Origin of the sequence: Acinetobacter sp. ANC 4178 (assembly GCF_004331175.1) — a bacterium.
In the GTDB taxonomy this organism is placed as follows: Bacteria; Pseudomonadota; Gammaproteobacteria; order Pseudomonadales; family Moraxellaceae; genus Acinetobacter.
The window spans coordinates 749,729-865,071 of record NZ_SJOD01000001.1; the positions used below are offsets into that span (position 1 = coordinate 749,729).

Sequence of the window (115,343 nt, forward strand, 5' to 3'; positions counted from 1 at the left end):
AATGTCGGCTTTTGGATTCGTGACCCGAATCAGTGGATTGAGTGGCCTGCATTGGTTGCTGCTCACCCACGTCAGGATTTTCTTTGGGAAAACACCTGCTTTGAGATTTTCATTGGCGTAAAACACGAAGATTTTTATCGTGAAATCAATTTATCGCCTTCTCAAGCATGGCAAGTTTATCAATTTGAAGAATATCGCTATCCAGAAGATATGCCGCCACATGCTGCATATGATATTGAGTTAAATCAACTGAAGCGCACACATTATGGGCTAAATGTCAGTGTAGATTTAACGGAATTTATGCTGAAACATAAATTGAAATGGTCTGACTTATTTATCGGCTTAACGGCGGTGCTAAAAACTGCGCAAGGTGAACAGTTCTACGCTATGCAGCATAGCAGTCCAAATGCAGACTTTCACAACAAGCGTGATTGGCTACATCAGTTCTAAAGCACTTCAACTCCTCTCCTTTTGCAAGGAGAGGTGAAGCTTGCAGCTTAAAGGTTCTTATTTACTCACACGATCAAGATACTTCTTTGCTTGACACTTTATTCCAAGCTTCTAGCGTATGCTCTTTAGAACGTTTAAAAGTTTCAGTGAGTTGATCTTTATGCTTAACCGAAATCTGACTCACATCATCCTTTAGCTCTTTACCAAATTTACTCAAATCCTCAATTACAGCATTGACTTCAGTTTTTACAAAATCTTTAAGCTCAGTTAAATCTTTCGGAGATAGATTTAATTGTGATTTCAAACTTTCGATACGCTGCAATACATCTTCTTTCAACTGTCGAATTTGATCTTGCACTGTCGCATTTAATTGCTTCGCTTCTTCAGTCACTTTCTCTTGAGTCTCAGTGACTGCTTCGGTTACTTGCTGTTTAGCCTGTTTTGCGACTTTCTCAAGTTTTTCTGAACTTTCAGACACAACCACTTTGAGTGATTCTGTCGCTTCAGCTGGTTTTTTTTCTACTGTCATAATGCATAACCTATTCTTATTTAGTGGGAAGGCTCCTAGCTTAACTGGACTTGATCAAATTTAAATCTTGATTTGTCAGACAATTATTAATTGCTTACATTTTTCATTTTGTTTAACAAAACAGCTTTTAAATAAAAGCAAGCCTTTTATCTTTTTATTCTTTCGCTTTTGCGTGGACTTCTTCACACTTGGTGCGTATAATGCTCTGTTAAGTTACAAGCGAGCAGACACAAGGGAGGGTAGGTTTTTTTAGGGCCTTCCTTTTTTTTCGTCTACTCGCTTTTTTACAGCCCTATTTTTGTGGTTTTAATTCAGGAGCTTTGGTTTGAGCATCCCCGCCATTTTAGCCCTTGCCGACGGTACAATCTTTAAAGGTACCTCTATCGGCGCAACGGGTAGTACGACAGGTGAAGTCGTTTTTAACACAGCCATGACTGGCTATCAAGAAATTTTGACCGATCCAAGTTATGCACAACAACTTGTGACGTTAACCTATCCGCATATTGGTAATACGGGTTGTAACTCTGAAGATGCAGAGTCAGGACGTATTCACAAAGTATGGGCAAACGGTTTAATTATCCGTGACTTGCCTTTATTGCATAGCAACTTCCGTGCAGAACAATCTCTAGGTGAATACCTTGCAGAACACAATGTTGTTGCAATTGCCGATATCGATACACGTAAATTGACTCGTATTTTACGTGCCAAAGGTGCTCAAAACGGTTGTATTCTAGCTGGCGAAAATATTACTGAAGAAGAAGCTTTAGCAAAAGCTCGTGCATTTGGTGGCTTAAATGGTTTAGACCTTGCAAAAGAATGCTGCGATCCTGAAGGCTTTGAATGGACTGAAGGTTCTTGGGTTCTTGGCCAAGGTTTTACTCAACCTGAACACAAATTCCATGTTGTTGCATACGACTACGGTGTCAAAACCAACATCTTACGTATGCTTGCAGACCGCGGTTGTAAACTCACTGTTGTCCCTGCGCAAACTCCTGCTGCTGACGTGCTCGCATTGAATCCAGATGGTGTGTTCTTATCGAACGGCCCTGGCGATCCAGCTGCATGTGACTACGCAATTGAAGCTGTAAAAACAATTGTAGAAGACGCTCGTAATTTACCTGTCTTTGGTATTTGCTTGGGTCACCAAATTCTTGCACTTGCCTCAGGTGCAAAAACTGTGAAAATGCCTCACGGCCACCACGGTGCCAACCACCCTGTTCAAAACATGGAAACTGGTACAGTGATGATTACTTCGCAAAACCATGGCTTCGCAGTGGACGCAGACACTCTTCCTGCAAACCTGAAAGCTACGCACAAGTCATTATTCGATCAAACTCTACAAGGGATTCATCGTACTGACAAACCAGCGTTCAGCTTCCAAGGCCACCCAGAAGCAAGCCCTGGCCCGCATGACTGTGCCCCATTGTTCGATCATTTCATCAAACTTATCGAAGCATCTAAGAAGTAATTAAGGAAGCGATCATGGCTAAACGTACAGACATTAAAAGCATCTTAATTATTGGTGCAGGTCCGATTGTGATCGGTCAAGCATGTGAGTTTGACTACTCTGGTGCGCAAGCGTGTAAAGCCCTTCGTGAAGAAGGTTACCGTGTTATTTTGGTGAACTCTAACCCAGCAACCATTATGACTGACCCTTCAATGGCGGACGCAACTTATATTGAGCCAATCACTTGGCAAACTGTTGCTGCCATTATTGAGAAGGAACGCCCAGATGCAGTTCTTCCAACGATGGGTGGCCAAACAGCATTGAACTGTGCCCTTGCACTTGATGAGCACGGCATTTTAGAAAAATTCAATGTTGAATTGATTGGTGCAACCAAAGAAGCAATCGAAAAAGCGGAAGACCGTAAACTTTTCGATATCGCGATGCGTAAAATTGGTCTTGAATGTCCAAAAGCTGACATTGCAGAGTCAATGGAACAAGCTTTAGAAATTCAAGCACGCTTTGGCTTCCCTGTGATTATCCGTCCATCATTCACGATGGGTGGTTCAGGTGGTGGTATTGCATACAACCGTGAAGAATTTATTGAAATCTGTGAACGCGGTTTCGATCTTTCTCCAACCAAACAATTATTAATTGATGAATCTTTAATTGGTTGGAAAGAATATGAGATGGAAGTTGTTCGTGACAAAAACGACAACTGTATCATCGTCTGTGCGATTGAAAACTTTGACCCAATGGGCGTGCACACAGGTGACTCCATCACTGTTGCTCCTGCACAAACCCTAACCGACAAAGAATACCAATTGATGCGTAATGCATCTTTAGCAGTTCTTCGTGAAATTGGCGTAGAAACAGGTGGTTCTAACGTTCAGTTCGGTATTAACCCGAAAGATGGCCGTATGGTCATCATCGAGATGAACCCGCGCGTATCACGTTCTTCTGCTTTAGCATCTAAAGCAACAGGTTTCCCAATTGCGAAGATTGCAGCTAAGCTTGCTGTAGGCTATACGCTTGATGAATTGAAAAATGACATCACTGGCGGTACAACTCCTGCATCATTCGAACCTGCGATTGACTACGTTGTCACCAAGATTCCACGTTTCAACTTTGAGAAATTCCCACAAGCTGAAGCAATTCTGACCACACAGATGAAATCTGTGGGTGAAGTTATGGCGATTGGTCGTAACTTCCAAGAGTCTTTGCAAAAAGCACTTCGTGGTCTTGAAGTGGGTACATGTGGTTTTGATGAGAAAATTGAAGTGGGTGCTGATGGTGCACGCGACAAAATTCTTAAGGAACTTAAAGTTCCAGGTCCAGAGCGTATTTGGTATATCGGAGATGCTTTCCGTCACGGCTTTACTTTAGACGAAGTATTCGCTGCAACGAATATCGATAAATGGTTCTTGATTCAAATCGAAGACATCATTAAGTCTGAAGAACAAATCAAAACTTTAGGTTTTGGCGACTTAAATGCAGACAACATTCGTGCATTTAAGCGCAAAGGTTTATCAGATCTTCGTATCGCAGATTTGATGGGCATTTCACAGAAACAATTCCGTAAACACCGTTGGAATCTTGGCGTAATGCCAGTCTACAAACGTGTCGATACGTGTGCGGCAGAGTTTGAATCTGATACTGCCTACATGTATTCAACTTACGATGACGAATGTGAAGCGAACCCATCAACCAAAGAAAAAATCATGGTGATCGGTGGTGGTCCTAACCGTATTGGCCAAGGGATCGAGTTCGATTACTGCTGTGTACACGCAGCCCTTGCAATGCGTGACGATGGCTACGAAACCATCATGGTGAACTGTAACCCTGAAACCGTTTCTACAGATTACGACACTTCTGATCGTTTATACTTCGAACCAATTACACTTGAAGATGTACTTGAAATCGTACGTATCGAGAAGCCTAAAGGCATTATCGTACAGTACGGCGGTCAAACACCTTTGAAATTGGCTCGTGCACTTGAAGAAGCTGGCGCACCAATTATTGGTACATCACCTGATGCAATTGACCGTGCAGAAGACCGTGAACGTTTCCAACAAATGATTCAACGTCTGCAACTTCGCCAACCCAACAACAGCATTGTAAAATCTGCTGAAGAAGGTATGGCTGAAGCATCTAAGGTCGGTTATCCACTGGTTGTTCGCCCATCTTATGTATTGGGTGGCCGTGCAATGGAAATCGTCTATAACGATGAAGAATTGAAACGCTACTTACGTGATGCCGTTCAAGCATCAAATGAAGCACCTGTTCTTCTTGACCATTTCTTGGATGATGCCATTGAAGTGGACGTAGACTGTGTATCTGACGGTAAAGATGTGGTGATTGGCGGTATTATGCAGCACATTGAGCAAGCAGGTATTCACTCTGGTGACTCAGCTTGTTCGATTCCTCCGTACTCGCTTTCACAAGAAGTTCAAGACGAAATGCGTCGCCAAACTATTGCTATGGCCAAAGAACTTGGTGTAGTCGGTTTGATGAACGTTCAGTTTGCGGTAAAAGGCAACGACATTTATGTACTTGAAGTGAACCCACGTGCATCACGTACTGTTCCATTCGTATCGAAATGTATTGGCGAATCTTTAGCAAAAGTTGCTGCACGCTGCATGGCGGGTCAATCGTTAGAATCTCAAGGTTTCACCAAAGAGATTATTCCGACTCACTTTGCTGTGAAAGAAGCAGTTTTCCCATTTGCTAAATTCCCTGGCGTAGACCCAATGCTTGGCCCTGAGATGAAATCTACAGGTGAAGTGATGGGTGTAGGTAAAACATTTGGTGAAGCATTCTACAAAGCTGTGCTTGGTTCAAATGAGCGTTTGCCTGGTTTACCGACAGAAGGCGAAGTGAAACACGCGTTCTTGTCTGTACGTGAATCTGACAAAAAGTACATTGTTGATATTGCGAAAAAACTCGTTTCTTTCGGTTTCAAACTTGTAGCAACTGGTGGTACACATGATGTACTTAGCCAAGCAGGTTTAGCATGTGAACGTGTAAATAAAGTAACCGAAGGCCGTCCACATATTGTAGATCGCTTGAAAAATGGTGAAATACACCTTATTGTCAATACCACTGAGGGCAAACGTGCTCAGTATGACTCAGCAATGATCCGTCGTGCTGCGTTACAAGGTAAAGTGTATTACACAACCACCATTAACGGTGCTGAAGCAGTTTGCCAAGCATTTGGAATCCAATTACCAATGGATGTATATCGTTTGCAAGATTTACAACCCGTAGTTTAATTCGTTTCCGATAAGTCCCGCCCCCTTATCGGTGGCGGGCTTTTTTCATTTATAAACCTGTATTTTTTACACTCACAAACTTGAGGGACAACAATGCAACGTTATCCTATGACTCCCCAAGGCAAAGAAGCCTTAGAGAAAGAATTACATCAATTAAAAAGTATTGAACGTCCACGTATTACAGCAGCCATTGCTGAAGCACGTGAACACGGGGATTTAAAAGAAAACGCGGAATACCATGCTGCACGTGAGCAACAAGGTTTCTGTGAAGGCCGTGTTCAAGACATCGAAGGTAAATTGGGTGCGGCTCAAGTTATCGATGTAAAAGAACTAGAACAGAACGGTCGCGTTGTTTTTGGCGTCACAGTGACCATCGAAAATTTGGACACAGAAGAACAAAAGACCTATATGATCGTAGGTGATGACGAAGCAGATTTCAAAATTAATAAGATTTCTGTCAATTCTCCAATTGCACGTGGTCTTTTAGGCAAAAGCGAAGGCGACGAAGCAAAAATTCAAACACCAAATGGTGAAGTTGAATACGAAATTGTTAGCGTTGAATACCTTTAATTTTAAGTAATTAAAGATTTAAGCTCCTCTTTTTGAGGGGCTTTTTTGTACAAAAGGATTTATGATAAGAACAAATCCAAAACTACAACTTAAATAATGGACAACAGACTTATTCAAGCGTTCTACTACGCGATTGGTGGATTCTTTTTAGGAGTCCTTGTGACAATTATATGGTCACTTTACATCAACAGTAATATCAACACTGTGATGATTATTCTGATGACAACAATTATTTCCACTCTTGGAGGCTTTCTTTTCCCCCGTTCGATTCAATATTGGTTTAGATTATTTTGGAATCTCTTTCGTTAATATCGCATGGTCATCCGTACTTATAACAAACTATCACACTGAAGTAGTAGCAATAGGGAAATTTCATATGATCCGCTATAATGCCCTTTCCCATGCCTTGTGATGTCTTTCATGTCTGAACCTTTGATTAACTCCCCTGTCAAACATTGGTGTGAATTTGAATTTATCTCAAAAACCGTAAAGAACCCAAACATCCACATAAAAGGTAATTATTCATATTATTCAGCCTATTGGGATCAAGGCTTTGAGCGTTGTGTCGTGCGCTATTTACATGACAAACCATCTACTCCTGAAAAACCGATTGACCAACTACATATTGGAAACTTTGTCTGTTTTGGGGCTGAATGTGTGATTATGATGGGTGGAAATCAACTGCATCGTACCGATTGGATTTCAGCTTTTCCCTTTGATACCCGTTGTTTTGTCCCTGCTGGCAATACCATTATTGGCAACGGATGCTGGATTGGCTCTCGTGCCATGATTATGCAAGGTGTGTGCTTAGGTGAAGGGGCTGTAGTGGCTACTGGTGCTGTGGTTACCAAAGATGTGCCACCTTATGCAGTGGTCGGTGGTGTGCCCGCAAAAATTATTAAATACCGATTTCCAGAAGAGGACATTCAAAAACTGCTTGCCCTCAAACTCTATGATTTAGATGAAAAGCAGTTTTTAAAGATGCGTGAGCAGTTGCAGACGAATGATGTTGCCGCACTCACGCAGTATATCTCTGAAAATTTCTAAAAGCCCCCTTCAATTTAATCATCTAAATATTCAATATAGTTCGCAACTTTGACACAACGCATTTCATCTTCAGCGAACTTTTTTTCTTTATGAGCAATAGCCGTTTCATTTTTAACACAATTTTTACCCGACTTTAGTACAACAACGCATGTTTTTTAGACAAAAAACATGCTAAGTTAAATTATGGAATCGACGGTTTATAAAGCCTTATCCTTATGAAAATACTAGGTTTTATAAAATCAAAATTAGCGTTAATATAAAAGTATAAACAATAGTTTTGAGTCGCAACTCTCAAATAAAACAGCTTCTAAAAAGATTGTAATGAAAACAAGGAGTAAGGCAGATGGCTTATCAAAATATTTTAGTTCCAGTTGACGGTTCAGACACCTCTTTTGCAGCAGTAAAGCAAGCAGCAGAACTTGCCAAAGTATTTGGCAGTAAAATTACAGTTGTCCAAGTGCTGGCTTTAGACCCTTACATTGCAGCGGAATATATTACTGCAGCGCAAACAAATGATTTGATTGAGCGTGCCCGTACTTCAATTGAAAGCACGCTTGAAGAAGCTAAAGCCAAGTTCAGTGCTGAAGGCTTAACGGTTGAAACTCGTTTAATTGAAGGGCAAATGATCCATCAGGAAATTCTTAATGCCGCAAAAGAAAGCAATGCTGATTTAATCGTGATTGGCTCACATGGTCGTACGGGGCTTAAAAAATTCTTCTTGGGTAGTGTTGCACAAAAAATTCTAGGTGAGACCAGCGTACCTGTATTGGTGGTTCGTCAATAATCTGATTAATCAACTTGGTCTTACATTCATACTCAGCATTGAGTGTAAGACCTTACTAAGCTATTAAATCTCTCCGTCCCACTGATAAAGCTTTAAATTTACCTTCCCCGCAACCACAGCAATATTCTCTGTTTGTAATTTGACAACCTGAAGATTATCACCCTGAGCATCCAATTTACTTAGGCTAATTTTTCCTTGTGAATTAATTACACGATGCCAAGGCAAGTACCCATCTTCAACCTGTTGTAATACTCGTCCGACTAAACGCGCATGTTTGGGTAAACCTGCCATCTTGGCAATTTGCCCGTAGGTTGCAACTTTTCCATAAGGAATTAAAGCAACCACTTGTAGAATTAATCGTGCTAATTCTTTTGAAGATGATTGAGCAATTGGCATTTCGGAGTTTATCTCCTTGCTAAAGATCAATTAGAAATTTCCAGGACTTTCCAGTCGTTTTACTTCTTGTACTTTTTCTGGATTATGTACAGCAGCAACCCCATCATCTGCTTTTACATCCACATAAGCATCGGGGTTATAAATGATAATGGTTTCAGTGCCATTCGCATCTTCGCCGACGATATATTGAAAACCTTTACGATTCATCTTATGGCATAACCGTTGATACCAACCTTTAAAACCTTCTGTTTCTTCATGCGGATTGTAATAAAAAGCATTCATGACGGCGGGAAGCCCCAATCCACAGACCAAACCCGATAAAAGTACACTAATAAAGGTATATCCAATAAGAATACTGCTGTACTGACTGAGTTGCGGAATATTGGCAACTGCAAGAATTAAAGCCAGTGAGATGCCACCCCGTACCCCACCCCAAGAAAGAATGGCTAAACTACCGTTATAACTTTTATGCCGAAAACTTGGGAAAAAGGCAAAGGCAAGAAAATTCGCCGCAAAACGTGATGCATGTAGAATAATAAAGGCAATAATGCCACCCAAAATCAGACTTACACTTAAATCTAAGATAAAGAGTTCTAGACCAATTAGGGTAAATAAGAACGAATTAATAATCCCTTCAACGGTATGCCAAAAATGATTAACTTCACGGATTTCGCGTTCTTGCAGAATCTCTTTCCAACGATTCCCAACCACTAATCCACCAAATACGCAGGCAATTGGTGCAGAAGCATGTGCAAAAAGTGCGACCAAGTAAGATCCACATGCCAGTAAAGCGGTAGTTAAAATAAGAGATTCCATTTCATGTTTGCCACGTAGCAATCTCAGAATAGCCAGACCAAAGCCCCAACCAATAATAATTGCGACGACAATTTCATAGAGTAAAGTTTGTAATGTGCCGATTAAACTAAAATGCTCACCTTGTAAAACATTCAGCAAGGTCATAAATAAGGCAATACACATGGCATCGTTAAATAAGGATTCGCCTTCCAACTTAACCATTAAATGATGTGGTGCACGTACCGAACTTAATACGCCTTTAATTCCAATCGGATCCGTCGCCCCTAATGCGGCACCCAGAAGCAACAACACCAACAGGTCAACATGCTGCCCAACTAAGAATTGATAGCCATAGAGTACCACCCCAAAGAACACGGCACAGAGCACCAGTGCAATACTGGCTAAAATACTGATCGGCTTCCAATAGCTACGCAAATCAGAGACTTTAAACTTCAAGGCCGAGGAGGTCAGAATAAAACAAATCACCCCGTTGATCAGAAAATCATAGAAATCGATGTGGCGTACAGCATTTTCAATATTATGAATATTAATGGTAATAAACTGATTACCATTTAACAGGCTTGCCCCCCACTGCAAAATAAAGACAAAAATTGCGGAGACAATCGGAACACCTATGGCCTGTGGAAAACCTAAAATTCTCTTGTTAAAAATCGTGGTCGCAATTGATAATGCAAAAATAACTGTGAAAATTTGAAGAAATAAAAAATTACCCATGCGAGTTCCGATGCTAACCAAGGGGTGAAATCAAGCGAATGAACTCAATGTTTTATGAACTAAATATTGACTTAAACACTGTTTTTTACATTTTTAGTGTACCGCCTTTTAAAGCTAGCCTCCTAGTTTCGTTAATTTTTTTTAACATAAAACTTGTGCAGGATTAAACAAAGCGTTTAGATTGAATCCCTATTCAAATGACTCCCGCTATTTTGCCCTTTAAACTTTTAGGATATTGGCTCATTTATGCACCAGACCATTAAAACCGTTTTTCGCCTGTGTTTCGCAGCCAGTATTTTTTTAATTACCTTGGCATTGGTCTGGACATGTATCGTCAAAACTTTAGAAATTAAAAATGCTTCTCAAGCTTTGGCTCAAGCCCAGCAGTTTGAACTAAAATCAACCACTGCTAAACCGTTAGTCTTGGTCACCAATAATCAAAAACCTGACGAATCCGTATTTATTTTAGTCGCCAATCAAGGCTTCATTGCCAAAATGAGCTGTGAGCATTATGCACAAGACCTCTGTATCGATGATGAAAATCAATCCCATCGACGTCAAATTGACGCTCTTGGTTTAAAACAAATTGGGCAACAACACTATATTCAGCATATTCAATTTCATGACAGCCAAACTCAGAAAGTCAGCCGTTTTAATTATAGTGATGCACAAATCCAATCTTTCTTCCAAAAAGACGTTCAGCAATTAAAGTATGTGGTCTTCGGGATTGCGATATTTGCGCTAATTGCCTTGTATGTCAGCTTCCGTATTCTTCGTAACTTTAAGCAATTTCTACGCAAATAACCTATAGCCCCATATTCAAAGACGGCCATCTTTGTCAATCCAGATGATGGCTGTCTTACTTCGCTTCAGCACTATGATTGAGCCATTACTTTTTCTGGAGATAAGCTAAAAATCGCCAACATCGCAATACTAATAAAGCACAACATTAAAGTCGCCATATTCATTAAGTCTGTCCAGACCAAAAAATTCAGAATCACCCCACCGAGCAAGCCGCAAGCAAATTGCATACTGCCCATCACCGCACTCGCTGTTCCTGCACGCGCACCTTGTTCAGACATCGCCAATGCCATCGCATTTGGGCCTGTAAAACCAATGCCTGAAACTGCTAGAAACATCCCCAAATACACTAACTCAATTGGCGCATGTTGCAACAGACTGGCAAGCACCAACACCAAAGCACCTGAAAGCTGAATAAATCCACCAATTTTCAAGCGTGTGAAGACTGAAAGATGCTTACCGAGTTTTTTATTTAGGGTCGATAACAACATAATCCCAAAAGCATTCGAACCAAAAGCAATCGCAAAATGTTGCTGATTTAGACCATAGCCATTCATCAGGACAGCTGCGGATGAGCTGATATAACAAAACAGCACACCACCCGAGAAACAACCTGCCAGCATGGGGATGCGGAAACTACGATCTTGAAAAATGGCCGCATATAACTGAAAAATTTGGGTTAAATTCAAACGCAAACGGCGTTCAGGTACTAAGGTTTCCTGAAAAAAGAAATGGATACATAACCAGCACGCAGCGCCAATCATCATCAGAAAAACAAAAATGGCCTGCCAATTAAAATAACTGAGTACCAATGCACCCAAAGTAGGTGCCAAAATCGGTGCAACCCCCATCACAATCATCATACTGGCAAAAGCCTGCGCAGAGGCATTCATATCTAAACGATCTCGAATAGCAGCTCGTGCAATCACCACTCCTACGCACCCCCCAAGTGCTTGTAATACTCTAGCGGCTATGAGCGCCCATTCATTACTCGCAAGCACACAGAGCAAACTGGCAACCACATACAGACTTAAACCAAAGTACAGTGGTTTCTTCCGTCCAATCCGATCACTCAATGGCCCATAAATTAACTGCCCTATAGCAAGCCCCAGAAAGTAAGCAGGTAAAGTATTGGCCACCATTTGGGTACTCACCCCAAAGTCTTTTGCCATCTGTGGTAAAGCCGGTAAATACATATCAATGGAAAGTGGACCTAAAGCAGTTAATAGGGCCAATAACATGATCCAAGAGGTCGAATAAGTTTTTTTTACGGGAGATTGGGGAGTATTCATATTTAATTTTAACTACGAAGAAACAAGACAAGCTTACACTCTCCATAGTATTATTTCTTGATCAAAAAAGTGAAATTAAATCCTGACTCACATCTACTTTTTGCATAAAGGTTTGATGTACATCTCTTGAAGGAACCCGCTTGAACACTTGGCTTACTCGTCTGAAGCAAACCACTTATAACACTACTTTTATGTACAACGTACGCATGATTATTGCGTTCTCAGGTACTGCTTTTGTTCCCTATTTCTTAGGTCACCAACTGGCAACCATTCCCCTGACCTTAGGTGTTGTCGCTGCGGGCCTGAGTGACATCGATGACCGCTTTTCGGTTCGTCTTTTAAATCTGGTTTATACCTATATCGGTTTTTTTGTTACTGCAACTTCAATTTATTTTCTTTTCCCACACCCTATTCTGTTCGCAATCGGACTGATTATTTCCTGTATTGGTTTTATTTTATTGGGTTCTTTAGGGCGTCGCTATGCCACCATTTCTTATGGTTGTTTGGTTATTTCCGTGTATTCCATGTTGGGCGTACATTTATTTGACCAATGGTATATGCAACCCTCGCTATTGGTTGCGGGTGCCGCATGGTATGGCTTAATTTCAACCATCAGTTTCTTATTGTTCCCAGTCCGCCAAGTCCAAGACAAATTATCCGAATGCTATTCCTCGCTCGGTAACTTCCTTTTTGCCAAATCCAATCTTTTTGATGTCGACATGACTCCGCAAAGTTACCAGCAAAGCATGATTGATTTGTCACTGGAAAATGGCAAGTTAGTCGGTATCTTTAACGAAATGAAAACTGCGCTACTCACCCGCCTTAAAGGTGACCGTGGTCAGCGCGATACTCGACGTAGTTTGCAATATTATTTTGTCGCACAAGATATCCATGAACGAGCGGATTCCGCCCACATTGACTATCAGATTCTGACCAAAGTTTTTGAACATAGCGATATTCTGTTTCGCTTTCAACGTATTTTGTCTATTCAGGGCAAAGCCTGTAAGGATTTGAGCGAAAGCATTTTATTGCGGAAAAATTACAAACATAACAAACGCTTTAAACATTCTTTCCAGAATCTAAAGGTGTCTTTAGAAAAATTACGCGACGACAATCATTACGATCCTATGTGGATCAATGCCCTATTCTCCTTATACCAAAACCTGAAGTCCATTGATGCACAACTGCGCAACTTAGAAACTGAGCAAAACATTGTGTTTGATAAAAGCAAACATATCGAAAATCAGCTTAAGGATGATGATCTTAAAGGTTGGGATGATATTGTCATCCGAATCAAACAGCATCTTACGCCTGAATCGGTCTTGTTCCGCCATGCCATCCGACTCTCAATTGTGTTGCTGGTCAGCTATATTTTTGTACAAGTGACTCAAATCCAATATGGATACTGGATTATCTTAACCGCCCTATTTGTTTGCCAACCCAACTTTAACGCCACCAAACGCCGATTGCGCCTAAGGATTGTGGGAACACTGATCGGGATTATTATTGGTGAAGCGGTGCTGTACTTCATTCCCTCAATTGAAGGTCAGCTACTGCTGTTGATCTTAAGTGGTGTGCTATTTTTTGAATTACGCAGTAAACAATATGCACAAGCGACAGCCTTTATCACCATTTTGGCCTTAATTAACTTTAATTTAGATGGTTTAGGGTTTTCGGCCGCTGTACCACGAATGATTGATACTTTGATTGGTTGTGCCCTTGCTTGGCTGGGGGTAAGCTTTATTTTTCCAGATTGGAAATTCCGCCGTCTACCACACAGTATTCAACGTAGCCTACAGGCACAATGCCGCTATTTAAATGAAGTGATTCAACAATATCAGCAAGGTCGAAATAATGGTTTGAATTATCGTGTCGTGCGACGTGCCGCACATAACACCGATGCCGATGTCGCATCCCTGATTTCAACGCTGGCGACTGAACCTGATTTTGACCCTACACAAAAAAGTCAGGCATTTGAGTTTCTCTGTCTAAATCATACTTTCTTAAGTTATATCGCTGCACTTGGTGCACATCGTGCCCAAATCACAGACCCTGAAATTCTGAATTTACTCAGTCAGGCACAGGAGGATATTCAGGGCGCCTTACTTAAAGATGAGATGCCTGATTTAACGGCACAGAATATGTTGCAAACCATTCGCCAACGTCTCAAGCAAGATAAAAAAGAAGATCAATTGGCTTTGATTATTTTGCAGCAATTATCTTTAATGTTCAGTATCTTGCAACAACTCAGCCACCTCAAGCAAAACTTGAGCAATGAACGTGACGATCAGGCAACCGAGTTTGCATCTTTATAAAGGATATTGAATTTTACAAATTATAGATTGTCTTGCGGGGCATCAAAAATTTTGCTGTTAAAAAAGCAGCAACTTCCCCGCAATACAATGCATTTATAACGTATCAACCCTGTGTATTTAATGCTAAACTTTGTCCAGTTTTAAATTTGCTCTTTTCACTATGACCGCAAAAAATTTATACGCTTACACGCTACAACCTGTGAACTACGAAATCTCTGAAGCTGAGCAGCGTAATGCTCAGATGGTGATTTGGCGTAGTACCAATAAAATTAGCACCAAAGCATGGATGATTATGGGTGCCATCGTAGCTCTTGCGATTTTGGGCATCATCTTATTGAAAAACTACTCAACCATTTTCTGCTGGGTGGCAATTGTTGGGGTGGCTTTATACCTTGCAATTCGTACTTATGGCTTAGAATGGTATGTTAAACGCAAAATGAATGAATTTCCTGTGCAGGAAATTAAAGGCGTAAAACTGGGTGTACAACCTCACGGTCTCGTGATGCGCCAGCAAATGGGCATGCAAGAAGGTGTGGGTGCAATTGGCTGGAAAGACATTTATGAATGGTATAACACACCAGAATTTATGTTGTTGAACTTTAAAGTGAAAGGTCAACAAGGTGCCTATATTTTACCTAAGCGTATGGACTCACGTAATTTCTCTTTCGAGACCATTCGTAAACATCTAAATGAATCTGTAGGCGAAGCGAAGAAAATCTAAGTAGCCAAATACAAAAAAGCCTTCTGAAATATGAAGGCTTTTTTACGAAACAAATTAAAAACGATAATGAGAATAAATATTATCCTCAAAATCCACATTATCTTCTAAATCTTAAGTTATAATTTCGCCAATTTTTTCACACTTCCAACACTTGACCATCATGTTGAAAAAAATATTTTTCCAAATTCATTGGTTTATGGGGATTACCGCTGGATTAATACTGTCCATTATGGGCGTGACTGGCGCTATTTATTCTTATGATCAGCAAATCCTTCAATGGATCAATACGGATAGTTATGTTGTACAGGCAGAAAATCGAGACAAACTCACACCCGCTGAGCTTTATTTACATTTTCAGCACGTCGATCCGAAGATCCAGATTAACAGCATCACCATTGCCAAAGATCCTGCTGCATCAAGCACCGTCAATATTGTCAAAGAAGGCGCGCGACGCGGCTATAACATGATGGTCAACCCCTACTCTGCTGAAGTTCTGCCAGAAATAAAGGGACAAAGCTTTTTCCAGTTTGTGCAGCAGTTGCATCGTAATTTAACTGTTGGTCCTGTAGGGAAACAAATTACCGCTGCTTGTACACTCATGCTGATTTTCTTCGTCTTGAGTGGTCTCTATTTACGCTGGCCCAAAAAGCACTCTGTTAAACAATGGTTATTTGTTAAGCCCAAACTCAAAGGACGAAACTTCCTATGGGACTTACATGCCGTTGTCGGTACATGGGTGGTGGTGTTTTATTTACTGATGGCATGCACTGGACTCTACTGGTCTTATGATTGGTGGCGGAGCGGTATGTTCAAGGTGATGGGGGTTGAACAACCGAAACCTGAAATGCAAGGGGGCAAACCTGAAGGTCAAGGTCCACGTGGGGCATCAGGTGAACAGCGTGGTGAACATGCTGCACAAGGCCGTTCTCATGACACCAATGCGCAAGCAGGTAATGAAAGACGCAATGGTGAAGCACAGGATCAATCCGAAACAAATGGTCGCAATCCAGAGTCACGTCAAGCCTTTGATCGTGCTAGAGGAAATTCTGAAGTACGAGGTGGCGCAGAGGGCGAAAGACGTGGTTCGGAGCAACGTTCCAATTTCAGTCCTGAGCAAATGCAAACTGTGCTTTCACAGACATGGACAGGTGTTCAAGCGAAACTGGGACATGACTATTCAACACTGACTTTAAATCTACCGAAAAAAGCAGATGGCAAAGTTGAACTTGGTTTTGTCGATCCAACTCCGCAACATGAACGGGCACGCAATAAAGCCATCTATAACTATCAAACTACAACCGTGCAAGATGTTGAATTATATGCAGACAAAAAGCTCAATGAGAAAATCATGAGCAGTATGCTGCCTGTACACCGTGGTAGCTTCTTTGGGCCTGTATATCACTTCTTTGCCATGCTTGCTGCACTTGCAATGCCATTGTTTTTTGTCACTGGATGGATGCTGTATCTTAAACGTCGTAAGCAGAAAAAATTAACCCAAGCAGTACGTGCAAGCCATCACAGTATTACTGTAGATCCAAATGCAAAACCTTGGCTGATTGCTTATGCTTCGCAAACAGGTGTCGCAGAACAGTTGGCTTGGCGTACAGCCACCAGTCTACAAGAGGCTCGCCAACCTGTTACGGTCAAAACCGTGCAACAACTAACTCTAGAAGATCTGCAATCTGCTCAACAAATCTTGTTTGTTGCCAGCACTTACGGTACAGGTGATGCACCTGATCTTGCTGCTGGTTTTGCCAAGAAAATACTAAACACTAAAATAGATTTAAGCCATACACATTTTGCAGTATTGGCCTTAGGGTCTAAAGAATATGCAGACAGCTATTGTAGTTTTGGACATGCTATCGCTGCTTGGCTTAAACAAAATCAAGCTCATGCACTATTCGATACCATAGAAGTCGATAATGCCAACCATGAAGATATTCAGCGTTGGAATCATGCTCTAGCAAAAAGCAGCAAGCTTGACCTACAAGCCATGCACATCGATAAAACATTTGATCGCTGGACATTAACCCAACGTGATTTATTGAATCCCAATAGTCTTGGTGCACCTGCATTTAATATCGAACTGCAAGCCAAACATGAAGCACATTGGCAAGCGGGTGATATTGCAGAAATTCAACCTGGCAATAGTCCTGCGCGTATTGCTGCATTTATGAAGAAACATCAAATCGCACCCCAGACTCAGGTGGAATCTTTAGCTGTTTCAATTGAACAGGCTTTATGGAATAAACAACTGAATACCGATGTTGAACCTTTTGCCAACATGGAACATTTGCTTGAGCAACTGCAAACTTTGGCTTCGCGTGAATATTCGATTGCCAGCATTCCATCGCAGCAAACACTGCGTTTGGTGGTGCGTCAGCAAAGTGATCACACAGGCGAGCTGGGTTTAGGTTCTGGCTGGTTAACTGCACATACTGAAATTGGACAAGAGATTGCTCTCCGTATTCGCAACAATGAATCATTCCACCTCATTGATGACAATCGCCCTATCATCTGTATTGGGAATGGAACAGGCATTGCTGGACTGATGAGTCTGATCCATGCTCGAGTTCGTGCAAATTACACACAAAACTGGCTCATCTTTGGTGAACGTCAACGTGAACATGACTTTTTCTATCAAAGCACCATTGAAGCATGGCAAACCACAGGCATGCTGCAACGTCTGGATTTAGCTTTCTCACGAGATCAGTCAGAAAAAGTATACGTCCATCATGTTCTACGTAATCACGCAGTAGAACTGATCTCATGGTTCAATCGTGGTGCGGTGATTTATGTCTGCGGTAGCATTCAAGGAATGGCCAGTGATGTTGATCAAGCCCTCATCGACATTCTGGGTGAAAATACGGTAGAACAACTTCGCCAAGATGGTCGCTATCGTCGCGATGTCTACTAAATAGCAGTAGCATAAAATAAAAAACCGAGCTTAAATAAGCTCGGTTTTTTATTGATCAACTCGATATCATAAACAGCAATGCCTTAAACTCGGTTACCATTCATCATAAATATATAAATCCAATCTATACCTATGCAATCAACACCATTAAAAAGACTATGCGCAGCACTCATTGGAACTGCACTCTTTCTGGATGGGGCTTACTTAATCAGTCTCAATAAAATTCATTTAGGTACTATACTGCCGCTGTTGATTGGATTAGGACTTCTGATCTTTGCAACTTTCTACCCTAAAATTCAAATTTTGATTCATAAAACACGATTCAGAAATATCATCTGGCGTGTGGGCTGCTTAGGTTTTCTACTTTGGAGCGCGAGTGTAGTTTGCTTTTTTGGCTATTTACAGCTAGCAACTCAAAACAATACTCAGCCAGCCCCTGTGAAAGCCATTATTGTTTTGGGGAGTGGTATAGAGAACGGACAACCTTCCGCCACCTTAGCACAACGCTTAGACCAAGCTGCGGCACTGGCCAAACAACAACCTAACGTTCCCCTCATTATGACGGGCGGTTTAGATTTTCAAGAAAAATTCACTGAAGCCGAAGTGATGTCAAAGTACGTTCAGCAAAATTTCTCGATCTCCCCTACTCGTATTTGGTTGGAGGACAAAAGTACCAGTACCGATTTAAATCTAAAGAATAGCCAACCGATTCTAGCTCAGCTCAATATTCAATTGAATGAACCCATTGCCATCGTTACCAGTGATTTTCATACCTTAAGAGCTGCCGCGATTGCCCGTAAACAAGGCTATAGTCATATCATTACTGTAGCCGCGCCCACACCTTTAATTAACCGTTATAATTCATGGCTTAGAGAATATTTTGCTTATGCTAGTGGTTGGCTCTTCAATGAATTTTAAGGATTAATTTAGCCGAATATGTCGAGGCAGAGGAAGCTTCATATCCTGAAACAACTCAGGTTTTTGCATATAGACTTGGTATAAATAATTTTTTAAATCTAACAATAGTTTTTCTGGTGCAACCAAAATATTCTGCCCCTCAGGAGTTAAGTCCATTGAAATGGTGGTATGTTCCTTTCTTAAATAGGGAATCAGTTTTTCCACCAAATCTTTAAGAGTAATTTCTCTCAATTCATAATGCGCCCAATTGTCTCTAATCAACAATTTAGCTAAATTTTTATTTTGCCAGATTGCAAATGCACGTTGCCCTGTTGGGGTTGCACATAATGCCCAACCATCCTGATATAAAGCACTCACAGATCCTTGATCAACCATATTTTCAATAAATTGCCGATAGGTATTCTGCGCACTCGGGCTGGAATTATGGCTTTTAGATGCAGCTTTACGCTGATAAGGATTTCTCATGTCAATGATATATAGCGAATTATTATTGAGTAATGAATTCTATATAAAAGACTGAGTTTAAACAATATGAAGGAGATATATGGTGGGCGCTGACGGGATCGAACCGCCGACATTCTGCTTGTAAGGCAGACGCTCTACCAACTGAGCTAAGCGCCCTGAAAAATAAAAATAGAGACCTATTTTTATAAAACCGAGATAAAGGTGCTTTATCTGGACTAAACATCTTATTCAGGGAAATAAGATATTAAAATGGCGCAGCGGACGGGGCTCGAACCCGCGACCCTCGGCGTGACAGGCCGATATTCTAACCAACTGAACTACCGCTGCAACACGGAATTCTTAAAACCAAAATCCATAATTTGTCAAAATTATGGTGGGCGCTGACGGGATCGAACCGCCGACATTCTGCTTGTAAGGCAGACGCTCTACCAACTGAGCTAAGCGCCCTAAGGCATTAAAAATAGCATCACTATTTTTATGATGCAAGATAAACAACAAAGCTTATCTTTTAAAACACAGCTTGTCAGACTGTAAAACTTCTTTGAAATGGCGCAGCGGACGGGGCTCGAACCCGCGACCCTCGGCGTGACAGGCCGATATTCTAACCAACTGAACTACCGCTGCATCGCAAAGATTATGGTGGGCGCTGACGGGATCGAACCGCCGACATTCTGCTTGTAAGGCAGACGCTCTACCAACTGAGCTAAGCGCCCTCAAAAGCTATTTTGTGTAAATGGCGCAGCGGACGGGGCTCGAACCCGCGACCCTCGGCGTGACAGGCCGATATTCTAACCAACTGAACTACCGCTGCACTTACACAATATCGCATTTGTGGTACAAACAATTATCAAACTCATCAAGTGGCGCAGCGGACGGGGCTCGAACCCGCGACCCCCGGCGTGACAGGCCGGTATTCTAACCAACTGAACTACCGCTGCACTGAGAGTTTAACGTAAAGGCTTGGTGGGCGCTGACGGGATCGAACCGCCGACATTCTGCTTGTAAGGCAGACGCTCTACCAACTGAGCTAAGCGCCCTTAACGTCTTCATCGTTTGTGTGGTGCATTATAGAGAATCCTGACCGAGTGTCAAACGCTTTTCTCACTGTTTTCATAATTTTATGTTTGAGTGATTAAAAAATAAGTGTTTTGCTATAAAAACAAGCAAATTCTGTATGTTATTTTAAAAATGTGCATATTTTTTATGCATCACTCTCTCTTTATTTCTCAAACATTTTCAACCTATAGATAAAAATATCTGTGTTTTAGCTTAAATTTAAAGTTTGTTCCGAAATATAGACCAAAGCATTTTCAGGAATCAGTTCAAATAACTCAATCACATCTTGATTGCGCATGCGAATACAACCATGCGACATTGGAATACCCATTGGTTCGGTATCTGGTGTGCCATGAATATAAATATAGCGATTAAAGGTGTCACACCCCTCACCCTGATTAAACTGCTGCTCTAAACCCGATAGCCATAAAATACGTGACAAGATCCAGTCTCGTTCTGGAAACGCTGTAGCAAGCTCCTGATCATAAACCTCTCCTGTTTCTTTACGTGCGATAAAGACGGCATTGATTGGCGCAAACTCACCAAATTTTAATGCCACTTGATGCCATCCTCTGGGTGTCTTACCGCTATTTTCTTGTTCACCAATCCCATTTTTACCCGATGAAATTACATAAAACTTATTATGCTTTGGCAGTTGTAATGTTTGCTCTGCCAAATCTATTAAAATATCTGCTTGTTGTAATGAATATTGCATTGAGATGTCCTAAAAAACGTGCAACTTGTTATGTGCATAATCTATCGTACTTCACTCGAAACTGGTTCTGGGCGTAACCACAACCAAATCGCCACAATCAACATGGTCAAATCTGTAAAGACTTTGACTGCAAAAGGCGCTGTTGTAAATAACATCAGCACGCCACTGAGCAACATCATGATCGATGCAATCCATTTAGCTTTGCGCGGTACAGTGCCATTTTCACGCCATGCACGTAGTGTTGCGCCATGTTTGGGGTGATTCAATAACCACGCATCAACTTGTGGCCAACCTTTTGAAGCCGCCCATGCTGCTAAAATTAAAAATACTGTTGTTGGCATACCCGGTAGTATTGCACCAATAAAGCCAAGGATGACAAAAAGCACCACTAAACTTCGCCAAAACAATATCTTCATCTTCAAGCCCTAATCTAGAATTGCGCTAGTATAAAATGTTTTTACACTTTATCCTTTTTAAATTCTTTACATTGTTCTGCCATTTCGGTTTTCTCTATGTTTTTGACCTTACAACAAGACCATCTTTTTGAACCATGGCTCAATTTTAAAAATCCACTGGTGCGGCAATTGGCTTTCAGTCTTGCTAGTCCCAATATTCTGAGCGCTTATCCAGATCAATTTGATATCCAACAATCATTTCAATTTCATACTGAGCTCGTTTGGACACAATATTTTCATCTCTATCAAACGCGATTACAGTATTTAGATCAGCATCCAACTGAATTGGAAGATTTTTTAAACCAATTAAAAAGCACTCGACTCGGCTTACGCTTTGAAATGTTTATTTGGTTTTGGTTACGTGATGATAATTATCACCCTTATGCGCTTTTAGGGCATAGCATTCAGCAAATTGCTGGCCCAAAAACTTTAGGTGAATTGGATTTTTTACTTAAAAATACGCAAACCAATCAAATTGAACATTGGGAAGTGGCATTAAAATATTATTTAGCAGAATGTGATTTTTCTTTTCCACATTGGTATGGACTCAATCGAACAGATACATTAAAACGCAAATTAAACCATTTCACGCAAAAGCAATTTCAGTTTGATCAAGCACTAAACCATAAAATACAGCAACGTTTCGTCGTATTAAAAGGTCAACTTTATGTGCCGCTGTATTCAGCAATACAAGAAATACCCCATTGGGTGAATCAGCACAGAAGAATGGGCATTTGGGGCTATGATTTTATCCCTCACACGGCATCACCTTATCGTTTACAGCGGCATGAATGGCTCTGCCCTCACGCGGCTGCAACCAGTGTAACCCCCTTACTCTGGACTGATGGCTTGTATTGCTATCAAGGTAAAGATGGAAAACAAAACTTTTATATGTATCGTAACCGTCCTTTGCTCCAGCATTACACCCAATCTTAAAAGGATGCCATATACATTCTTTAACTTTTTTATAATCAAATCATTATACTGTTTAGTTTGATTGTTTTTTAATCTATATATGTTCAAGATAATAACTCATGTTTTGGAGAACATCATGAAAAAAGCAATTGCGATCTCATTACTACTCACTTTTTTTCTTGCAGGCTGTAATACGGTCGCAGGTGTAGGTAAAGATGTTTCCAAAGTTGGAGATGTCGTTACAGGTAGTGCTGAAAAAACTGCTGACAAATTATAATCCCCCTAAGAGCATTAAGACCTTATCAAAACGGTAAGGTTTTTTTATCTCAAAACTCCCTTTATTGATTCGATTCGCCTATCATAGCAGCATATTTTTCATTTGCTTTTCTGTATGAATCACTCTGAAACACTCGAACTTAGTCTGCAATTACTCCGTCAACCTTCTGTTACCCCTGTCGATCATGACTGTCAGAACATTATGGCTGAGCGTTTAGCAAAAATTGGTTTTAACATTGAGCCTATGCGTTTTGATGATGTTGATAATCTTTGGGCGCGTAAAGGGACTGAAGCTCCAGTGTTCTGTTTCGCAGGTCATACAGATGTAGTACCAACAGGCAACTTAAATGCTTGGCATTCAGAGCCGTTTATTCCAGAAATTCGGGATGGCAAACTTTATGGTCGTGGTAGTGCAGACATGAAAACTGCATTGGCGGCAATGGTGGTGGCATCGGAACGATTTGTGGCTAAACACCCAAATCACAAAGGCTCAATCGCATTCTTAATCACCTCTGATGAAGAAGGTCCTGCGGTTAATGGAACTGTCAAAGTCATTGAAACCCTAGAAGCTCGCCAAGAAAAAATGACATGGTGTCTTGTGGGTGAACCATCAAGTACGCATCATTTGGGTGATATCGTAAAAAATGGGCGTCGTGGTTCATTAAATGCGGTACTTACAGTCAAAGGTAAGCAAGGTCATGTGGCTTATCCTCATCTTGCAATTAACCCAATTCACATGGCGTCTAAAGCCGTTGCAGAACTCTGTGATACCGTTTGGGATCATGGCAATGAATACTTCCCTGCAACTTCTTTCCAAGTTTCTAATATTCAAGCAGGTACAGGCGCTACTAATGTCGTACCAGGCACAATGACCGTGACGTTTAACTTCCGTTATTCTACAGAAGTCACTGCAGAAGAATTAAAAACTCGTGTCTTAGAAATTTTAGATCGTCATGGTTTGACTTATGAAATCCAATGGACGCACTCAGGCTTACCATTCTTAACCCCAGTCGGCGAATTGGTGAGCGCAGCTCAAAATGCAATTCGTAATGTCACTGGTCGCGAAACTGAATTGTCTACAAGTGGCGGTACATCGGATGGGCGTTTCATTGCGCCTACAGGTGCTCAAGTGCTTGAGTTGGGGGTACTTAATGCCAGTATCCATCAAATTGATGAGCACGTAAATGTAGCCGATTTAGAGCCTTTGACCGAGATTTATGAGCAAATTCTGGAAGGTTTATTAACTTAAAATTTCAGATCAAGCAGGCAATAAAAAACCCATGTTCAACATGGGTTTTTTATTGAATCCTGTCTAATTGATGCCTAGACTGCTTTGAATCTGGACAACATTCGGGACTTGGAAAGTTTGTTCACCCATTCTCACGTACTGAAATACCATTGGATCGGTAACTGTCATTTCTTCGTCAACCACCTCAGAAATACGAACACGCACAGATTTCGGCATTTCATTACACATTAATGCAAAGCGTTGACTGACATCATCACCTTCGATTACCAGTGCAACACCTGTTTCTTTCGCAGGATCATTCACTGCATAAACAGGTAATTTCACATCATGCCACTCCACTGAAGATACCTGTGTCTGGCTATCCAATGCAGAAAGCACGATATTCTGCGGCAATAACATCGCGACTTTGCCGTAGCACTGAATGATGTAGGCATCAATAAATCCAGTAGAAACGGTAATAAGATGATGTAACTCTTGCTGACTAATTTGGTCTAAAACCGATTTATTCGCGATTTTTTCACTCATCGAATTACCCCTGTTTCACAGTCAAAAGACTTTCAATGTTATTCAACAATTCAGCCTCTTGGAATGGTTTACCCATGTAGTGGGTTACACCCAAACTAAATGCACGTTCACGATGCTTTTCGCCCGTACGTGATGTAATCATGATAATTGGCAATTGCTTATGAACTTCATGATGGCGAATCAAGTTCGTCACTTCAAATCCATCCATACGCGGCATTTCAATATCCAGTAACATTAAATCTGGTTTAACGTTTTCTAACTGCTCCATGGCATCGACACCATCTTTCGCAGTAACTACATCATAACCTTGTCGCTCTAACAAGCGCGAGGTCACTTTACGTACTGTAACTGAGTCATCCACTATCATAATTAAACGACGTGTATCACTGTAACGGTATTCACGTTGGTCATGACCATGTTTCACACGCTGTGTTGTTTGTATTTGACGGGCAATATTTTGACCATCCAAAATCAAACACACCTGACCATCACCCAGAATAGTTGCACCAGCAATCGCACCAATTGCAGCAAATTGCTGACCAATCGGTTTTACAACAATTTGCGCACGTGAGCCAACCAATTGATCAACCAATAAAGCAATAGTTTGACCGCTATTGCCTTTAATCAACAGTACAGGCAATGAATGAGCAATGCTACTTAAGCGTGGTAAAGGCTGATTAGAAACAAATTCCGAAAGATAACGTAACTTATAGCTTTGGTTATCAATCTTGAAATAATCTTCTTTACTATTAAAGTAAGTTTCCAAAGTTGTTGGTGCAATTCGAACGATACGCTCAATTTGTGCCAAAGGAATCGCAAATTGCTGATCGCCAGATTTCACCATTAAGGCATCACTTACAGCCACAGTCGTTGGAACACGGATACTAAAACTGGTTCCTTTTCCAAGTATTGAGTCTACAGCGACATGACCACCTAATGCCTTAATTGAACTTTGTACGACATCCAGCCCCACACCACGCCCAGAAATTTGGGTAATCTGCTGTGCTGTACTGAAACCTGGATGGAAAATAAACTGTAGAATCTCTTCTTTTTCAAGTGATTGTTCCGCTTTCATCAAACCTAAAGAAATGGCTTTTTCTTTAATTCGATTAACATCAATCCCTTTACCATCATCATGGAATTCGACCACAACATCCGTACCTTGACGACTAATATTGAGTTCAATTTTTCCAATTTCAGGCTTGTTCGCTAACTGACGCTGAGCAGGATCTTCAATACCGTGGTCGACGGCATTTCGTAACATATGCTCGAGTGGAGTCACTAAACGCTCAAGAATAGTACGATCCAGTTCCCCTTCAGTATTATTGACAATCAACTCAGCAGGTCGGTTTAGAGTTGAAGCCGTCTGGCGCACAATACGTTGTAAACGAGGTAATAAACGTGAGAATGGCACCAAGCGTGTTCGCATCAAGCCTTCTTGAATTTCGGCTTGAATACGAGATTGTTGTAATAACAGACCTTCTGTATCACGAATTTTTTCAGCCAATGTACTCTTGAAATCGACCAAGTCCGAAGCAGATTCCGCCAAGGATTTAGACAACTGATTTAACGATGAATATTGGTCCATTTCCAAAGGGTCAAAGTCAGCGTATCGACCCACTTCACTGCCATGTTTAGCAATAATTTGCGACTCTAACTCACCTTCCATTCGACGCAGCTGGTCTGCAAGACGCTTAATCGCCAATTCCATTTCATTCAGTGTATTGCCCAATTGACCAAGGTCCATTTCGATACGTGAACGGTTAATCGAATTTTCGCCTGACAAATCAATCATTTTCTCAATCAAATCGGCTGAAATTCGAATCATCTCATTCGATTGATCATTCGCTCCAAAGCTTTCCCACTCGCCCATCATTGCAGGTGGTTCTGCTCCATCTCCTTGAATAAATTCAAAGCTTGGTGCAGTAATTTGCATGTGGGCTGTTTGATTACGGCTTGGTAATTGAACAGTAACATCTGCATATTCAATCGCTTCCAAGCCCGCTTTTAAACTATCGAAATTACTATAATCATGATCAAAAATTGCATGTCTTAACCAAGTAATCGTGGTTTTCAATAAGGGATCATAAACATTGGAATTGAAATGATGAACTGCAAACTGTTCAAAGGCACTTTCTAAACGATAGGCAATCGCCCCTACAGGCTCAATTTCAACCATGCGTGCACCACCTTTGAGGCTATGCGCTGCACGTTGCAATTGAAGCAATAAACTACGGTCACTACGTTGTTCGGACCAAGCCTGCAACAGTTTTTCCATGGTATCGAAAATTTCTGCGGCTTCTTCGAAGAAGGTTTCTTCGACAATTGAGCGCACACTCTCATCAAGTATCAAAGATTCAGCTTGATGTGATGGCTCAACAGTGTTCGATTGTGAAACTGGTTCAACCCAATCTGCAGTTTCAGGTTCTTCTTCAAATGAACTGACTTCAGCATGTACAGGCTGTACCGCTGGTGGCTCAATGGTCGTAGCTTCATATGCCGCTACGTGTTCAACAGCAGGTAGCTTTTGTTCAGCAACTACTTCTGTATCTGTCGATACCACAGAACCTGCAACCAAAGCTTGAATATTATTTAAAATATCAATCGCTTCGGGAGCTGGGTAATCAACTTTTTCTTCTCGAATTGTTTGAATACGATCAGCAATATTGTCCTGAACCAGACGAACAATCTGAATTAAAGCCGGTGAGGCTTGGATTTGCTGATTAATAATACGCTCATAAATGGTTTCTAATTCATGCGCAATTAAACCAATGTGCGTGGCTTGAATCATATTTGCACCACCCTTCAGGGTATGCAAATAGCGCATTAAATTATTTAATGCCGTTGTATTGGATTGATCATTGCTCCATGTATGAACATCCTGATCAATCCCCATCAGCAACTCATCAGCTTCTTCGAGGAAAATATCTAGCAGATCTTCATCAAATTGTCGGTTGGCTTCCTCCGCATCAACCAGTTTTGCATCACTGTGCAAGCGTTTTGACAAAGTCGCAAAGTTAACGACAGCAACCTGATGACCAGATTCAACCGTTAAATCTGCTTCAAGCTCAGAAGTATTTTCTACAGATGAGTTTTCTTCAACTGGATCAAAAATTTCCAGATCTTGCTGCACAAATGCCGTTAAGTTCTGAAGCACTTCTTCTGCTTGTGTAGATAAACTTATACGCTGCCCCGCAGCTAAAGTATCAAACAGATAAATAAACTCTTGATGTGCTTGAGCAAATAGCTCATAGGCATAATCAATATTGAGTAATGTAGGTTTAGCGAGAAGTGTTTGATAACATTTATCTAAAGCCTGAATAAAATCATGAATCCCTTGTGATGCACGATTATTGGTATGCTCAGCGAGTAAATTTGCCTTTTGGCTTAATTGCTCTACATAAAGAGGAAATTCATTTTTAATCCGTTTTTCAAATTCGAGTTCCGCATCCAATAACAGGTCAATATCCAATTCAATTAATTGCGATACCAAACCTTGTGGATTTGCACTTGAGTCAAATTCTTCTTGATTAAAGCCGTAATTTTCCCATGCTTGATTAAAAGTTTGATCAATTTGACTTAAGTTTTCGACTTTACCCTGACGTAAAATATGCAAATAATCTCGCACAAATTCGGCATACTGAATGAGTAATGCAGTCTCATTTGAAGTTGAAACAATCTCTTCTTGTAACAACGTCTTAAATAAATTTTCAACTTTTGAACTGGCATCAAAAATTTGCTGGATGTGCGCCATAGACGAACTACCACGCAAAGTATGCAAGGCACGAATCAAGCCATTATAATCAGGCACTTCATCAGCATTTTGTTTCAAGAAGTGATCAATCGTTGCAAGATGTTCTTCTGCTTCTTCAATGAAGATTGATGTCGTTACTTCTTGCAAATCACTTGATTCAACTGTGGCTTCTTCTTCCACCAAGACATGATCTGCTTGAGTTGAGCTGAACTCTAGTCCAGTCAAATCATCTTGAGATCTGAGTTGATCTGCCAAAGATAATAATTCTTCGAGTGCAGGTTCAATCGATCGACCTTGTTGTAGTTCTTGCCCCAATAGCATCAAAGGTCTTAAATCAATTTCTATCGGTTTGACCGATTTAAACTGCGGATAAAGCTTAAACTGAAAAACACGATAAACCGTTTCTGCAAATTTTTGAATCTTCTGCTCTAAAGGGACAGAACCAAAAATGACACGATTCAAAGTATCTTCAACAGCCCAAGCCAATTCACCAGCAGACTTTGCCCCCACCATCCGCCCAGAACCTTTCAAAGTGTGGAAATGGCGTCGGATGATCGTTAACGTATCCTGATCAGAAGGATTGGCTAACCACTGCTCAAAAACAGTCTCTAATTCTTCAAAAATTTCTTCAATTTCTTCTACAAAGATCTCTAGAATCTCAGCATCTTGGTCAAGATAACTATCTTCTGGAAGCGTTGTCGTATCGACTAAATTTTTTAATATTTCTTTCATAGCTTTGGCTTCTTACGTTTCTCGCCACCATAAAAGGCGCTAAAACCTGAGTGTAATCATCACGCTGACTCCCTTCTAGAAGTTCAGCGCTTCGATGCTTAAAACTAGATCAGTATTCCGACCTGTGTCAGATCGGAATACCATTGAATAGCTAACTTATTCAGGTAGTTTGAAGTCCGTTACAGATTCACGTAATGATTCCGCCATATTGGCAAGTTCAGAAACCGAACGTGCTGTATCGAAGGTCGCTGTCGTAGTCTGTGAAGTAATCTCTTGTACAACGTTCATCGTTGTCGCAATATGACCTGCAGATGCCGATTGCAGTTTTGCTGCATCCGAAATGCTCGCAATCAGTTTTGCCAAGTTACCCGATACGTTTTGAATTTCATCCAGTGCAACCCCCGCATCTTTAGACAAGTTCGCACCACGGACAACTTCCGAAGTGGTTTGTTCCATGGAAATAACGGCTTCGTTGGTATCTGTTTGAATCGTTTTTACCAGCGTTTCAATCTGTTTGGTTGCAGAGGCAGAACGTTCCGCAAGACGCTGTACTTCATCGGCTACAACCGCGAAACCACGACCTGCCTCACCCGCCATAGATGCCTGAATCGCTGCGTTTAATGCCAAAATGTTCGTTTGGTCCGCAATATCGTTAATCAGGGCAACAATGTTACCAATCTCTTGAGACGACTCACCCAAACGCTTAATACGTTTTGATGTTTCTTGAATCTGCTCACGAATGATATCCATACCTTCGATTGAACGGTTTACAACTTCTGCACCATTGGTTGCAATCTGTACTGAACGTTCTGCTACCGTTGCCGATTCTGATGCGTTGGCAGATACTTGGTCAATCGACATTGCCATTTCGTTAATTGCCGCAGAGGCACCTGCAATTTCTTGCGCCTGATGCTCAGAAGCTTCTGCTAACTGGTTGGTAATGACCTGAGTATTTTGCGTATAGTGTGCAACCTCTGCTGAAGTTTCAGTAATACGCGAAACTAACTCACGTAATTGGTCGATCGCGAAGTTAATCGAGTCGGCAATTGCGCCTGTAAAGTCTTCAGATACCGTTGCATATGAACGTAAGTCACCATCTGCTAAGTCGGCAATTTCATCGAGTAAACGTAAAATCGCATTCTGGTTACGGTCATATTCTTCTTGTAAACGTGATACACGAACCTTATCCGCTTCACCACGGAGTGCCAGTAATTTAAATCCGCAGAATAAGAAACCAATCAGTGCCAGAATTAGGCCCAAGGCAGGAATTGCAATTAACCAACCTGTACCGCCAGATAACTTGTTTAAGTTAGTTAACAATGCATCTGACTGTTCAAAAATTGAAGAAGAAGCTTGACGTACTTTTACAATTTGCGTGGAGTTCTTTAAAACTGTTGCAGCTGCAGATTTTAATACTTCATCATATTCCGCTTTAATACCATCTAAAGATTCACGTAAAGCAGGTTCTGTAATCTGTTGCACACCCAGTTCTGCACTGCCGTTAATCTGTGCATTCAAATATGAACCAAACGTTTCAGTATCCGCACTAAAGTCATCAGCTGATGCACTTGAGTTAGTAGTACCTGTTAATACTGAGTTAATCGAACGTAAAATACGTTCAGCAATAAACACCTGGTTTTTCGCAATAACGACCTGACTACTTGGCATATTTTGACGTGCCATTTGGTCAACCATCAAGTTATATTCAGCCTGAATACCTGGAATACTTTCACTGATCGCAATGTTAGTGTCATATAACTGATTAATGATTTTTTGTTGTGACGCAATTAAATCAATATTTTCAGAAACTTTTTTCCATTGTGCATCCACTTCACGTAGTGCTGGAGTACTCGCTTGAATATCATTCACGGTTTCAAGGTTTTCAGCGAAAGCCTTTTGCGAATCTGTCAACTTTTTAATCGCTTCTGGTGTACCTGAAGCAGTCGCCTCTGTCGCTTGACGCGAAATCGTTTGCGATAAAAGACGTAAATCACCCAAACTACGGGTAAATTCGTTATTACGCGGTACGCTATAGAATAGATATAACAGAAGGAATAGGGCCAAGACGATACAAAACGCTGCACCCAAAATTAATGGTTTGGACTTTTCACTGTCACCGAATACACGTGAAAACTGTTCCGTCTGTGATTGAAATTTTGCTACTAAAGCATTACCACCCGCACGGTTGGTACTTTCACCTGCATTTTTCTTTTTTAGTTTAAAGCCCATGCAGCTTCTCTCCGAATTTTGCCTTCATTCTTAATGAGTGGGACTAATTTAATTTATAAGTTTTATAGATGCGTTCATATATTTTGGATTTTGCAATAAACGACTAAATAAGAAAACATGCCATTGTTGGTTATGTTGATGAAAATACCCTTGGCAATATTCTTGTAAATTACTATCTAAATCTTTGTGTTTAGAAAAGAAACTTTTCTTATTAAAGTGTTGAATGCCCAAAACCTGATCGACGACTAATCCGACATAATGATCATGATGACTGATACATAAGACTTTTTGTGTCGGTGAATATTGGCTTCGATGTCCAGAAATATAGTGTGGCAAATCTGCAACAGAAAGTAATCGTCCACGAATATTCGCAAGTCCCATCACCCAAGACTGAGTATTTGGAACAGGCGTATATTTGGGTGGATAAATAACTTCCGAAACCTCACCTAGAGGGGCAACGAAATATTGCCCCATCATTTCAAATGCAATCCCTGACCATCGGTTTACTTCATTCTCAGTCGAAACGTAGTTTTTATTGCCACGTTTCGCCAAGCGAAGTAATTCGATAAATCCGTTCGCTGCCATAGTTTATCCTGCGTTGAGGTGCTGCTTAATGGTATCGATCAATTGCTGTTCATCAATTGGCTTGGTTAAGTAATCACATGCCCCCTGACGTTTACCCCAAACACGGTCAGTTGCCTGATCTTTAGTACTCACAATCACAACTGGAATGTGCTTGGTCGTATCGCCACGCGCAATTTGACGCGTTGCCTGAAAACCATTCACACCAGGCATCACCACATCCATAAGCACCAAATCAGGTAGCTCTGCTTGTGCCATTGTTACCCCATCTGCACCATTTGAAGCTTCAATGACTTCAAATCCGTGCTTGCCTAATATCTCTCTGAAACGGAATGTTTCTGTAGGCGAATCATCTACAATCAAAATACGAGCCATGCTCTTCCCCAATACAAAACTTATGCTGTTACGTGATTACGAATTGCGTTTAAAAGTTCATCTTTACTGAATGGTTTTGTTAAATATTCATCAGAACCAACAACACGTCCTTTAGCCTGATCAAATAAGCCATCTTTACTCGATAGCATAATGACAGGAATATTTTGATAATTTTGTGAGTTTTTAATCAGTGCACAAGTTTGATAGCCGTCTAGACGTGGCATCATGATATCGACAAAAACAATATCTGGATTTGCTTCGGCAATTTTTGATAACGCTTCAAAGCCATCTACTGCGGTGACCACATCACAACCTTCACGTTGTAATAATGTTTCGGCTGTACGACGAATGGTTTTTGAATCATCAATTACCATGACTTTTAGATTTTGAAATTTATCGTCCATTTAATGACCCGTCCCATTTTTAGAATGTACATACATTTGGTATATAAAGTTTTATTACAAGTTGCTAACATTTTTAACATATATTTACTTGTATTTTCAATGAACAGTTTCAAACTAATTCGACACTTTCGTCCAATTTCACCAACAATTTCACATTTTAATTCATCCCAATATTTTTTTTGATGAATAGAGGTTTTTTCTTCGCTAGATTAGTTCTAATATAACTTTATTATTACTTAAAAATAAGTAATTTAGTCAACTTTAACTTTTGTGGGGGGTTCAATGAAAAGTCAGTTTAGTCGAAAACTTGCTTTCATTGCAGAAAAGGGAATCGCATTTAAACTATTGCTGATTAGCCTGTTGCTCCTCCAATCAGCATTTACTTTTGCTGAAGATGTAAAGGCTGTTTGGTATCGTTACTATGATAGCAAAGGTGTGGCGAATATTAGTACCAACGTCACCCCCAATCATATTCGTTATGGTTATGAAGCACTTGACCGCAATATGCAGGTGATTAAACGCAATCGTCCCTACAATGCGGAAAGCGAACAGAAAAAAGCACCTCAACGTGCTGCTCAGGCAAAACAACGTGAAGCTGATTTGCGTTTAAAACGCGCTTATACCAACAGCCAAGTTGCAACTCAAAAACGTGATGATGCCTTAGCCTATCTCAAAAAGCAGATCAGCTTTCAACAAGACCAGCTTAGACAATTACAAAGCGATCATATTTTATTTAAACGACAAGAAATGGAATATTTGCGTAAAGGCGATCCCATCCCTGCAATTCTGAAAAGTAACCTCACCAATAATTCGACCAATATCCGCAGTAAAAAAGAGCAAATTCAGGCGTTGCAAACCAATTATCGCAATACGCAGGCTGAATACGCGAATATCATTGCGCGTTTAAAAGCCATGGAAAACTAATCCTGCAACAGTAAGGACATTTAGATGCAGCATGCACCCCGATTATCTCAGTCATCAGCCCTCACTATTTGCATTTGTCTTTTACTCGCTGCATGTCAAAAACAACCTGAAACACCCTCCCCCATTGAAAATAAGAAGATTGAGCTGATTCAGCAAGATTTAGTTGCGCTTAATTTTGGTCAATCTGTAGATAAAACTGCATTTACAGGCAGTATTCGTGCTGTGAATCAAAGCAGTCTGCAATCTCAAGTGACTGCAACGGCAACTTCAGTCCGTGCTAATGTCGGTGATGCTGTAGAGCAGGGACAGATCTTAATTCAGCTTAATAATCAAGATAATGAAGCTCGTTTAGCTCAAGCGAAAGCCAATTTAGCTGCGACTAAAGCGCAAGCCAACCTCGCTCAGAACATGATGAAACGTAAGCAACGGTTACTTGATCAGGGTTTTATCTCTAGAGTTGAATTTGAACAAAGTCAGGTGGACTATCAGGCGCAATTAGAAAATGTCAACGCGCAGCAAGCGACTGTCGATATTGCACTCAAGGCTAAACAAGATGGAACTTTACGTAGCCCAATAACAGGCGTTGTGACCAAACGTCAGGTTGAACCCGGCCAAACAGTTACAGCGGGTCAAACCTTATTTGAAATCGTTGATCCAACACAGTTAGAACTTCAAGCACGTTTACCAAGTGATCAACGTAATGCTTTAAAAGCAGGACAAAAAATTGAATATCGCATACAAGGAAGTCCAGAACCACTCACTGCAACACTGAGTCGCTTTTCACCGCTTGCTGATTTAAATAGCCGTCAAATTGAATTTTATGCCACGCCAAACTCAGCACTCAACCCATTGAGCATAGGCGCCTTTGTCGAAGGCAACATTCTGGCAACCCCCTCAGCATCTGGACAATTAATTCCCTTAGATACGATTCAGAACATCGAACAAAAGCCTTATGTCTGGGTGATTCGTCAGCAAAAAATTGAACGCATTCCTATACAAATACTTGAACAGCGCTATAGCGAAAATATTGCGGTCGTCTCTGGACTTGCAAATGGCGATCAAATTAGCCGCGTGAAGTTCAATGATAACGATCTGCATAAAACCGTTACGATTCAGCAAAGCAAATGAGTTTAGGGTCTTAAAATGTGGTTAACCCGTATCAGCGTAAAATATCCTGTCTTTACCATCATGATGATGTTGTCGTTGATGGTGCTCGGCTTAGCTTCTTGGCAACGCATGAGCGTGGAGGAATTTCCTGATGTCGACTTTCCATTTGTTGTTGTGCATACCACTTATCCGGGTGCTTCGCCTGAAACGATTGAATCTGAAATTACCAAAAAAATGGAAGATCGGATCAATACCATTTCAGGGCTCAAGCAGGTCATTTCACAGTCCAGTGAAGGGCTTTCCACCATCATTGTTGAGTTTAACTTAGATGTTCCCTCTGCTGTCGCTGCTCAAGATATTCGTGACAAAATTGCGCCTGTTACTGCCGAATTTCGAGATGAAATCCAAGACCCTGTGGTCGAACGCTATGACCCGACTGCCAGTGCAATTATGTCAATTGTATTTGAGTCCAATACCCAATCCTTACGTGAGCTCAGTACCTATATCGACCAGCGGATTGTGCCAGAATTACAAACGGTATCTGGCGTGGGTGCGGTTAACTTATTAGGCGATAGCCAGCGTCAAATCCGAATTGTGATCGATCCTTATAAATTACAAAGCTACGGCATTGGCATCGACCAAGTCATCAACACTCTAAAAAGTGAAAATATTGAAGTTCCAGGCGGCACCCTCAAACAAGCCAATTCCGAACTTGTGGTCGAAATTAAATCCAAAGTGATTCATCCCTACGCTTTTGGGGATTTAATCGTTGCCACCAAAAATGGCAGTCCGATTTTTTTAAAACAAGTTGCGACGGTTGAAGACAGTCAGGCAGAACTTGACTCTAGCGCGTTTTTAAATGGTAACCCTGCTGTCGCGGTAGATGTATTGCGTAACTCCGATTCAAATATTATTCAAGTGGTGGATGGCACTCGTAAAGCTTTAGCCAAAATTGAAAAACAACTTCCCAAAGGCGTCAGTGTCAAAGTCGTGGTCGACAGCTCCCAAGGCATTCGTGGTAGCATTCAAGATGTCACGCGAACTATCCTTGAAGGCGCAATACTCGCGGTTTTGATTGTATTACTTTTCCTTGGTTCCTTCCGCTCCACCATTATTACAGGTATGACCCTGCCCATCTCTTTATTGGGCACTTTAGCCATGATTTGGGCTTTTGGCTTTAGTATTAATATGATGACGCTCTTAGCCTTGTCGCTCAGCATTGGCTTACTGATTGATGATGCGATTGTGGTTAGGGAAAATATTGTCCGCCATGCCGATATGGGTAAAGACCATGTGAGTGCCGCGTTAGATGGAACCAAAGAAATTGGCTTAGCAGTCTTAGCCACCACCTTAACCATTGTGGCGGTATTTTTACCTGTTGCCTTTATGGGCGGTATTATCGGTCGTTTCTTTTACCAATTTGGGGTAACGGTCAGTACCGCAGTACTAATTTCCATGTTTGTCAGTTTCACCCTTGACCCGATGCTTTCTGCGCATTGGACAGATTCAGGCAAAAAATCTAAAAAGCCAAACCTATTAAGCCGTTTCTTCGATGCCATTGCACATCTGCTAGACCGTATTACCCATGTGTATGAATACTTACTAAAGTTAGCATTACGCTTTCGCTTGATAACGCTCATGATTGCGATAGCCTCTCTTTTTGGTGCATTGGCTTTATCTAAAATGATTGGTACCGAATTTGTACCTACGCCAGATAAAGCACAGATTCGAATTAAATTTGAAACGCCAGTCAATGCATCTTTGGAATATTCACAAGCCAAACTGTTACAAGTGGAGCAAATTCTAAGACAAAATCCTGAGGTCTTGGGCACTTATGGCGTGATTAACGGCGTTACAGATCGCGGGAAAAACCATGTCAGCCTGCGTGTGACGGTAACTACACGCCAACAACGCGATAAGACACTGATTCAACTCAACAATGAATTTCGTGATCGTCTTAAAAGTATTGCAGGAATTAGTGTCACTTCGGTTGCCTCCGCCGATGAAAATGTTTCTGGTGGGCAAAAACCGATCATGATTTCGATTAAAGGACCTGACTTAAATCAACTTCAAAAGATCTCAGACCAATTCATGCAAGAGGTTGCTCAGGTTAGAGGCGTTGTCGACTTAGAAAGTTCACTCAAAGAACCTAAAGCCAACTTGGCAGTCCATATTAATCGGGTTTTGGCCAATGATTTAGGCCTATCGGTCAGTCAAATTGCCAATGTTGTACGCCCCTTAATTGCGGGTGATGATGTCACCTCGTGGCAAGATGACAAAGGTGAAACTTACGATGTCAATGTTCGACTAGCCGAAAGCCAGCGTAGCCTACCGAGTGATTTAGCCAATTTATACATTAGCTCTGCAAAACAAGATCAGTCTGGGCAAAATATTTTGGTGCCACTGAGCAGTATTGCCAGCCTAGAACAAAGTTTAGGTGCTTCTCAAATTAATCGTCGTGATTTGGCACGAGAAGTCTTGGTTGAAGCCAATACGGCTGGACGCCCTGCAGGTGATATTGGGGCCGATATACAAAAAATTCAGGATAATTTTAAACTGCCTGCGGGTTATAGCTTTGATACCCAAGGGGCAAATGCGGATATGGCTGAATCGGCAGGATATGCACTCACGGCAATTACCTTGTCGATTGTGTTTATTTATATTGTTTTAGGTTCGCAGTTTAATAGCTTTATTCACCCTGCTGCCATTATGGCCTCACTCCCACTATCGCTGATTGGGGTATTTTTAGCCCTATTCTTATTCAATTCGACCATGAACCTTTTCTCGATTATTGGCATCATTATGCTGATGGGACTGGTCACCAAAAATGCCATCTTACTGATCGACTTTATTAAAAAGGCCATGGAATCTGGCAGCAGCCGTTATGATGCGATTTTACAAGCAGGTAAAACCCGTTTGCGACCAATTTTAATGACCACCAGCGCGATGGTCATGGGTATGATTCCGCTGGCACTCGGACTTGGTGAAGGTGGAGAACAAAGTGCCCCTATGGCACATGCCGTGATTGGCGGGGTCATTACCTCTACCCTACTCACCTTGGTGGTGGTTCCTGTGATCTTTACTTACTTAGATGACTTTAAGAATTTTCTACTTCGTCTCAAACAGAAAATCATGGCATAATCCATGGCAGTTCAATGGACAGTCAGCATCGAGTGGCTGTTTCATTTTAGATTGGATTATCCTTCACGATTAATATTAGGACAGTATTCATGCGCGCGAGTCGCTTTTTATTTGCAACGTTAAGAGAAACCCCAAACGATGCTGAAGTTATTTCACATCAACTTATGCTCCGTGCGGGCATGATTCGTAAATTGGCTTCAGGTTTATACACTTGGCTGCCGATGGGCGTACGTGTGCTAAATAAAGTTGAAGCGATTGTGCGTGAAGAAATGAACCGTTCAGGTTCGCTTGAAGTATTCATGCCTGTGGCGCAACCTGCCAGCCTTTGGGAAGAGTCGGGTCGTTATGTACAGTACGGTCCTGAATTGTTACGCTTCAAAGATCGTCATGATAATCCATTCGTTTTGGGTCCGACCCACGAAGAAGTGATTACTGATTTAGCGCGTAATGAATTAAAAAGTTATAAGCAATTACCAATTAATTTCTACCAAATTCAAACCAAATTCCGTGACGAAATTCGCCCACGCTTTGGTGTAATGCGTTCACGCGAATTCATTATGAAAGATGCTTATTCTTTCCATGCAGATCAAGCATCTTTACAAGAAACTTATGATTTGATGTATCAAACCTATTGCAACATTTTCACCCGTTTAGGTTTAGATTTCCGTCCAGTACAAGCGGATACAGGTTCAATTGGTGGTTCAGGTTCACATGAATTCCATGTTTTGGCTTCAAGTGGTGAAGATGATATCGCTTTCTCGACCGAATCAGACTATGCAGCCAACATTGAAATGGCTGAAGCAGTATTGGTCGGTGAGCGTGCTGCTCCAACCCAAGCTTTGGAAGTTGTCGATACACCAAATCAAAAAACCATTGCTGATGTCTCTGCATTCTTGAATTCTGATCCTGCACACTCTGTTAAAGCATTGTTGGTACAAGGTGTAGCTGATGAAAATGGGCAAACACCTGTTATCGCACTCTTCTTACGTGGCGATCATGAGTTGAATGAAATTAAAGCTGAGAAGCACCCATTGATTGCATCACCATTAACGTTTGCAACAGAAGAACAGCTTGCAGCGCTTGGTTTAACTGCTGGTTTCTGTGGACCACAAGGTTTAGTTGAAAAAGGTTTAACAGTCATTGTAGATCGTGCTGCATCGGTACTGTCAGACTTTGTGGCGGGTGCCAATGAAGCAGACAAACATGCAACAGGTGTAAACTGGGAACGCGATGCTCAATTCACCGAAGTTTACGACTTACGTAATGTAGTTGAAGGCGATCCATCTCCAGATGGTAAAGGTACGCTGCAAATTAAACGCGGAATTGAAGTGGGTCATATTTTCCAATTGGGTCAAAAATACTCAGAAGCTTTAGGCTGTAAAGTATTGGGGGAAGATGGCAAACCATTTACTGTGACGATGGGTTGTTATGGCATTGGGGTTACACGTGTCGTCGCTTCAGCAATCGAGCAGAATTTCGATGAGAAAGGCATCATTTGGCCATCTGCAATTGCCCCGTTTGAAGTTGCAATTGTACCGATGAATGCGCACAAATCTCCACGTACTTTAGAGGCTGCTGAAGCTTTATATGCGGAGTTAACTGCTGCGGGTTATGATGTATTACTCGATGATCGTAACGAACGTCCTGGCGTGAAATTTTCCGATCTTGAGTTAACGGGTATTCCACACCGTATCGTGATTGGTGAGAAAGGTCTGGATGCAGGTACGTTTGAATATAAAGGCCGTACCGATGCTGAATCTGTGAACATTTCTAAAGATGAATTATTAGCAAAAATTGCCAAGTAATTTTTTTACTTAGCATAAAAAATCCCGCAACTTGCGGGATTTTTTTTATTAAAACTGAATTAACAAAACTTCATCCCACCAAAACAGTTGGATCGGAAATTCTGCCCTTGCAAGGTTAAGTTGGTCAGTGGGAAATCCAAAGTCGTGCTATTCATAGGTACATTACCCACGACTAAAGCAGACCCTCCCACACATCCTGTTAAGAGGTTTCCACAATTTCGTGGATGCTCGGTTAAGTCTTTATTAATCCCAGCAATGGTTTGCTTTAATACTTCATTGGTAATCGCGACTTGCGTGGTTGGACTTAAACTTCCCAATTCCACTTCATCTTCCATCGACAACCACCAACCTTGATTGGCTGCAACAGCGGCACCCGGCCATAAGATCTTTTGTGATTGCAATGATAAGGATGCAGGGTTATTTAAGTATAACGCATGAATTAAACCCAAATTCTGATTGACCGTAATGTCGGTTTTCAAACCTGTAATATTGCCTGTTACCTGCTTATCCAAATTCAAAAAACCAGCCACTGTCGCCTTTAATTGTCCACTAAAGTCAATCTGCCCTACAGTCCCACTGCCTTTTAACACCACATCTTTGAGTCTCGTTCCCGACACAATGGTTGAATTAATGGTAAAAGGGGCAGAAGTTGAAGAAAGGCTTAAATTATAATTATTCGAGGTATAAGAAATATCATAACAAGGATCTAAAAAACCATCGACACAGGTTGTTCCAGAACTACTTCCCAATAATCGGCCTTGCACAATACCATTAATCGTTAACCCTGTATCTGCATACGTCATATTACGTGCCTGAGTTACGGCTGTACCTGATGCAGTTTTAGTTTTCATATAACCACTAAACGAGTTAATCCCATTCGGTGTTGCAGTGTTTTCTGTACCCAAAGTCATCAGTCCTGAAATTTTCTCAGCACTGACTCGAAATCCCACCACTTCACGCGTCGCTGCTGAACTTGGATTTTTAATCGCAAATTGTAAAAATGGATTGGTAATTTTAGCCGAGGTTGCTGCACGCTCATCAGACGTATAGTTGGAATTTGCAGGTAGTCCACTTAAAGAAATATTATCAATATCAATGTCACAACTACTGGCGCGCACGCTATTGTTGACCCCACCACAACCCAATGCCAGTTTATTAATATTGGCATTCAACTCCATAACCGCTTCTAAACCCAACTTATAAAACCCGATATTGGATTGATTATAAGTGTCCCCTTTTTGGTCGGTTTGTGTCGTGCCCTGTAAATACTGCAAGGTTAATAAAGCTTGACCCGATACATCCGATAACTCCTGATCAGATAGGCTTTGCAAGCTTTTTGCCATGACAGGTGTAACAGCGGTAGCCAGTAAAATGCTTAATAATAATTTCGTCTTCATGACCACTTAAATTCCTTTCATTCTTTTTATCTTGGGGTAATGCCAAAACTGCTACGAATATTCCCGCCAGTGAACACCATTGTGCCTAAATTCTGCGCTCGATCTGCTGTCGGGTATAAATTTACATCGGCTTTTAAAACCCCAGCAGCCTGATTAGTTGGATTTAAACGAATGTTATTATTAAATTTAACCTGATCCTTCTCTACTAAAATTTTGGCATTCAAATCAAGTTCACCTTGAATTCGGTCAAAACCAATCGTTGCATTGTCTTGAACATTGGTCAAATGTAGATAGTTTTTATTGGTGGTGGCATCTGAAGCATTTAGCTTAATATTGCCTTGAATGGCTAAATGGTTATCTGCTGCAGTGCCCGGTAAGATATTCAATTGTGCGGAAGAATCCAAACGCAATGCCAATCCGAATAACACATCATCCGTATTGGTAAAACTATTGACTGGAACAAAACAATTTAAGCTTGTGGTTGCGGCATTGGCACAGGCAGCAGCTTCATAGCGACTCCCTGGTAGCTGCCCTAATGCAATCTCGGCACCCATTGCAATGACTAAACGCGGCATGTCTAATTTAATGCCTGATTGTTCCATTGCCAGTACGCCTTGCGCATCCATAAAGAAATCAATATTGCGTAGCCCCGTATAGTAGTTCACCTCTTCCGCAGTATTGAAACTATTCGGAGCACCATCAATCAAAATAATCGAAGTAGTTTTAGTGCCTGCTGCATCACGTCCCTGTGTGGACATGGTTAAACCGAAACCAATGGCTTCAGCATTATTTGCACCATAAGTCATGCCGTATAAACCTAAATTGGCATTCAAATTATAAATGGGAATGCCCAGCCCCCATGTTGCACTTTGGGTCGTAATTTGATGGCTTGCATCATTACTGTTATTGGCAATAAATTTGGCATTGCGTGCAATGGCTTGGAAATCCATGCCCCGTACTGCAATTGCGACAGCATTCTGTGCATTATTACTTAAATTATAACGACCAATGCCTGCTTGCTTACCCAATAGTTTGGCAATATTTTGCCCAATTTCAAACTCTAATGATTTGGTTTGCACCGCATTAATATAAATGTCACCAAAATTAATATAGGCCAAATTATTATTGGCTACCAAACTAGCACCACTTTGAGTCCGAATTTGTAATGGGGTTAAATTACCAAACTCTATGGCATAAGAATTCTTACCCGTATGCCCAAGCTCAAATTTTGTTCCTTCCGCAGTCACGACTCCAGATGCATTTTTCTCATCACGGGTAAAACTGGTTTTCACATTCAGATGTAACCCCGTTGAACCCGTCATTTGAGTGCTTGACGTTGAAGCTCCTTCTGCACCACCCAAATTCGTGCGGTCAGCATTGACCGAGATTTCTGCATCTCGGAGTCGTCCAGATGCACCTAAACGAATAATGGAATTGAGTTGGTCTGTATTCTCATTGGCGGTATACGATTTTCCATCATTGCCGACATTGGTTTTATACCGCACATCAATATTAAACCCTGGTCGCGTCTTACCCGGATTATCCAAATCTTGAACACGTTCAAGGACAACTTCATTCACTGTGCTATCTGAAGCATTTGGAGAGTTTGTCGATAACACCATGCCTTTATTGGCATCTAAATATAAATAACCAGTCCCTTTAAAATTAAAGTTAAAATCTTTTAGAATAAATTGGTTATATTGATTACCATTTTTTAGCGTGTGGAAAATATTGGCATTTTGCAGACCAAATTCCAAATAGGCTTTATCTTTTGAGTTAAATAAACCACTCCGCGTTTCTAAGACAAAATTCATCGGTGCCCGATTTTGCAGAGTTAAAGCACCCAAGGTGTTTTGGTTCGCGCAATCTGCACCACGCGTACCATCGCCACACACAGCCACTTTGGCAATATGAATATTGGCAGGATTAACCACTGCCTCTATCCGCATTCCGGTTTTATTGGCATTGGTGCCCACATCAAGCTTAACTTTTCCGCCAATTTTATTATTATCAATTTTACTCACTTCAATATTATTCAAGGAAAGATTCAGATTCCCTGAAGTACCATTTGAGAAATTGGTATTGTCTTTCCAATTTAATTGGTCAATGGTTACTCGGTCTGTTTCATAACTTAAGCTAATTCCATCCTGCCCTGAAACAGTACGCAAGCTTTGATCTGAAAGTGCTTCTAAAGCATAAATCTGCTGCGCCAATAAAACACTTGAAGCCAACACACTGAGTTTTATAATTTTGTTTGTACTCATTCACAGTTCCTTATGTGATTGAATTAACAACGTGACGTTGCAGTAGAATTACAGCTAAAAAACTTCATTGTTCCCGATAGGGCTAAATTTCCATGCATATTTAAGCCAGTAAAGCCAGTCTCTAAACCACGATCAAACACAGACTCATGCGATGAACTATAAGTGGTTTGCTTTAAATAACCTTTTTGCGCATCACTCGTACCTGTATCTTTTTCAATCGCCAGCGCCTCAAAACCAAAATTACGAATCTGGATCGGATATCCGTCTAGAAAAGTCACTTTCATTGCTGTTTTATAGCCTGCACTGGTGGTTACTGTTGTGCCATCCAATTGAAATTTATCGATCGCAATTGTGCCCTGTATTTTTTTGAAAACCAGCCAATATAAGTTTCCACTGGCATCTTTACGATTACTCACGTTAAAAGCTAAACGGCAAAATTCATTACCTGCACCATTACAGGAATACTCATAAGGGACTTCAGTAGTATTGGTCGGCAAGTTATGGTTTAAAGAAAATGACCAACTTAAATCTGCCCCGCCTTGTCCACGTATATTCGATAATTGGTTCGCATCTAATGCATCTAAGGCTGCCGAAGCATACTGAGAACTCAACATTAGGGCAGCAAGAATATAATGTTTCATCTATTTCTCCTTATAGCCCTGTTGTCGTAATTTTCAGATGTTGAATTAACATTCCATCGATCGCTGCGGACCCTAAATTGGTCTTGGTTCCTGTTGGAGTAACAAAACTCACCCCTATCGCATTGGTACTAGTATCTGCTTTTAAAAATTTATTGTTATTGGTAAAGCCTACCGTACCAATTGAAATACTGCCGTGTGTGGCGGTATTTCCCTGATAGGTTTGTCCCATCGTGATTGGGTCACCACAGTATTGGACATTACAAGTTGAACCCTTATACGCCGAAGTTGTACCAGCTGCCAATGCCGTATAATCGGTATAAATTTGTTGATAAACATTGGCTTTATTTGGAATACGGGTCAATTCAATCACAAAGTTTTGCCCATCTGCTGCGGTATCAACAATCAAGGGTTGATAGACACTGCCTAATACCAAGTTAATATTTGGGCTATATAAAAACACGCCATCGTTTGCATTAAAATTGGGTGCTGAGGTTTTAGAAATTGCAGGAGTGGTTAAATCGTTAGTTATATCTGTGGCTAAAGTTTCGGCCGTACTAATACGTAATGCCTTAGATTTATCTTCAGTTGCAGCGGTTGGATTATCATTGGTATTTAATCGAATGAGTGCTGCTAAACCTAAAGTATTGTTATAAGACGTTGGCAGCGATGAACTTGCTGCTCCCCCCAAAGTCTGAAATAACTTTAAATTCGAACCATTCAAAGACAGACCATTCGCTACCATTTGCAGTCTTAAACGACTGTCTAAACCATTTAAATTTGCTGGTGCACCATTTTTAGCATCGACAGGTGCAGCCACCAAAGGATTACGTGCAAAGAAATCTCCCCACAAGCCCAGTTTAATATTATTATCCGCTGCGGTATTGGCGGCACCATCAAGGACATAGGGTGCTTCTAAAGATAAATAACTAAAATCCTGTGCAATCCCTGCAAAGTCATATACCACCCGATTTGCGGTAGTACTAATAGACTTCACACTAAATACCCAAGGATTGGTTTCTTGTCCCCAATTAAAGCCCAGATTACTAAAACGAGAATTTAAATTACTGTCCGATGCAGACAAAGCTAAACCATAAAGAAAGACATCTGCTTTTTTTGCACCCGCGGTTTTAGCCGTATCTGAAAGTGGCCCTACGGGAATAAAACGCACAAACCCTGTGTCATAGTTACGATTGGCTAAACGCGTTTGATTCTGTGCCGCGGTTAAACCATCTTCGGCAGTTTGAAATACCATTTTGAAATTTTCAGGCAGAATAGCAATGCCTTCGCCAGTAGAATTACTTAATGCTTGATCTGAAAGTGCTTCTAAAGCAAAACTATAAGAACAACAGAGCCCAATCATGCTCGCCAGCAATGTTTTACGCAAAATTGTCGTATGCCGATCCGTCATCGCGACCTTCCTTGTTATTTGATGCTCCGCACCATTATTTTGTTCATCCTAGACTTGGTTATGCTTTGTTTTACTGTCAAATGCTTCCCTATTAGGCACATTTCACCAAGACATTTTTAATCCTCATTATGCTGAATAATTACACGATTGCAAAAAAAACTCGGAAAATGCCGACATTTTCCGATGAATGAAGATTCAGTGTGGCCCATTTTTTAATCATAAAAAAAACCTATTTGACTGAACAAATAGGTTTTTAGCGATACAACAACTTACTGCGAATTAGGCTTTCGGTAAAGTAACACCCGTTTGCCCTTGGTACTTCCCGCCACGATCTTTGTAAGAAGTCTCACACACTTCATCACTTTCAAAAAACAGCATTTGCGCAACACCTTCACCTGCATAAATACGCGCTGGCAAATTGGTGGTGTTAGAAAATTCAAGTGTGACGTGACCTTCCCATTCTGGTTCTAACGGCGTCACGTTCACAATAATACCGCAGCGTGCATAAGTCGACTTACCAAGACACACGGTTAACACATTACGGGGAATACGGAAATATTCCACAGTACGTGCTAAAGCAAATGAGTTCGGTGGAATGATGCAAACATCAGACTCGATATCAATAAAACTTTTTTCATCGAAATGTTTTGGATCGACAATTGCAGAGTGAACATTGGTGAACACTTTAAATTCACGTGCACAACGAACATCATAGCCATAACTCGACACGCCATAAGAAATGAGCTTTTCACCATTCTCATCCAAACGCACCTGATTTTCCGCATACGGTTCAATCATGCCGTGTTTTTCGCTCATTTCGCGAATCCAACGATCAGACTTAATAGCCATTATTCTATTTCCAAAACTTCAAGCAATTCTTGCGCTGTACTTTAACTTAATTCAGCCCCAATGAAAATACGGGCACATGTGATGCTGCACACTTTGAAAATACGAATTCAATAGCGTGCTTGGAAAATTAAAGGTTTAATAATGCCGAATAACTCAGCGGAATAGAAAAACTGACTAACACAACCGATGCTGTTTTTTGCAAATTAGATTTCGTTAACCAGCGCACGCGATTGGTTGCCAAGATCGAACCAATAAAAGTCCAGAAAAAAGCAATTGGAACAATCAAAATCAGAAAGACCAACATATGTGCCATGTAAGCATCTACACTGCTCCAAACCACTGCTGGAAAAATAGCAGAAGCAAATAAAAGCGCTTTAGGATTCAACAAAGTTGCACAAAATAACTCACGCGCACGAATGGTTGGTTGATTAAAACTTTCTTCTACATCAGCCGTTTTCCAAAGCCTAATGGCTAGAAATAAAATGTAGCTGGCACTAAAAAGTTTAAGTACAGTGGGAATGACAGGATAATGACGCGATACGGTACCAATAATGATACCCCACACGGTAATAGAAATTAGATAACCAAATGCTTCTGCAGGAATAAGACGAAATGATTTTCGAATACCCACCTGAATACCAGATGAAGCAAGTAGAGTATTGGTAGGACCTGGGGTTAATAATAAAGAAACCACCAATCCTATAAAGAACAAAGAAACCATACCCTTACCTCACATTTGAGTGGATGAAGCGTAGTTGAATTGTTTCAATATAGCAAAAAAAATATTGTAAAGGAAAATTGTAAAAGTTTTCGGACTTTCACATACCCAATAAAAATCATCATCTTAACAATAACAAGCTTCATAAAACCTATGAGTCACGCGGTAAAGATATATGATTTTTTTGTCATAATTCATTTAATTTTCATGTCGTGCTCTACAATTTAAAACCATGATTCAGCTATTTTTTTAAGTTTATTTTCAGCTTTGTATGTAACTCTACAGCATAGCTCCTTACAGCAAAAAGGTGAATCAACTATCGTTTTTCACTTAAATCATGCACAATACCTTGTCCTGAAAAGCTGATTTCGTATGGCAAAGAAATTTTTCCAATCGTGGCTTCCCTCTCCTGAAAAAGTCAATCAACTGAAGTTTATGCGGATTTTTGGTCAGCGCACCTTAAATCCTGTGCTTTGGTACGTCAATCGAAAATCAATTTCCCATGCGGTATTTATTGGCACTTTTTGGGGCATTCTACCTGTGCCATTTCACAGTGTATTTATTGTACTGACTGTATTACTTATTGAAGTCAATCTACCGCTGAGCTTAACCCTTGCATGGTTATCTAACCCGCTCACCGTCGTGCCTATTTTGTATTTAGGCTTCTGGTTAGGCAGTAAAATTTTCCACGTCAATATGATTGATAAAGATATGATTTTAGGGGTATTACACCAAATTTTAAACTGGGTTAAAAACTTTGGGCATGGTCATATTGATCTACATCTGGCCAAAATTTTAGTGACAGGCTTAGTGTTAGAAGCATTGTTAACTGCATTTATTCTTTATATTTGCACACGTATTATTTGGCGATGGTCGGTGCTTCGTAAATGGAATAAAAGACTCCATTCCTAAAAAAGAAATACCCAACCAAAACCATCATGTAAAAAGGGATGTTACGATCAACATCCCTTTTTTATCAACCTTAAAAAATCCGATTTTTATCTTTATCCGACTGGATTAATTGTGCTGCGATTTTTTCCGCAATCGCCAAGTAGCTTTCTGCCGCTGCATCACCTACAAGGACAGAAGGCTGACCTGCATCTGCATTTTCGCGGATGGATGCATCAAGCGGTAAACGTCCCAAGAGTGGAATGTGATATTGCTGTGACAATTTATCACCTCCACCTGTACCGAAAATTTGCTCCTCGAAACCACAATTCGAGCAAATATGAGTCGACATATTTTCAATCACACCCATGACTGGAATTTGCACGCGGTTAAACAATTCAATACCTTTGGTCGCATCCATGAGTGCCACATTTTGTGGCGTAGTCACAATCACCGCACCCGTGACTGGAATACGCTGCGCCAAGGTTAATTGAATATCCCCCGTTCCTGGTGGCATATCAATGACCAGTACATCCAAATCTGGCCATAAAGTCTGGTTAAACAATTGCATTAATGCACCAGTCGCTTTAGGGCCACGCCATGCTACAGGGGTATTATTGTCACCGGTTAAATGCCCAATAGACAACACTGCAAGTCCATATGCATCGAGCGGTACGAAGTTTTCAGCTTCAATCATCGGGGTTTTACCAGCATTGCCCAACATAGTTGGAATACTTGGACCATAAATGTCCGCATCTAAAACACCAACTTTTAATCCCAACTGCTGCAATGCCAAAGCCAAATTGACCGTTGTCGTAGATTTACCAACACCACCTTTGCCTGACGACACTAAAATCACATTTTGAATACGTGGATGCTTAGGCACATCACGTTGTTGTGGGGCTGCTTTGGCAATAGGTGGATTATTTGGATCTGCTTCAGGGGGCGTTGTCGCTGTTGCATCCATGACTGGCGGTAAATTGGTTTTTTCTGTTTTAGATGAGCTTGCACAGCTTTCGCCTTGCGCGTGATTATGCCCACAGCCAGCAGATTTTTCGGCATGGGCTGTTTTTTGTTGAATCACATGCATATTAAGTTCCTGAATCCCACATTTTTCTAGAGATTCAGCCAGATCATCATGAATTTGCTGTAAATGATCGGCTTCTTCAGGGTAGGTATTAATAGTGATTTGTAATACACGACCTTGCACATTAATTTGTGAAATACGGTCTTTTAAGGCGTGATTTGAATTCGGCAGAAGATATTGTTGTAAAACCTGCTGGATTTCTTCTTCTTTCACCTCCTGAGCGGGTGAAAAAACGGATTTAAGTGAAGAAAGCCACGACATACATTTACTCCAAATCTGGATTACAGCTGAATGACATAGTTTAACGGTTATTTTCCGTTAGGTTAAGCATTTCACCGCGGCACATTGGCAATAAAACCAGAAAAAACCAAGTATTTAAGTCAGATATTATTCGACTGTGTTTTCCGCACGATCTCACGAAAATTTTAGCGGCTTATTAATGATAACCAGTTAACAATTTACATGATGTTTTATTAATCAAAACACATTAAATTTTAGAATACACATTTCAACTCATTTTACCTTTAGAGCACTTTACTCAAAACACTTGGGCAACCTACAAACCAGAAATTTAAACAGGAGACTGCTATGAAAATACGGCATATTTTAGTGTTCAGTTTAATATGTTTCAGCATATCCCCACGTATTTAGACTGCCACGCAACAAGTGTCCAGTTTAGCTACATCGTCAGGGGGTGGTGTTACATATTGGCGATAGTTATCAAGAACTCGCAACGTATATGGGACAATCTCCCAACGCCATGAGCAGTTCAACCGTTATTGAAAATCAAAAAAATACATCGCAATGCACTATATTTATGAAATAGAAGGCAAACGCTATACCATTACTGTGGTGAATGACCGAGTTCGTCAAATCGAATGGGTCAGCTTGAATCCTTAATGTCATTCACAACTTCAACCATCCAACGTCCATGTCGAATGCGTACAGATTCAACCTGACCAAGATGAGTTCAATTAGTTCTGATCGTGATCATCTTTTTTAAATTTGTTGAGCGTGTCCGTAGCAGCTTTTTTCAGTTCATCAAATTTTTCAGTTGCCTGAACTTTAAGTTCATCAAATTTGACCGATGCTTCTTGTTTCAGCTCTGCCGACTTGACCTTTGCTTCGTCAAATAAATGATTGGCTTCAGCTTTTAAATGTTCATACTTTTCTTGAGCCTGATGCTGCACGTCTGCCCATTTGGCTTTGGCATCTTCAATGGTGCTATCAAAACCAGCATCTTCGTCCGCAGCCTGTTGCTCGTCCAGTTTCTGCTTCACATCATCCAGTTTTTGCTCTGCATCTTGTTTGACTTCGACCGCAGCACTCTTTAAATCATCAAGCGCTTTTTCACCTTCAGTTTGGGCATCTTTTACGACTTGTTTTAAATCATCGCCCAGTTCTGCTGCTTTGTCTTTTAATTCATCAATTTTATTTTCAACAGTCATTGTTACACCTTTTTCTGTTATGGCATCTACTTATAGTTATACCGCGATCAAGGCAGATTAAAATGCAAAACAGCATATTGAAACAATAGCTGTACAGGATGCAGCAATTTAAATGCCATCCTGTACCTCTAGAAGGAAGAGACTAACGCTTTAAAGTACTAATAAAGCTGATGACAGCAAACAACCAAATAAACAAAATGAAACTGCGTGCCTGAGTAAAATGAGTCACGTCTGCTCCATGTACCATATTATGACGGCTGGCAGTGACACTTGAACTCGCATCCATTTTTAAGGCTTCAAGACTCAGAAAATACGGATTGATTTCACTGGCAATTTTGACTTTATGCCATAAGCTTTTGACTTCATGACCTTTCAAACCAGGCACGATTTTATACACATCGACAAACTTGGTTTGATTTTGCTGTAAATAACCATGCTCAATCAGCGCATCCGTCAAAATCCCTTCAATTTGACCATAAAGAACCGTAATACAACCTGCATAACACTGCTGTTGATATAGTTTTAAGGTTTCTTCAATCACGCTGCGGCGCTGAGCTTGAAACGCGCCCAAATCCATCGCATCATACGCTTCAAGTAAAGCCGCTTGAAAATAGTCAGTTTGGATTAAAGTAGGCAATTGAAACTCAGCCATGGCCGCTTCTTTTTGATTGGCCATTTGCCAAAAATACAACAGATTGAGCACGTCATTGGCCATCGGCTCATCACTTTCGTACTCAAGCTGATCGGCCATTACTGCAAAATACGGATCTTCAGACTCGAGCTGACGGAGCGACTCGAGCAATTGTGCATGTGGTCGACTCCCCATTGAAGCAAGATATTGCTCAGCAGTTTTTAGGATATGGCTGCCCAATTGTTTTTGATTATCTGCATTTTGCTTAATGCGTGTGACGGGTTGGTCGAAATCAAAATCATCATCGATCATGGACTACATACTCTTAAAAGCGGGCTGAATGCACGTATTATCACTGTTATTCGCGCATGAATATAGCGAAAATACGCATTAGTGTTAGATTCAAACATTTGAGCTTTGGTAATCCACGTAAAAGAGATTTAAATTCATTTAGTCGATGACGTATACACTGAATAGCAAATTTTCCTTTTCAGAAATTGCCCAATAATCATGAGGCCGCACATCTTTGTCGGCTAGCTTTTTAAATTGCTGCTCCATACAAGCTTGTTCTACAATTTTAATCAGTTGCTCAGAACCATAAACAATAAAAGAATCATGGGCTTTATAATCATTATGACTTTTTAACCATTCCTCTGGCTGTACATAGTGAATATTGGAATGCCAACTTTTCCAACGCTTTTTAATGGTCGGTTTAATACATTCAATCTGAGTGCTTTGTGGTTGAATTTCTTGCTGTTGTAACTGAAGTAAAAACTGCTTTTTGGTCTGTGCATCCAAAGGATAAACCACAACCCAAGCACCATGATCACCCACATGCATCCGCTTATAAAAGAACACATGTTCAGCCAAATGAGGGAAAGTCTGACGGTCATAGTTCTGACTTTGTAGCACTCTTTCTGCATTTTGCTTATCTCTTATATTTCCAAACCAAATCGAAAATGCAAGATAGAGGACGATGATCACAGCCAACAACAATATAAAGGTGTAACCAACCAGTTTTAACACCCCGTCTAAAATTTTATTCGAAAGATCAGTAAACTTTTTTATGCTCTTATTCGACAATGTATTTCCTATTGATTTTTCTTTTTCAACATCATACTGAAATTGACGATAGATACTCAATCTAACCAATCAAGTCATACTGGCTTTAGTCTCATTTGAAAACTTTTCACCGATTCACTTGTGCAAGTCGCGGCTATCTAAGGTAAAATCGTTGACCTTATATAAAATACGAATGAGAGAGTCATATCCGTGCGTAATATTTTAGTCACTAACGCCCTACCATACGCCAATGGCCCCATCCATATGGGACACTTACTCGGTTATATCCAAGCAGATATTTGGGTTCGTGCCATGCGTGCAATGGGACACGATGTGACTTATGTATGTGCGGATGATGCTCACGGTACAGCCATCATGCTACGTGCCGAAGCCAATGGTATTTCACCTGAAGATCAAATTGCCAACGTACAAAAAGAACACATCCGTGATTTTGATGGTTTCGGTGTGCATTTCGACCATTATGATTCAACCCATAGTGATGAAAACCGTGTTCGCGCATCTGAAATTTATGTGAAAAACCGTGAAGCAGGCAATATTGCCATCCGTCCTGTCAACCAGCTTTTTGACCCTGAAAAAGGCATGTTCTTATCGGATCGTTTCATTAAAGGCACGTGCCCGAAATGTAAGTCGGAAGATCAATACGGCGATGCGTGTGAAGTCTGCGGTACAACCTACAATGCGACTGAACTTTTAAACCCGAAATCGACTTTAAGTGGTGCAACGCCTGTTGAGAAATCGTCAGATCATTACTTCTTTAAACTGCCGAATTTCTCAGAATATTTACAAAAATGGACGCGTGACCAAGGTCGCCTACCAGTTTCAATTGCCAACAAACTGGATGAATGGTTTGAAGCGGGTTTATCTGATTGGGATATTTCACGTGATGCACCGTATTTCGGTTTTGAAATTCCAGATGCACCAAACAAATATTTCTATGTTTGGGTGGATGCGCCGATTGGTTATATGTCTAGTTTTGAAAACTATATCAAAGCTAAACGTCCTGATTTAAGTTTTGATGACTTTTGGAAGAAAGACTCTGACAAAGAAGTCTATCACTTCATTGGTAAAGACATCGTTTACTTCCATGCCCTGTTCTGGCCTGCAATGCTTGAAGGTGCAAACTACCGTACGCCATCAGGTTTATTCGTCAACGGTTTCTTGACGGTGAATGGTCAAAAGATGTCGAAGTCTCGCGGTACATTCATCAAGGCTGAAACGTATTTAGAGCACTTAAACCCTGAATACTTACGTTACTACTTCGCGTCTAAACTGTCTGATAAAGTTGAAGACTCTGATCTGAACTTGGATGATTTCGTTCAGAAAGTAAACTCAGATTTGGTTGGTAAAGTGGTCAACATTGCCAGTCGCTGTGCAAAATTTATCAATACTAAATTTGATAATAAGTTAAGTGCAACTTGTGCAGAGCCTGAATTGGTACAAAGCTTTATTGATGCAGGCGATTCAATTGCGAAAGCCTATGAAGCACGTGAGTTCTCTGCTGCGATTCGTGAAATTATGGCGCTTGCAGATAAAGCCAACCAATATATTGATGAGAAAAAACCTTGGGCTTTAGCAAAAGTTGAGGGCGAAGAACAGCAAGTACATGATGTATGTTCGGTCGGGATTAACCTGTTCCGTCAATTGGCTGTGTACTTGGCACCTGTACTTCCAACCTTAGCGGCTCAAGTTCAAGATTTCTTAAAACTAGATCGTTTTGACTTTGCTTCTGCTCAAACAGCATTGGTCGATCATGAAATTGCATTGTTCCAACCTTTAATGCAACGTGTAGACCCGAAAGCCGTTGCGGCAATGGTCGATGCATCTAAAGACTCTTTAGCGGCTGCGGCTGAACCTGTAAAAGTTGAAAAGAAAAAAGAGAAGAAAGCTGCACCTGCGAAAGCTGAACCTAAAGTCGGCGAAGCTGAAATTATTGGTATTGAAGACTTTATGAAAGTTGACCTTCGTGTTGCTGAAGTTTTAGAAGCTGCAACGGTTGAAGGTTCGGATAAATTGCTTCAATTAACTTTAAACGTGGGTGAAGCTGAACCACGTAACGTGTTTAGTGGTATTCGTGAGTTCTACCAACCAGAAGACCTTAAAGGTAAATTGGTGGTGATGGTAGCTAACCTTGCACCACGTAAAATGCGTTTTGGTATTTCTAACGGTATGGTACTTGCAGCGGGTAATGGCGAAGGTGTCTGGGTGATTTCACCTGAATCTGGCGCTAAACCGGGTGATAAAGTTTCTTAAGATTTGATTCTTAAATAAAAAGAGCCTCTACGAATGTAGGGGCTTTTTTATTGCAACAAAATATTACTTTACTTTTCTATTGTTTATGGTAAATAAAATATTAGTAATTAATATAAGCTGCCTTAAATGATTAGAACAAGTATTTTGGATTTACCACCCTTATTTTTAGGTATTTTCCTCGGGTGGATATATGCATATTTTTTTTACAGCAATGAATTACTATCAAAGATAGCTATATTTTTTGGATTAAAGTCAAGTTATTTCATCTGCATTACGTTCATATTATTTATTTATACATTAATTAAAAAACCATTAGAAAAAGAAACATCATTATTAGTAATAATATTTTTTAATTTTTTTTCATTAAAAAATGGTTTACTCTGTATTACTGGTTTTTTATGTTTTCTTGGTTTTTATTCACTTAAAAATAATTTAAATGACTATTTACTTTTCTTTACTCAATCTATATATATTTACTTTTTAGTGTGTTGCATTAGGTTACTAGAAGAATATATTTTTTCTCAACTCATTAACCATTTTAAACCCTACTTTCAACAGATTATTATTCGAAAACAATAAGTTAAACTTTAGAATAAACTTTGGTGTTTTTAATAAAATAGATGATTTTCTAATTATTTCACTCAAATTGTGATCTTTATCAGGTGATAAAGTATCTTTAAATTTAATTCTTAAATAAAAAGCCTCTACATTGTAGGGGCTTTTTTTAAATCATATGAACTAGTTTTTTCACTAATAGATAGTTTTTTGATTAATTAATCTATTTAACAAAATTAAAGTCGTAATATCATAAAACATCTTCTCATATATAATTTAATATTATCCATTTTTCATATTTTTTGCTAACTCAGAAATCTGTTTTTTAAAGTTCATAGCTACTTTCTCAAAGCTTTCCTGAACTTTGACAAAATCTTCAACATTAATTTCTTTATCAACGTTCATATATTTAACCACATCACTTCTTGCTTTGTTAACTATTTCGTATTCATCCTTTAGTTCTGGAAAGTATATATTCAATAAAGTAATGAGTTTTTGAAAATCACCTGAATGAGATACCTTCGGATCTAGTATTAATTCGAACAAATCAGATTGCGTAATTTTTTTATTATGAAAGTACAAATAGTTTAAATAATGAATAGAAAAATATGTGTTCCATTTTTCAAATAATTCATACACATTTTCTAATTTATTCAATCTCAGCTCATTATTTTTTAATTGTAATTGAAATTTCAGATTTCTTTCTAAAGATTTCATATTAAAATAATTAGTAATAAAAACTGCCAATAAAGTCGAAATTGCTGTAATCAGAACAGCAAAAATAGGTATCATTTCTTTATTCATTTAATTCTATCTTAAACATAATTGATGTAGTTATATAAAATAGATTTTCTCATCACTTCGCTGGCTCTCCCCATTGGTTCGATTCTGGCTTGGTTTCCATTACAGTCCAAATCAGCAATGGAATAAGCCCAATAATGGTAAGTGCCAAAAGCATCCACCACCCCGAACGATTCACATCATGCAAGCGACGTGCCCCGACCGCGAGGGTTGGTAAAAAGAAGAACAATGAAAGTAAGCTAGAAATAGCATCGATACCACCTTCACTCACCCCCATAATACCCAGACTTAAACCAAGGATGAGTCCAATTAAAATTTGGAATAAATAGAAGTACCAATATTCTTTACGGCGTGCGCGCCCTGAGAAATTGACGTAATTCTTTAAACATTTCATGCTCCAATCGAAAAAACCAAAGTTTTCTTCGGCTTGCAATTGTTCTGTGTGTTGATTATTTGTTTTTTTAAAAACAGGCTGACGCGCAAATGCCTGCACATAAATACTGACAGCCTGATTTAACTCATTCACAGCAAAATCGACATTTTGACCAGGTGCGGGTGAAGTATGATCTTTCCATTCCGAACCAAAAAAGCTGTAGCGCTTTCCATCGTCTCCTTGAATCACGCCTTCATTAATCTGGAAATTAAAATCTACTAATGTACCTTTCATTATAAAGTTCCAATTGATATTCAATATTTTATTGTTGGAAGATTCATCATACTGGAACATTTTATTTTATAAAACACATTCATGTAACAGGCTCTAAAATGCCTTACTGGCATTTTTAAAAGGCTGTGTCCATTCAAGTTTTTACCAATAAAATCGATGCGAAAAGTTATCTTATACCCAACACAAAATGGGAAGATTTTCGCTAGCTAAAATGTGAAGTGTTGAAGAATATTGAAGATATTAAGTTTAAAGATAGATACAGATACACAAAGAAATGGCTCCACGTGAAGCCATATATTCCAAAGTCTCAACGTTAAACTGCTTTGCTCTTAATCACATGGTCAGTATTAAAATGCTTATGGGTTAAGCGTTCTGTCGTGTTTTCCATTAAGGGCTCAACCTCCTGCATTGTATTTAAACAACGTGTGGTCAGATCAATATATTGCTGTGTGCCTTTGAACTTCCACGCAATTTCTTTTTCTTCCAAGCAACGAATCACACGTGCAGGACTGCCGACCACCAAGGAATTTGCTGGAATTTCAGCTTTGGCTTTCACCGTGCTATTGGCACCGACAATGGTATTTTCACCAATAATAGCTTCATCCAAAATTACGCTGTTCATGCCAATTAAGACATTTTTAGCAATATGGCAACCATGCAAAATTGCGCCATGTCCAATATGACCAAACTCTTCCACCACAGTCACATTGTTTGGAAAACCATGAATAATACAGGAATCCTGCACATTGGCATTTTTATGAATATGAATGCCGCCAAAGTCTGCGCGCAAGGCAGCAAAAGGACCAATATAAGCCCCTTCTTCAACAATCACATCCCCAATTAAAACTGCTGTAGGATGCACATAAGCTTTGGGGCTCACCACGGGAATGACACCATCGATGGCATAACACGGCATAGTTTCTTCCTTAAACTGTAGGGCTATATTTAAGCTTAGTAACTCGGCTCTTCCTGCTTTAAGCCACCAAAACGCTTATAGAATTGTGGATGTGCAGGTGGCATTGAACCTTCAGACGTCCGTGCGATGTCGAGGAAGAATTCATCCCCTGCCAGCACCACGGTTTGATACAGATTACTGCTTAAATTACGTGAATTGAGCGACAGCCAGTTCGATGGCAATAATTCAAAAGGTAAATTTGGATCTTTCAGTAAAATTCGACGATATTGATGAATCAATAGAATACGAATCTGAAACGCTTGCATCGGATTCAATTCTTCTTCGCTTTCGACCAAATTAAAGAATTCTCTGAAATCACTGATGAACTTTTCATAACGCTGATGCAGCTCTTGTACTGGCCAATTGATTTCGACCATACGTTTTACCGTTGGATAAGACTCTTGCCATAACTGCAAGGCTTCTGCTTTAAAGATTACCACTTGATCGGTCATTTTTAAGCTGAGCAACAGATTTTGTAATTTCAGATGATCACAGCCGGGATATGCCATAACATTGGTAGCGATATTGGCAAAACCGAGCCATTCCAACTCTTTTTTCAAGGTGACTTTATTTTCCAGTTCCACCGAACTGAGTAAGACCAGATCCCATTTTTGGTCCCACTCTTGTTGAGTAAAACTATAAATTTTCTGGTCTGCCATAATGAAACGTTGGCGACTGCTTTCCGTGACACGGTAGTAACTGGTGCGTCCAATTTTCTCGGAAATCAGCCAACCATTTTGGACAAGGCGAAATACGGCTGTACGAACTGAACGCTCGTTAAAACCAAACACATCCATTAACTGAATTAAGCTGGCCAGACTAATAATGCCACCACGGTGAAAAATACAGTCACCAAAGATGGTCATAATCAGCGAGGTACCGCTCAGTGCTTCGTTGCTAATGAAATCATCAATAACTTGTTTTAATTTTAGATTCATTTCGTTCAACTATTACCTTGTCAGATCAGAATGATAAATCATGAGATCTATCATTCAACTAAAACTTATGCCGATTTTCGAATATCAAAGACGCGTTGCGCTTTCCCCTCAGAACGTGGCAGGCTGCCTTCTGGTAAAATTTCAACCATGACTGAAATACCGACCATGGTTTTAATTTGGGCTTTCAATAAAGCGGCGATTTGCGGCGTCAATGTTTCACTCACATCTCTACGCATTTCAGCACGAATATGCAAAGTATCCAAGTGTCCTTGTTTGCAAATTTGAATTTGGTAGTTCGGCACCAATTGCGGAATGTGCAAAATTTGCTCTTCAATTTGTGATGGGAACACATTTACGCCACGAATAATCATCATGTCATCACTACGACCCACAATTTTATCCATACGGCGCATAGGGCGCGCAGTCCCCGGCAATAAGCGGGTCAAATCGCGGGTACGGTAGCGAATCACGGGCATGCCTTCTTTGGTAATGGTCGTGAATACTAACTCGCCCAACTCACCATCTGGGAGCACTTCACCTGTTTCAGGGTGAATAATTTCTGGATAGAAGTGATCTTCCCAAATGGTCGGACCGTCTTTACTTTCTAGGCATTCCATCGCAACGCCCGGCCCCATCACTTCGGATAAGCCATAAATGTCCAAGGCATCAATGCCTAAACGATCTTCAATCTCACGGCGCATTTCATTGGTCCACGGTTCAGCACCAAAAATGCCTGTTTTAATAGAGCAATCTTTTGCGGTACCAAATTTCTTTTCTAATGCTTCAATAATATTTAAGCAGTACGATGGCGTCACCATCAACGCTGTCGGCTTAAAGTCCTGAATCAATTGCGCTTGGCGCTCAGTTTGACCACCAGACATAGGAATCACGGTTGCACCCAAACGTTCTACGCCATAATGCGCACCCAGACCACCTGTAAACAGACCGTAGCCATAAGACACTTGAATAATATCTTTATTCGACAATCCTGCTGCACGTAATGAGCGCGCGACCACGTCTGACCAGACATTAATGTCATTTTGGGTATACCCTACAACAGTCGGCTGACCTGTTGTACCCGATGATGCATGAATACGGATAATCTGTTCTTGTGGTACTGCGAACATGCCAAACGGATAGTTATCACGTAAATCTTTTTTGGTGGTGAACGGAAATTTTGCCAAGTCTTCTAAAGATTTGAAATCATCAGGATGTACCCCTGCTTCATCAAATTTCTTTTTATAGACTGGGCTATTTTGATAGGCGTGTTGCAGTGTCTTTTTCATGCGCTCCAATTGCACACTACGTAATTCATCCACTGATACCGTTTCAATTTTTTCCATTGCATTGTTATTCATATTGTTAATTCCTTAAGCAGTCTTCCTGACTGCGAGTTAATTCATTTTGGAATGAAGTCCTTAATCCACATTTTCTATAATCAGTGCGACACCCTGTCCTACACCGACACACATGGTGCAGAGTGCATATTTTCCTTTGCGTCGTTTAAGTTCTTTCATCGCAGTAATCACCAAACGGGTTCCACTCATTCCCAGTGGATGACCCAATGCAATGGCACCACCATTTGGATTGACACGCTGATCATCGTCTTGCAAACCCAATTCACGCATCACGGCAAGTGACTGCGCTGCAAAGGCTTCATTCAGTTCAATCACATCCATTTGATCAAGACTTAAGCCCGTTTGCTTCAAGATTTTTTGTACCGCAGGCACAGGACCAATGCCCATATATTTGGCTTCAACACCTGCTTGGGCAATTGCCACCACTTTCGCCAATGGTTTTAAGCCATGTTTAGATGCAAATTCTTGACTACCCAATAACATACAAGCTGCGCCATCATTGACACCTGAGGCATTACCCGCAGTCACCGAACCGCCTTCTTTACGGAAAGGGGCTTTTAAAGCAGCCAGTGTATCGACTGTGGTATCTGCACGTGGGTGCTCATCACTCGCAATCGTAATGCTATTTTTCTTACGGTCTTGAATGGTCACAGGCAAAATTTCTTCTGCCAAAATACCATTTTGCTGTGCCAGTGCGGTTTTTTGCTGACTGCGGTAGGCAAATAAGTCTTGATCATCACGACTAATTTGATACTTTTCCGCCACGTGTTCAGCCGTTTCAGGCATGCTATCCACACCAAAAGTGGCTTTAAATTTTGGATTGATAAAACGCCAGCCAATGGTGGTATCGAAGATTTCAGGCGTACGGCTAAATGCAGTCGTCGCTTTAGATTGTACAAATGGTGCACGGCTCATCGACTCTACACCACCTGCCAATACAAACTGGACTTCTCCCGATTTAATGGCACGTGCTGCAAGTCCTACCGCATCTAAACCAGAAGCGCATAAACGGTTCACGGTAATTGCAGGAACTGAATCGGGTAAACCCGCCAATAAGGATGCCATACGCGCGACATTACGGTTATCTTCACCTGCTTGGTTGGCACAACCTAAAATCACCTCATCCAATTCTTCCCAAGGCAAATGCGGATGTTGATTTTTCAAATATTGAATCGGTAATGCGGCCAAATCATCGGCACGAATGCCACTTAAACCACCTGCATAGCGACCAATCGGTGTACGAATGCCGTCTAAAATATAAACTTGTTCCATTTGTCTTCTTCCTTTAGCCTGCAATAAGAAATTGTTGTGATTGCGGGCTGTTTTGCACCTGTCCTCGTGCAGTTTTCTTCGCTAAATATATACTTGGTCTGTAGCGTTCTTCACCATAAACACGATACAGATTTTTAAGAATTTGTAAAATAGTGTTGTATCCAATTTTTTCCGCCCACTGGAACGGACCTTGTGGATAATTCACACCATATTTCATTGCAGAATCAATATCTTGCTCAGATGCAATTCCATGTAAAACTGCTTCACATGCTTCATTCACCAACATGGAAATAGTTCGTAACACATAAAGTCCTGCATGATCCTGTGTCCAAAGTGGTATCACATCCATACCAATGAACAAAATATCAACAATGGACTGATCAACTTCCGAACATGCCACTGAAGCTACAACAGGAATCGCTTTGGCTTGCGCCCAATCTGCATGCCAATCCATCAACACGACTTTCTGATCTGCATAATCCAAATCAACCGACTCGCCCAATGAAAGACGGATTGAAACTTCACCGACTAGGATTTCATCCTGCACGCCTTCTTGATACTTCACTTCAAGATGCGAAGCATGTGCCAAGCGTTGAATCAAGCCTGAAGAATGTTTCCAATCACCTTTGACCGTGACCGCCAATTTCTCAACCGATTTGGCATAACGCACAGGCAATTCAAACTGTGGGCTTGGCGTTGCTTGCGCATAATCGTAAAAACCTTGTTGGGTTTTACGACCCAAACAACCGGCATCGACCAATTCTTTTTGAATCAGCGATGGACGATAACGTGGCTCATAAAAGAATTCTTGATAAACACTTTGTGTGACCGAAAAATTGACATCCTGACCAATTAAATCAGTCAATTCACACGGTCCCATGGCAAAGCGGCCACATTCACGCAGAATAAAATCTAATTGTTCAGGGCGTGTGACATTTTCCTGTAACGCTCGGAAGGCTTCCGCATAATATGGACGTGCCACACGATTCACAATAAAACCTGGGGTAGATTTTGCCAAGACGGGTACTTTTTTCCACGAGGTCATCAGTTCCAACAAAGCATCGGCAATCGCTGCTGAACTTTTTAAGCCACGAATAATTTCTACCAATTTCATCACAGGTGCGGGGTTAAAGAAATGTAACCCAACGACACGCTCTGGGTGCGGAATTGCAGCCGCAATGGCTGTAATCGAAATTGAAGAGGTATTCGATGCAAAAATTGTTTCTTTAGAACACACTTCGGCCAACTGTTGAAATAAGCTTTGCTTGACTTCTTTCTTTTCCACAACCGCTTCAATAATCAATTGTGCGGATGCTAACTGTGACAATTCCTGTGCAATGCTTAAATTGGCAAAGGTGCTGTCATACAGTTCCTGCGTCATTTTTCCAGCTTGCACACGTTTCGTCAGTTGCGCAGCAAGTTGTTGTAATGCAGCTTCAGTTTTACTGACATCCACATCATATACAAAGGTTGGATGCCCATGCATCGCGGCCAATTGGGCGATACCAATTCCCATGGTACCTGCACCAATTACAGCGACAGGCGCTTGCTGTAAATTGATCTTATCCATGTTTTAGCAACCTTTATATTCTGGGGTGCGCTTTTGCATAAAGGCTTGTACGCCTTCACGGTAATCACTTGAACGACCTGCCAAACGCTGTAAATCACGTTCTAGAATCAACTGATCATCTAAATTATTGTGTGCAGCCGCATGAATGGCTTTCTTAATCAGGGATAAACCATAAGTCGGTTGTTTTGCCAAATGTTCAGCCAGTTTTTGTGATTCTGCTTTCAAGGCATCATCTTCAACCACTTGCCAAATCATGCCTAATTGCACCGCTTGCTCTGCTGGAATTTTATCGCCCAACATGGCTAAGCCCATTGCCTGCGCACGACCCACCAAGCGTGGCAGGAACCATGTGCCACCAGAATCTGGAACCAAGCCTAAGCGGCAAAACGCTTGGATAAATGATGCTGATTTTGCAGCAACCACCAAGTCACAAGCCAAAGCAATGTTGGCACCCGCACCTGCTGCAACACCATTCACGGCACAGATCACAGGTTTAGGCATTTCAGTAATCAGTTTGATCAACGGGTTGTAATATTTTTCAATCGACAAGCCTAAATCGGGCGCGTCTGCATTGGGGTCCACCACACGGTCATTTAAGTCCTGACCTGCACAGAAACCACGACCTTCTGCCGAAATCACCACTGCACGAATATTGCTGTCTTTCGACCATGCTTTGAGTACGCTCGATACTTCTTTGTGCATGGTTTCATTAAAGCTGTTAAGTTGTTGTGGACGGTTAAAAGTGAGATAGCCCACTGCATTTTTTTCTTCAACGATTACGGTTTGGTATTCCATTACACACCTCTAAATTCTGGTTTTCTTTTCTCTAAAAAGGCATTGATGCCTTCTTGACGATCTTGTGTTGCCGCCAACCAAACAAAATGCTGACGTTCTAGCTTTAAGCCTTGACTTAAAGTCACTTCATGAATCGATTTTAAAGATTGCTTGATGACACGAATCGCCAATGGCGCTTGTTTGGCAATTTTTTCCGCCAATTCCACGGCGTATTGCACAGTTAAGCCCACTGGACACACTTGGCTAGTAATGCCATGTTGCAGCGCGGTTTGTGCAGAAATCATTTCACCTGTCATTGCCCAACGCATGGTGAGTTGCTGTCCCACCAAACGTGCTAAACGCTGTGTACCACCTGCACCTGGCAACATGCCTAAGCCAATTTCAGGTAAAGCAAATTGTGCATTTTCACCCGCAAGCACGATGTCACCATGCAGTGCCAGCTCAAAACCCGCACCAAAGGCATAACCATTAATTGCCATAATTAAGGGTTTAGAAAACTCATCAATACGCTTCCACAATTGTGGGCGCAGGTCTTGCTGAATACTGACCACATCTAGCTTAGACAATTCATTTAAGTCTGCACCTGCGGCAAAACATTGTGAATTACCTGTAATCACCACCGCTTTGACCGACGAATCTGCTTCTAACTGTTGCAGGCAGTCAGCAATTTCTTGCAAGGTGGCATTGTTTAAGGCATTGCGTTTTTCAGGTCGATTCAGTTCAATCAGTGCTACGCCTGATTTTGGAGAACTGGTTTTAATGTATTCCATCTTACCGCTCCTTGTTCGGGCTTATGCGTCAAAGCTCAAACGAACATTGGCTGAAGTCGGTAATGCCTGACAGCTCAACACATAACCTTTCTCAACTTCATCTTGTTCAAGGCTGTAGTTGATCGCCATTTCGACCTGACCTTCCAGCACCTTACATTTACAGGTTGCACAGACACCGCCTTTACAGGCATACGGCAAGTCCGCACCTGCACGAAGCGCTGCATCTAAAATGCTGTCATCTTGTTTAGACACTTCAATGATCAGTTCACGACCATCCAGAATAATGTTGACCTTTTCTTCATTGCGGCTTTCGATTTGCTGTGCTGTCGCTCGTGGTGCTGTGCCCGTGTTAAAGCGTTCGGTGTGAATTTTGCTGCGTTCAATACCGAATTCTGGCAGCACTGTTTCCACCGCTGTCATCATTTCTTCTGGACCGCAGGCAAAGCAATGATCTGTGTCTGCCTGAATCAATTCAGCCTTGAACAGTTGTTGTAATTTTTCTGCGTCAATGCGACCGTTAAAAATTTCACTGTCGTTCATTTCACGAGAAAAGATATTGATCAGTTGTAAACGCTCTTTAAAACGATCTTTTAAATCCATGATTTGTTCTGCAAACATGGTTTGTTTCCAAGAACGGTTACCATAGACCAACGTGAACTGTGCATCCGCTTGACGGTTTAAAACCGATTTCACAATCGATAAAATTGGGGTAATACCACTGCCCGCAGCAAAACCAAGGTAATTTTGACCACCCACTTTGGCGGCTTTTTGGAAGAACACGCCTTGCGGTGGCATCACTTCAAGTACATCGCCAGCTTTTAAGTGATTATTGGCCCATGTTGAAAATTGACCTTGATCAATTTTCTTGATCGCAATACTCATGTCTTCCGCGACATCGCTACAAATGGAGTAACAACGACGCAGCTCACCGTCATCCGTCATATGACGAATCGTTAAGTGTTGTCCTGGTTGATATTCAAATGCAGCGAACTGCTCAGGTGCCAAATCAAATGCAATGCAAATTGCCTGTTCAGTTTGAGGCTGAATAGATTTAATCGTTAATGGTACAAATTGGCTCATCTAAAATTCCCTCTTTCTTTTCGATTTTTCAATGTGTGAGACATGGGTTCTTTGGAAATGTCTTGAATTAAATGCACTTGAAATAATCGAAAGGTTCTAAGCAGTCTTGGCAACGATATAAGGCTTTACATGCTGTCGAACTAAATTCACTTAATAATTTGGTGTGCAGACTGTGGCAACGCGGACACTGAATACCATCGGTCAAAGCGACATGCGTACCACAACTGTGAGCATTCCCCTGCGGCGGTGCAATGCCATATTGCTGCAATTTTTCTTTACCCGCTTCACTCATCCAATCCGTAGTCCACACTTCGGAAAGATCTACTACCACTTTTACTGGGGTCAAACCTTTGGCTGCAAAAGCTTGGGTAATATCTGCCGTTAAAACATCTGTCGCAGGGCAACCGCTATAGGTTGGCGTGAGTCGCACGACAATTTCATTCTGCGCGTTGAGTTCAACACCACGAATCATGCCTAAATCGAGTACCGACAAAACTGGAATTTCAGGATCAGAGACCTGAGCCAAAACACTCCAGCATTCATCTGCGACATGTCGAATTAAATTCATACGACTCACTCCCTGTGATTTCGTTTTACCAAGTCATATTTGGATATGAACGTTGTATGTATTGCATTTCTGCGAGGATGTAACCTAAGTGTTCCGTGTGCAGTCCTTGTTTTGCACCACTTCGATAGGCACCAGTCTCTGGAAGACTGAGTTGCATACGGACAAGTTCTGATTGCACAATCTCAAGCCATTGATCTTTTAAAATTTCAAGATTTGGAATTAAACCTGTATTCACCAACTGCATTTCAGCCGCGCTTAGTTGGAACAATTCTTGAGTAAAACGCCACAACTGGTTTAAACCATTTTGAGTTTTTTCATGTGCTTCGCCAGTGCCCAAGCTCAAACGCTCCATCCATGTGGTTGAGAAGCGCAGGTGATATTTCACTTCTTTTAAAGATTTGAGCGCAAAGGCAGAAACATCGGCATGGTTGCTGTTGGTTAACGCTGCCAACAACAATGCGTGGTAATGATCCATCAACCATTGACGTACGATGGTTTGAGCAAAATCACCATTTGGCTGTTCAGCCAACAATAAATTACGGTATTCACGTTCTGTTCTGAAATACGCCAGTTGGTCTTCATCACGACCTAAACCTTCAATCTGACCTGCCAGACTTAAAGCTGTACGAGCCTGACCTAGTAAATCCAGACCAATATTGGCTAAAGCAATATCGAGTTCTAACTCCGGCGCATGTCCACACCATTCAGCCAAACGGTGTGACAAAATCAGTTGACTATCACCGACATGTAATAGGAATTCTGCTAAAACTTGTTTACTCATGTTTTTTCTCCCTTCCCTTACATGTGCTCAATGCCATCTGGAATGTTATAAAACGTTGGATGGCGATAAACCTTGTCTAAAGACGGATCGAAAAATTCTGGTTTTTCATCTGGCTGAGAAGACGTGATCAGTTCAGATTTAATCACCCAGATACTGATGCCTTCATTGCGACGGGTATAGACATCGCGTGCATTTTGCAATGCCACTTCATCATCTGGAGCACGAATACTACCGACATGACGATGACTTAAACCTTGTTTACTACGCACAAATACTTCGTAAAGTGACCAGTTATTTTTGTTATCCATGACCTTATTTCCCTTCATCTCTGATCTGAATTAAGCAACTTTCTGTGCTTGCTGCTGTTCTTGCTGTTTCTTGGCATACACTGCGGCAGATTCACGTACCCATGCACCGCCTTCCCATGCTTTACGACGCGCTTCGATACGCTCGTGGTTACATGGGCCTTTGCCTGCAAGTACGTCAAAGAATTCATCCCAATTCACTTCACCAAATTCGTAATGACCTGTGTCTTCATTGAACTTTAAGTCTGGATCTGGAACGCTTAAACCAAGTTGCAGCACTTGCGGTACGGTGTTGTCGACAAATTTTTGACGCAAGACATCATTACTGAAGAGTTTGACTTTCCATTGCATACTCTGTGCGCTGTTTGGAGAATTATCATCACTCGGGCCAAACATCATCAGGGCTGGCCACCAAAAACGATTGACGGCATCTTGCGCCATTTGCTTTTGCTCTTCGGTGCCATTCGCCAATTGCATCATGGCTTCAAAACCTTGACGCTGATGGAAGCTTTCTTCTTTACAAATACGCACCATGGCACGCGCATAAGGACCATATGAAGTACGGCAAAGCGCAACCTGATTCACAATTGCAGCACCATCCACCAACCAGCCAATCGCAGCAACATCTGCCCAAGTAAGCGTTGGATAGTTAAAAATCGATGAATATTTCATCCGACCCGCAATGAGCTTGTCCATCATGTCATCACGGTCTGCACCTAAAGTTTCGGCGGCACTGTAGAGGTATAACGCATGCCCTGCTTCATCTTGGACTTTCGCCAACAATACGGCTTTACGTTTTAAGGTTGGCGCCCGTGTAATCCAGTTCCCTTCTGGCAACATCCCTACGACTTCAGAGTGTCCATGTTGACCAATTTGGCGAATTAAAGTTTTACGGTAAGCATCTGGCATCCAATCCTTTGGCTCAATTGAAATGTCCTTTTCAATGCGCTGATCAAAAGCTTGTTGTTGGTTATTCATTTTTCCCTCACTTATCCCAAGTGTCGATACAATTAAATTAAAACGATACAAAAATAAAATCAATATTAATTTTTAGGTATCATTTAATTAAAACTCACATTCTTATTTAAATTATTGTTTTAAATGTATTTATTTAAGTTTATTTTTTATTTTGAATTTTTCTCATACGAATTACGATTGACTTTTACACGTTTTAATACCAAATTATGAAACATCAAAATTAAAAAACAGTTTAAAACGTATCATAAAAGGAGTTTTACCATGCTAGAGTTAGACAACAACTCAGTGGAGCAACACGATACAACTGAAGACCACCAAACTCAGACGCTTAAAACCCTGAGTTCGTTGGTGTATGGGCAGGAATATTCTTCTCAAGCGGAATTACGTACGGTTTATCATGCCATTACAGGTGAAGCGATTTACCAAGTCAGTAGCCACGGCATTAACACCAAAGCCATTGTGGAATATGCGAAAAAGCAAGGCGCAGAAATTGCCACATGGACTTTCCACCAACGCGCTAATGCTCTGAAACAAGTGGCACAATATTTATTGGAGCGTAAAGAACACTATTACGAACTGGCTAAAGCAACGGGCTGTACCCGTAAAGATGCATGGATTGATGTCGAAGGCGGCATTGGGACTTTATTTGCTTACTCAAGCCTTGTGCGTCGTGAACTCAGTGATGAAACGGCTTTGGTTGAAGATGCATGGATTCCATTGTCTAAACACGGCAATTTTGGTGCTAAACATATTCTGACCTCTAAAGCAGGTGTAGCACTGCATATTGATGCCTTTAACTTCCCAATTTGGGGCATGCTAGAAAAAATTGCACCAACCCTCTTGGCGGGTGTGCCATGTATTGTGAAACCTGCAACTGAAGGTGCTGAGCTTACCCATGCGGTGGTGAAAGATATCTTGGCAAGTGGCTTCTTACCAGTGGGTTCACTCCAGTTAATCTGTGGTCAAATTTATGATTTAATTGAACAATTAAACCCACAAGATACCGTTACCTTCACTGGTTCAGCAGCGACTGGTCAAAGCCTGCGCGCGAATCCACACTTAAACCAATACTCAATTCCATTCTGTATGGAAGCCGATTCTGTCAACAGTGCGATTTTGACCGAACAAGCCAACGACGAAACCATTGATTTATTTGTGCGTGAAGTGTTCCGTGAAATGACCACCAAAGCAGGACAAAAATGTACGGCGATCCGTCGTGCCTTTGTACCAGCAGCTTTACTCGAAACCGTACAAACACGCTTAGTGGCTAAACTACAAAAAGTGGTAGTAGGTGATCCTGAGCTTGAAGGTGTCACCATGGGTGCATTGGCGAGTGTGAAACAAAAGTTTAGCGTTGCGGAAAAAGTGGAACAACTCAGCCAAGATGCCAAAGTTGTACTTGGCGGCCACTTACGCAAAGACTTCGAAATTCAAGCAAAAAATCCTGAAAAAGGCGCTTTTTATCCACCAACTTTATTGGTCTGTGAACAACCTACCGAAGCCAAACATATTCACGAAGTGGAAGCATTTGGTCCAGTTTCTACCCTTATGCCCTACCAAAATCTAGCTGAATTGGCAGATTTGGTGGCGCGTGGTGAAGGCAGCTTGGTGGCATCCGTAGTGCGTAATGTCGATGAAAACATTGAAGCTTTAATTACCAAAATTGCCCCATGGCATGGTCGTGTACATATTTTAGATGCTGAAAGCGCGAAAGAAAGTACAGGTCACGGTTCGCCACTTCCATACTTGGTGCATGGTGGTCCAGGACGTGCGGGTGGCGGTGAAGAACTCGGTGGTTTACGTGCAGTCAAACACTACATGCAACGTACCGCTTTACAAGGTTCACCCAATGCCCTGACTCAAGTTGGTCATAGCTGGACAGCAGGTGCGCAAGTGTTTGAAGACCGCGTACATCCGTTCAAAAAAGACTTTGATGAACTGCGCGTGGGTGAACGTTTACTCACCGCACGTCGTACCGTCACCGAAGCAGATATCGTCAACTTTGCCTGCTTAAGTGGCGACCATTTCTATGCACACATGGATAAAATTGCTGCGGCAGATTCGCTGTTTGGAGATCGTGTAGCGCATGGTTACTTTATTGTGTCCGCAGCAGCAGGTCTGTTTGTCGATGCCGCTGCAGGTCCAGTGATTGCCAACTATGGTATGGATAACCTGCGTTTTGTCGAACCCGTAAAAATTGGCGATACCATTCAAGTCGAATTGACCTGTAAGCAAAAAACACCGAAACCTTTACGTGACCCCAAACAAAAACCTCATGGTGTCGTGGTTTGGGACATTAAAGTGAAAAACCAGCGTAATGAATTGGTGGCCACCTATGATATTTTGACCTTGGTTGAACGGGCTGCCTAAGTCTGATGTATAATAAAAGAGAATCATATGATTCTCTTTTTTTTATAATACAAAATAAATGTATCTTTTAATCACAAAGTGATTGACCCCGCCTGATTTAACCCGTAGATTAAAAATAAGAAGATACATAATAAAAACAAAAATAAATATAAAAGTATCAAATTAACTCAAACAGTCAGCACAGGAAGTTGCGTGATGAACGATAAATCCATCGATATAGAACTGGTTGAAAGGACGATTCAACCAGAAGCACAAAATTTTGAACACAGCCCAGTTTCAGACCATTCGCCTACGCATGATGAAACGGCGCAAACTCGTAGCAGTGCCTACCATTGGTATGTGGTGGTCATTTGTATGGTGGCCTACATTCTTTCTTTTGTAGATCGTCAAATTTTATCCTTGATGATTGAACCAATTAAGCATGACCTAATGCTGAGTGACACCCAATTCAGCTTGTTGCAAGGTTTAGCATTTTCATTGTTCTATGCTGTTATGGGTGTACCGATTGCAGCCCTTGCCGACAAAAAATCTCGGATTAAAATTATTGCAATTGGGATTGCCTTCTGGAGTTTTGCTACGGCGGCCTGCGGTCTAAGCAAGAATTTTCTGCAAATGTTCCTGTCTCGCCTTGGTGTGGGTGCAGGTGAAGCAGCACTTTCTCCTGCCTTCTATTCCATTGTTGCCGACTTATTTCCAAAGGAAAAACTGGGGCGTGCCTTAGGTCTGTATGCCATTGGCGCATTCATTGGTTCGGGGCTTGCCTTTTTAATTGGGGGGTATGTGATTGGTTTACTCAAGAATGTGAACTTGGTGACGCTACCACTGATTGGCGAAATTAAAACTTGGCAACTCACTTTTATGCTGGTCGGCTTACCAGGGGTTTTATTGGCCTTACTGATGATTCTGACTGTGCGGGAACCTGAACGTAAGGGTTTGAAAATTGGTCAAGATGGTCAAGTGCTAAAAGCCTCTTTCAAAAATTCGATCGCCTTTATTAAAACCCATAAAAAGACTTTCTTCTGTCATTTTATCGGCTTCTCTTTTTACACCATGATGCTGTACGCATTACTCGGTTGGGCACCCGCCTTCTATATGCGTAATCATGGTTTAGATGCTAGCCAAACAGGTTACATCCTTGGCACGATTATTTTGATTGCTAATACCTCGGGCGCATTATTCTGCGGATGGTTGATCGACTTTTTCTCTAAACGTGGTTATAGCGATGCAGCCATTCGTAGTGGCATGATTGGCTGTGCCGCCCTAATTATTCCAAGTGTATTATTCACCCAAGTCGATAATATGTACTTATCCTTTGCCCTGATTTTTGTGGCGATGTTCTTCTCGACTTTTCCAATTCCAGCATCAGCGGCAGCCACCCAAATGCTCACGCCCAACCAATTACGTGCCCAAGTCTCAGCCAAGTTCCTTTTGGTGTCAAACTTGATTGCTTTAGGTATTGGAACTACGGCAGTTGCTTTAATTACCGATAAATATTTCCAAAATACCGTGATGGTGGGCAATTCAATTTCAATTGTGAATGCTGTAGCAGGCGTACTCGGTACATTCTTACTGTACAAAGGCTGCCAATATTATCGTGACAGTATTCAAGTGGAAAAACAGGCTGAACACGCACAATAACGATGTGACATTCAATCTATACAGCGAAAGGTTTGCCTTTCGCTTTTTTATTTACTCACGATAAGACGCCTTGGATCAGTCTATTTTCAACCTATCATTGAGCAGAAATCACTTCTACACCCGTTTACTTTATAAGATGCATACTCTTCTTCTAATAGACACCAAATCTCACAAACCAATGAACAGAGAGTCGTATCTAACTTGGACACTTTAAATGGGTTCTAACATTTTGATTTCGTATACCCGCCATTATGTTAAATAGCATGATCTAATGGGTAATATTCAAACCATTTTTTTTCAAATTTGGATATTCATATGGAGCATCTTCAGCTGGATAACGTAAATTTTTAACACCATAAATTTGTGCAATATTCCATATGATACTTTCACCAGCAGGCAATAAGTTTGGCTGAACTTTATAAATAGCATCTTGATAAGCTGTATCACTATCAATAAATTCCCAACCTTCTGCCTTGAAGGAATTGATGATGTCTCTTAGCCAAGCTGCATTAATCGCTCTAACATGAAGTAAAAGCACATGCTTTGGTGAACGTCCTAATGTTTCTAGCGCTAAATTAGCGTAATATTTTGCTCGATCAAGTAGATGGAAAATATAGGCTTGTTTTAATTTTTCCAAGCTTGCTTGATCTTTTTCTTGCTGATATTTCAAAAATAATTGGTTGTAATACCAATCACTAGCATCAATGCTAACAGCACCAGATTGATAGTTATTGGTAGTAAGCCATTTTCGTACACCATCCCTTTTTTCTAGAGTATTTCCCTCTTTAAGAAATGGAAAGCGATAACGTGGTACAAAGCCTTCTAATGAAGAAAAGGCTTGATGACCTTCCTGCATGTCTTGTAAATAATCAGATAAATTCACTTCATTTTTATTCAGATTTAGATGTAAATTTCCATGATTACCAATACGATGTCCTTGTTTCCCCCAATTAGAAACAATATTCAGCCCTTCTGCTCCTCCAATTTTACTTATACTGGGATAAAAGATTGCATGAATTTTATTTTGTTTTAAGGCACTTAAAATATTCTCATTGATTTGTTGGGCTTCTGAATTAATTGATGGATCTAAACCATCATCGAAACTTAATGCTACGCTTTTTGCGATAGCTACATTAGATAAACCTAAGAAAAAACTTAAGATAATTTTTTTAAGCATAAAGTGACTCTATTATTTGAAATTACTTATGATGAATCACTAGCCTAACATTTTATTTTATAGTTAAACTTTCCTAAAATTAACATAATGCACGTTATAGGTAATGCTTGAAATTTTCCTTTAAGCAACAATATCTTAGTCAAAGCTGTTCTAGGGTTCATCGCACTGGAACAGCTTTTTAGTGATTTTTCATGTTCCACGATCAATAAATAATCAAAGTTCCACGGTTTTGTGTAGTCTCATTTAACCCTAAAACAGAAAAAAATGTCCAGATGAAATAAGAATAGATGTCCAAGTAGTTAGTGATTTTGCAATAAGATTTCAAGCATATTCCATCTTAGCTTTATTCGCACTTCCTGATGATTTTTAAATAGATGTAAATGATCGACTGTTGATTGATCTCGCTTCCCATCTTCGAAACTGTATCTTCAGGATATTGATTGGCATCATTTTGCGGTAAAAATCTAGTATCTTAAATTATTTCCAATATACTGGATTTTAAATTCTTATCAGATCCTGACATGGATATTCATCAACAGATCTCACAGCGTATTCGTGAATTGCGTCTAGCACGTGGTTATACCTTGGAAGAACTCGCTGCACGCAGTAATGTCAGTCGCGCCATGATTTCTATGATTGAACGTGCGGCGGCAAACCCCACTGCTGTGGTACTCGATAAGCTTGCGAATGGGCTAGGCGTTTCACTGGCCAGTTTATTTAACGGTGCAACAAACACACAACCGTTCAATCCTTTACTACGCCATGCCGAGCAACCCGTTTGGCAAGATCCTGAATCTGGCTATATTCGGCGTAGCCTCACCCCTCAGGGTTTAAAAACTTCAACGCAACTGGTCGAAGTGCTTTTTCCCGCACAGGGGCGTATCACCTATGATCTGCCTCAACGTGATCAGGCCATTCAACAGCAAATTTGGATCATTGACGGGCAACTTGATATTCAATTGGGAGAGCAATGCTATCAACTCCTTCAAGGTGATTCTCTGGCTATGCTTTTAGATCATCCCATTATTTTTAGCAATCCTAGTGCAGAACCTTGTCGCTATGTTTTAGCGATTGAAGATAGAAAAACCCCATAAATATACGCCCCTTACCTCTGCTTGGAGCCTGTGATGTCACAAAATGAAGTCTCAGCAACCGAATTAAAACTGATTGACTGCAATGAAACCGAGCACGCAGCCGCTATTTTAGAGATTCTGAATGAAGCGATACTGAATTCCACCGCTCTATATGACTATCAACCACGTACATTACAAAGTATGCAGTCGTGGTTTGCCATCAAACGAGAGCAAAATTTTCCTGTGCTTGGCATCGTTAATTCGACTGGAAAATTACTCGGCTTCTCGACATGGGGAAGCTTCAGAGCTTTTCCTGCCTATAAATATACCGTCGAACACAGCGTTTATATTCACCATGCACATCGTGGTGGTGGGCTGAGTAAAATATTGATGCAAACCCTAATTGAAAAAGCACAGCAACAACAATTACATGTGCTAGTCGGATGTATTGATGCAGATAATACCGCCAGTATTCAGTTACATCAAAAGCTCGGCTTTACCCATTCGGGTACAATTCGACAAGCAGGATTTAAATTTGGACGCTGGTTAGATGCCGCATTTTACCAACTAACGCTTACGACCCCGCTACATCCTCAGGATGGCTGACTCAGTCTTTCACGGTATTTAAAACAAATAAGGGAGCATTATGCTCCCTTATAAATGGCTACAAAAAAGGGTTAACTGGCCTGCTGAAATTCACTTAAACGCTTAATTTCATAAGGTAAACCGACATAATTTTCCGCCAATGTGGTTTGTCCTGCCAATGAGCCAAGGACATAACTCAATTCTGCTTGTTTAATCTTATGATCAAACTCACTTTCGGTTTCAAAACGATGCAATAAATGCGTCATCCACCAAGAAAAACGTTCAGCTTTCCACACCCGTTGTAAACATTTTTCCGAATATTCCTCAATGCCCTGCTCGGAGCCATCTAAGTAATACTGAATTAAAGCACTGGATAAATAAGCGATGTCAGAAGCTGCCAAATTCAGACCTTTCGCACCTGTTGGTGGGACAATATGCGCCGCATCGCCTGCCAAAAAGAGTTTGCCAAAACGCATCGGTTCGGTCACAAAACTACGTAATGGTGCAATGCTTTTTTCAATGGATGGACCTGTGACGAGTTTTTCTCGACTTTCAGGGTCTAGGCGGTTTTTCAATTCATCCCAAAACTGTTCATCAGACCAGTTATCGACATGATCGGTTAATGGCACTTGTAAATAATAACGGCTGCGCATTTCTGAACGCATACTGCACAAGGCAAAGCCACGCTCCGACTGTACATAAATCAATTCATCGGCCACAGGCGGTACATCGGCCAGCACCCCCAACCAGCCAAAAGGATAGACTTTTTCAAAAGTTTTAATCTTATCTTTAGGTACACTGGCGCGGCACACGCCATGATAACCATCACAACCTGCAATAAAATCACACTCAATTTGATATGACTGGTTCTGATATTCAAAAGTGACTTTCGGCTGCGTATAAAAATCATCAACCTGCACATTGTGTGCTTCATAGTATGCGCTTAAACCCGCTTGCTCACGGGCCTGCATTAAATCTTTGGTCACTTCAGTCTGACCATATACGGTCACATGCTTACCACCTGTCAGCGCAGCTAAATCCAGTCGATGCTTTTGTCCTTGGGTCAAAATTTCAATGCCTGAATGTGGTAAACCATGCGCTTTCAGATTTTGATCAACACCTGCTTCGGTCAATAAATCAACCGAAACTTGCTCTAAAATCCCTGCGCGAATACGCGATGACACATAGTCGGCACTGCGCTGCTCAATAATAATATGATCAATGCCTGCTTTATAAAGTAACTGTCCGAGTAACAGCCCTGCAGGACCTGAACCAATAATTGCGACTTTGGTTTTTACAATTTCCATGCTGTTCATCCTTGTTCGTTCCTAATTTCAGATTACGCTGGGATGTTTTTTTGAGCTATATCGCTATTTTTAAATTGACCGTATATCATTAGAGTTGTCCGTATATCGGACAAAACCATGTCAATATTTGGAAAAAGCAGCATGAACACTGAACAAGATCATCTGTTGCATCCGCTGTCTGAAGAGGTTATTCCGCAGGCGGACTACATTGCAGGATTAGCTAAAGGTTTACATATTTTAGAAGCTTTTGGGGTAGATCGGCAGCGCCTGAATGTGACCCAAGTGGCTGAACGCACGGGCATCAGCCGGACTGCTACACGACGCCATTTAAAAACTTTAAAGTTTTTAGGATATTTAGACAGTGATGAACATTATTTTTGGTTAACCCCGCGAGTCTTACGTTTTTCCAGTGCTTATTTAAGCTCGGCTCATCTTCCTAAAGTGGCACAATCTTTACTGAATTTATTGTGTGCACAGACTTCTCTGACCTTTTCCATGGTCGTTCTGGATGAACATGAAGTGGTACCGATTGCCCGAAGCTATCTCCCACAACAAGATCAGTTTCGGGTCAATCCATATGGTATGCATTTGGGCAATCGCCTGCCTGCACATGCCACTTCAACAGGTAAAGTTTTATTGGCCGCTTTATCGAAAGAAACACAACAGACTTGGGTCGATAAATATGGACTAAAACGCTTAACCCCGCTCACCATTACCGATAAAAATCAGTTTTATGCCGAACTCGAAACTGTTGCATTATCGGATTATTGTCTTTCTAAAGAAGAACATGAGTTGGGGATTATTGCACTTGCTGTACCCGTGTTAAATGCACAAGGTCAGACCATTGCCGCCATTAATTGTATGTCGCAAAGCAACCGCACCAGTGAAGAGTATTTAATACAACAAGTTTTACCCTTATTAAGACATGCGGCAAATGAGTTACGTGGCTTAATTTAAGTCATATTCAGACTTAAGCCCCTACTCAGACATTGAAATGTTGGAGATTTAATCCAGAACATATAACTGAATGAATCGCACCAATGTGTTCAGCAGAAAAAAACTATGACAATTGCATGGCTTTTTTCAATTTTAAGAGATCAAAAAAACTGATCTTCCCTCTTATTTCACAGGAATCATAAGATGTTGATAAGGCGTACCTGACCACATGATATAAGGGACTGTGGTATCAGGCTGTGCACTCTTTGGATACATATCATAAAAACTTTGCGATGCACCCACAATCATGACATGTGGACCTGTTTGCAGCCAATGATTGTTTGCGGTTGGCTTGGTTGCATAAGGATCAACATTGCTCGCATCAGTCCCTCCCATAAGCATGTACATAAAACCAATTTTACCTTCTACTGGCTTTTTATGACCAATCCAAGCTTCTGCCCATGCTAATGCGGCGGGGTCCATACACATCGGGTCTGGGCCTGGTGATGCAGGGTTATCTGGCATGCAGGTAAAGTTATTTTGTCCTTTACGCAAAACGCGCATTTTTCCATTGGCATCCATTGCCACGATGGTCGCTTCAGCACTGACATTCATTGGTGCCGCACTCATAGCACTCATCATCGCTTTTTTATCATCGGCGGAATGCGAGCTATGCATTGCCATGTCCATACTAGGACCGTTGTAATCATCCATAGCGAAAGTCATGGGGGACAATAAAGAAATACATCCAGCAGTTATTAAAAATTTGAGGAAATTCATGGCATATCCTCCGATTTTGAGGTTAAGTGTGTAATGAAAACTTTCGTTCTACACTACACCTGCCATAGCTTTTAAAAATGGAATGAAACTCAAGATTATCATTCTTATCAAGTCTATTTTTTAGCCAAAAAAGGACAAAGTCAATATCATGGATACCTTATATTACAAAAGATAAAATTATATAAAAATCAGCACTATGACGCTTCACTCTATTCATTCTGTGTTTCTTTTGTTCTATATAATTTCCGGAATTTTGTATGACTAACAATACTACTATACAAACAAGCCAATGAGTCATCTTGTGAAAACATCGGCTTAAGTAGGATTCGAGTTAAAATTACGTTCTAATTTAATAGTCTATTCACGTTTATCACTAGATTGAATAATAGAATTTTTTGATATTATTATATTATCAGCTACTGTTTTGCTTTTTTGGGTAATCCCCCCAAAAACAATTTTGCAAGAAATATCTTTAAATAGCATTTTTTCAACTTGCTCTTTTTCTGCACAGATATTCATTGACTCATCTTCGCAAAATTTAAAGTATCCCTGTGAAATATATTTCTTATTTTCAATTCGCCCTTCATCTATATCAACCGAACCAACAACAACATAATTTTGAATCCCATCACACTTTAAGCGTGAATATTTATATTTTTCTCTTTGATAATAATCACTTAAATTTGTTTCTGTTACTACATCAAATTTAAATATACCACCACTTAACCCATCTAGATAAGAGTATGTTAGATTAATTAGACTTAGATCATTAACAACTACGTCCTTATCATTTTTTTCTAAAGGACTACATGCTAATAATAAAACACAAGTTAACATTAATAGGAAAAATTTTATTTTAGACAACTCTCTCAATAAAATATCTTGGGCACTTGAATTACCAATAATTTTTTCTTGTATCATCAGTCTAAAATCCGCATGTCTATAATTTGTCACGGCTTTGTTGCATAAACATTAAAAAGTTAAATTTACCCAGATCTACACAAATTTAAGTTACAACTCGAGTATGTGGTCGGCCTAATTCCGTAAACTTATTTAAGACTGCCACTCGTGTATGAATCTCATTCACTTTGCTTTGAAAGTTCCTAGCACGGAGTTTATCCCCCAATAATTTGATGCAATGCATCTTGGTTTCAACCAAACTTCGGCGATGATAGCCTGACCACTTTTTCCATATGGTTCCGCCTAAACGTTTAACTGCTCGAAGTAATTCATTTCGCTCTCGCGAATGAACTTTCGTATCTTTCCATGGCTTCGCATTTTTCCTAGGTGGAATCACCACATGTGCTTGCCGATCCGCAATGACCTGACGGCACTGCTTAGTATCGTAAGCTCCATCACTATAGACGGAATGGAGTTGTTCATCTTGTGGAATCTGATTGAGTAAATCACCGAGTACCTGTGCATCACTCACAATGTTGGTCGTGAGCTGAACAGCTCGTATTTGTAAGGTTTCAGCATTTATACCAATATGTAATTTACGCCATTGGCGGCGATATTCAGGGTGATGTTTCTTTCGTTTCCATTCTCCTTCACCTAGAAACATTAAGCCAGTAGAGTCGACAAGTAGATGATGAGTGAATCTACATCACCTGATTCAACAAGTTCTTGATAACGGTTAAAGGTATCTCCAGAGACAACCATGACTTTACGAGCTCTGGATACATTCCTGAAGTTCTTCGGCTAAATTGAGTAAGCCTACTTTGTGTTTGATGATTTGATTGTTAGTATGCAACATAAGAAAGTTACCTTTGTTTGATTAAGATTCGACACCTTTATCAAAATGGGTAACTTTCTCTTTTTCAAGATCAATGTCTGATTAGATCTGAACTAATACACATAATTAACTCTTCAACATTCCACCTTTCATTACATCTAAGTCAATATGTCTACAATTTTGCCATTTCTTATCTACCAAGACGCTATAAGTTATCAGAACCCAATATAGTCTTATTCTCTCCTTCAAAACCAGCTCAAGAGTGAGCTTAAATTTTTAGAAAATTCACTCATCATCAAAATTCAAATTACTTTCTTCAAAAGATTTTAAATCTTTAAAAGTCATTTTCTTTTCAAAAACTGTTTTGAAAATAGTATCTATCTTTTGTAATGCTACTGGATTATTAAAGTCGAAAAGAATAGCAATCTCATTATACCACTCATCTTCTGGAGCATTTGTTTCCCATCTATCCCCCCAACGGTCATCTCTACTTATTTGAACTGAAAAATAAGCTTCACCATTATTATGTTGTATTATTTCTCTTGTTCCTAAAAAAATAACTAATTCTAATTCCGGCAGTTTACATGTTAATGGAAAAGCAACTATTCCCTCAGGATTTCCTCTGAACTCCATATAACCGTAAGCATATGACCAATCTGTATACGATTCTTCTGGGATATAACACTTTAAAATATTCGTCAAACATAAAAACATAGCGCAGTAATCATCATAATTAGTATTCCAATTTAAAAATGGAAACTGAGGATGATTACGAAAGAAATTTACGACTTGCTCAATTTTACTCATAATTAACTCTTAGTATTTCACCTTTCATTACATATAAGTCAATATGTCTACAATTTTGCTGTTTCTTATCTAGCAAGGCACTATAATTTATCAGAACCAAATAAAGTCTTATTCTCTCCTTCAAAACCAACTCAAGAGTGAGCCTGAATATTTACACAACTCACTCATCATCAAAATTCAAATTACTTTCTTCAAAAGATTGTAAATCTTTAAAAGTCATTTTCTTTTTTACGATATTTTTCAAAATCATATCTATTTTTTGTAAAGCTAAAGAATTATTAAAATCAAAGGAAATAGAAATACCATTATACCACTCATCTTCTGGAGCATTTGTTTCCCATCTATCCCCCCAACGATCATCTCTAGTTACATAAATTCCCAAATAAGACTCATCTAATTCTATTTGTTCAATTTTTCGTGGACCGAAAAATAAACATAATTCTAACTTTGAATTTATACACGTCAGTGGAAAATCAACTATTCCCTCAGGATTTCCTCTGAACTCCATATAACCGTAAGCATATGACCAATCTGTATACGATTCTTCTGGGATATAACACTTTAAAATATTCGTCAAACATAAAAACATAGCGCAGTAATCATCATAATTAGTATTCCAATTTAAAAATGGAAACCGAGGATGATTACGAAAGAAATTTACGACTTGCTCAATTTTACTCATAATTAACTCTTTAATATCTCGCCTTTCATTACATCTAAATCTATTCTTCGGCAGTCTAAAGGTGGACGTACTTCACCAATACGATGTGTTCCATCAAAACTAAAGGAATGTTTACCAACAGTAACCCCATAAGGCACTTTCTGTTCCATCCATTTTATTAAAGCTTTATATGCCTTCGTTGCACCTTTATGATAATCATTAGGATTTTTAATTTTTTGATCAGGTTTACTATGCCCTTCTATTTTTAACATAGCTATACGCATTGAAAGTGCATATTGCTTACATAAAAGTAATGGGGGTGGGACTGGTTGATTTGTCCAAGCACTACCAGCTTCAGTTGCAGTTACAATCATGCGATATCCATTTTGTGCTTGGATTCGACCACTGTGTTGCCCTTTATTACATTCTTTATTATTACTACTGCAAGATTTTTCTAACTCTTTAGTCTTTGCTTTACTTGATGCTAATGCTCTATCTTTTTGTTCCTGTGAAATAGATGACCGGCTATCCTCTATATCCTCTTCTGCTACATTAATATTAATATTATGCATTCCTGAAATTGTCCCATCACCTAATGTGGATGGGGTTAAAACTCCAATCAATATTGCGCCGATAGGATTTGCTCTAGTACCTGTTTTAACAACAGTACCTGCCGTTTCAGAGACTGTTCCCCATCCACCAAAACTACCTATATCTGCTGCTACTGCCATGTTTCTTTCTCCAAGGCAGCATAGAATTTTTGGGATTCAGAATTATTCAAGCAACTTTCTACAATCCCTGCTAAAACATCTATTCTTAAATATGGGGGCCATAACCTTTCTTCTAAAATTCCCCTATTCCATTTGTCTTCATCAATATTATATTTATTCACAATGAAGCAAATCTCCCCATAGACCGCGCGCCATTTGTTGTAGTCGATGTCGTCTTCTAAACCATGTAAATATTTTTTCACGCGAGTTTGAGCAAGAAGTAAAAAATCAACACCTTTCTTCTCATCATCATCAAAATATTTTTTGGAAAGCGATGGAAATTTTTCTTTTAACCTATTCCAATTCCACAAAGCTAATTCTTCTTCACGATCTGTAATGAATGAATCGATTTGTTCTTGCGTAAACTTAATTGCCATATCAATCGCTCACTAAATTATTAAAGGTGTCGTTGGCTTGCTGAACCCACCAATTATTCAAGGGCTTAAATAATTTTTGATATTCCTGCTCATCCAACATCTTATCTAGGATTTTAGTAATGGATGGATCATAAAACCGGAACAAAGCCAGCTCACCATTCGGCATCTCGGCCTGTAAAAATGGCTGTAAATGCTTTATTAGTGATTGTTTAGACAAAGATGTTTCTATCAGTGAAAACATCCCTATATTCTCGCTGACTAAAAGCGTCCGTTGCAGTACTTCATTATTTTCTTGTTTGATGTGCAGCAACAAAGGAGATACTTCTAAAGGTGAAGTTTCATCGATAGTGCCGTGAAATAAGTTCCCAATTTGATTGAATTGTTTTTCCGGCAATGTCTTTAACCACCGTCTGATGTAGATATGATTTTTTGCAGTATCTAAAAGCAAATAAAAATTTAAACTTGGATTCGATTCTTGCTGTTGAGAAATATGATCAAAGAGCTGATTAGTATTCATATCAAATTTCCCGATGTACAAACGGTAATGATTTCCTAGCCGCATCTAATAAACATGGAATACAGATTTTGCTAGAAATATTCGGCAACTGAAAATTATGATTGCTCCCTTTAAGAAACTTAGTTTGAGAAGATTTTACTTCGACTAATCCGGGGCTATTAATTTCAATTGAACCATCAGTTTTTATTTTGATGTACCCACCACCACAAGTCAGCATAATTTCTTTTTTGGCTGCAATCGTGATGGCATTTTCAGTACTCATAATCTTGCAATCTTTTAAAGATGCTAAATCTAGCTCATCATTTTGTGCATGAATCTTGATATTCCCTTGTGAGGCAAAAGCATTAATTCCCTTTTCTTGTGTATAAAAACTTAAGCCTTTTGCTGCATGAGCAGTCAATTCACCAGATGAGCTCAAATCAAATTGTTTCCCAGCCATCATTTTTAGATTGTCTTTAGCAACATGAGTTTGATTTTGCTGGCTTACTGAAATAAAGTCCTTGGGAGCACTGACTAAAATATTAGATTCTTCGAATTTTTCTAAGGTACTCTCAACTTGAGTTAGAAGACCTTGACTAATTTGATAATTTTCATCTTGAAAGACTTTACTGGTTCGAGCATTGTTTTCTAGGGTTTTAAGTTGATCTAATGACTCCTTCAATTGCATTAACAGTTCTTGAATATTCAATTGAATATCTGAAGCATTATTTTGGCTTGCAGCACTAATTAGTAAACCTTTACCTGCACGTACTGCCCCCCAAGCATCAGTACGCAGTTCAAAGCCTTCTCCTCGGTCTTCACTTTCTTCGGTGGCTTTGGGATGACTCAGTTTACCTAAGTTGAGTTGACTTGCCGCATGGCTGCTTTGCAACTGGGCACTAATTTGACCTGTGGTGTCATCAAATCGGAGCTGGTTAAAGCCCTCTCCCTGATATTCTTTAGATTTAATGCCTGCCAGTTTTTTGGTATCAGGCAGTTGTCCTGCATGATCGAATTTTGTAGGAGAACGCTGTGCTTCATGAAGACGTCCCACCACGAAAGGACGATCAATGTCTCCTTGAAAGAAGTCAATGACTACAATTTCCCCAATTCGTGGCAAGAAACGTGCCCCGTAGCCTTCACCTGCCCATGGGGTCAGTACATCCACCCAAGCAGAGTCCGTATCGTTATCATTGCTGCCCGCACCACCATCATGCGTATGGTCTTCATTTCTTGTGAATAGAAAGCGAACTTTGATGCGTCCCCATTCATCGACATGGATTTCTTCACCATTCGGTCCAACCACCTGAGCACGTTGCGGGTGAGCAAGTGGTCGATGCTGCTCGGGATGATAAGCGGGGACAGTTTTAATCTGTCGACGTTGTAAGCTCAGCAGATTGCCTTGGCGTTGTTCACTTGCAATGCTGCTCTGTGTAGACGTGAATTGCCAATGACTTTGTTGGAGAAGTTGCTCCAATTGCTGGTTTAAATCTTTCGGTAGGTTATTTTGGCTATAAAAGGTTTTTTCTGTAATGAGAAATTCTTTGTCTGCACCACTGTGTTGATTAATTTCTGGATGATCTTGCAGTTCAAACCAGTAACCCACATGAGCATCTCGCACCGTAGACTGTGCACAGAAATGCTTGGCTTGTGCATGGTAATAGTCCGATAGCTGCTGGTTAAATTGTTCTAGTTGCGGATTGCCCGATGCTGTTGCACCATCCTCCCCATTCAGGTCTTGCATCCATGCAGGTGCAAAATGCCATGCTTGCTCTAGTCCTAAACTCGCAACATCATATTGCTCACTCTGCTGATGTTTGCTTTGCACGCTGCCTGCACCATCATCTTGGGTCAGTGCATCAGCTTGCCAGCGCTGAACATGCACTGCTGTGGGCTGTAACTGGCGTTGTGCCTGCCAATCGATAATGCTATCTACGGCTTGAACGGCACTGCTTTGATGAAAGCGAATAAAACGTCGTGGCAGAGCTTGGTAGTGTTGGTTATCATCAATTAAGCGTAGCTTTTGTGCTTGAATCGGTTGGTGAATTTGGGCAAGCAGTGTTTGGGCTTCATCAATCAGCCAACTCATCCCTTCGCTTCTCATTAGGCGCGTCAGAAAATCATAATCACTTTCATTGCTTTGCATGATGAAAGGTCGAATGTCGTACTCTCGGCTCAACCCTGCTAAATCAAGGCTCAGGCTTGCCGCAAATAGCGGACTTTTTTGTTGCCACTCTTGGAACAGAATGTTGACCACATCCACCACATTTTTATTCATAAACACACGACTGTTACGGCGTTGTTTCCATAATGTGGTCGGGTCTTCAAGTGTGAGGCGATATAAGGTCAGTGCACCATCACTTGCTCCAGCTTGAGCTTGGGTGATGATCCCTGTGATACGGCTCAATTGGCCTGTGTCAGTCACTTGGTCTATAGCAACCTGACAGCCAATAAACTGTTTTAGCGGAATAAATGCATGTGTCGACAAGCAAATTAAACTGGCGGTTAAGCCTTGATTTAAGCCATGCGTCCCATCTATTCGCTGTAAATAGACCTGCTGATTCAGCAACGCATTGGCAAACTGGATATGTAATACACGCTTTTGTGTAGTGAATCCCAGCTGTTCAAAAGCAGCATAAATATGATTCAACATAATGTTTTTAATAAATATAAAGTGGATGTCGTAATTATAAAGTTTGCGGTATAGTATAAAAATTTAGCGTTTTTGACCAGCGCCAAGCTGAATTTTATGACACTTTATGACGTAAATTGACAATCTAGAAAGAAAATTATGCAGCATTACTCACGTTACAGATGAATGGTGCTGTGATTGAAAATGCTTTGAGCATTCAACTCAAAAAAATAATTAATATAAATAAAAATCAATATGATAAGTTTAATTTATTTTTAAACCTCTCTCCAAATTCTGAGATACTTTACAAAATACTGATCAACAGAATATTCCACCTAATTCAGGCTTTCTGTGTTTACAAAATTATTTCACTTCAACCACATAGCATTATTCAAAAATCAGGTCTGTGCTTTTAACCATGTTACAAAAGCATCGACTTTCGGCAACACCCGACCTTTCGGCAAAGCAAGGTAATAATGCTGTTCACATGCCAAAGACATTTCAGGAAATGGGATTATTAATCTTTCATTTTCAAGATCTTGTTGCACTAACTTTTTTCTCCCCATGCAAATGCCCAAATGCTGTTTTGCAGCCAAGAGCGCCAAATCTGAGCGATCAAACTGCATGCCCTTTGACGTATTCAGTTCTACTGCAAAATGACTTGCCCAACTCCGCCACTCTTCAGTTCCCGTACCGTTGTGCCATGCTTGGCTGTCATGCAACAAAGTACAATCTTTTAAATGCTGTGCATAACCAATTAAATTCATTTTTTTCGCATATTCTGAACTACAAACAGGTACGATGTGTTCATCCATCAAGTAATCATAATTTAAATGTTGTGATGATTGATGGCCAAAATACAGCGCTAAATCAATACCTGTGCGTTGAAAATTCACCATCTCATTGCCTGTTAAAATGGACAATTCGATCAATGGATATTGTTGGATAAAATCCTGCAATTTAGGAATCAGCCAACATTGAGTAATCGAGGGTCGTGCATAGATGGTGAGAGAACCTGCCAAAGCCTGATTTTGAATTGCTTTTATTTCAGTATTTAAATGGTCAAAAGATAGTTGCAAAGCCGCCAGCAATCTGTGTCCTGCATGGCTCAAGACCACTTTACGATGCAACCGTTCAAATAATTGGATGTTGAGTTCTTTTTCTAATTGATTAATTTGATGGCTGACAGCACTCGGTGTCAAACATAACTCAGCGGCTGCCATGGCAAATGATTCGTGTCTTGCAGCAACTTCAAAAGTATAAAGTTTGGATAACTGAAAACCTGTTAGGTTGTTATAGAACATACTCATTTGTTTTATCTCTATTCATGGCTCTCATCTTGATAAAAAAGTTAAGCATACGTTTTAACTTAAAATCAATTCATCTAAATATGTTTTATTCAACACTAAAGCACATTACAGATGAATTATTTTCACGCATAAATCAAATATCATCATTTGACCCCGTGTAGTAAATACATTGAAATAAGCTCACCGTCATTGTCTTGCCACTGAATATTTCTGTTTTTAGCCTGCAAAACCTATATGAGCCATCACATGAATCCTCAACAGATCCAGCAACTCACTCAACAGTACCCCGTCGTTAAAACATTGATCGAACTGAAAGAAACCATTTGGTTTAATCCTGATTTCACGACATTAGCAGAAGGATTGCCTTATGTTGGACTTCATCAGGCAGATATTGATGACGCACGTGAGCGTTTAGCTCGCTTTGCACCCTATTTAATGACTGCATTTCCAGAAACGGCCGCAAACAATGGCATCATTGAATCTGAACTGGTATCTATTCCAAAGATGCAACAGCAATTAGAGATACAATTTGAACAAAAAATTGAGGGAAAACTTTGGCTTAAAAAAGATAGCCATTTACCCATTTCTGGCTCGATTAAAGCCCGTGGAGGTATTTATGAAGTGCTCTATTTTGCAGAAAAACTAGCACTCGATGCAGGCTTACTCACCCTTCAAGACAACTATGCCAAATTAAACTCGTCTGAATTTAAAAAGTTTTTCAGTCAATATCGTATTGCAGTAGGGTCAACTGGAAATCTAGGGCTATCGATTGGCATCATGAGTGCACAACTGGGTTTTGATGTAACAGTACATATGTCGGCAGATGCTCGGCAATGGAAAAAAGACAAATTACGTGCACATGGTGTTATCGTAGTTGAATACACAGAAGATTATGGTGTTGCAGTTGAAGCAGGACGCAAAGCCGCGCTTTCAGATCCAAACTGCTATTTTATAGATGATGAAAACTCCAAAAACCTGTTTTTAGGCTATGCCGTGGCAGGGGAACGTTTAAAGCAGCAATTACAACAACGTGATATTCAAGTCGATCAAGAACACCCTTTATTGGTCTACTTACCTTGTGGTGTCGGTGGTGGCCCAGGTGGTGTGGCCTTTGGTTTAAAAATGGCATTTGGCGATCATGTGCATTGTTTTTTTGCCGAACCAACACATTCTCCTTGCATGTTATTGGGCATTGCCACGGGCTTGCATGATCAAATCTCAGTACAAGACATCGGCATCGACAACATCACCGATGCAGATGGACTCGCTGTTGGCCGTGCTTCTGGGTTTGTTGGTCGTGCTATGCAACGTTTATTGGATGGTCTTTACACTTTGGACGATCAAACGCTCTATTTATTGCTGGGTTTGCTGGATCAAACCGAAAAACTGCAATTAGAACCTTCAGCTCTAGCTGGCATGTTGGGGCCCGTACTCATTTCAAAGCATCCTGAATATGCTGCAATGCATCATTTCACGGCGCAACAACTGCAGAATGCCCATCATATTGTTTGGGGCACGGGGGGCGGCATGGTGCCAAAGGAAGAGATGGCAAACTATTTAGCCAAAGCAGCTACATCAAATTAAGTTTTTTCTGCCAGTTCACTCCAGCAGTGTAGAAACAGTGCTTCAGCACATAGGCTAAAGGTGTGTTTCTACATTCTTTTCAACCTCAATGAAATACAATCCATACCGCATGATTTAAATGTCTTTGATAAAATTATGAATCAAATTCAGGACTTCAGTTTCTTTTTCTTGATGCGGAAAATGACCACAATCCTTTAAAATTTGTAGTTCAGTCTCGCCCGCTGCCAAATCAACAAAACGTTGGGGTTGAGCCAACGTTGCATATTCATCTTGCTCGCCATGAATCACCAACATTGGACAGTGAATCTGACGAATCTGGTCATTAATATTCCAATCTACAAATGTAGGGGACAACCATGTATCCGTCCATGCATTTAAAACCCACTGCGCTTTATCGCCATGAAATTTTGCTAATCGCCCAATAAATTTTTCATTATTAAAACTATGTTTAGCTTTCAGGATACCTGCTAGGGTTACATCTTCGACTTCAGTTTGTGCTGAAGCCGTAATGACGGCACGACATTGTTCTGGATACACTCCTGCACAAACTGCTGCCATGCCACCTCCAACACTGTGTCCCATAACCAGAAACTGCTCAAGCTGAAAATGCTGTAGCACCTGTTGAAATGTAGAGGATGCTTCATCGGTCACAAAATTTAAATTTAACTGGGCTAATGGCGATGACTTACCAAAACCTAGACGATCATAAGCAATGACATCCCTTTGCGTCGTTGCGGCAAGTTTCTCAGGAAAAGCTTTCCAGAGTTCTACACTTCCCAATGATTCATGCAATAAAATGATAGGGGCTTGCTGATTCACTCCAACTGACCATCGCTTTATATAAATTTGCTGATCTGCAAAGTTTATTATTTGTTCTAAAATATTCATTCTCTTTTACTTTTGATTAAAATTCCATATAGGTTCAGATACTAATCAAAAATAAAGAAAAGTGGTGACCCATGATTCAATCTTGCAATACATATAGTCATTGAGCACAACCCAATTGCATGACTTAGAGCCTCATCTATTTAGGTAAAAATGAATCCGTGGTTAATTTTGTCTTAAACCATCCGATTAAAAATGGTAACCAAAGCCAACCGTCGCACCTGTATTCTTCTGACTATCTGTTGTAGCTCCAAATTTAACGGTAACACCACTTTCAAATACTGCACTTGCCCCTATCGCCACAGCCGTTTCACCTCGATAGCTTGCTCCTGCAATACTAAACATCCCTCGACCATAATCAAATGCCTGAGGTAGCCATGTTAAAGCCATGGCACCTGCAATCCCAGCGCGTAATTCATCATTCTCAGATTGAAAAGTTGCTTCAAGATTACTGATACGTTGGTCTGTATATTCATTGGCTGATTTTAAAATGTGATTATCTCGTGCAATAGCCTCTGCCCGATCAACTTTGCTCACTGCAATATTATCGACATAAGTCTTATCCGCTTTGATTTGCTCAAGTCTGATTAACTCCGCATCTTGAGTTTGGTTTTTGGTATTTTGTTCTGCTTTATTTTGGGCAATAACCGTATCTTGTGCCGTATTTTTTGCGTCTTGTTCGGCTTTATTTTGCGCAATAAGCAGGATTCTAGTTATTTAGATCAGAATATTTAAAATAAAAACCGATCCTCATTCTTTTTAATAAGCATAGAAAAGCCGCACAATATGCGGCTTTTTAATTTCAATCCATTTTAAGCCGCAATTTCTTTTTGATTAAGCACTGGGCTGTTTCCAATTTGCCAAACATAAGGCAACGGCGCTTGATTTACCACCCAATCTCCTATCACCTTCTGTTTATAAATAAGTGGATTATGGGAAGAAACCACACGTGCATTGCGCCAGAATCGGTCTAATTGCTTTTCTGTGGTACTGGCAGACGCACCGAGTGCATTAAACAGTTCAGTCGTTAAATTCAGCACCAGTTCAGAAATGACCACCTGCCCTTGTGAAGATGCGAGTTCAGCAGAGTCATTGGCTTGTAGTTCCACATTTTCATCATTTTGGAAATGACTCAAATACGCGTTGTCCAATGCTTCGGCAGTGCTTAAAGTAATTGCTTCAGCCGCATAGGCCTGTGCAGAGGCTTTACCAATCACTTGTAAAATTTGTGCATCATTACGAACCAAATCTGCATTGCCATGACTGAAGATGCGGGTACGCTGACGCACTTCATGCGTAAAAACTTCTACCGCATTTTGTGCAATACCCGCCAAAGTTGCTAAATGCACGACTTGATAAAATGCAGTTTGATATTTAAATCTCTCTTCAAATGGCAAGATGTGATCACGGGTAACTTCAACATTTTGAATATTCAAAGTTCCGCTACCTGTGGTTTTCTGACCAAAACCATCCCAATCATCAACAATTTGAATACCCTCTACCTGTGTTGAAACCGCAGCAATAACGTGCTGATTTGTGGTTTCATCGAAGGCAAATAAATCAATCCAATCTGCAAAAATAGTCCCTGTCGAATAATATTTCTGACCATTTACAGAGAGCTTGCCACTTTGTGACTCTGTCACACGCGTGACGACATCACCTATTTCTACGTTGCCTATTTCCGTCCATGCATTTCCTACAAGGTCACCTTTTACAAAGCGCTCAAACCATAAGGTTTGTGGCTCTGTCTTATGGGCATTTAAACGATCTTCCACAAAAGCAAAATGTCCACGCAATGCCTGAACCACATTAGAATCTGCTTTTGCTAGCTCAATTAAGAGTTGAAAGAGCTGCTTTTGCGATACGCCATCTCCACCAAAAACGACAGGAACACGTAGCGCGCCAAATCCCGCCTGCTTTAACCATTGAATCGGGTCATAAGGTAATATTCGGTTTTTTTCACGCTCTAGTGCGCCCTCTGCGATGCGCTGAAAAATAGCACGGAATTTTCCAGCCACTTGCTCGTAATGAGCGCCTAAAGACAAGTTTTGATTATTTTGAATAGTCATAATATTTTCCTATTAACTCCATGCATGACGTGGTGGCGGAACATCATTTAAATAATAATTCCCAACAATATTGAGTTTCCAACGGACAGGATCATGCAGAGTATGTGTACGTGCATTGCGCCAATGACGGTCTAAATTCAACTCCGACAGCGTTGAGCGTGTACCTGAAAGTTCAAACAGTTTATTGGCCGCCAATAAGGCAATCTCTGTGGTCAGTACTTTAGATTCTGCTGTAATTAAAGTGGCTTCAGACACAGTTTCTTCTGTTGGATTCAGCAAAGCTTGATCAATTGCTTCACCCGCCAAAGCAAGCACAGCTTCTGCAGCGCGCAGTTTAATTTTTAACTCACCAATATTGGCTATGGTGTATGGGTCTTGCGATGCTCGTTCTAAACCAGAATCAATCCATGGCCGTGCATAAGCACGGACATACGCAATCGTTTCGTCAATCGCTCCACGTGCAATCCCAGCATCAACAGCAGATTGAATAAATTGCGAGATTGCTCCTGCGGCGGTTGGTCGTTCAAAGGCTTGATAAATCGGCACAATGTATTTTAAATCGACCTGAACATTCTCTAACTGTACCGACCCACTGACTGTGGTGCGCTGACCAAATCCACTCCAATCATTTACAATCGTCAAGCCTGGCGTATGTTGAGGCACTAATGCAGCAAAGGGCTTCCCTTCTTCGCTTACAGCCACTATAGGTATCCAATGGGCGAGTAATGCACCTGTGGCAAAAAATTTCTGACCATTAATAACAGCGTGCCCATCTTTAAATTCAATTCTTGTTGTTAAATCTGCAACGGTTTTAGAGCCTTTTTCAGAAAATGCATTTCCAAACCGTTTTCCCTGCAAAACTTGAGCAAAGAAAAACTCTTGCTGCTCCAATGAAGCATCCAAACGAATATGTTCTAAAAACGCCCAATGGTTTTGTGCAATTTGCCCTAAAGATGAATCTGCACTGGAAATAATTTTGACCACTTCTGCAAGAGTTTTATAGCTGACACCCGCACCGCCAAATTGCTTAGGAATAGTAATGCCCCAAAGACCAGAAGCTGAATATTGTTGCACTTCTTGCAATGGAAGTTGTCGTTCATAATCACGTTTAGAGGCTTCTTTGGCAAATGTGACTGCCAACGTTTTTGCGACTTGTATCGCTTCTTCATCTGTCCGTATGACATGAGCTAAAACATCTTGATGATAAAAGTCCCGTGGAATGTTCTGTGCACTTTCCAATTGTATTTCAATTTTTGAAGTCATTATAAAAACTCAGCTAGATTGCTATAAAACCTAAGCTAGCATTATTTTTATTTTATATTTATAAGTTAATCCACAAACGAAATCATATTTTCGAAAATACATTTCGTTATTTATGGTTAGTATTTCACATTTCTCCATATACGCTTTTATAGAGACTACAATAAAAATATAAATTTTATATTTAATTGCACATATCACCACGCCAATAAATAAATTCTTTATTTTCATAAACACTGATTATGATAATGATGTATTTTTTTATTATTAAATCTTCAATATTTTCTCATTAAAATTATTTAATACTTTTTATATTATTTAAAACCAAGATGACCAAGAAAATTAGATTTAATGCCTTTGAAATGAATTGTATCGCCCATCAATCACCGGGGTTGTGGCGTCATCCGCTAGACCGTTCTACAGAATATAAAGACTTAGAATATTGGACAGATTTGGCTCAAATTTTAGAACGCGGTAAATTTGATGGGATTTTTCTGGCAGATGTATTGGGAATCTATGATGTCTATCATCAATCTGCGGAACATGCACTGACTGGTGCTGTACAAGTGCCTGTCAATGATCCGCTGCAAATTGTACCTGCCATGGCTGCTGTCACCAAGCACCTAGGCTTTGGTGTGACCACCTCTATTTCCTTTGAACATCCCTATCCTTTTGCACGCCGTATGAGTACGTTGGACCATTTGACCAAAGGTCGTGTGGGTTGGAATATTGTGACCTCATATTTAGAAAGTGGTTCTAAAAACTTAGGTCTAAAAAATCAGGTCAGCCATGACAATCGTTATGACATTGCCGATGAATACCTTGAAGTTCTGTATAAACTTTGGGAAGGGTCTTGGGAGCAAGATGCCGTGCTTCGAGACAAAGAAAAAGGGATTTTCGCTGACTATACAAAAGTCCACCCTATTCAGCATGAAGGTGAGTATTTTACCGTCCCAGGCATTCATATTTGTGAGCCTTCTCCGCAGCGTACACCAGTTCTCTATCAAGCTGGCGCATCACACCGTGGACAAACTTTTGCCAGTCAAAATGCAGAATGTGTTTTTATTTCTGCACCAACCAAAGCGGCAGTAAAAAAACTTGTTCAAGGAATCCGCACTAAACTTGCAGAAAACGGCAAGGATCCTTCTTCAATTTTAATTTACACCATGCTGTCTATTGTTGTAGATGAAACAGATGCAAAAGCGCAAGCTAAATTCAAAGAGTATCAACAATATGGAAGTTATCATGGTGGATTAACCTTAGCTTCTGGCTGGTCTGGGGTGGACTTCTCACAATTTAATGCTGACGATCAAGTTGAATACATTCATACCAATGCTATTCAATCTATGCTGGACTCCTATGTAAAAGCTGATCCTGATCGTATTTGGACAATTGAGGAAATTGCTAAATTTATCAGTGTGGGTGGTAATGGCCCTGTACTCGTCGGCTCACCAACAACCATTGCAGACCGTCTACAAGAGTGGGTAGAAGATACAGATGTTGATGGTTTTAATCTTGCCTATATCTTGGCGCATAAAACATTTGAAGATGTTGTTGAATTTGTGGTTCCAGAACTTCAACGGCGAGGTGTTTACCAGACTGCATATGCCACTGGAACTTTACGTGAAAAACTATTTGGACAAGGTCCGTTGTTGCCTGAAAATCATAGAGGAGCCAGCTTCCGCTATCATCCACAAAAGAAGAAAGCCGTAATCCATGCATAAAGTTTTGACAATAAATAGTTTGAATTATTCAAAAAGCTAAAGCTTAGCGCTCTATATGAATCGATCATACTGCTGTAGGTTTTCTTAAAACTTACTCGTAGAAACTGAGCCTGCAGTAGTGATTAGTATTTCACTTTATTTCCCTATACTCCTCACCATGAATGCTGCACACATTGCACTCAACGCCCTGAAAATACTTGGCTTGGTTCCATCTTCAATACAGGGCGTACGCTCAATGCAGCAGCAACCAAGCAGACCAGTACAACAATCACGGCACCCAGCACAGGGGTGAACCACATTATCCGAAATGGATATCCTGCCATAATTGCCATCTGCCCAATCATGGCACAGAGTCCCAGCCCGAGGCCCGTTCCCAGAAGCCCACACAAACCCGCCTGAGCAAATACCATGGTCAAAAGTAGTCTGGGGGTGGCCCCCATCGCACTAAGCACCGCATAATTACGCAGGTTTTCATTCGTAAACATGTAGAGCATAACGCCTGTTACACCAAAACCGACAGAGATTGCCAAGGTTAGCATGGCTCCGATGTCTCCCACATCTTCAGAGTTCAGCAGAAACCAATGCACAGTATCCGATTTAAACTGTGCAGATGTCCGTGCACGCAAACCCGTTGCTGACTCGATGCGAATGGCTAAGTCTTCGGGCGCTACCTTCGGTGCAGATTTGACCAGCACGAATGTGAGCTGACGTCGTTCTGGTGGCAAAATTCGAGTCGCATTCGAAAAAGTCGTATATAGCAACGGACGTGGAGGAAATCGAGGAAGTCCTTGTGACTGACCGAGAATCCGCACGCTGTGATCATTAATCAGTAATTCATCGCCTGTCATCAGTTCACGGGTGGGTGCATCGAGATCCAATTTGCCACGTGTCCCTTGATCCGACATTTGAAGTGAGGTCTCCAATTTACCAATCGTTCCTCCCGCATCAACCACTACGGCATCAGGTACTCTCAGCAAACTAGGCATCACATCATTTTGAAGGGGTGGCATACCGATTAAGGTTGCATCATCGACACCAATCACCTGAAAGGGCTGGTAACGCCCATCTGGGAATCGGACATCTGCTGTGGCAAACATCAGTGGCACTGCTGACTGTACTCCTGCAACGCTGCGAACTCTTGCCAATGCTTGTAGAGACATATTGGTCGTTTGCTCAACCGAGTTTACCGCAGGATCCATCACCCACACATCTACAGCACCATTCTCAGCGATGGGAGCGTAACCACGTGTCATAATTCCAGCAAAGTAGGACGCAGCAAAGGTCACCAAAAATGAGGTAAAGGTAATACCAAAGATTAAGCCCACGTATTTAGCGCGATCACCCAGCAACATTTTTAAGGCTATACGTAACATTTGCTACTCCTTCAATGCATGCAGACGGACAGAATCATCACAACATCTTCTCGGAAGACGGTGTTGCTGCGGATTGTGAAGGCTTACTCTTCGAAGATTTATCTACTTTTGTCTCAATGAACACATCAACTTGTTGCCCAACGTAGATAGGCAAGGTGGCGTGATCAAAACTATAAATCACCTGTAAGGCACGGGTATCGACCCGCTCGGTGTTATCGCCCGTCAGTGAGGTTTTGGGTAATACGTATGGATCAACGCGTTCAAATTTCAGAGCAGTTTGCAGATTCGGATTGCCACGCACAAATGCTACAGCCTGTGCCCCTGGCTGAATTCGCCATGCATCATTCTCATCAATATCAGCACGTACAAATAGCCGATCATCATTGCCAAGCAACATAGAAGATTCACTCGGAGCACCACCTTGCACGAAAGCACCAATGCGTATCTTGTTTTGTAATACGCGACCATGGATTAATGCACGTACAGTATAGCGCTCGATATCCATCTGAATTTGCTTAACCTGCGCTTGGGCAGAGGCCAACTCTGCTTGGGCAAGCTGAACTGCAAAGCGCCGATTGTTGAGTTCCTCGACGCTAATCGCACGTTTATCCGATAAGCTATTCGCAAGTTCAAATTGACTCTTGGCTTGCGCCAGACGCGCGGTAATTTCTTTGATTTTCGCCATCGCAGGTATAAGTTGTGCCTGAAGCTCACGATCATCGATCTTAAACAGCTTATCGCCAACCTTCACCTCGCTGCCTTCATGCACATAAAGCTCAACCACAACACCAGACAGAGGCGTGCCAACCACGATGTTTCCTGTACTTGCCTCAATAATTCCTGCCCCAGCGACGTAGCGCGCAAAAGGAGGTTTTGGCGACTGTACCACCGGTTGAGATATCGGTGATTGTCGGTTACCGATCAGTACCATCGTCACCGCAAGCAACAGACCGATCAGTGCGAGTATCGGGAGTAAATATTTACGTATCATTGCACTTCCTCCTCAGTTCCAACAGTCACTTTGGAAATCTTCCCATCATCCATGTGCGCGATACGGTCTGCGAACTCATAAATGCGAGTGTCATGTGTTACAACGACCAATGCGCGATCTGGTGCTTGTGCCACATTTCGCAGGATCTCCATCATGGCATGTCCAGTGGCATGGTCTAGATTACTCGTCGGTTCATCACAAATAATGATTTTAGGCTCATGCACAAGCGCACGTGCGATTGCCACACGCTGCTGTTGCCCACCACTAAGTTGGCTAGGAAGTGCATCTTCACGTCCCGAAAGCCCAACCTGATCTAGAATGACCCGAGCACGTTGAAGAGCAAACTTGCGCTCTTTGCCACTGATTAATAAAGGTACGGCAACATTTTCAGCGGCAGTCAATGAAGGGAGCAAGTTGAAGGTTTGAAAAACAAAACCGATAGAAGTTCCTCGAAAATGCGCACGCTCGGCTGTATTCATGTTTTCTAAATCTTTACCGAGTATTGTGCATATGCCTGCATCACGTTTTAGGATCCCCCCGATAATTGAAATTAAGGTTGTTTTGCCGCAGCCCGAAGGGCCCGCTAGAATAAGTAATTCACCTTGATAGACTTCAAGATTAATTCCACGCAATGCAGTTACTTTCACATCACCGACACCATAGTCCTTCGTGACATCAGAGCACTTAACAGCAACCTCCTGACTCGGCTTCATGGTTTTTGCCCCTATGTCTTGTCACAGAAAACTCGGTTTCACTTGTCTAAACTCTAGGCTAGACCAATAACTTCTTTATCATTGTGAGCACAGCATCTCTGTAAAAATATTTGATCTAATCAACCCTAGTTTCAGAGCTTTCTTATTAATGTCTGCTACGTTATTCCTAAGAGTTCTAGCAGATCAAGCTATATTTTTAAAGGCTAAAATTTATTCTAATTCATACAATATACTATGGCATAAGCACAGTCTGTAATACCACATAAAACTATGGAAATTTTAAATAACGTATTGATAATCACTTTGTTATTACCTATGAAAATAATGCTATGTATGATGAAGTAGAATAAATTCAGTACCGTGGCTATATTCACAACCATTAACAATTAAATCGACCTCATACGCTCTCTTCTAGCAGTAAAAATTTACACAAGAACTTGTTGCTCTTAGGACATGTATCTAATGCTATAAAAGGCAATTTACGGATATTAAAAATAAAAGTTGTGCTGAAAAGAGTGCCAATTGAGCTTAAACTTTTCGTGATCACCATGGTGATTGAAATATTGAGGTAATACAAAAGAATATGATTAAAAAATACAAATTCTAGGCTTAATTGAAACAAATGAACTGATTGGGTATTTTCAATAAATCTTTTAAATTCAGGCATCTTGAATCTTATTTATTCTTGATGCCTATTTATTTCTACTTTCAAATTATATCGGGTCAATGTGAGTAACCACATCAATTACATTATGTTTTTTGAGGACTTCATTTCTGGCATCTACTGCTATTTTATGTCCTTCTCTTACACTTTGCTCGCCACTGACTTCCAAATGAACATCCACAATAATCATATCACCCATTTTACGGGTTCTGAGTTGATGCAAACCCAATATACCCTCTTTATTCAATAAGGTTTCTTTAATAGCAGCAATCTCATCTTCATTTGCCGACTTGTCCATCAAATCATGTAAGCCTGTCCAGCTAAAGTCGAAACCCATTTTAGCAATCATTAAACCGACAATTAACGCCGCGATTGGATCAAGAATCGGGTATCCCGCAAGATTCCCTATAATCCCTAATGCCACAACAAATGAAGATGCTGCATCTGAACGTGCGTGCCAAGCATTCGCAATCAATAAACTCGATTTTACTTTTTTGGCAATAGAGAGCATATAGCGGAACAAGAGTTCCTTACAGATCAATGCGGTTATTGCTACCCAAAGCGCTATGCTATGAACTTGGGGAATTTGCTCAGGATGAAGAATTTTATGGGTTGCCGTCCATAGCATTCCGACCCCAACGGACAGTAAAATTAAACCCAGTATAAAAGATGCTGCATTTTCAAAACGAAGATAACCATAAGGATGAACGTCATCTGGCGCTTTTTGACTATGACGATTGGCCACTAATACAATAAAGTCCGCAACTAAATCACTTAAAGTATGAATACCATCTGCAACTAAACCTTGTGATTTAGAAAACAGACCAATCCATATCTGCCCAATCGATAAGAAAACATTAACAGCAACACTTATCCATGTTGACTTTGAAGCAGCTTTCGCCCTTAACTCAAGATCAATATTTGATTCAATCATAATCTTTCAAGCTCTTGGTTCACTTTTTAAAATAAAGCATACTTTTCAAAATGTTATCTTTAAATACATAATGATGAATTAATGCAGTCAATGCATGAAAGCCTATTAGCACCATGAAAGAACTACCTAGAAATTCATGGATTTCTCCAATTTTTTCAACATCCCATGAATTACTCATGAGAGGTAAATTCATTCCAAAAAGCTGATAACTCTCTGTTAAACCAGATAAAGTAACCCAGCCCAGTACAGGAATTAAAAACAACAATGAATAAAGCGTGTATTTCACCATCAAAAATAAAGTTCGTTGATATTTACTCATAGGCTTGTTCAGCGGAATATCTTTTCTATAAGTAAAAATCATTATAATTCTGATAAAAAATAGCAAAAATACGGATACCCCAGCGAAAACATGGAGTTCTCCACTTTTTAGATGTACGGTTGGGTCTCCACCTGTGAGATACGCCAACACCACAAGGCAAAGTGTAAGCCAATGCATAATCATTATTGGAAAAGGATATTTATTTTTCATAACAACCCCAAAATTCAAAAATATAAATCGATATTAATACCTTACAAAAGTGACCTTAAATTTAAATTAATTTTTTTAAATATTTAAAAAATCAAATACTAGAAAATACCATCCAGCACCTAATAAAAATAATCATTCTTAATTACATTAATCTTATCCTATAAAATAAACATCAGACTCGACTAAGTTTCAAAGATTCTATTCTGTTCAATCCGAAAATATTTCACATGTAGCTTTTATGTATAAAATTCAGAAAATAAATATGTTTACCGTTTTTCTGTTTTATGAAAAATGGAGGAATAAATTCTACCTAATCCTCCCCATCTATTTAAAAAGAAAATATATATCTCATTAATCCTAACTTTAAAAATCCTACACTTAAGTTTATCTTCAAATAAGCCAAGCTCATTTATTTTTGCTTGAGACAAACTTCGACAAGAATCCCCCTATTTATCTATAGTTCGCACTAGTACCTTGTCTATTTTTGATAACTCGTGTCGTTCAGCCGAACCCCACCTTTTCTATTTTCGCAGTCATTTCTGGTAGATGAATTGTATTGGCATACTGATATGAAATCTTTTGACCACAAAAGTTCATATCATCAACAGCTTTTGTATATATTGAATCTATCATGTCATCTGTGAGAATTTGATTAAAAAATATCCTAAAAAACCAAATTCATCAAAATTAGCATTTTAAGCAGAAATTTCTTTTTGATGAATCACTGGATTATTTCCAATAGATCTCTTGCATAAACCACAAAATGATCATCTTTCTGATTGATGAAAAAGCTCTAATATCTATGAAAAATATGGTTATTCTAAAAAAGATTTCACATAAAATTCACTATCTAATACCCGAATCGCGGATAAGAAATTGACTTGAAAAATAAAGGAACTAGAGCCATCAGTTGAGTTACCACACCAAACTTAAAGCTCTAGTCCTGATGTTCAATAGTACCGAATTATTCTGCGTAATCGATGATTTCTTTCTTGAATTTGAAGCAACTTATTGGAAATTTCTCAAACAAAGTCATCACTCTATAAGAATTCGACCAGCCCAATTGAGTCTCTCAGAAATCAATTTTATCGCCATTTGGTATAAGTGTTCTCATATCAACAATTTCAAAGCATTCTTTTCATGGTTGAAACAGAATAAAAATCATTTATTTAAAAATTTACCCTGCTACCAACGGATGATTCACCTCATCAATATGCATCAATTGGCACTACATGCTTTACATGTCGCCTTAATGAAAGACCAACGCAGCCAATATTTATGGGTTGATTCAACCACTTTACCTGTCTGTAAAAATCAACGGATTCAACGCCATAAATCATTAGCTAAAATTGCATCACGTGGTAAAAGCTCGATGGGCTGGTTTTATGGCTGTAAATTACATATCGGGATGAATCAATTGGGTGAAATAGCATGTTCTGCTTTATCTAATGGACATGTGGCTGACATAAAAATGGTTGAGCATTTAGTTGAAGGCTTAGAAGCAAAGCTTTATGCAGATCGTGGCTATATCAGCCAAGACTTAAAAAGCAGATTAAAAAGTCAAGGTATTGATTTGATTACATATCATCGAAAGAATATGCAGTCTGTTCAACTCTGTGTATGAGATGAATATCACTTAAAACAGCGTAATAAAATAGAAATGTTATTCAGCTTATTGAAAGGTCAATACAATTTAGTGACGAGTAAAGCACGTAGTATTCATGGATTTCTAAGTGGGATTTACGCATCGTTATGCGCATATCAATTAACCCAACGAAATAAACCAAAAATTCAAATTATGGAATCCTTGACTTAAACAGGATTCGGGTTATGTATAATGAATTTTATAAATATTATTTAAGCCATAAATACTGATGCAATCATTATCAACCATCGCATTATATCTTGCAGCAATCTTGACGTTATGTGCTGCCCTACTCCATTTTATTTGTGTTGTTTGGGGGGCAAATGGTTATCGTTTTTTAGGGGCAGGTAAAAGCATAGTCGATATGGTTGAAAGAGGAAAATTATATCCACATTTAATCACTATCGCTGTAGGTTTAATGCTCTTGCTATGCTCAACTTATGCATATTTTGCCGCAAAAGGAATAACACGATTACCATTTAGTAACATCATACTCTCAATGCTTGCAGTGACCCTCCTTATTCGTGGTTTTTCTTTTCCAATATTGAAGTCAAAATTCGTTGGTAATAGTGATTTATTTTGGTATATCAGCTCAGCTTTTTGTTTAATTTTAGGTGGACTGTATGCAGTAGGTATATCTTTAAGTTGAAAAAGAATGTTTTTGGTCGGTAAAACTATATTCGATCTGATCGAGTTCAGAATTTTATGATGTCGTTGCAGAGGGTGTTCATCTGCTTGTGATCACGGTATAGATTACATATTCTTTCGATGATAAGTTATTAAATCAGAGCCTTGTACATTTAATCGACTCTTTAATTCCCGACGAATTCATCATTAACAGTAGCTTACAGCCAAAGCCCACTCCATAGAGCTTTTTCTATGCTTTGTAATTGCGACTAGAGATTGATGCCTTTTTTAGTGTTGTAAAGAATGCTTTATAAATGCTGACCAACCAGTTTATGCAACTAAATTCATCAAAATTAGCATTTTAAGCAGAATTTTTTTTGATTAATCACTGGATTATTTCCAATAGATCTCTTGCATAAATCACAAAATGATCATCTTTTTGATTGATGAAAAAGCTCTAATATCGATGAAAAATATGGTTATTCTAAAAAAAGATTTCACATAAAATTCACTATCTAATACATATTCTTTAATTAAAAGTTAAAGTCAGCACTTTATAACCTCAAAAAGTGCACTCATGCTTTTAAGGTTGATTGAACATATTTCATCCAATACCAACATATAGGTGGATCCTTCAGTGGCTATAGAATTTATTTCCAAATCAAAGTTACCTACTGCATTTGGCGATTTTGAAATTATAGCGTTTCAAGACCAAAATACTGGCGAAGAACATATTGCTCTTGTCAAAGGGATGAGTACTATTTCTGATCAACCTGTACTCGTCAGAATTCATTCAGAATGCTTAACAGGCGATGCTTTCGCATCACTCAAATGTGACTGTGGTCCTCAATTACATTCAACTATGAAAATGATCAATGATGCAGGTCAAGGTGTGATCTTATACCTGCGCCAAGAAGGCCGTGGCATAGGATTAACCAATAAAATTCGAGCCTATGCACTTCAAGACCAAGGACATGATACTCTTGACGCCAATTTATTATTAAATTTACCAGCAGATGCTCGTAAATATGACATGTGCACCATTATGTTAGATTATTTAAAAATAAAGAATGTAAAACTCATTACAAATAATCCGCTTAAAATTAAATCTTTAACTGATTTAGGAATTAATGTTGTTGAACGGATTCCATTAAAAGTTGGCTTAAATATTTTTAACAAAGCTTATCTAGAGACAAAGCAAAAACGTATGTCACATCTGTATGATAATAGTGATTTCTAAAAACCGATCACTTTCGGTAAAAAATCCAGATACAAAGTTCCATCTCCCTTATGGGAGAGGGTTTTATCAGATATAGTTCTTGATAAATTAACTTTAAATATACTGATTAAAGAAACAGGATATTATTTATTTTCTCTAAGTATTTGCGAAAAAGCTGTGACTTTTTCTAAAGTCGCATTCATCCCCTTATTAAAAAAAGTATCGACAAGCGCTGAACCGATAATAATCAAATCTACTTTATTGGCTAAGGCTTTAACATGACTTTCATTTTTGATCCCAAAGCCAATTGCAACTGGAATATTAAAAATAGGCTTAATTTCAGCAATCTTTTTCTCGAGATTAGACAGATTGAAGTCTCCTCCTGTTAAGCCATTTTCTGCAACATGATATAAAAAACCTGTCGCGCGCGCTGAGATTTGCTCTAACCTTTCAACTGGGGTAGTCGGTGCTGTCATTGCAATTAAATGCATATTTTTTTCATTTAACTGCACTTCGAATTTTTCTCGATATCCATATGGAGCATCTAAAATCAATATTCCATCTATAAGATTCTCTGTTTCGGCGATAAGTGTCTCGAAACCATATTGCATAATCGGATTTAAATAAGTCATAAAAATTATTGGTGTTTTTTCATCATATAGCCTGATTGCTTTTACCAACTCAATGGTCTGTTTTACCGTTTGACCTGCACTTAAAGCCCTAAGATGCGCTGCTTGAATTATCTCTCCATCTGCCACTGGATCTGAAAAAGGAATGCCAACTTCAATAATGTCAGCCCCAGCTTGACCTAATTGGCTCAACAGACGACAACTTTCTACGAAATTAGGATCTCCAGCAGTAAAATAACAGACCAGACCACTTCGATTTTCCAGTTTCAATTGCTCTAATTTTTGATCTAGACGGTTCATGCTGTAGCTCCTGCAAGATATTTTTTGACCGTGTTTAAGTCTTTGTCACCTCTGCCACTTAAATTGACAATAATGATCTGTTCTGGCTGCATTTCTTGAGCAAGTTGAATCGCATACGCAATCGCATGAGAACTCTCTAGAGCAGGAATAATGCCCTCCTGTTGGCTTAAAAGCTGAAATGCATTTACAGCTTCTTGATCGGTTATAGCCGTATATGTCACACGTCCTGTTTCAAACAGAAGGCCATGCTCAGGACCAACACCAGGATAATCTAAGCCAGCTGATATAGAGTGCCCTTCTAAAATCTGCCCATCTAAATCTTGTAATAAATAGGTTAAATTGCCATGCAGCACACCAACTTGACCTTTGCAAATAGAGGCGGCATGTTCACCGCTATTTGTTCCTTTTCCACCTGCCTCAACGCCAAACATTTTGACATTTAGGTCTTCTAGAAAAGGATGCATCAACCCTAGTGCATTTGATCCACCACCCACACAAGCAACCAAAGCATCAGGCAGTTTATTTTCTTTGAAGAGTATTTGGTTTCTGGCTTCTAGACCAATAATTTTCTGAAATTCTCTGACCATCGAGGGATATGGATGAGGGCCTGCACCCGTACCCAACAGGTAATAGGTTGTATCAACATGACGAATCCAGTCACGTAATGCTTCATTCATCGCATCTTTTAAAGTCCCACGACCTTTTTGAACACTTCTGACTTCAGCACCGAGTAATTTCATGCGTTCAACATTGATTTGTTGGCGCTGAATATCTGTTTCTCCCATAAAAATGGTACATTTCATCTTAAACAGTGCGCAAACCGTTGCTGTTGCAACCCCATGTTGTCCAGCACCAGTTTCTGCAATGATTCTGGTTTTCCCCATAAATTTGGCCAATAAGATTTGCCCCACACAATTATTGATCTTATGTGCACCCGTATGGTTCAAATCTTCTCGCTTGAGATATATTCGAGCACCTCCTGCATAAGCTGTTAGGTTTTTTGCATAGAAAAGCGGACTAGGGCGACCAACAAAGTCCGTTAAAATCTGCTGATATTCAGCCCAAAATTCAGGTTTATGCCGAACCGTATTAAAGGCTTGCTCCAATTCTTGCAGTGCGGGCATTAAGCTCTCTGGCATGTAACATCCGCCAAATTTACCAAAAAATCCCAATTCATCGGGACCATTACCTGTATAAGGGGTTGTCATCTCATCTCTCTTTTACTATCAAAACTTGTTTGATCTTAAAATATTTTCATTTTTCTGATAATTGATATATTTTGAGCTGATGGTGTTAGAAAATTTTACAACATGAAACGCAGAACATTACCTCCCCTTAATGCTTTAAAAGCATTTGAAGCCGTCGCCAGAAATAAAAGTTTCAGCTTAGCTGCAGAAGAATTATGTGTCACCCATAGTGCGATTAGCCATCAAATAAAACAGCTAGAAGAATGGTTAGATAAAAAATTGTTTATTCGACATTCCTCGACCATCTCTCTGACAGCGGATGCCGAAGAATTATCGCTCGTTTGTACGCAGCTTTTTAATCGTTTAGAACAATGCGTCTTTGAGTTAACTAATAAAACGTCAGAGGTAGAAGTTGTCATAGGCGCTTCTCATAGTTTTATGGCAAATTGGCTGATTCCTCGATTAGAAAAGCTCGAAGTCATTTATCCCAATATCCATATTAAATTAATGACATGTAATGACTTAAAATTGTTAGAAAAAGAGAAAGTTGACATATTTATCAATAGCATCAGTGAGTATCATCTACTTCCCAACTTTTTGAATAAATATCTGTTATTTCCCGATAACATGGGGCCTATTTGTAATCGGGAAATAAATCATCTTCATTCCGTAAATGATCTTTTAAACTATCCATTACTTCATACCCACTCAAATAAAAGTGCATGGCATACATGGTTTGATCAGTCCAAAATTAACTTTTCCCCAAAAACGAATGATCGTTATTTTGATAGTCTCAATTTAATGATAGAAGCGGCTGTTTCAGGCTTAGGAATTGCCATAGCCCCTCAAATTTTAGTCGAAAAAGAAATTTTGAATGGAAGAATCATTGCCCCTTTTGGTTTTATCTATTGTGACTATAATTTTTATGCAATGGTCAGAAAAAACAATGAGAATCATGATGTCATGAATATTATTCATTGGTTAATAGCTGGAGAAAAAGGTTAAAAAAAAATTAATCATTGATCACCACAATTCTATTTAATGTACTGACTTGAACTTCTATCTTCACATTCTGTTCACTCTAGCCCCCCTAAAGTGTGAGGATAAACGGTGAAGATGGACAGTGAACATGAATCAAGTCAAAACGTTAATGGCAATTGCCTTATCCTTACCCGTGCTTTTCCTGTCAGGATGTAAAAGTGTTCCTCGTTATTCCTCGGATTATGCAAATGCCAGAGCCACTATTCAGGGCATAACTTTAGATGATGCAAAAGCATTAGAAATTGGCACCCGCTTCACTTCGGCATTTAATACCATGGGTACACCTAAATTCGTTGAAAATGCTGGAGCACTGTATGCAGATCAGCTTTTTATTAACGATACGCTGTCCCAATTTTCATCGCGTAAAAAACTGCTTGAACATTTTCAGGGTATGAACCAGCGGGTGAGTAATGTAACTGTCCGTCTATTAAATACTTCGTACCATCAAGATTCTGCCTATGTGCATTGGCATATGGTTTATGATTTTAAAATGTTCGGGAAAACACGAACAATGGATTCTTTTGGCATCAGTGAAATAAAGGTCAACCAAAATCATCAAATTATTTTCCAACAAGATTTCTGGGATCCTGCCAATGGTCTATATCGTTCTTTGCCATATGTAGGAGGAACCTATTCATGGGTACTGCCTTTCAAAAAGTAGCCATAATCACTGTGCTGATGCTCGGGAGTTTTAGTTCGTGGGCGTATGCGCAGAGCTTAAATAAATGTGGTCATGGCCCACTCATGGTGGGACAAAAACAGGTCGGTGTTGCCAGTTACTTTGCGCAAAACTGTAATCAGTCTTGGCAAGGCCAAAACATGCAGATGGATTTTAGCTATACACAGAATATTCCAGAGTGGGCATTCAAACGTGCGGCTACATATCTACTCAAACGTAATATTAAAGATCAAAAAATGCATGCTGTTTTCAATCCAATTACCGACTTGTATCGTCCAGTAAACTCAGGAGATCTATACCAACTAAAATATAGCCATGCCACACACACCTTAAGCCTATACTTAAACCAGAAAATTCAGGGACAACTTCAGAACCCACAGGCTCAGCAATATTTTAATATATGGCTAGGTCCTCAGCCATTTAGTGCTAAATTAAAACAGCAATTAATAAAGTAGTCACTACAGTTATGTCTAAACATTTTATTTTGATGGTCGAAGATCATTATGAACTGGCATCTACCTTATGCGAGTTTCTAGAAGAGCACGGCTTTGTGATCGACCATGCTCGAAACCTAAATGCTGCGCGCCAATTGCTCAAACAGCAACGCTATCATATTTTACTTTTAGATATTAACTTGCCTGATGGTTCGGGTTATGAACTCTGTGAATGGCTACGAAATAAAGAAGGTATGGACCTTCCTGTGCTGATGCTCACCGCACGCGATACGCTGAATGACAAACTCAAAGGGTTCAATTCAGGAACGGATGATTATCTAGTCAAGCCGTTTGACTTTAATGAGCTGGTGGTTCGAGTCAAAGCTTTGATCAAGCGTTCACAGGGTGAAGTTTCCTCTGGCCGTCTTCAAATTCATGATCTGATTCTGGACCCTGCAAGACAGCAACTGACTCGTGCAGGACAAACCATTGAACTGCCCCCCATTCAGTTCAAACTGCTCAAACTACTGATGCGTCATTCACCTAAAGTTCTGACTAAACAGGAAATCATGATAGAACTTTGGGGGGATGAAGAGCCTGAAAGCGATGCCCTGCGTAGTCATATTTATAATCTGCGTAAAATGGTGGACAAGCCTTTTGAAAAAAAGCTGATTCATACCATATCTGGTGTCGGGTTAAAGATCACTTTAGAAGCATAAGCTTTCGAAGCTGGGTCCTAATTTAAATACACGACAACAATCAGTCCAGTCGTCATCGCCAGATCAACATCTTGATGGGTACTGAGATAATAATGCCGATCAAACAACTCCACTCGCCAGCCCAACTGCTTGCACAACTTCTGTACCAGTTGTAGTCCAATGCCATGACCTTTGATCTCTAATTGCAATTGTTGCCCCGACAGTTCTTGCACCTTTGAATTATTCGGTAAAGGAATGCCGACGCCATTATCTGCAATCAATACTGTATTTTTTTGCAGAATGACATCAATTTCTGTGCCTTGTGAATAATTCAGTGCATTCCGCAAAATATTACCAAATACCATTTTGGTCATCGATGGGTAAAGTTTACGAGGCTGTTCATCGAGGTCTTTTTGCAAATCAATCTGCATACCTTTGTTATGGCTCACGTTGTCCAAATCCTGAAGCAGATTTTCCAGACATTCTGAAAGCATAGTCGGTTCAGCCGTTAAAGTATCGGTGGTGTTGCGTGCGATTGCTAACAACGTATCCACCAACAGTTGCATATCTTCAATAGTGTTATGCAAACGAGTAAACGACTTGTTATCGCCATAACGTGCCTGACATAGCTGCACATTGCCTTTTAAAATGGTCAGTGGGGTACGCAGCTCGTGGCTGACATCGCTGGTAAACTCACGTTCGCGTTGAATAAAATCGCTTAAGACCTGATGATATTTTTCTAGCGCCTGCTTCAGATATTCTGCTTCCAGATTTGAATCCGTACGGATGTCATAAAACGGCGAAGCCTGATTTTTTTGATGTTCCCAGTCAATATGTTCTAGTGCATTGGCCAGACGGGTAATTGGAGAAAAATAGCGCCGAGCACGGCGATTCCACCACCACAGCACACTATACAGCACAAATAGGCTAACCATCAGTGGTGCCAGACCAAACAGCCAGACCAGTTTATTGACATTACTTTCGCCAAAAACCAACAGTACATGCTGCCCGTCTTTTTCACCATAAACGGTCATGCGTTCCTTGCCATCGACAAAATGCCGATTCACCCCTTGCTCAAGCTGCATCGTCTTAAATTGAGGCGGTGGCACAGTGTTCCAGCGGTAACCATACAGATTTTTAGTGTCGGGCAATTCTGCGGCAGGATTGCGTTCCAGTCGTTGCCAGTAGTGTGACATTTCCTGTTCTAGCGCTGTTCTGAGCAGAGACCCTTTAATCACCCAAGCACTGAAGCCAATCCCAATCACCACAGACAAGGCAATGAATCCGATTTGCAGCCAGTAGTAGCGGTTAAACACCTCACCCAGAGGATGATCACGTTTATCCCTAAACAACTTTAACATTGATGCATTCCCCGCTGGCCCATCCCACTGTTCAATTATACGGCTTTCTTCTTCAACAGAAAGTGTCCAATCACCCACTCGCGTCCATGGTCATAACCAAACAGTTCGGCACAGGCCATAAAGAAAATCCGCCAACGCTGCCACCAGATTGCGGCATCTGCGCCATAGGTTTGCTCAAATAAGGGCTTCAGCTCGGTCTGTTTAGCATCCATATTTTCTAGCCAAGCATTTGCGGTACGTTCATATTGCGTACCCGCCCATTGCCAATGCTGTTCTAGCTGCAAATGCTGCTGAAAATGTAGGAAAGTTGAGGCCGCCGGCATCAAACCACCACTGAAGAAATATTGTGACATCCAGTCAAACTCATTTTTGACTTCAAACGGATAATGCAAGAAACGGTGACAGAAAATATGACACCACAATAAGCCATCTGGTTTGAGCCAAATACTGATATTTTCAAATAGTTTTTGATAGTTACGTACATGCTCAAACATCTCGACCGACACCACACGGTCAAAAGAGGCAGGTTCAAGTTGCAACACATTGACATCACAAGTGATCACCGTCAGGTTATCCAGTTTCTTTAAACGGGCTTGTTCCTGAATATGCTCGCGCTGCGTTGAAGAATTTGACACGACCGTAATACGGGCCGTTGGATAACGCTCAGCCATATACAGACTTAAGGAACCCCAGCCACAACCAATTTCCAAAATATCCTGACCATCTTTCAGTTGCGCTCGTTGGCAGTAGCAGGCAAGAGCGGCCTCTTCAGCTTGATCTAGCGTCGTATCAACATGTTCAAAGAGACTCGCGCTATATTTCAGACGCTTACCGAGTACTGCCTGAAAAAATGCAGTTGGCAGTTCATAGTGCTGCTCATTGGCTTTGTCTGTCTCGATAGCAATTTCACTGTTTTTCAGCATGGTCAGCACATCCATATAGCGCTGCGCTGCTAATGCGGGGTCAAACCGACCTTCTTGTGCCAGACGTTTTTTGCTCAAGATTTTAATACCAGCACGAATCACTGGGTCTGGCACCTTGCCATTTTCGATCAGTTTTAAAGATTGTTGAATCATAAAGTCCATGTATTTACCTACTCTTTGGGTGGCCACGGAATAAACATTGAAGTTCGTCGTTGATAGTCTTTGTAATTGTCGCCACGGTGGGTCAGTGCCTGTTTTTCACTAAAAGGAATCCCCGTAAAGTAGTACAGGAATAGCCACATCAGCAGCGGATAGACCCATAAACCATAGACTCCTGCGGCCAGACCAAGCACTGGATAGGCAAACCAATGCAGCCATTCAAAAAAATAATTCGGATGGCGTGAGTATTTCCACAAGCCCTGATCCATGCTTTTACCTTGATTCTGCGGATTTAGCTTAAAACGATAGAGCTGCTGATCGGCCGTGCTTTCACCTATCAAAGCTGAGAGCATGATCATGCCCGCCACAATCACAGTGACCGAAGTCCAGTCATTCCATTGCTCGGTCGAGATACTTAACAAGTTCAACATTGGGTAAGAAAACAGTAGCGCCAAACCTGCCTGAAATATAAAAAACACCAGAAAACCGAGATGCTGATAATCCCCCATCGCTCGGCGCATGTTGGCATAACGCGTGTCTTCTTGGGTTTCATGAGCATAGCGCCGCAACAGATGCCAAGTCAGCCGCGAAAACCAGATCCCACTTGCCAGTCCCAGAAATAACCGAACCAACAGCGGTGCACTGTCAATCGCCCAAGCTGCAATAATCACATTGAGCGCAATACTGAAACTCCATGCAACATCAACCAGCCCTGCTCTGCGGTTATAGGTCACCAATACCCAGCTACAGAGCATAATGAAGACATTGAGCAAAAATAAATCTAGCAGCATGTCGCCCTCCTGCTTTATCTCTGCTTAGTAAGCACTGGCTTCAAACAGCAAATGGACATCACTGATCACGCCTTCGCGGAAGCCGCCTTCGCAATAACACAGATAAAAATCCCACATTCGGATAAAGCGCTCATCAAAACCGAGTTGCATGACTTGATCACGCTGATCCAGAAAATGCTGGCGCCAATACTTCAAGGTTTGTGCATAGCTTTGACCGATATCTTCCAGATGCTTGAGACGAAGCTTTTGCTCAGAAGCCGTTTGCGTCATCACACTGATACAAGGAATGAAACTACCAGGGAAAATATAACGCTTAATGTAATCCACCGTATTTAAAGCTTTGGCATAGCGTGCATCTTCAATCGTAATTGCCTGTATCAAGGCGAGACCATTCGGCTTGAGGAGCTCGCGGCATTTTCGGAAATAAGTTGGTAAATACTGCTCACCGACTGCTTCAATCATTTCAATGGACACTAATTTGTCGTATTTACCTTCCAATAAGCGATAGTCTTGAAGCTGTACAGACACCCGATGAGACAGTCCCGCTTCAGCAACTCGAGCGAGTGCTTCATCATACTGAGCCTTGGAAATGGTAATGGTGGTGACCTTACAGCCATAATGCTGAGCCGCATAAATGGCGAAGCCTCCCCAGCCACTACCAATTTCGACCAAATGGTCCATCGGTTTCAATTGAAGTTTCTGGCAGATCAATTCTTTTTTATAATCTGAAGCTTGTTCCAAGCTCATACAAGGGTCTTTAAAGACAGCACTGGAATACATCATGCTGGAATCTAAGAACAATTTAAAAAACTCATTGCTCAAGTCATAATGCTCAGCAATATTCTGGCGACTTCCATCAATCGAATTCTTACGGGATTTATACCAAGCCTTGAGTATGAACTGGCTGGCTTTTGCCACTACATTTTGATTCATTCGATCAAGCACATCACGATTACGCGCTAGAATACGAATTACATTGACCAGATCTTCACTGCTCCAGTAACCCCGAATATAGCCTTCTGCTGCCCCCAGTACGCCATTACGGAACAGCAAATCGATAAGGCGTTGGTCATGAACTTGAATGACCGCGTGCAAATCACTATAGTTTTCCCCGACCAAACCACTCCAAATACCTTTAAATATCAACTGACCATGACGCAATTTCAGCATATGGCGTAGGACTATCGGCAGTTCGGTATGTTCTCCCATTAACAGTGTTTTCATCGTAATGTATTTCCTTTTTCTTTTTTAGGATGCCGATAAAACGGAATTTTCTTGTTCCATAAGCGCAGAGCATGTAGATAAATCCCGCTCACCATCTTAAAGGGCTCAAGAACTTTGAGAACAGCATATCGATGTTGCTGTGAAGGAAGTGTGATGGCTTCTAGCTTAAATTTCATGGTGGCATCAAATTGTAATATTTCTTGTTCAAACAGCTGCATATGAATCACATTTTGCTGTTCTGAAAAGCTAAAACGCCAACGGTAATCCAGCGACATCGGCATGAATGGCGACACATGAAAGGCCTTTTTAAAATCAAACTGGTGGCTCTGGTAGGGTGCGTGTTCAGCTGCATTATGCCGACAATCGTGAATGTACACCTGACGTTCATTCCACGGCGTATTGGTGATTTCACTCAGCACAAAAATCAGTTGATCGGTCGCATCAAAGATCAGATAAAACACCACCGAATTAAAACGAAAACCCAATGTCCGTGGCAAAGCCAGTACACGGATGGATGCAGCATGTGGTAAATGATAGTTTTCGTGCTTGATCAGTAAACGTGCAACTTTCTGCCGAATCGAGCCATATTCCATGTTCAGAAAGTCACGCTCATCCAAGGTCAATAAATTCCAACGACTAGAAGACCAGAACCAAGATTTTTGGGTAAAAGTTGCCAGTTGATCTGGATCAAACCATAAATAGCTAAGCTTTACCTCAAAAGCATGCGATTTGGGCAAATAGCGGCGATGGCGGATTTCGGTAGAAGCGATAGCCAGTGGATACATTTGCATTCTGTACTCCTAAGCCGCTTGCTCAGTGTGTTGCAGCAACTGATTGACGACCCATGAAGCACTACGCGCTCCATCTTCATGAAAACCCCACCCCCAGTAGGCACCACAGTATGACGTCCGGTTCTGACCATTGACCTCGGCCCAACGTTGTTGTGCCTCAATCGCGGCAGCATCAAATACTGGATGACGGTAATATCGTTCCACCCATATTTTTTTCGGATCGAGGTTAAAGTTAGGATTGAGTGTGGCAAAGATTTGGGTTTTACAATTCAGGTTTTGCAACTGGTTCATCCAGTAACTGAAACCATAATGCATGCCACGATGCTGGAATGGAGTTGATTCGGTCGCACGGCTAGGTGTCACATGGACATGCCAGCTGGCCCATTGGCGTTTGGATTTGGGCATGATATGAGTATCGGAATGCACCACCATATGGTTATCCTGATAACGAAACTTGCCAAGTACTTCCCGCTCTTGCGCTGACGGGTCTGTAAGTAAATTCAAGCTATCATCCGCATGGCTGGCAAAAATGACCCAGTCAAAACGTTCACTGCCCTGTACAGTTTCAATCACTACATCATTGGCACACCGGGATACATGAAGCACGCCCGTCTTGCGGAAAGTCATATTCGATTGGGCCTGAATGGCACGAACATAACGCGCTGATCCACCCTTGACCGTCAGCCACGAAGGTCGCTCTTTCAGTTGCAACATACGATGGTGCTGAAAAAAGCTCACCACAAATTTATACGGAATCTGTCCAGCTTGCTCCACAGGACAGGACCACAGCGCCCCGCACATCGGATAGAGATGTTCCTGACGAAAGGCTTCGGAATAGTCATGTCGATTGAGATATGCATCAATACTGAGCTGTGCATCGACCTGTTCAACATCAATATCTTTATTCGCAGCATAGAAACGGAACAAATCCGACAACATCACGCGAAAATCAGCGTTAAAGAAGTTTTGCGGTCTAAACAAGAGCGAGAATTTCTTCGACGGATTGTACTGCAATCCAGTGACCTGATTGTTCACCGAAAATCCCATGTCACTGCTTTGCGATTGAATCCCAAGCTCTTTGAGCATTGCACAGAACAGTGGGTAATTATGCTCATTAAATACAATAAAGCCACTGTCCACCGCGACCTGTTCGCCATCTATATTCAACTGATGAGTATCGGTATGACCGCCAAAGTAGTTATTCTTTTCAAAGACGGTAACTTCATGCACTTTACTTAATTTCCAAGCCGCATACAAACCAGAAATACCTGAACCAATAATCGCGATTTTCATTGTAATTCCTTCGATTGAATCGTGTGAGCGCCAGTCGTAGTGAGTTTTTTCTGTTTTCTAAGTTGAGCAATTTTACTGACGTCATAGACCCGTGCTGGAATTGGCTTTAAGCCCCAGACTATCCCGAACCAAGACATGATTTTTAGGAGGTAATACGTCACATCAATCTGCCACCAGTAAAAGCCCTGTCGGGTACTGCCTGCATAATAATGGTGATTGTTGTGCCAGCCTTCGCCCAAGGTAATGATAGATAAGAATAAGTTGTTGCGGCTTTGATCATCAGTCTCAAAATCACGGCTGCCGTAATGATGCGCCAGTGAATTGATACATAAGGTCGCATGAATCAGCAACACGGTAGACACTACAAATCCCCAGACCAGTAATTGCAAGCCGGAAGTCCCCAGTTGCGGCCAAGCAATTGCCAACCATTCTCCTAGTGCATAAACCCCACCCGCGGTCAGCAGTACCACAATTAAACTAAACCGGTCTAGCCAGATTAATTCCGGATATTTCAGCCAGTCTTTGATGACTTCTTTACGCGTGGCAAAGTTATATTCATTCAGAAACCAACCCACATGGCTATACCAAAAACCGTGGGTAGATGAATGTGGGTCTTGTAAAGAATCTGTATAGCGGTGGTGATAACGATGATGGGCTGCCCACCATAAGGGACCACGCTGTGCACTCATGGTGCCGAGTAATACAAATAGGAACTGCACTGGACGCGAGGTCTGAAAGGTTTTATGCGACAGATAGCGATGAAAAAAAGCCGTAATAGAAAACATGCGAATCAGATAAAATGCCAGCATAAAGCCAAGCGCAAACCATGATACACCGACCCAGAACACGGCCAGACAAGCCAGATGCAATAGAATAAAAGGCAAAATTCTCAACCACTGAATCTTGCTATTTTCAGCATTCAATATTTCAGGCTGTGCAGTTGTAGACCAGCTATCTATCCATCGTATCAGACTTTTCAACATGGACTTATCCTAATTTTAAGCTACTGTCTTTATTCTATTTGATGAGTCTAATCAGTTAGATATGAATTTTATGTGAAGTAAAGAAAAAAAAGCCGAACTGTAGAGAGATTTATCAGTTCGGCAAAGGGCTATTCGGTTAATGCGGCAATTTGATTAGTTTTGTTACGTCATAACCATAATGTTTCGCAGTGTCGAGATATGACTGATACGTCGCTTCATCCAGTTGC

At 40.5% G+C, this 115,343-nt stretch carries 99 protein-coding genes, 8 tRNA genes and 4 pseudogenes (2 of these 111 running past the window's edge); 34 read left to right on the forward strand and 77 right to left on the reverse strand.

What is annotated here, in order from left to right; genetic code table 11:
• Positions 1 to 450, forward strand: partial view of a DOMON-like domain-containing protein gene (locus E0H87_RS03510; RefSeq protein WP_131322331.1) — the 3' portion only. It extends 90 nt beyond the left edge of the window; only the last 450 of its 540 coding nucleotides appear in the window; its start codon lies beyond the left edge, outside the window; the stop codon is at positions 448 to 450.
• Between the two features lie 73 nt (positions 451 to 523).
• Here the strand turns inward: E0H87_RS03510 and E0H87_RS03515 are convergent, their stop codons facing one another.
• Positions 524 to 979, reverse strand: a complete 456-nt coding sequence (locus E0H87_RS03515; RefSeq protein WP_131322332.1) for a hypothetical protein — start codon at positions 977 to 979, stop codon at positions 524 to 526.
• Positions 980 to 1,304: 325 nt separating this feature from the next.
• On the opposite strand from E0H87_RS03515, the gene carA reads away from it, so the two are divergent.
• From carA to E0H87_RS03545, 5 genes are all read left to right on the forward strand, one after another.
• Positions 1,305 to 2,447, forward strand: coding sequence for a glutamine-hydrolyzing carbamoyl-phosphate synthase small subunit (carA, locus tag E0H87_RS03520; protein WP_131322333.1), 1,143 nt, complete (start codon positions 1,305 to 1,307; stop codon positions 2,445 to 2,447).
• Between the two features lie 14 nt (positions 2,448 to 2,461).
• Positions 2,462 to 5,695: a carbamoyl-phosphate synthase large subunit gene (carB, locus tag E0H87_RS03525; protein ID WP_131322334.1), complete on the forward strand. Its 3,234-nt coding sequence runs from the start codon at positions 2,462 to 2,464 to the stop codon at positions 5,693 to 5,695.
• Positions 5,696 to 5,788: 93 nt separating this feature from the next.
• The gene (gene greA, locus E0H87_RS03530) at positions 5,789 to 6,265 is read left to right on the forward strand and encodes a transcription elongation factor GreA (RefSeq protein ID WP_131322335.1); all 477 of its coding nucleotides are present in this window, start codon (positions 5,789 to 5,791) and stop codon (positions 6,263 to 6,265) included.
• Positions 6,266 to 6,685: 420 nt separating this feature from the next.
• The gene (locus E0H87_RS03540) at positions 6,686 to 7,312 is read left to right on the forward strand and encodes a CatB-related O-acetyltransferase (protein ID WP_131322337.1); all 627 of its coding nucleotides are present in this window, start codon (positions 6,686 to 6,688) and stop codon (positions 7,310 to 7,312) included.
• 343 nt (positions 7,313 to 7,655) lie between these two features.
• The gene (locus E0H87_RS03545; RefSeq protein ID WP_131322338.1) at positions 7,656 to 8,096 is read left to right on the forward strand and encodes a universal stress protein; all 441 of its coding nucleotides are present in this window, start codon (positions 7,656 to 7,658) and stop codon (positions 8,094 to 8,096) included.
• 63 nt (positions 8,097 to 8,159) lie between these two features.
• Here the strand turns inward: E0H87_RS03545 and E0H87_RS03550 are convergent, their stop codons facing one another.
• Positions 8,160 to 8,492, reverse strand: a complete 333-nt coding sequence (locus E0H87_RS03550) for an MGMT family protein (protein WP_131322339.1) — start codon at positions 8,490 to 8,492, stop codon at positions 8,160 to 8,162.
• Positions 8,493 to 8,522: 30 nt separating this feature from the next.
• Positions 8,523 to 10,022 (reverse strand): cation:proton antiporter, encoded by a 1,500-nt coding sequence (locus E0H87_RS03555; RefSeq protein ID WP_131322340.1) that lies wholly within the window; start codon positions 10,020 to 10,022, stop codon positions 8,523 to 8,525.
• Between the two features lie 246 nt (positions 10,023 to 10,268).
• Here E0H87_RS03555 and E0H87_RS03560 point away from each other — a divergent pair, with 246 nt between their 5' ends.
• Positions 10,269 to 10,826 carry a hypothetical protein gene (locus E0H87_RS03560; protein ID WP_131322341.1) on the forward strand — a complete coding sequence of 186 codons (558 nt, stop codon included), beginning with the start codon at positions 10,269 to 10,271 and terminating at the stop codon, positions 10,824 to 10,826.
• A gap of 71 nt (positions 10,827 to 10,897) precedes the next feature.
• Here the strand turns inward: E0H87_RS03560 and E0H87_RS03565 are convergent, their stop codons facing one another.
• Entirely contained in the window at positions 10,898 to 12,115 is a 1,218-nt protein-coding gene (locus E0H87_RS03565; RefSeq protein WP_131322342.1) for a multidrug effflux MFS transporter, read from the reverse strand.
• A gap of 140 nt (positions 12,116 to 12,255) precedes the next feature.
• Between E0H87_RS03565 and yccS the strand changes: the two genes are divergently transcribed.
• The 4 genes from yccS to E0H87_RS03585 all read left to right on the forward strand — a co-directional run bounded on the left by yccS (position 12,256) and on the right by E0H87_RS03585 (position 18,986).
• Positions 12,256 to 14,430 carry a YccS family putative transporter gene (gene yccS, locus E0H87_RS03570; protein WP_131322343.1) on the forward strand — a complete coding sequence of 725 codons (2,175 nt, stop codon included), beginning with the start codon at positions 12,256 to 12,258 and terminating at the stop codon, positions 14,428 to 14,430.
• 160 nt (positions 14,431 to 14,590) lie between these two features.
• The gene (locus tag E0H87_RS03575; RefSeq protein ID WP_131322344.1) at positions 14,591 to 15,151 is read left to right on the forward strand and encodes an SdpI family protein; all 561 of its coding nucleotides are present in this window, start codon (positions 14,591 to 14,593) and stop codon (positions 15,149 to 15,151) included.
• A gap of 160 nt (positions 15,152 to 15,311) precedes the next feature.
• Positions 15,312 to 18,068, forward strand: coding sequence for a PepSY domain-containing protein (locus E0H87_RS03580; protein WP_131322345.1), 2,757 nt, complete (start codon positions 15,312 to 15,314; stop codon positions 18,066 to 18,068).
• 132 nt (positions 18,069 to 18,200) lie between these two features.
• A complete protein-coding gene (locus E0H87_RS03585; RefSeq protein WP_131322346.1) occupies positions 18,201 to 18,986 on the forward strand; it encodes a YdcF family protein in 786 nt (261 codons plus the stop codon).
• Positions 18,987 to 18,989: 3 nt separating this feature from the next.
• Here E0H87_RS03585 and E0H87_RS03590 read toward each other — a convergent pair whose 3' ends face one another.
• From E0H87_RS03590 to E0H87_RS03640, 11 genes are all read right to left on the reverse strand, one after another.
• Positions 18,990 to 19,451: a DUF2750 domain-containing protein gene (locus tag E0H87_RS03590; protein WP_131322347.1), complete on the reverse strand. Its 462-nt coding sequence runs from the start codon at positions 19,449 to 19,451 to the stop codon at positions 18,990 to 18,992.
• A gap of 80 nt (positions 19,452 to 19,531) precedes the next feature.
• Positions 19,532 to 19,607, reverse strand: a tRNA-Val gene (locus tag E0H87_RS03595).
• Between the two features lie 94 nt (positions 19,608 to 19,701).
• Positions 19,702 to 19,778: transfer RNA gene (locus tag E0H87_RS03600), tRNA-Asp, on the reverse strand.
• A 44-nt stretch (positions 19,779 to 19,822) separates the two neighbouring features.
• A tRNA-Val gene (locus E0H87_RS03605) sits at positions 19,823 to 19,898 on the reverse strand.
• Positions 19,899 to 19,998: 100 nt separating this feature from the next.
• Positions 19,999 to 20,075: transfer RNA gene (locus E0H87_RS03610), tRNA-Asp, on the reverse strand.
• A gap of 13 nt (positions 20,076 to 20,088) precedes the next feature.
• A tRNA-Val gene (locus E0H87_RS03615) sits at positions 20,089 to 20,164 on the reverse strand.
• A gap of 21 nt (positions 20,165 to 20,185) precedes the next feature.
• Positions 20,186 to 20,262: transfer RNA gene (locus E0H87_RS03620), tRNA-Asp, on the reverse strand.
• Between the two features lie 50 nt (positions 20,263 to 20,312).
• Positions 20,313 to 20,389, reverse strand: a tRNA-Asp gene (locus tag E0H87_RS03625).
• A gap of 23 nt (positions 20,390 to 20,412) precedes the next feature.
• Positions 20,413 to 20,488: transfer RNA gene (locus E0H87_RS03630), tRNA-Val, on the reverse strand.
• A gap of 227 nt (positions 20,489 to 20,715) precedes the next feature.
• The gene (elsL, locus tag E0H87_RS03635) at positions 20,716 to 21,222 is read right to left on the reverse strand and encodes a cell wall-recycling L,D-carboxypeptidase ElsL (protein WP_131322348.1); all 507 of its coding nucleotides are present in this window, start codon (positions 21,220 to 21,222) and stop codon (positions 20,716 to 20,718) included.
• Between the two features lie 41 nt (positions 21,223 to 21,263).
• On the reverse strand, positions 21,264 to 21,638 hold the full coding sequence (locus E0H87_RS03640; protein WP_131322349.1) for a YbaN family protein: 375 nt from the start codon (positions 21,636 to 21,638) through the stop codon (positions 21,264 to 21,266).
• A gap of 96 nt (positions 21,639 to 21,734) precedes the next feature.
• On the opposite strand from E0H87_RS03640, the gene E0H87_RS03645 reads away from it, so the two are divergent.
• The 3 genes from E0H87_RS03645 (at position 21,735) to dapE (ending at position 24,117) form a co-directional block, all read left to right on the forward strand.
• Positions 21,735 to 22,613 (forward strand): DUF1853 family protein, encoded by an 879-nt coding sequence (locus E0H87_RS03645; RefSeq protein WP_131322350.1) that lies wholly within the window; start codon positions 21,735 to 21,737, stop codon positions 22,611 to 22,613.
• A 115-nt stretch (positions 22,614 to 22,728) separates the two neighbouring features.
• A complete protein-coding gene (locus E0H87_RS03650; RefSeq protein WP_131322351.1) occupies positions 22,729 to 22,869 on the forward strand; it encodes an entericidin A/B family lipoprotein in 141 nt (46 codons plus the stop codon).
• 114 nt (positions 22,870 to 22,983) lie between these two features.
• Positions 22,984 to 24,117 carry a succinyl-diaminopimelate desuccinylase gene (gene dapE, locus E0H87_RS03655; protein WP_131322352.1) on the forward strand — a complete coding sequence of 378 codons (1,134 nt, stop codon included), beginning with the start codon at positions 22,984 to 22,986 and terminating at the stop codon, positions 24,115 to 24,117.
• Positions 24,118 to 24,180: 63 nt separating this feature from the next.
• Here dapE and E0H87_RS03660 read toward each other — a convergent pair whose 3' ends face one another.
• The 6 genes from E0H87_RS03660 to pilG all read right to left on the reverse strand — a co-directional run bounded on the left by E0H87_RS03660 (position 24,181) and on the right by pilG (position 32,718).
• Positions 24,181 to 24,642 (reverse strand): hypothetical protein, encoded by a 462-nt coding sequence (locus E0H87_RS03660; protein ID WP_131322353.1) that lies wholly within the window; start codon positions 24,640 to 24,642, stop codon positions 24,181 to 24,183.
• A 4-nt stretch (positions 24,643 to 24,646) separates the two neighbouring features.
• A complete protein-coding gene (locus tag E0H87_RS03665; protein ID WP_131322354.1) occupies positions 24,647 to 29,128 on the reverse strand; it encodes an Hpt domain-containing protein in 4,482 nt (1,493 codons plus the stop codon).
• Positions 29,129 to 29,284: 156 nt separating this feature from the next.
• The gene (locus E0H87_RS03670; protein WP_131322355.1) at positions 29,285 to 31,357 is read right to left on the reverse strand and encodes a methyl-accepting chemotaxis protein; all 2,073 of its coding nucleotides are present in this window, start codon (positions 31,355 to 31,357) and stop codon (positions 29,285 to 29,287) included.
• A gap of 48 nt (positions 31,358 to 31,405) precedes the next feature.
• Entirely contained in the window at positions 31,406 to 31,942 is a 537-nt protein-coding gene (locus E0H87_RS03675) for a chemotaxis protein CheW (protein ID WP_116760302.1), read from the reverse strand.
• A gap of 3 nt (positions 31,943 to 31,945) precedes the next feature.
• Entirely contained in the window at positions 31,946 to 32,314 is a 369-nt protein-coding gene (locus E0H87_RS03680; protein WP_131322356.1) for a response regulator, read from the reverse strand.
• Positions 32,315 to 32,334: 20 nt separating this feature from the next.
• The gene (gene pilG, locus E0H87_RS03685; RefSeq protein WP_116760298.1) at positions 32,335 to 32,718 is read right to left on the reverse strand and encodes a twitching motility response regulator PilG; all 384 of its coding nucleotides are present in this window, start codon (positions 32,716 to 32,718) and stop codon (positions 32,335 to 32,337) included.
• A gap of 282 nt (positions 32,719 to 33,000) precedes the next feature.
• Between pilG and E0H87_RS03690 the strand changes: the two genes are divergently transcribed.
• The 4 genes from E0H87_RS03690 to E0H87_RS03705 all read left to right on the forward strand — a co-directional run bounded on the left by E0H87_RS03690 (position 33,001) and on the right by E0H87_RS03705 (position 39,695).
• On the forward strand, positions 33,001 to 33,642 hold the full coding sequence (locus E0H87_RS03690) for a hypothetical protein (protein ID WP_131322357.1): 642 nt from the start codon (positions 33,001 to 33,003) through the stop codon (positions 33,640 to 33,642).
• A 24-nt stretch (positions 33,643 to 33,666) separates the two neighbouring features.
• Positions 33,667 to 34,770: an efflux RND transporter periplasmic adaptor subunit gene (locus E0H87_RS03695; protein WP_131322358.1), complete on the forward strand. Its 1,104-nt coding sequence runs from the start codon at positions 33,667 to 33,669 to the stop codon at positions 34,768 to 34,770.
• A 15-nt stretch (positions 34,771 to 34,785) separates the two neighbouring features.
• A complete protein-coding gene (locus E0H87_RS03700) occupies positions 34,786 to 37,890 on the forward strand; it encodes an efflux RND transporter permease subunit (protein WP_131322359.1) in 3,105 nt (1,034 codons plus the stop codon).
• Positions 37,891 to 37,979: 89 nt separating this feature from the next.
• The gene (locus tag E0H87_RS03705; RefSeq protein ID WP_131322360.1) at positions 37,980 to 39,695 is read left to right on the forward strand and encodes a proline--tRNA ligase; all 1,716 of its coding nucleotides are present in this window, start codon (positions 37,980 to 37,982) and stop codon (positions 39,693 to 39,695) included.
• A 59-nt stretch (positions 39,696 to 39,754) separates the two neighbouring features.
• Here the strand turns inward: E0H87_RS03705 and E0H87_RS03710 are convergent, their stop codons facing one another.
• From E0H87_RS03710 to E0H87_RS03735, 6 genes are all read right to left on the reverse strand, one after another.
• Positions 39,755 to 41,092: a hypothetical protein gene (locus E0H87_RS03710; protein ID WP_131322361.1), complete on the reverse strand. Its 1,338-nt coding sequence runs from the start codon at positions 41,090 to 41,092 to the stop codon at positions 39,755 to 39,757.
• 26 nt (positions 41,093 to 41,118) lie between these two features.
• A complete protein-coding gene (locus E0H87_RS03715; protein ID WP_131322362.1) occupies positions 41,119 to 43,356 on the reverse strand; it encodes a DUF6160 family protein in 2,238 nt (745 codons plus the stop codon).
• 23 nt (positions 43,357 to 43,379) lie between these two features.
• Positions 43,380 to 43,997: a hypothetical protein gene (locus tag E0H87_RS03720; protein WP_131322363.1), complete on the reverse strand. Its 618-nt coding sequence runs from the start codon at positions 43,995 to 43,997 to the stop codon at positions 43,380 to 43,382.
• 10 nt (positions 43,998 to 44,007) lie between these two features.
• The gene (locus E0H87_RS03725) at positions 44,008 to 45,405 is read right to left on the reverse strand and encodes a hypothetical protein (RefSeq protein WP_131322364.1); all 1,398 of its coding nucleotides are present in this window, start codon (positions 45,403 to 45,405) and stop codon (positions 44,008 to 44,010) included.
• A gap of 279 nt (positions 45,406 to 45,684) precedes the next feature.
• Complete coding sequence (gene dcd, locus E0H87_RS03730) at positions 45,685 to 46,254, reverse strand: dCTP deaminase (protein WP_099338403.1); 570 nt, start codon at positions 46,252 to 46,254, stop codon at positions 45,685 to 45,687.
• Positions 46,255 to 46,381: 127 nt separating this feature from the next.
• The gene (locus E0H87_RS03735) at positions 46,382 to 46,975 is read right to left on the reverse strand and encodes a LysE family translocator (RefSeq protein WP_131322365.1); all 594 of its coding nucleotides are present in this window, start codon (positions 46,973 to 46,975) and stop codon (positions 46,382 to 46,384) included.
• A gap of 369 nt (positions 46,976 to 47,344) precedes the next feature.
• On the opposite strand from E0H87_RS03735, the gene E0H87_RS03740 reads away from it, so the two are divergent.
• The gene (locus tag E0H87_RS03740) at positions 47,345 to 47,884 is read left to right on the forward strand and encodes a DUF2062 domain-containing protein (protein WP_131322366.1); all 540 of its coding nucleotides are present in this window, start codon (positions 47,345 to 47,347) and stop codon (positions 47,882 to 47,884) included.
• A 70-nt stretch (positions 47,885 to 47,954) separates the two neighbouring features.
• Here E0H87_RS03740 and apbC read toward each other — a convergent pair whose 3' ends face one another.
• The 4 genes from apbC to E0H87_RS03760 all read right to left on the reverse strand — a co-directional run bounded on the left by apbC (position 47,955) and on the right by E0H87_RS03760 (position 52,109).
• Positions 47,955 to 49,208 carry an iron-sulfur cluster carrier protein ApbC gene (gene apbC / locus E0H87_RS03745; protein WP_131322367.1) on the reverse strand — a complete coding sequence of 418 codons (1,254 nt, stop codon included), beginning with the start codon at positions 49,206 to 49,208 and terminating at the stop codon, positions 47,955 to 47,957.
• Positions 49,209 to 49,921: 713 nt separating this feature from the next.
• Positions 49,922 to 50,395 carry a hypothetical protein gene (locus E0H87_RS03750; protein WP_131322368.1) on the reverse strand — a complete coding sequence of 158 codons (474 nt, stop codon included), beginning with the start codon at positions 50,393 to 50,395 and terminating at the stop codon, positions 49,922 to 49,924.
• Positions 50,396 to 50,537: 142 nt separating this feature from the next.
• Positions 50,538 to 51,338: a hypothetical protein gene (locus tag E0H87_RS03755; RefSeq protein ID WP_131322369.1), complete on the reverse strand. Its 801-nt coding sequence runs from the start codon at positions 51,336 to 51,338 to the stop codon at positions 50,538 to 50,540.
• A gap of 138 nt (positions 51,339 to 51,476) precedes the next feature.
• Complete coding sequence (locus tag E0H87_RS03760) at positions 51,477 to 52,109, reverse strand: hypothetical protein (RefSeq protein WP_227547298.1); 633 nt, start codon at positions 52,107 to 52,109, stop codon at positions 51,477 to 51,479.
• 189 nt (positions 52,110 to 52,298) lie between these two features.
• On the opposite strand from E0H87_RS03760, the gene metG reads away from it, so the two are divergent.
• A complete protein-coding gene (metG, locus tag E0H87_RS03765; RefSeq protein ID WP_131322370.1) occupies positions 52,299 to 54,359 on the forward strand; it encodes a methionine--tRNA ligase in 2,061 nt (686 codons plus the stop codon).
• A gap of 837 nt (positions 54,360 to 55,196) precedes the next feature.
• Here the strand turns inward: metG and E0H87_RS03770 are convergent.
• From E0H87_RS03770 to paaA, 14 genes are all read right to left on the reverse strand, one after another.
• Complete coding sequence (locus E0H87_RS03770) at positions 55,197 to 55,718, reverse strand: hypothetical protein (RefSeq protein WP_131322371.1); 522 nt, start codon at positions 55,716 to 55,718, stop codon at positions 55,197 to 55,199.
• A gap of 52 nt (positions 55,719 to 55,770) precedes the next feature.
• Positions 55,771 to 56,382, reverse strand: a complete 612-nt coding sequence (locus tag E0H87_RS03775) for a DUF805 domain-containing protein (protein ID WP_131322372.1) — start codon at positions 56,380 to 56,382, stop codon at positions 55,771 to 55,773.
• A 313-nt stretch (positions 56,383 to 56,695) separates the two neighbouring features.
• Positions 56,696 to 57,298, reverse strand: a complete 603-nt coding sequence (locus E0H87_RS03780; protein ID WP_131322373.1) for a gamma carbonic anhydrase family protein — start codon at positions 57,296 to 57,298, stop codon at positions 56,696 to 56,698.
• A gap of 35 nt (positions 57,299 to 57,333) precedes the next feature.
• Positions 57,334 to 58,275, reverse strand: coding sequence for a phenylacetic acid degradation operon negative regulatory protein PaaX (paaX, locus tag E0H87_RS03785; protein WP_131322374.1), 942 nt, complete (start codon positions 58,273 to 58,275; stop codon positions 57,334 to 57,336).
• A 65-nt stretch (positions 58,276 to 58,340) separates the two neighbouring features.
• Positions 58,341 to 59,633 carry a phenylacetate--CoA ligase PaaK gene (gene paaK / locus E0H87_RS03790; protein ID WP_131322375.1) on the reverse strand — a complete coding sequence of 431 codons (1,293 nt, stop codon included), beginning with the start codon at positions 59,631 to 59,633 and terminating at the stop codon, positions 58,341 to 58,343.
• Between the two features lie 60 nt (positions 59,634 to 59,693).
• Positions 59,694 to 60,905 (reverse strand): 3-oxoadipyl-CoA thiolase, encoded by a 1,212-nt coding sequence (pcaF, locus tag E0H87_RS03795; protein ID WP_131322376.1) that lies wholly within the window; start codon positions 60,903 to 60,905, stop codon positions 59,694 to 59,696.
• Between the two features lie 13 nt (positions 60,906 to 60,918).
• Positions 60,919 to 62,475 (reverse strand): 3-hydroxyacyl-CoA dehydrogenase, encoded by a 1,557-nt coding sequence (locus E0H87_RS03800; RefSeq protein WP_131322377.1) that lies wholly within the window; start codon positions 62,473 to 62,475, stop codon positions 60,919 to 60,921.
• A gap of 3 nt (positions 62,476 to 62,478) precedes the next feature.
• Positions 62,479 to 63,270 (reverse strand): 2-(1,2-epoxy-1,2-dihydrophenyl)acetyl-CoA isomerase PaaG, encoded by a 792-nt coding sequence (paaG, locus tag E0H87_RS03805; RefSeq protein ID WP_016167092.1) that lies wholly within the window; start codon positions 63,268 to 63,270, stop codon positions 62,479 to 62,481.
• Positions 63,270 to 64,040 carry an enoyl-CoA hydratase-related protein gene (locus tag E0H87_RS03810; RefSeq protein WP_131322378.1) on the reverse strand — a complete coding sequence of 257 codons (771 nt, stop codon included), beginning with the start codon at positions 64,038 to 64,040 and terminating at the stop codon, positions 63,270 to 63,272. Before E0H87_RS03810 ends, paaG begins: the two co-directional genes overlap by 1 nt.
• Positions 64,041 to 64,061: 21 nt before the next feature.
• On the reverse strand, positions 64,062 to 65,120 hold the full coding sequence (gene paaE / locus E0H87_RS03815) for a 1,2-phenylacetyl-CoA epoxidase subunit PaaE (RefSeq protein ID WP_131322379.1): 1,059 nt from the start codon (positions 65,118 to 65,120) through the stop codon (positions 64,062 to 64,064).
• Between the two features lie 67 nt (positions 65,121 to 65,187).
• Positions 65,188 to 65,688 carry a 1,2-phenylacetyl-CoA epoxidase subunit PaaD gene (gene paaD, locus E0H87_RS03820; protein WP_131322380.1) on the reverse strand — a complete coding sequence of 167 codons (501 nt, stop codon included), beginning with the start codon at positions 65,686 to 65,688 and terminating at the stop codon, positions 65,188 to 65,190.
• 25 nt (positions 65,689 to 65,713) lie between these two features.
• Positions 65,714 to 66,469 carry a 1,2-phenylacetyl-CoA epoxidase subunit PaaC gene (gene paaC, locus E0H87_RS03825; RefSeq protein ID WP_131322381.1) on the reverse strand — a complete coding sequence of 252 codons (756 nt, stop codon included), beginning with the start codon at positions 66,467 to 66,469 and terminating at the stop codon, positions 65,714 to 65,716.
• A 17-nt stretch (positions 66,470 to 66,486) separates the two neighbouring features.
• Positions 66,487 to 66,777 carry a 1,2-phenylacetyl-CoA epoxidase subunit PaaB gene (paaB, locus tag E0H87_RS03830; RefSeq protein ID WP_131322382.1) on the reverse strand — a complete coding sequence of 97 codons (291 nt, stop codon included), beginning with the start codon at positions 66,775 to 66,777 and terminating at the stop codon, positions 66,487 to 66,489.
• 30 nt (positions 66,778 to 66,807) lie between these two features.
• The gene (paaA, locus tag E0H87_RS03835; protein WP_131322383.1) at positions 66,808 to 67,752 is read right to left on the reverse strand and encodes a 1,2-phenylacetyl-CoA epoxidase subunit PaaA; all 945 of its coding nucleotides are present in this window, start codon (positions 67,750 to 67,752) and stop codon (positions 66,808 to 66,810) included.
• Between the two features lie 261 nt (positions 67,753 to 68,013).
• Here paaA and paaZ point away from each other — a divergent pair, with 261 nt between their 5' ends.
• Positions 68,014 to 70,122 (forward strand): phenylacetic acid degradation bifunctional protein PaaZ, encoded by a 2,109-nt coding sequence (gene paaZ, locus E0H87_RS03840; RefSeq protein WP_131322384.1) that lies wholly within the window; start codon positions 68,014 to 68,016, stop codon positions 70,120 to 70,122.
• Between the two features lie 192 nt (positions 70,123 to 70,314).
• Positions 70,315 to 71,760 (forward strand): spinster family MFS transporter, encoded by a 1,446-nt coding sequence (locus E0H87_RS03845; RefSeq protein ID WP_171458329.1) that lies wholly within the window; start codon positions 70,315 to 70,317, stop codon positions 71,758 to 71,760.
• 268 nt (positions 71,761 to 72,028) lie between these two features.
• On the opposite strand, the gene E0H87_RS03850 is transcribed toward E0H87_RS03845, so the two are convergent.
• Positions 72,029 to 72,937 (reverse strand): polysaccharide deacetylase family protein, encoded by a 909-nt coding sequence (locus E0H87_RS03850; protein ID WP_131322386.1) that lies wholly within the window; start codon positions 72,935 to 72,937, stop codon positions 72,029 to 72,031.
• Positions 72,938 to 73,458: 521 nt separating this feature from the next.
• Here E0H87_RS03850 and E0H87_RS03855 point away from each other — a divergent pair.
• Together E0H87_RS03855 and E0H87_RS03860 are read left to right on the forward strand one after the other, a co-directional pair.
• Complete coding sequence (locus tag E0H87_RS03855) at positions 73,459 to 74,031, forward strand: helix-turn-helix domain-containing protein (protein ID WP_131322387.1); 573 nt, start codon at positions 73,459 to 73,461, stop codon at positions 74,029 to 74,031.
• 33 nt (positions 74,032 to 74,064) lie between these two features.
• A complete protein-coding gene (locus E0H87_RS03860; RefSeq protein WP_131322388.1) occupies positions 74,065 to 74,616 on the forward strand; it encodes a GNAT family N-acetyltransferase in 552 nt (183 codons plus the stop codon).
• 71 nt (positions 74,617 to 74,687) lie between these two features.
• On the opposite strand, the gene pobA is transcribed toward E0H87_RS03860, so the two are convergent.
• Positions 74,688 to 75,902, reverse strand: coding sequence for a 4-hydroxybenzoate 3-monooxygenase (gene pobA, locus E0H87_RS03865; RefSeq protein ID WP_131322389.1), 1,215 nt, complete (start codon positions 75,900 to 75,902; stop codon positions 74,688 to 74,690).
• 141 nt (positions 75,903 to 76,043) lie between these two features.
• On the opposite strand from pobA, the gene E0H87_RS03870 reads away from it, so the two are divergent.
• Positions 76,044 to 76,859 carry an IclR family transcriptional regulator gene (locus tag E0H87_RS03870; protein WP_131322390.1) on the forward strand — a complete coding sequence of 272 codons (816 nt, stop codon included), beginning with the start codon at positions 76,044 to 76,046 and terminating at the stop codon, positions 76,857 to 76,859.
• Between the two features lie 162 nt (positions 76,860 to 77,021).
• On the opposite strand, the gene E0H87_RS03875 is transcribed toward E0H87_RS03870, so the two are convergent.
• The 11 genes and pseudogenes from E0H87_RS03875 to dsdC form a co-directional block, all read right to left on the reverse strand.
• Entirely contained in the window at positions 77,022 to 77,618 is a 597-nt protein-coding gene (locus E0H87_RS03875; RefSeq protein WP_131322391.1) for a hypothetical protein, read from the reverse strand.
• Positions 77,619 to 77,975: 357 nt separating this feature from the next.
• Positions 77,976 to 78,539, reverse strand: coding sequence for a hypothetical protein (locus E0H87_RS03880; RefSeq protein WP_227547299.1), 564 nt, complete (start codon positions 78,537 to 78,539; stop codon positions 77,976 to 77,978).
• A gap of 85 nt (positions 78,540 to 78,624) precedes the next feature.
• Positions 78,625 to 79,209, reverse strand: a pseudogene (locus tag E0H87_RS03890) (IS5 family transposase); the annotation flags it as partial.
• Positions 79,209 to 79,374: pseudogene (locus E0H87_RS03895) on the reverse strand (helix-turn-helix domain-containing protein); the annotation flags it as partial. The pseudogenes E0H87_RS03890 and E0H87_RS03895, both read right to left, overlap by 1 nt.
• Positions 79,375 to 79,638: 264 nt before the next feature.
• The gene (locus E0H87_RS03900; RefSeq protein WP_131322392.1) at positions 79,639 to 80,160 is read right to left on the reverse strand and encodes a hypothetical protein; all 522 of its coding nucleotides are present in this window, start codon (positions 80,158 to 80,160) and stop codon (positions 79,639 to 79,641) included.
• 160 nt (positions 80,161 to 80,320) lie between these two features.
• Complete coding sequence (locus E0H87_RS03905; RefSeq protein WP_131322393.1) at positions 80,321 to 80,842, reverse strand: hypothetical protein; 522 nt, start codon at positions 80,840 to 80,842, stop codon at positions 80,321 to 80,323.
• Between the two features lie 2 nt (positions 80,843 to 80,844).
• The gene (locus E0H87_RS03910; protein ID WP_131322394.1) at positions 80,845 to 81,552 is read right to left on the reverse strand and encodes a hypothetical protein; all 708 of its coding nucleotides are present in this window, start codon (positions 81,550 to 81,552) and stop codon (positions 80,845 to 80,847) included.
• Positions 81,543 to 81,968, reverse strand: coding sequence for a hypothetical protein (locus tag E0H87_RS03915; protein WP_033847080.1), 426 nt, complete (start codon positions 81,966 to 81,968; stop codon positions 81,543 to 81,545). The genes E0H87_RS03910 and E0H87_RS03915 overlap by 10 nt, the downstream gene beginning before the upstream one ends.
• Position 81,969: 1 nt before the next feature.
• Positions 81,970 to 82,485 carry a DUF4123 domain-containing protein gene (locus E0H87_RS03920; RefSeq protein ID WP_131322395.1) on the reverse strand — a complete coding sequence of 172 codons (516 nt, stop codon included), beginning with the start codon at positions 82,483 to 82,485 and terminating at the stop codon, positions 81,970 to 81,972.
• A gap of 1 nt (position 82,486) precedes the next feature.
• Complete coding sequence (locus E0H87_RS03925; RefSeq protein ID WP_131322396.1) at positions 82,487 to 85,117, reverse strand: type VI secretion system Vgr family protein; 2,631 nt, start codon at positions 85,115 to 85,117, stop codon at positions 82,487 to 82,489.
• A 377-nt stretch (positions 85,118 to 85,494) separates the two neighbouring features.
• Positions 85,495 to 86,406 (reverse strand): DNA-binding transcriptional regulator DsdC, encoded by a 912-nt coding sequence (gene dsdC, locus E0H87_RS03930; protein ID WP_131322397.1) that lies wholly within the window; start codon positions 86,404 to 86,406, stop codon positions 85,495 to 85,497.
• A gap of 246 nt (positions 86,407 to 86,652) precedes the next feature.
• On the opposite strand from dsdC, the gene E0H87_RS03935 reads away from it, so the two are divergent.
• Complete coding sequence (locus tag E0H87_RS03935; RefSeq protein WP_131322398.1) at positions 86,653 to 87,990, forward strand: D-serine ammonia-lyase; 1,338 nt, start codon at positions 86,653 to 86,655, stop codon at positions 87,988 to 87,990.
• A 114-nt stretch (positions 87,991 to 88,104) separates the two neighbouring features.
• Here the strand turns inward: E0H87_RS03935 and E0H87_RS03940 are convergent, their stop codons facing one another.
• The 4 genes and pseudogenes from E0H87_RS03940 to E0H87_RS03955 form a co-directional block, all read right to left on the reverse strand.
• Positions 88,105 to 88,878 (reverse strand): alpha/beta fold hydrolase, encoded by a 774-nt coding sequence (locus E0H87_RS03940; RefSeq protein WP_131322399.1) that lies wholly within the window; start codon positions 88,876 to 88,878, stop codon positions 88,105 to 88,107.
• Positions 88,879 to 89,064: 186 nt separating this feature from the next.
• Entirely contained in the window at positions 89,065 to 89,412 is a 348-nt protein-coding gene (locus E0H87_RS03945) for a YadA C-terminal domain-containing protein (protein WP_131322400.1), read from the reverse strand.
• 275 nt (positions 89,413 to 89,687) lie between these two features.
• On the reverse strand, positions 89,688 to 90,944 hold the full coding sequence (locus E0H87_RS03950) for a monooxygenase (protein WP_131322401.1): 1,257 nt from the start codon (positions 90,942 to 90,944) through the stop codon (positions 89,688 to 89,690).
• Positions 90,945 to 90,956: 12 nt separating this feature from the next.
• Positions 90,957 to 92,138 (reverse strand): annotated as a pseudogene (locus tag E0H87_RS03955) (SfnB family sulfur acquisition oxidoreductase); the annotation flags it as partial.
• A gap of 395 nt (positions 92,139 to 92,533) precedes the next feature.
• On the opposite strand from E0H87_RS03955, the gene E0H87_RS03960 reads away from it, so the two are divergent.
• Positions 92,534 to 93,928 (forward strand): LLM class flavin-dependent oxidoreductase, encoded by a 1,395-nt coding sequence (locus E0H87_RS03960; RefSeq protein WP_131322403.1) that lies wholly within the window; start codon positions 92,534 to 92,536, stop codon positions 93,926 to 93,928.
• Positions 93,929 to 94,107: 179 nt separating this feature from the next.
• On the opposite strand, the gene E0H87_RS03965 is transcribed toward E0H87_RS03960, so the two are convergent.
• From E0H87_RS03965 to E0H87_RS03985, 5 genes are all read right to left on the reverse strand, one after another.
• Complete coding sequence (locus tag E0H87_RS03965) at positions 94,108 to 95,301, reverse strand: ABC transporter permease (protein ID WP_131322404.1); 1,194 nt, start codon at positions 95,299 to 95,301, stop codon at positions 94,108 to 94,110.
• A 37-nt stretch (positions 95,302 to 95,338) separates the two neighbouring features.
• Positions 95,339 to 96,292 (reverse strand): efflux RND transporter periplasmic adaptor subunit, encoded by a 954-nt coding sequence (locus E0H87_RS03970; protein WP_131322405.1) that lies wholly within the window; start codon positions 96,290 to 96,292, stop codon positions 95,339 to 95,341.
• Positions 96,289 to 97,005, reverse strand: coding sequence for an ABC transporter ATP-binding protein (locus E0H87_RS03975; RefSeq protein ID WP_131322406.1), 717 nt, complete (start codon positions 97,003 to 97,005; stop codon positions 96,289 to 96,291). Before E0H87_RS03975 ends, E0H87_RS03970 begins: the two co-directional genes overlap by 4 nt.
• 713 nt (positions 97,006 to 97,718) lie before the next feature.
• The gene (locus E0H87_RS03980) at positions 97,719 to 98,603 is read right to left on the reverse strand and encodes a cation diffusion facilitator family transporter (RefSeq protein WP_131322407.1); all 885 of its coding nucleotides are present in this window, start codon (positions 98,601 to 98,603) and stop codon (positions 97,719 to 97,721) included.
• Between the two features lie 19 nt (positions 98,604 to 98,622).
• Positions 98,623 to 99,132 carry a cytochrome b gene (locus tag E0H87_RS03985; protein WP_131322408.1) on the reverse strand — a complete coding sequence of 170 codons (510 nt, stop codon included), beginning with the start codon at positions 99,130 to 99,132 and terminating at the stop codon, positions 98,623 to 98,625.
• Positions 99,133 to 100,078: 946 nt separating this feature from the next.
• Between E0H87_RS03985 and E0H87_RS03990 the strand changes: the two are divergent.
• From E0H87_RS03990 to ribA, 3 genes and pseudogenes are all read left to right on the forward strand, one after another.
• Positions 100,079 to 100,948 (forward strand): annotated as a pseudogene (locus E0H87_RS03990) (IS982 family transposase).
• Between the two features lie 58 nt (positions 100,949 to 101,006).
• Positions 101,007 to 101,426, forward strand: coding sequence for a hypothetical protein (locus E0H87_RS03995; protein WP_131322409.1), 420 nt, complete (start codon positions 101,007 to 101,009; stop codon positions 101,424 to 101,426).
• Positions 101,427 to 102,041: 615 nt separating this feature from the next.
• On the forward strand, positions 102,042 to 102,644 hold the full coding sequence (ribA, locus tag E0H87_RS04000) for a GTP cyclohydrolase II (RefSeq protein WP_131322410.1): 603 nt from the start codon (positions 102,042 to 102,044) through the stop codon (positions 102,642 to 102,644).
• A 122-nt stretch (positions 102,645 to 102,766) separates the two neighbouring features.
• Here the strand turns inward: ribA and trpA are convergent, their stop codons facing one another.
• Together trpA and trpB are read right to left on the reverse strand one after the other, a co-directional pair.
• A complete protein-coding gene (gene trpA / locus E0H87_RS04005) occupies positions 102,767 to 103,552 on the reverse strand; it encodes a tryptophan synthase subunit alpha (protein ID WP_131322411.1) in 786 nt (261 codons plus the stop codon).
• Positions 103,549 to 104,760 (reverse strand): tryptophan synthase subunit beta, encoded by a 1,212-nt coding sequence (trpB, locus tag E0H87_RS04010; RefSeq protein WP_131322412.1) that lies wholly within the window; start codon positions 104,758 to 104,760, stop codon positions 103,549 to 103,551. The genes trpA and trpB overlap by 4 nt, the downstream gene beginning before the upstream one ends.
• A 102-nt stretch (positions 104,761 to 104,862) precedes the next feature.
• Between trpB and E0H87_RS04015 the strand changes: the two genes are divergently transcribed.
• The 4 genes from E0H87_RS04015 to E0H87_RS04030 all read left to right on the forward strand — a co-directional run bounded on the left by E0H87_RS04015 (position 104,863) and on the right by E0H87_RS04030 (position 107,612).
• Positions 104,863 to 105,744: a LysR family transcriptional regulator gene (locus E0H87_RS04015; RefSeq protein ID WP_131322413.1), complete on the forward strand. Its 882-nt coding sequence runs from the start codon at positions 104,863 to 104,865 to the stop codon at positions 105,742 to 105,744.
• 124 nt (positions 105,745 to 105,868) lie between these two features.
• Positions 105,869 to 106,441, forward strand: a complete 573-nt coding sequence (locus E0H87_RS04020; protein ID WP_131322414.1) for a nuclear transport factor 2 family protein — start codon at positions 105,869 to 105,871, stop codon at positions 106,439 to 106,441.
• The gene (locus E0H87_RS04025; protein WP_131322415.1) at positions 106,417 to 106,914 is read left to right on the forward strand and encodes a chalcone isomerase family protein; all 498 of its coding nucleotides are present in this window, start codon (positions 106,417 to 106,419) and stop codon (positions 106,912 to 106,914) included. Before E0H87_RS04020 ends, E0H87_RS04025 begins: the two co-directional genes overlap by 25 nt.
• Before the next feature lie 11 nt (positions 106,915 to 106,925).
• Positions 106,926 to 107,612: a response regulator transcription factor gene (locus E0H87_RS04030; protein ID WP_131322416.1), complete on the forward strand. Its 687-nt coding sequence runs from the start codon at positions 106,926 to 106,928 to the stop codon at positions 107,610 to 107,612.
• A 17-nt stretch (positions 107,613 to 107,629) separates the two neighbouring features.
• On the opposite strand, the gene E0H87_RS04035 is transcribed toward E0H87_RS04030, so the two are convergent.
• The 8 genes from E0H87_RS04035 to E0H87_RS04070 form a co-directional block, all read right to left on the reverse strand.
• Positions 107,630 to 108,952 carry a sensor histidine kinase gene (locus tag E0H87_RS04035; protein ID WP_131322504.1) on the reverse strand — a complete coding sequence of 441 codons (1,323 nt, stop codon included), beginning with the start codon at positions 108,950 to 108,952 and terminating at the stop codon, positions 107,630 to 107,632.
• A gap of 35 nt (positions 108,953 to 108,987) precedes the next feature.
• Positions 108,988 to 110,037: an SAM-dependent methyltransferase gene (locus tag E0H87_RS04040; RefSeq protein WP_131322417.1), complete on the reverse strand. Its 1,050-nt coding sequence runs from the start codon at positions 110,035 to 110,037 to the stop codon at positions 108,988 to 108,990.
• An 8-nt stretch (positions 110,038 to 110,045) separates the two neighbouring features.
• A complete protein-coding gene (locus E0H87_RS04045; RefSeq protein ID WP_131322418.1) occupies positions 110,046 to 110,825 on the reverse strand; it encodes a DUF1295 domain-containing protein in 780 nt (259 codons plus the stop codon).
• Positions 110,826 to 110,849: 24 nt separating this feature from the next.
• Positions 110,850 to 112,049, reverse strand: coding sequence for an SAM-dependent methyltransferase (locus tag E0H87_RS04050; RefSeq protein ID WP_131322419.1), 1,200 nt, complete (start codon positions 112,047 to 112,049; stop codon positions 110,850 to 110,852).
• Positions 112,046 to 112,840 carry a DUF1365 domain-containing protein gene (locus tag E0H87_RS04055; protein ID WP_131322420.1) on the reverse strand — a complete coding sequence of 265 codons (795 nt, stop codon included), beginning with the start codon at positions 112,838 to 112,840 and terminating at the stop codon, positions 112,046 to 112,048. Before E0H87_RS04055 ends, E0H87_RS04050 begins: the two co-directional genes overlap by 4 nt.
• A gap of 9 nt (positions 112,841 to 112,849) precedes the next feature.
• Positions 112,850 to 114,133: an NAD(P)/FAD-dependent oxidoreductase gene (locus E0H87_RS04060; protein WP_131322421.1), complete on the reverse strand. Its 1,284-nt coding sequence runs from the start codon at positions 114,131 to 114,133 to the stop codon at positions 112,850 to 112,852.
• A complete protein-coding gene (locus E0H87_RS04065) occupies positions 114,130 to 115,116 on the reverse strand; it encodes an acyl-CoA desaturase (RefSeq protein ID WP_131322422.1) in 987 nt (328 codons plus the stop codon). The genes E0H87_RS04060 and E0H87_RS04065 overlap by 4 nt, the downstream gene beginning before the upstream one ends.
• A gap of 136 nt (positions 115,117 to 115,252) precedes the next feature.
• Positions 115,253 to 115,343, reverse strand: partial view of a lipocalin family protein gene (locus E0H87_RS04070; protein ID WP_131322423.1) — the end only. 458 nt of this gene lie beyond the right edge of the window; 91 of the gene's 549 nt are visible here — the last part of the coding sequence; its start codon lies off the right edge, out of view; it ends in the stop codon at positions 115,253 to 115,255.

Coding starts and splice junctions, on each gene's coding strand:
- E0H87_RS03705 (WP_131322360.1), top strand. CDS start 37,980: ATGCGCGCGAGTCGCTTTTTATTTGCAACGTTAAGAGAAACCCCAAAC.
- E0H87_RS03545 (WP_131322338.1), top strand. CDS start 7,656: ATGGCTTATCAAAATATTTTAGTTCCAGTTGACGGTTCAGACACCTCT.
- E0H87_RS03690 (WP_131322357.1), top strand. CDS start 33,001: ATGAAAAGTCAGTTTAGTCGAAAACTTGCTTTCATTGCAGAAAAGGGA.
- E0H87_RS03680 (WP_131322356.1), bottom strand. CDS start 32,314: ATGGCTCGTATTTTGATTGTAGATGATTCGCCTACAGAAACATTCCGT.
- pilG (WP_116760298.1), bottom strand. CDS start 32,718: ATGGACGATAAATTTCAAAATCTAAAAGTCATGGTAATTGATGATTCA.
- E0H87_RS04055 (WP_131322420.1), bottom strand. CDS start 112,840: ATGCAAATGTATCCACTGGCTATCGCTTCTACCGAAATCCGCCATCGC.
- E0H87_RS03940 (WP_131322399.1), bottom strand. CDS start 88,878: ATGAATATTTTAGAACAAATAATAAACTTTGCAGATCAGCAAATTTAT.
- E0H87_RS03700 (WP_131322359.1), top strand. CDS start 34,786: ATGTGGTTAACCCGTATCAGCGTAAAATATCCTGTCTTTACCATCATG.
- E0H87_RS03580 (WP_131322345.1), top strand. CDS start 15,312: ATGTTGAAAAAAATATTTTTCCAAATTCATTGGTTTATGGGGATTACC.
- E0H87_RS03755 (WP_131322369.1), bottom strand. CDS start 51,338: ATGATCGATGATGATTTTGATTTCGACCAACCCGTCACACGCATTAAG.
- paaK (WP_131322375.1), bottom strand. CDS start 59,633: ATGAATAACAATGCAATGGAAAAAATTGAAACGGTATCAGTGGATGAA.
- E0H87_RS03775 (WP_131322372.1), bottom strand. CDS start 56,382: ATGAAAGGTACATTAGTAGATTTTAATTTCCAGATTAATGAAGGCGTG.
- E0H87_RS03645 (WP_131322350.1), top strand. CDS start 21,735: ATGTTTTTGACCTTACAACAAGACCATCTTTTTGAACCATGGCTCAAT.
- E0H87_RS03725 (WP_131322364.1), bottom strand. CDS start 45,405: ATGACGGATCGGCATACGACAATTTTGCGTAAAACATTGCTGGCGAGC.
- E0H87_RS03715 (WP_131322362.1), bottom strand. CDS start 43,356: ATGAGTACAAACAAAATTATAAAACTCAGTGTGTTGGCTTCAAGTGTT.
- E0H87_RS03670 (WP_131322355.1), bottom strand. CDS start 31,357: ATGGGCTTTAAACTAAAAAAGAAAAATGCAGGTGAAAGTACCAACCGT.
- paaD (WP_131322380.1), bottom strand. CDS start 65,688: ATGAATTTAATTCGACATGTCGCAGATGAATGCTGGAGTGTTTTGGCT.
- E0H87_RS03850 (WP_131322386.1), bottom strand. CDS start 72,937: ATGCTTAAAAAAATTATCTTAAGTTTTTTCTTAGGTTTATCTAATGTA.
- E0H87_RS04015 (WP_131322413.1), top strand. CDS start 104,863: ATGAAACGCAGAACATTACCTCCCCTTAATGCTTTAAAAGCATTTGAA.
- E0H87_RS03800 (WP_131322377.1), bottom strand. CDS start 62,475: ATGGATAAGATCAATTTACAGCAAGCGCCTGTCGCTGTAATTGGTGCA.
- E0H87_RS03565 (WP_131322342.1), bottom strand. CDS start 12,115: ATGAATACTCCCCAATCTCCCGTAAAAAAAACTTATTCGACCTCTTGG.
- E0H87_RS03925 (WP_131322396.1), bottom strand. CDS start 85,117: ATGTTGAATCATATTTATGCTGCTTTTGAACAGCTGGGATTCACTACA.
- E0H87_RS03560 (WP_131322341.1), top strand. CDS start 10,269: ATGCACCAGACCATTAAAACCGTTTTTCGCCTGTGTTTCGCAGCCAGT.
- E0H87_RS04045 (WP_131322418.1), bottom strand. CDS start 110,825: ATGCTGCTAGATTTATTTTTGCTCAATGTCTTCATTATGCTCTGTAGC.
- greA (WP_131322335.1), top strand. CDS start 5,789: ATGCAACGTTATCCTATGACTCCCCAAGGCAAAGAAGCCTTAGAGAAA.
- E0H87_RS03980 (WP_131322407.1), bottom strand. CDS start 98,603: ATGATTGAATCAAATATTGATCTTGAGTTAAGGGCGAAAGCTGCTTCA.
- E0H87_RS03660 (WP_131322353.1), bottom strand. CDS start 24,642: ATGAGTGAAAAAATCGCGAATAAATCGGTTTTAGACCAAATTAGTCAG.
- E0H87_RS03995 (WP_131322409.1), top strand. CDS start 101,007: ATGCAATCATTATCAACCATCGCATTATATCTTGCAGCAATCTTGACG.
- E0H87_RS04020 (WP_131322414.1), top strand. CDS start 105,869: ATGAATCAAGTCAAAACGTTAATGGCAATTGCCTTATCCTTACCCGTG.
- E0H87_RS03550 (WP_131322339.1), bottom strand. CDS start 8,492: ATGCCAATTGCTCAATCATCTTCAAAAGAATTAGCACGATTAATTCTA.
- E0H87_RS03855 (WP_131322387.1), top strand. CDS start 73,459: ATGGATATTCATCAACAGATCTCACAGCGTATTCGTGAATTGCGTCTA.
- E0H87_RS03750 (WP_131322368.1), bottom strand. CDS start 50,395: ATGACTGTTGAAAATAAAATTGATGAATTAAAAGACAAAGCAGCAGAA.
- E0H87_RS03970 (WP_131322405.1), bottom strand. CDS start 96,292: ATGATACGTAAATATTTACTCCCGATACTCGCACTGATCGGTCTGTTG.
- E0H87_RS03555 (WP_131322340.1), bottom strand. CDS start 10,022: ATGGGTAATTTTTTATTTCTTCAAATTTTCACAGTTATTTTTGCATTA.
- E0H87_RS03975 (WP_131322406.1), bottom strand. CDS start 97,005: ATGAAGCCGAGTCAGGAGGTTGCTGTTAAGTGCTCTGATGTCACGAAG.
- E0H87_RS03965 (WP_131322404.1), bottom strand. CDS start 95,301: ATGTTACGTATAGCCTTAAAAATGTTGCTGGGTGATCGCGCTAAATAC.
- E0H87_RS03540 (WP_131322337.1), top strand. CDS start 6,686: ATGTCTGAACCTTTGATTAACTCCCCTGTCAAACATTGGTGTGAATTT.
- E0H87_RS04035 (WP_131322504.1), bottom strand. CDS start 108,952: ATGTTAAAGTTGTTTAGGGATAAACGTGATCATCCTCTGGGTGAGGTG.
- E0H87_RS03585 (WP_131322346.1), top strand. CDS start 18,201: ATGCAATCAACACCATTAAAAAGACTATGCGCAGCACTCATTGGAACT.
- E0H87_RS04030 (WP_131322416.1), top strand. CDS start 106,926: ATGTCTAAACATTTTATTTTGATGGTCGAAGATCATTATGAACTGGCA.
- E0H87_RS03710 (WP_131322361.1), bottom strand. CDS start 41,092: ATGAAGACGAAATTATTATTAAGCATTTTACTGGCTACCGCTGTTACA.
- E0H87_RS03665 (WP_131322354.1), bottom strand. CDS start 29,128: ATGAAAGAAATATTAAAAAATTTAGTCGATACGACAACGCTTCCAGAA.
- E0H87_RS03880 (WP_227547299.1), bottom strand. CDS start 78,539: ATGATACAAGAAAAAATTATTGGTAATTCAAGTGCCCAAGATATTTTA.
- E0H87_RS04060 (WP_131322421.1), bottom strand. CDS start 114,133: ATGAAAATCGCGATTATTGGTTCAGGTATTTCTGGTTTGTATGCGGCT.
- dsdC (WP_131322397.1), bottom strand. CDS start 86,406: ATGAGTATGTTCTATAACAACCTAACAGGTTTTCAGTTATCCAAACTT.
- E0H87_RS03900 (WP_131322392.1), bottom strand. CDS start 80,160: ATGAGTAAAATTGAGCAAGTCGTAAATTTCTTTCGTAATCATCCTCAG.
- paaB (WP_131322382.1), bottom strand. CDS start 66,777: ATGGATAACAAAAATAACTGGTCACTTTACGAAGTATTTGTGCGTAGT.
- E0H87_RS04025 (WP_131322415.1), top strand. CDS start 106,417: ATGGGTACTGCCTTTCAAAAAGTAGCCATAATCACTGTGCTGATGCTC.
- E0H87_RS04065 (WP_131322422.1), bottom strand. CDS start 115,116: ATGTTGAAAAGTCTGATACGATGGATAGATAGCTGGTCTACAACTGCA.
- E0H87_RS03905 (WP_131322393.1), bottom strand. CDS start 80,842: ATGAGTAAAATTGAGCAAGTCGTAAATTTCTTTCGTAATCATCCTCGG.
- paaX (WP_131322374.1), bottom strand. CDS start 58,275: ATGAATCTAAAATTAAAACAAGTTATTGATGATTTCATTAGCAACGAA.
- E0H87_RS03590 (WP_131322347.1), bottom strand. CDS start 19,451: ATGAGAAATCCTTATCAGCGTAAAGCTGCATCTAAAAGCCATAATTCC.
- carB (WP_131322334.1), top strand. CDS start 2,462: ATGGCTAAACGTACAGACATTAAAAGCATCTTAATTATTGGTGCAGGT.
- E0H87_RS03910 (WP_131322394.1), bottom strand. CDS start 81,552: ATGGCAGTAGCAGCAGATATAGGTAGTTTTGGTGGATGGGGAACAGTC.
- pobA (WP_131322389.1), bottom strand. CDS start 75,902: ATGGAAATTGTAAAAACCAAAGTCGCAATTATTGGTTCAGGTCCTGCA.
- E0H87_RS03740 (WP_131322366.1), top strand. CDS start 47,345: ATGGCAAAGAAATTTTTCCAATCGTGGCTTCCCTCTCCTGAAAAAGTC.
- E0H87_RS03860 (WP_131322388.1), top strand. CDS start 74,065: ATGTCACAAAATGAAGTCTCAGCAACCGAATTAAAACTGATTGACTGC.
- E0H87_RS03985 (WP_131322408.1), bottom strand. CDS start 99,132: ATGAAAAATAAATATCCTTTTCCAATAATGATTATGCATTGGCTTACA.
- paaC (WP_131322381.1), bottom strand. CDS start 66,469: ATGAGTAAACAAGTTTTAGCAGAATTCCTATTACATGTCGGTGATAGT.
- E0H87_RS03770 (WP_131322371.1), bottom strand. CDS start 55,718: ATGAATAAAGAAATGATACCTATTTTTGCTGTTCTGATTACAGCAATT.
- E0H87_RS03650 (WP_131322351.1), top strand. CDS start 22,729: ATGAAAAAAGCAATTGCGATCTCATTACTACTCACTTTTTTTCTTGCA.
- E0H87_RS03915 (WP_033847080.1), bottom strand. CDS start 81,968: ATGGCAATTAAGTTTACGCAAGAACAAATCGATTCATTCATTACAGAT.
- E0H87_RS03695 (WP_131322358.1), top strand. CDS start 33,667: ATGCAGCATGCACCCCGATTATCTCAGTCATCAGCCCTCACTATTTGC.
- E0H87_RS03515 (WP_131322332.1), bottom strand. CDS start 979: ATGACAGTAGAAAAAAAACCAGCTGAAGCGACAGAATCACTCAAAGTG.
- E0H87_RS03575 (WP_131322344.1), top strand. CDS start 14,591: ATGACCGCAAAAAATTTATACGCTTACACGCTACAACCTGTGAACTAC.
- E0H87_RS03735 (WP_131322365.1), bottom strand. CDS start 46,975: ATGGTTTCTTTGTTCTTTATAGGATTGGTGGTTTCTTTATTATTAACC.
- E0H87_RS04050 (WP_131322419.1), bottom strand. CDS start 112,049: ATGAAAACACTGTTAATGGGAGAACATACCGAACTGCCGATAGTCCTA.
- paaE (WP_131322379.1), bottom strand. CDS start 65,120: ATGAGCCAATTTGTACCATTAACGATTAAATCTATTCAGCCTCAAACT.
- E0H87_RS03810 (WP_131322378.1), bottom strand. CDS start 64,040: ATGGAATACATTAAAACCAGTTCTCCAAAATCAGGCGTAGCACTGATT.
- apbC (WP_131322367.1), bottom strand. CDS start 49,208: ATGTCGTGGCTTTCTTCACTTAAATCCGTTTTTTCACCCGCTCAGGAG.
- E0H87_RS03675 (WP_116760302.1), bottom strand. CDS start 31,942: ATGGCAGCGAACGGATTTATCGAATTACTTCGCTTGGCGAAACGTGGC.
- E0H87_RS03960 (WP_131322403.1), top strand. CDS start 92,534: ATGACCAAGAAAATTAGATTTAATGCCTTTGAAATGAATTGTATCGCC.
- E0H87_RS03920 (WP_131322395.1), bottom strand. CDS start 82,485: ATGAATACTAATCAGCTCTTTGATCATATTTCTCAACAGCAAGAATCG.
- trpA (WP_131322411.1), bottom strand. CDS start 103,552: ATGAACCGTCTAGATCAAAAATTAGAGCAATTGAAACTGGAAAATCGA.
- dapE (WP_131322352.1), top strand. CDS start 22,984: ATGAATCACTCTGAAACACTCGAACTTAGTCTGCAATTACTCCGTCAA.
- trpB (WP_131322412.1), bottom strand. CDS start 104,760: ATGACAACCCCTTATACAGGTAATGGTCCCGATGAATTGGGATTTTTT.
- E0H87_RS03870 (WP_131322390.1), top strand. CDS start 76,044: ATGAACACTGAACAAGATCATCTGTTGCATCCGCTGTCTGAAGAGGTT.
- pcaF (WP_131322376.1), bottom strand. CDS start 60,905: ATGGAACAAGTTTATATTTTAGACGGCATTCGTACACCGATTGGTCGC.
- E0H87_RS03875 (WP_131322391.1), bottom strand. CDS start 77,618: ATGAATTTCCTCAAATTTTTAATAACTGCTGGATGTATTTCTTTATTG.
- elsL (WP_131322348.1), bottom strand. CDS start 21,222: ATGCAATATTCATTACAACAAGCAGATATTTTAATAGATTTGGCAGAG.
- E0H87_RS03640 (WP_131322349.1), bottom strand. CDS start 21,638: ATGAAGATATTGTTTTGGCGAAGTTTAGTGGTGCTTTTTGTCATCCTT.
- paaZ (WP_131322384.1), top strand. CDS start 68,014: ATGCTAGAGTTAGACAACAACTCAGTGGAGCAACACGATACAACTGAA.
- E0H87_RS03935 (WP_131322398.1), top strand. CDS start 86,653: ATGAATCCTCAACAGATCCAGCAACTCACTCAACAGTACCCCGTCGTT.
- paaG (WP_016167092.1), bottom strand. CDS start 63,270: ATGGAATACCAAACCGTAATCGTTGAAGAAAAAAATGCAGTGGGCTAT.
- E0H87_RS03780 (WP_131322373.1), bottom strand. CDS start 57,298: ATGCCGTGTTATGCCATCGATGGTGTCATTCCCGTGGTGAGCCCCAAA.
- dcd (WP_099338403.1), bottom strand. CDS start 46,254: ATGGCTATTAAGTCTGATCGTTGGATTCGCGAAATGAGCGAAAAACAC.
- E0H87_RS04040 (WP_131322417.1), bottom strand. CDS start 110,037: ATGGACTTTATGATTCAACAATCTTTAAAACTGATCGAAAATGGCAAG.
- E0H87_RS03720 (WP_131322363.1), bottom strand. CDS start 43,997: ATGAAACATTATATTCTTGCTGCCCTAATGTTGAGTTCTCAGTATGCT.
- paaA (WP_131322383.1), bottom strand. CDS start 67,752: ATGAATAACCAACAACAAGCTTTTGATCAGCGCATTGAAAAGGACATT.
- E0H87_RS03950 (WP_131322401.1), bottom strand. CDS start 90,944: ATGACTATTCAAAATAATCAAAACTTGTCTTTAGGCGCTCATTACGAG.